Annotated in this window: 82 protein-coding genes and 1 other annotated feature (1 of these 83 running past the window's edge); of the genes, 71 read left to right on the plus strand and 11 right to left on the minus strand. The window is 39.2% G+C overall.

Annotated elements, in window-relative coordinates:
• Nucleotides 1-796, minus strand: the 5' portion of a protein-coding gene (locus AC5KOD_RS19920; protein WP_496916338.1) for an aminoglycoside phosphotransferase family protein. Its footprint begins 77 nt before the window's first position; the window shows 796 of its 873 coding nt (coding positions 1-796); it begins with the start codon at nucleotides 794-796; its stop codon lies beyond the left edge, outside the window.
• A 474-nt stretch (nucleotides 797-1,270) separates the two neighbouring features.
• Nucleotides 1,271-1,888, minus strand: coding sequence for a histidine phosphatase family protein (locus AC5KOD_RS19925; RefSeq protein WP_496916339.1), 618 nt, complete (start codon nucleotides 1,886-1,888; stop codon nucleotides 1,271-1,273).
• A gap of 111 nt (nucleotides 1,889-1,999) precedes the next feature.
• On the opposite strand from AC5KOD_RS19925, the gene AC5KOD_RS19930 reads away from it, so the two are divergent.
• Nucleotides 2,000-2,890 (plus strand): LysR substrate-binding domain-containing protein, encoded by an 891-nt coding sequence (locus AC5KOD_RS19930; protein ID WP_496916340.1) that lies wholly within the window; start codon nucleotides 2,000-2,002, stop codon nucleotides 2,888-2,890.
• 75 nt (nucleotides 2,891-2,965) lie between these two features.
• Here the strand turns inward: AC5KOD_RS19930 and AC5KOD_RS19935 are convergent, their stop codons facing one another.
• Nucleotides 2,966-3,358 carry a YxeA family protein gene (locus AC5KOD_RS19935; RefSeq protein ID WP_496916341.1) on the minus strand — a complete coding sequence of 131 codons (393 nt, stop codon included), beginning with the start codon at nucleotides 3,356-3,358 and terminating at the stop codon, nucleotides 2,966-2,968.
• A 261-nt stretch (nucleotides 3,359-3,619) separates the two neighbouring features.
• Between AC5KOD_RS19935 and AC5KOD_RS19940 the strand changes: the two genes are divergently transcribed.
• Complete coding sequence (locus AC5KOD_RS19940; RefSeq protein WP_496916342.1) at nucleotides 3,620-4,117, plus strand: cupin domain-containing protein; 498 nt, start codon at nucleotides 3,620-3,622, stop codon at nucleotides 4,115-4,117.
• A 298-nt stretch (nucleotides 4,118-4,415) separates the two neighbouring features.
• On the opposite strand, the gene AC5KOD_RS19945 is transcribed toward AC5KOD_RS19940, so the two are convergent.
• Nucleotides 4,416-5,450 (minus strand): M42 family metallopeptidase, encoded by a 1,035-nt coding sequence (locus AC5KOD_RS19945; RefSeq protein ID WP_496916343.1) that lies wholly within the window; start codon nucleotides 5,448-5,450, stop codon nucleotides 4,416-4,418.
• Nucleotides 5,451-5,642: 192 nt separating this feature from the next.
• Here AC5KOD_RS19945 and AC5KOD_RS19950 point away from each other — a divergent pair, with 192 nt between their 5' ends.
• From AC5KOD_RS19950 to AC5KOD_RS20035, 18 genes are all read left to right on the plus strand, one after another.
• On the plus strand, nucleotides 5,643-5,948 hold the full coding sequence (locus tag AC5KOD_RS19950; protein ID WP_496916344.1) for a rhodanese-like domain-containing protein: 306 nt from the start codon (nucleotides 5,643-5,645) through the stop codon (nucleotides 5,946-5,948).
• Between the two features lie 22 nt (nucleotides 5,949-5,970).
• Nucleotides 5,971-7,620 carry an FAD-dependent oxidoreductase gene (locus AC5KOD_RS19955; protein ID WP_496916345.1) on the plus strand — a complete coding sequence of 550 codons (1,650 nt, stop codon included), beginning with the start codon at nucleotides 5,971-5,973 and terminating at the stop codon, nucleotides 7,618-7,620.
• 12 nt (nucleotides 7,621-7,632) lie between these two features.
• Entirely contained in the window at nucleotides 7,633-7,890 is a 258-nt protein-coding gene (locus AC5KOD_RS19960; RefSeq protein ID WP_496916346.1) for a metal-sensitive transcriptional regulator, read from the plus strand.
• 170 nt (nucleotides 7,891-8,060) lie between these two features.
• Complete coding sequence (locus tag AC5KOD_RS19965; RefSeq protein WP_496916347.1) at nucleotides 8,061-8,591, plus strand: dCTP deaminase/dUTPase family protein; 531 nt, start codon at nucleotides 8,061-8,063, stop codon at nucleotides 8,589-8,591.
• A gap of 290 nt (nucleotides 8,592-8,881) precedes the next feature.
• Nucleotides 8,882-10,252: a DNA repair protein RadA gene (gene radA / locus AC5KOD_RS19970; protein WP_496916348.1), complete on the plus strand. Its 1,371-nt coding sequence runs from the start codon at nucleotides 8,882-8,884 to the stop codon at nucleotides 10,250-10,252.
• A gap of 84 nt (nucleotides 10,253-10,336) precedes the next feature.
• Nucleotides 10,337-11,497 carry a PIN/TRAM domain-containing protein gene (locus AC5KOD_RS19975; RefSeq protein WP_496916349.1) on the plus strand — a complete coding sequence of 387 codons (1,161 nt, stop codon included), beginning with the start codon at nucleotides 10,337-10,339 and terminating at the stop codon, nucleotides 11,495-11,497.
• A gap of 34 nt (nucleotides 11,498-11,531) precedes the next feature.
• Complete coding sequence (ispD, locus tag AC5KOD_RS19980; RefSeq protein WP_496916350.1) at nucleotides 11,532-12,242, plus strand: 2-C-methyl-D-erythritol 4-phosphate cytidylyltransferase; 711 nt, start codon at nucleotides 11,532-11,534, stop codon at nucleotides 12,240-12,242.
• Nucleotides 12,239-12,715 carry a 2-C-methyl-D-erythritol 2,4-cyclodiphosphate synthase gene (gene ispF, locus AC5KOD_RS19985; protein ID WP_496916351.1) on the plus strand — a complete coding sequence of 159 codons (477 nt, stop codon included), beginning with the start codon at nucleotides 12,239-12,241 and terminating at the stop codon, nucleotides 12,713-12,715. The genes ispD and ispF overlap by 4 nt, the downstream gene beginning before the upstream one ends.
• Before the next feature lie 15 nt (nucleotides 12,716-12,730).
• Nucleotides 12,731-14,191 carry a glutamate--tRNA ligase gene (gene gltX / locus AC5KOD_RS19990; protein WP_496916352.1) on the plus strand — a complete coding sequence of 487 codons (1,461 nt, stop codon included), beginning with the start codon at nucleotides 12,731-12,733 and terminating at the stop codon, nucleotides 14,189-14,191.
• Nucleotides 14,192-14,196: 5 nt separating this feature from the next.
• Nucleotides 14,197-14,409: a binding site (T-box leader), on the plus strand.
• Nucleotides 14,410-14,600: 191 nt separating this feature from the next.
• The gene (gene epsC, locus AC5KOD_RS19995; protein WP_496916353.1) at nucleotides 14,601-15,119 is read left to right on the plus strand and encodes a serine O-acetyltransferase EpsC; all 519 of its coding nucleotides are present in this window, start codon (nucleotides 14,601-14,603) and stop codon (nucleotides 15,117-15,119) included.
• Between the two features lie 23 nt (nucleotides 15,120-15,142).
• A complete protein-coding gene (cysS, locus tag AC5KOD_RS20000) occupies nucleotides 15,143-16,555 on the plus strand; it encodes a cysteine--tRNA ligase (RefSeq protein WP_496916354.1) in 1,413 nt (470 codons plus the stop codon).
• Nucleotides 16,555-16,962, plus strand: coding sequence for a Mini-ribonuclease 3 (locus AC5KOD_RS20005; protein ID WP_496916355.1), 408 nt, complete (start codon nucleotides 16,555-16,557; stop codon nucleotides 16,960-16,962). The genes cysS and AC5KOD_RS20005 overlap by 1 nt, the downstream gene beginning before the upstream one ends.
• Nucleotides 16,955-17,782 carry a 23S rRNA (guanosine(2251)-2'-O)-methyltransferase RlmB gene (gene rlmB, locus AC5KOD_RS20010; protein ID WP_496916356.1) on the plus strand — a complete coding sequence of 276 codons (828 nt, stop codon included), beginning with the start codon at nucleotides 16,955-16,957 and terminating at the stop codon, nucleotides 17,780-17,782. The genes AC5KOD_RS20005 and rlmB overlap by 8 nt, the downstream gene beginning before the upstream one ends.
• Nucleotides 17,783-17,810: 28 nt before the next feature.
• Complete coding sequence (locus AC5KOD_RS20015) at nucleotides 17,811-18,335, plus strand: NYN domain-containing protein (protein ID WP_496916357.1); 525 nt, start codon at nucleotides 17,811-17,813, stop codon at nucleotides 18,333-18,335.
• A 100-nt stretch (nucleotides 18,336-18,435) separates the two neighbouring features.
• Nucleotides 18,436-19,053 carry a sigma factor gene (locus tag AC5KOD_RS20020; protein ID WP_496916358.1) on the plus strand — a complete coding sequence of 206 codons (618 nt, stop codon included), beginning with the start codon at nucleotides 18,436-18,438 and terminating at the stop codon, nucleotides 19,051-19,053.
• A 268-nt stretch (nucleotides 19,054-19,321) separates the two neighbouring features.
• Entirely contained in the window at nucleotides 19,322-19,555 is a 234-nt protein-coding gene (locus AC5KOD_RS20025) for a Veg family protein (protein ID WP_209531228.1), read from the plus strand.
• Nucleotides 19,556-19,641: 86 nt separating this feature from the next.
• Nucleotides 19,642-20,094 carry a YaiI/YqxD family protein gene (locus AC5KOD_RS20030; RefSeq protein WP_496916359.1) on the plus strand — a complete coding sequence of 151 codons (453 nt, stop codon included), beginning with the start codon at nucleotides 19,642-19,644 and terminating at the stop codon, nucleotides 20,092-20,094.
• Nucleotides 20,095-20,113: 19 nt separating this feature from the next.
• Nucleotides 20,114-20,581 carry a low molecular weight protein-tyrosine-phosphatase gene (locus AC5KOD_RS20035; RefSeq protein WP_496916360.1) on the plus strand — a complete coding sequence of 156 codons (468 nt, stop codon included), beginning with the start codon at nucleotides 20,114-20,116 and terminating at the stop codon, nucleotides 20,579-20,581.
• 24 nt (nucleotides 20,582-20,605) lie between these two features.
• On the opposite strand, the gene AC5KOD_RS20040 is transcribed toward AC5KOD_RS20035, so the two are convergent.
• On the minus strand, nucleotides 20,606-21,214 hold the full coding sequence (locus AC5KOD_RS20040; RefSeq protein ID WP_496916415.1) for a class A sortase: 609 nt from the start codon (nucleotides 21,212-21,214) through the stop codon (nucleotides 20,606-20,608).
• Between the two features lie 438 nt (nucleotides 21,215-21,652).
• Between AC5KOD_RS20040 and AC5KOD_RS20045 the strand changes: the two genes are divergently transcribed.
• The 6 genes from AC5KOD_RS20045 (at nucleotide 21,653) to acpS (ending at nucleotide 27,965) form a co-directional block, all read left to right on the plus strand.
• Entirely contained in the window at nucleotides 21,653-22,432 is a 780-nt protein-coding gene (locus AC5KOD_RS20045; RefSeq protein ID WP_496916361.1) for a hypothetical protein, read from the plus strand.
• Between the two features lie 273 nt (nucleotides 22,433-22,705).
• Nucleotides 22,706-23,758, plus strand: a complete 1,053-nt coding sequence (locus tag AC5KOD_RS20050) for a D-alanine--D-alanine ligase (RefSeq protein ID WP_496916362.1) — start codon at nucleotides 22,706-22,708, stop codon at nucleotides 23,756-23,758.
• A 130-nt stretch (nucleotides 23,759-23,888) separates the two neighbouring features.
• A complete protein-coding gene (locus AC5KOD_RS20055; RefSeq protein ID WP_496916363.1) occupies nucleotides 23,889-25,268 on the plus strand; it encodes a UDP-N-acetylmuramoyl-tripeptide--D-alanyl-D-alanine ligase in 1,380 nt (459 codons plus the stop codon).
• Between the two features lie 139 nt (nucleotides 25,269-25,407).
• Complete coding sequence (gene cshA / locus AC5KOD_RS20060; RefSeq protein WP_496916364.1) at nucleotides 25,408-26,985, plus strand: degradosome RNA helicase CshA; 1,578 nt, start codon at nucleotides 25,408-25,410, stop codon at nucleotides 26,983-26,985.
• Between the two features lie 93 nt (nucleotides 26,986-27,078).
• Nucleotides 27,079-27,615: a GNAT family N-acetyltransferase gene (locus AC5KOD_RS20065; RefSeq protein ID WP_496916365.1), complete on the plus strand. Its 537-nt coding sequence runs from the start codon at nucleotides 27,079-27,081 to the stop codon at nucleotides 27,613-27,615.
• Nucleotides 27,612-27,965: a holo-ACP synthase gene (acpS, locus tag AC5KOD_RS20070; RefSeq protein WP_496916366.1), complete on the plus strand. Its 354-nt coding sequence runs from the start codon at nucleotides 27,612-27,614 to the stop codon at nucleotides 27,963-27,965. The genes AC5KOD_RS20065 and acpS overlap by 4 nt, the downstream gene beginning before the upstream one ends.
• Nucleotides 27,966-28,032: 67 nt before the next feature.
• Here acpS and AC5KOD_RS20075 read toward each other — a convergent pair whose 3' ends face one another.
• Nucleotides 28,033-28,407, minus strand: a complete 375-nt coding sequence (locus AC5KOD_RS20075; RefSeq protein ID WP_496916367.1) for a hypothetical protein — start codon at nucleotides 28,405-28,407, stop codon at nucleotides 28,033-28,035.
• 195 nt (nucleotides 28,408-28,602) lie between these two features.
• On the opposite strand from AC5KOD_RS20075, the gene AC5KOD_RS20080 reads away from it, so the two are divergent.
• The 11 genes from AC5KOD_RS20080 (at nucleotide 28,603) to pknB (ending at nucleotide 40,564) form a co-directional block, all read left to right on the plus strand.
• Entirely contained in the window at nucleotides 28,603-30,336 is a 1,734-nt protein-coding gene (locus AC5KOD_RS20080) for a patatin-like phospholipase family protein (protein WP_496916368.1), read from the plus strand.
• A 23-nt stretch (nucleotides 30,337-30,359) separates the two neighbouring features.
• Complete coding sequence (locus AC5KOD_RS20085; protein WP_496916369.1) at nucleotides 30,360-30,581, plus strand: YdbC family protein; 222 nt, start codon at nucleotides 30,360-30,362, stop codon at nucleotides 30,579-30,581.
• A 23-nt stretch (nucleotides 30,582-30,604) separates the two neighbouring features.
• Entirely contained in the window at nucleotides 30,605-31,486 is an 882-nt protein-coding gene (locus tag AC5KOD_RS20090; protein WP_496916370.1) for a YicC/YloC family endoribonuclease, read from the plus strand.
• Between the two features lie 107 nt (nucleotides 31,487-31,593).
• The gene (gene gmk, locus AC5KOD_RS20095; RefSeq protein WP_496916371.1) at nucleotides 31,594-32,208 is read left to right on the plus strand and encodes a guanylate kinase; all 615 of its coding nucleotides are present in this window, start codon (nucleotides 31,594-31,596) and stop codon (nucleotides 32,206-32,208) included.
• Between the two features lie 5 nt (nucleotides 32,209-32,213).
• Nucleotides 32,214-32,516, plus strand: coding sequence for a DNA-directed RNA polymerase subunit omega (gene rpoZ / locus AC5KOD_RS20100; RefSeq protein WP_496916372.1), 303 nt, complete (start codon nucleotides 32,214-32,216; stop codon nucleotides 32,514-32,516).
• Between the two features lie 119 nt (nucleotides 32,517-32,635).
• Nucleotides 32,636-35,068 carry a primosomal protein N' gene (priA, locus tag AC5KOD_RS20105; RefSeq protein ID WP_496916373.1) on the plus strand — a complete coding sequence of 811 codons (2,433 nt, stop codon included), beginning with the start codon at nucleotides 32,636-32,638 and terminating at the stop codon, nucleotides 35,066-35,068.
• Between the two features lie 87 nt (nucleotides 35,069-35,155).
• On the plus strand, nucleotides 35,156-35,650 hold the full coding sequence (gene def / locus AC5KOD_RS20110) for a peptide deformylase (RefSeq protein ID WP_496916374.1): 495 nt from the start codon (nucleotides 35,156-35,158) through the stop codon (nucleotides 35,648-35,650).
• Nucleotides 35,643-36,584 carry a methionyl-tRNA formyltransferase gene (gene fmt / locus AC5KOD_RS20115; protein ID WP_496916375.1) on the plus strand — a complete coding sequence of 314 codons (942 nt, stop codon included), beginning with the start codon at nucleotides 35,643-35,645 and terminating at the stop codon, nucleotides 36,582-36,584. Before def ends, fmt begins: the two co-directional genes overlap by 8 nt.
• 1 nt (nucleotide 36,585) lies before the next feature.
• Nucleotides 36,586-37,944, plus strand: a complete 1,359-nt coding sequence (rsmB, locus tag AC5KOD_RS20120) for a 16S rRNA (cytosine(967)-C(5))-methyltransferase RsmB (RefSeq protein WP_496916376.1) — start codon at nucleotides 36,586-36,588, stop codon at nucleotides 37,942-37,944.
• A 24-nt stretch (nucleotides 37,945-37,968) separates the two neighbouring features.
• Nucleotides 37,969-38,721: a Stp1/IreP family PP2C-type Ser/Thr phosphatase gene (locus AC5KOD_RS20125; protein ID WP_496916377.1), complete on the plus strand. Its 753-nt coding sequence runs from the start codon at nucleotides 37,969-37,971 to the stop codon at nucleotides 38,719-38,721.
• Nucleotides 38,714-40,564: a Stk1 family PASTA domain-containing Ser/Thr kinase gene (gene pknB, locus AC5KOD_RS20130; RefSeq protein WP_496916378.1), complete on the plus strand. Its 1,851-nt coding sequence runs from the start codon at nucleotides 38,714-38,716 to the stop codon at nucleotides 40,562-40,564. Before AC5KOD_RS20125 ends, pknB begins: the two co-directional genes overlap by 8 nt.
• Nucleotides 40,565-40,608: 44 nt before the next feature.
• Here pknB and AC5KOD_RS20135 read toward each other — a convergent pair whose 3' ends face one another.
• Entirely contained in the window at nucleotides 40,609-41,121 is a 513-nt protein-coding gene (locus AC5KOD_RS20135) for a GNAT family N-acetyltransferase (RefSeq protein ID WP_496916416.1), read from the minus strand.
• Nucleotides 41,122-41,273: 152 nt separating this feature from the next.
• Between AC5KOD_RS20135 and rsgA the strand changes: the two genes are divergently transcribed.
• Genes rsgA through AC5KOD_RS20150 form a run of 3 tightly spaced genes read left to right on the plus strand, consistent with a single transcriptional unit; the run spans nucleotide 41,274 to nucleotide 43,493 of the window.
• Nucleotides 41,274-42,173 (plus strand): ribosome small subunit-dependent GTPase A, encoded by a 900-nt coding sequence (gene rsgA / locus AC5KOD_RS20140; protein ID WP_496916379.1) that lies wholly within the window; start codon nucleotides 41,274-41,276, stop codon nucleotides 42,171-42,173.
• A gap of 19 nt (nucleotides 42,174-42,192) precedes the next feature.
• Complete coding sequence (rpe, locus tag AC5KOD_RS20145; protein WP_496916380.1) at nucleotides 42,193-42,843, plus strand: ribulose-phosphate 3-epimerase; 651 nt, start codon at nucleotides 42,193-42,195, stop codon at nucleotides 42,841-42,843.
• A complete protein-coding gene (locus AC5KOD_RS20150; protein WP_496916381.1) occupies nucleotides 42,843-43,493 on the plus strand; it encodes a thiamine diphosphokinase in 651 nt (216 codons plus the stop codon). Before rpe ends, AC5KOD_RS20150 begins: the two co-directional genes overlap by 1 nt.
• Nucleotides 43,494-43,557: 64 nt before the next feature.
• On the opposite strand, the gene rpmB is transcribed toward AC5KOD_RS20150, so the two are convergent.
• Nucleotides 43,558-43,746, minus strand: a complete 189-nt coding sequence (gene rpmB / locus AC5KOD_RS20155) for a 50S ribosomal protein L28 (protein ID WP_209531254.1) — start codon at nucleotides 43,744-43,746, stop codon at nucleotides 43,558-43,560.
• Between the two features lie 299 nt (nucleotides 43,747-44,045).
• On the opposite strand from rpmB, the gene AC5KOD_RS20160 reads away from it, so the two are divergent.
• The 21 genes from AC5KOD_RS20160 to AC5KOD_RS20260 all read left to right on the plus strand — a co-directional run bounded on the left by AC5KOD_RS20160 (nucleotide 44,046) and on the right by AC5KOD_RS20260 (nucleotide 72,134).
• The gene (locus AC5KOD_RS20160; protein WP_496916382.1) at nucleotides 44,046-44,408 is read left to right on the plus strand and encodes an Asp23/Gls24 family envelope stress response protein; all 363 of its coding nucleotides are present in this window, start codon (nucleotides 44,046-44,048) and stop codon (nucleotides 44,406-44,408) included.
• 34 nt (nucleotides 44,409-44,442) lie between these two features.
• Nucleotides 44,443-46,122 (plus strand): DAK2 domain-containing protein, encoded by a 1,680-nt coding sequence (locus AC5KOD_RS20165; protein WP_496916383.1) that lies wholly within the window; start codon nucleotides 44,443-44,445, stop codon nucleotides 46,120-46,122.
• A gap of 148 nt (nucleotides 46,123-46,270) precedes the next feature.
• Nucleotides 46,271-48,310 carry an ATP-dependent DNA helicase RecG gene (gene recG / locus AC5KOD_RS20170; protein WP_496916384.1) on the plus strand — a complete coding sequence of 680 codons (2,040 nt, stop codon included), beginning with the start codon at nucleotides 46,271-46,273 and terminating at the stop codon, nucleotides 48,308-48,310.
• A gap of 383 nt (nucleotides 48,311-48,693) precedes the next feature.
• The gene (locus AC5KOD_RS20175) at nucleotides 48,694-50,202 is read left to right on the plus strand and encodes a 2-isopropylmalate synthase (protein WP_496916385.1); all 1,509 of its coding nucleotides are present in this window, start codon (nucleotides 48,694-48,696) and stop codon (nucleotides 50,200-50,202) included.
• 5 nt (nucleotides 50,203-50,207) lie between these two features.
• The gene (gene leuB, locus AC5KOD_RS20180) at nucleotides 50,208-51,254 is read left to right on the plus strand and encodes a 3-isopropylmalate dehydrogenase (RefSeq protein ID WP_496916386.1); all 1,047 of its coding nucleotides are present in this window, start codon (nucleotides 50,208-50,210) and stop codon (nucleotides 51,252-51,254) included.
• 29 nt (nucleotides 51,255-51,283) lie between these two features.
• The gene (gene leuC, locus AC5KOD_RS20185) at nucleotides 51,284-52,672 is read left to right on the plus strand and encodes a 3-isopropylmalate dehydratase large subunit (protein WP_496916387.1); all 1,389 of its coding nucleotides are present in this window, start codon (nucleotides 51,284-51,286) and stop codon (nucleotides 52,670-52,672) included.
• Nucleotides 52,659-53,246, plus strand: a complete 588-nt coding sequence (gene leuD, locus AC5KOD_RS20190) for a 3-isopropylmalate dehydratase small subunit (RefSeq protein WP_496916388.1) — start codon at nucleotides 52,659-52,661, stop codon at nucleotides 53,244-53,246. The genes leuC and leuD overlap by 14 nt, the downstream gene beginning before the upstream one ends.
• Before the next feature lie 684 nt (nucleotides 53,247-53,930).
• On the plus strand, nucleotides 53,931-55,622 hold the full coding sequence (gene ilvD / locus AC5KOD_RS20195) for a dihydroxy-acid dehydratase (RefSeq protein WP_496916389.1): 1,692 nt from the start codon (nucleotides 53,931-53,933) through the stop codon (nucleotides 55,620-55,622).
• A gap of 51 nt (nucleotides 55,623-55,673) precedes the next feature.
• Complete coding sequence (gene ilvB / locus AC5KOD_RS20200; RefSeq protein WP_496916390.1) at nucleotides 55,674-57,368, plus strand: biosynthetic-type acetolactate synthase large subunit; 1,695 nt, start codon at nucleotides 55,674-55,676, stop codon at nucleotides 57,366-57,368.
• On the plus strand, nucleotides 57,369-57,851 hold the full coding sequence (gene ilvN / locus AC5KOD_RS20205; RefSeq protein ID WP_496916391.1) for an acetolactate synthase small subunit: 483 nt from the start codon (nucleotides 57,369-57,371) through the stop codon (nucleotides 57,849-57,851).
• A 138-nt stretch (nucleotides 57,852-57,989) separates the two neighbouring features.
• The gene (gene ilvC / locus AC5KOD_RS20210) at nucleotides 57,990-58,985 is read left to right on the plus strand and encodes a ketol-acid reductoisomerase (RefSeq protein WP_496916392.1); all 996 of its coding nucleotides are present in this window, start codon (nucleotides 57,990-57,992) and stop codon (nucleotides 58,983-58,985) included.
• A gap of 164 nt (nucleotides 58,986-59,149) precedes the next feature.
• On the plus strand, nucleotides 59,150-60,406 hold the full coding sequence (gene ilvA / locus AC5KOD_RS20215; RefSeq protein WP_496916393.1) for a threonine ammonia-lyase IlvA: 1,257 nt from the start codon (nucleotides 59,150-59,152) through the stop codon (nucleotides 60,404-60,406).
• Nucleotides 60,407-60,837: 431 nt separating this feature from the next.
• Nucleotides 60,838-61,842, plus strand: a complete 1,005-nt coding sequence (gene plsX / locus AC5KOD_RS20220; protein WP_496916394.1) for a phosphate acyltransferase PlsX — start codon at nucleotides 60,838-60,840, stop codon at nucleotides 61,840-61,842.
• A 121-nt stretch (nucleotides 61,843-61,963) separates the two neighbouring features.
• Entirely contained in the window at nucleotides 61,964-62,203 is a 240-nt protein-coding gene (gene acpP / locus AC5KOD_RS20225; RefSeq protein WP_496916395.1) for an acyl carrier protein, read from the plus strand.
• Nucleotides 62,204-62,464: 261 nt separating this feature from the next.
• Nucleotides 62,465-63,472 carry an ABC transporter ATP-binding protein gene (locus AC5KOD_RS20230; RefSeq protein ID WP_496916396.1) on the plus strand — a complete coding sequence of 336 codons (1,008 nt, stop codon included), beginning with the start codon at nucleotides 62,465-62,467 and terminating at the stop codon, nucleotides 63,470-63,472.
• The gene (locus AC5KOD_RS20235) at nucleotides 63,472-64,419 is read left to right on the plus strand and encodes an ATP-binding cassette domain-containing protein (protein WP_496916397.1); all 948 of its coding nucleotides are present in this window, start codon (nucleotides 63,472-63,474) and stop codon (nucleotides 64,417-64,419) included. Before AC5KOD_RS20230 ends, AC5KOD_RS20235 begins: the two co-directional genes overlap by 1 nt.
• 2 nt (nucleotides 64,420-64,421) lie before the next feature.
• A complete protein-coding gene (gene opp4B, locus AC5KOD_RS20240) occupies nucleotides 64,422-65,384 on the plus strand; it encodes an oligopeptide ABC transporter permease (protein ID WP_496916398.1) in 963 nt (320 codons plus the stop codon).
• A gap of 36 nt (nucleotides 65,385-65,420) precedes the next feature.
• On the plus strand, nucleotides 65,421-66,317 hold the full coding sequence (locus AC5KOD_RS20245; protein ID WP_496916399.1) for an ABC transporter permease: 897 nt from the start codon (nucleotides 65,421-65,423) through the stop codon (nucleotides 66,315-66,317).
• 18 nt (nucleotides 66,318-66,335) lie between these two features.
• Complete coding sequence (locus AC5KOD_RS20250) at nucleotides 66,336-68,129, plus strand: oligopeptide ABC transporter substrate-binding protein (RefSeq protein WP_496916400.1); 1,794 nt, start codon at nucleotides 66,336-66,338, stop codon at nucleotides 68,127-68,129.
• 245 nt (nucleotides 68,130-68,374) lie between these two features.
• On the plus strand, nucleotides 68,375-70,051 hold the full coding sequence (locus tag AC5KOD_RS20255) for a peptide ABC transporter substrate-binding protein (protein ID WP_496916417.1): 1,677 nt from the start codon (nucleotides 68,375-68,377) through the stop codon (nucleotides 70,049-70,051).
• A 397-nt stretch (nucleotides 70,052-70,448) separates the two neighbouring features.
• Entirely contained in the window at nucleotides 70,449-72,134 is a 1,686-nt protein-coding gene (locus tag AC5KOD_RS20260; RefSeq protein WP_496916401.1) for a peptide ABC transporter substrate-binding protein, read from the plus strand.
• A 164-nt stretch (nucleotides 72,135-72,298) separates the two neighbouring features.
• On the opposite strand, the gene AC5KOD_RS20265 is transcribed toward AC5KOD_RS20260, so the two are convergent.
• Nucleotides 72,299-72,643 (minus strand): DUF3899 domain-containing protein, encoded by a 345-nt coding sequence (locus AC5KOD_RS20265; protein WP_496916402.1) that lies wholly within the window; start codon nucleotides 72,641-72,643, stop codon nucleotides 72,299-72,301.
• Between the two features lie 160 nt (nucleotides 72,644-72,803).
• On the opposite strand from AC5KOD_RS20265, the gene opp3b reads away from it, so the two are divergent.
• The 8 genes from opp3b to AC5KOD_RS20305 all read left to right on the plus strand — a co-directional run bounded on the left by opp3b (nucleotide 72,804) and on the right by AC5KOD_RS20305 (nucleotide 81,173).
• Nucleotides 72,804-73,748 carry an oligopeptide ABC transporter permease gene (opp3b, locus tag AC5KOD_RS20270; RefSeq protein ID WP_496916403.1) on the plus strand — a complete coding sequence of 315 codons (945 nt, stop codon included), beginning with the start codon at nucleotides 72,804-72,806 and terminating at the stop codon, nucleotides 73,746-73,748.
• Nucleotides 73,748-74,776, plus strand: a complete 1,029-nt coding sequence (gene opp3C, locus AC5KOD_RS20275) for an oligopeptide ABC transporter permease (RefSeq protein ID WP_496916404.1) — start codon at nucleotides 73,748-73,750, stop codon at nucleotides 74,774-74,776. The genes opp3b and opp3C overlap by 1 nt, the downstream gene beginning before the upstream one ends.
• A 13-nt stretch (nucleotides 74,777-74,789) precedes the next feature.
• A complete protein-coding gene (locus tag AC5KOD_RS20280; RefSeq protein ID WP_496916405.1) occupies nucleotides 74,790-75,836 on the plus strand; it encodes an ABC transporter ATP-binding protein in 1,047 nt (348 codons plus the stop codon).
• 15 nt (nucleotides 75,837-75,851) lie between these two features.
• Complete coding sequence (locus AC5KOD_RS20285) at nucleotides 75,852-76,811, plus strand: ABC transporter ATP-binding protein (RefSeq protein WP_496916406.1); 960 nt, start codon at nucleotides 75,852-75,854, stop codon at nucleotides 76,809-76,811.
• Between the two features lie 138 nt (nucleotides 76,812-76,949).
• Nucleotides 76,950-78,620 (plus strand): peptide ABC transporter substrate-binding protein, encoded by a 1,671-nt coding sequence (locus AC5KOD_RS20290; protein ID WP_496916407.1) that lies wholly within the window; start codon nucleotides 76,950-76,952, stop codon nucleotides 78,618-78,620.
• Between the two features lie 597 nt (nucleotides 78,621-79,217).
• Complete coding sequence (locus AC5KOD_RS20295) at nucleotides 79,218-79,820, plus strand: helix-turn-helix domain-containing protein (RefSeq protein ID WP_496916408.1); 603 nt, start codon at nucleotides 79,218-79,220, stop codon at nucleotides 79,818-79,820.
• Nucleotides 79,817-80,074 (plus strand): hypothetical protein, encoded by a 258-nt coding sequence (locus tag AC5KOD_RS20300; protein ID WP_496916409.1) that lies wholly within the window; start codon nucleotides 79,817-79,819, stop codon nucleotides 80,072-80,074. The genes AC5KOD_RS20295 and AC5KOD_RS20300 overlap by 4 nt, the downstream gene beginning before the upstream one ends.
• Nucleotides 80,075-80,969: 895 nt before the next feature.
• Nucleotides 80,970-81,173, plus strand: coding sequence for a hypothetical protein (locus AC5KOD_RS20305; protein ID WP_496916410.1), 204 nt, complete (start codon nucleotides 80,970-80,972; stop codon nucleotides 81,171-81,173).
• A 123-nt stretch (nucleotides 81,174-81,296) separates the two neighbouring features.
• On the opposite strand, the gene AC5KOD_RS20310 is transcribed toward AC5KOD_RS20305, so the two are convergent.
• A complete protein-coding gene (locus AC5KOD_RS20310; protein ID WP_496916411.1) occupies nucleotides 81,297-81,992 on the minus strand; it encodes a response regulator transcription factor in 696 nt (231 codons plus the stop codon).
• Nucleotides 81,982-83,337, minus strand: a complete 1,356-nt coding sequence (locus tag AC5KOD_RS20315) for a sensor histidine kinase (RefSeq protein WP_496916418.1) — start codon at nucleotides 83,335-83,337, stop codon at nucleotides 81,982-81,984. The genes AC5KOD_RS20310 and AC5KOD_RS20315 overlap by 11 nt, the downstream gene beginning before the upstream one ends.
• Before the next feature lie 311 nt (nucleotides 83,338-83,648).
• Here AC5KOD_RS20315 and AC5KOD_RS20320 point away from each other — a divergent pair, with 311 nt between their 5' ends.
• Nucleotides 83,649-84,611 (plus strand): DUF4822 domain-containing protein, encoded by a 963-nt coding sequence (locus AC5KOD_RS20320; RefSeq protein WP_496916412.1) that lies wholly within the window; start codon nucleotides 83,649-83,651, stop codon nucleotides 84,609-84,611.
• A 40-nt stretch (nucleotides 84,612-84,651) separates the two neighbouring features.
• Nucleotides 84,652-85,695 (plus strand): hypothetical protein, encoded by a 1,044-nt coding sequence (locus AC5KOD_RS20325; protein ID WP_496916413.1) that lies wholly within the window; start codon nucleotides 84,652-84,654, stop codon nucleotides 85,693-85,695.
• Nucleotides 85,696-85,993 lie beyond the last annotated feature (298 nt).

Genomic DNA, 85,993 nt, shown 5'->3' on the forward strand with positions numbered 1-85,993 from the left:
TCATCAGTAAAGCTTTCCAAAGGGCCCAACCTTTCGCACGCTGCCACGTTTCATCTGAATAAGAAAAACTGTCTTTAAATATTTGGCGGCTTGGCCCACTAAAAAAGGTCCAAGCCATAACCAAATCACAGCTAGGATCGCCTGTTCCTAAGATGCCAAAGTCAATGATGGCACTTAGTTTACCATCTTTAACGAGCATGTTTGTGGGAGCAACATCTCCATGAACCCAAACAGCAGGTGATTCCCATGTTGAGGCAAGTGCTGTTTGCCAATAATTCGCTAAAAGTTGCCGATTAGCATGTAAGTTTAATGTTTGATTTGATAAGACTCGACTAACATCGTGGGAGTAGATACTTAATGAACCTCCTCGGTAGTAGTTATGTTGTCCAGTTTGTGGTCCACCGTGACAATCGATTGTTTGTAGTTCTTTTAGAAAGGCTGCCAAATCTTGTGCAAATTGTCCAAGGTTGTTGATTTTTCCTTCATTTGCTGTTTCTCCTGGGAGCCAACGACAGATAGACCATGAATAGGGATAATCAAATTCAGGCTGTCCTTTTTGAATGGGCTCGGTAATTGCTAAACTGAGTTTTTGTTGAAGGTAAGGCAACCATAGCTGTTCTTTATCGACCTGAGAAGCATAATTTTCGCCACTAGGTAAACGAACGGAATAGTCATTACCTAAATGAAAGGTCCGATTATCATGACCGCTCATTTTAACAGGCGTGATTGGAAGCGAGGTATATTCAGGGAATTGGCTGGTAATAAGTCGACGGACTAGGGTGGCATCTATATTCATTTTAAGCTCCTTCAGGTTAGTTGTAGGAATAGTATAGCACAGAGATGAAGTGTTTTTTAGAGCAGCTGGTTGACTAATTCATAAAAAAGTCATATTATTTTGCAAAAACTTCGGGTATTCTTAAACTTGATTTAAGGTTTGTAAGTTATAGTAATAGCAGGTTAAGCAAACAGCCAAAAAAATTGTGGATGAACGTGGTGTTATACTCATTGAGGATCTCAGTTGGTTCATTCTCTATCTAGAGGTGTAGGTTCGAATCCTACCGTCCACGTTTGTGCCTTGTGCACCAAAAAATAGATGAAAGGATGTCTTATTATGAAGAAACTTATTGCCATTGGCTCGTCGCTTTCAGCTCTTGTCGTCCTTGCTTACATGACCCGTAAAGAGGTTAAACAGTTGAAGAAGCGGCAGCCTGTAAGCATTAATTAAGCTAGATTTTATATGAACCTTCCTACTGAATAAGTGGGAAGGTTTTTAGTTATAGTGGGAAATATCGCTATAGGATAGAATCGAAGCGTGAGAGTCTGCTAATTCAATAAGACTCATGCTGTTAGGCTCAATATCGGCTAGTTGAGTTAATTCTGTCAAATTTTGCTTGAGAAGTGAACAAATAATCGTTTTAATGGTCAATCGATGAGAGATTATTAATATAGCTTGATTTGGATGGGTGGCTATTAATTCATTGATACATGCCATACTGCGTGTTTGGAGAGCGTGAAAGGTTTCGCCATCATTTTGACCTTGAAATAAGTGGGGAGTGGCCCAAAATTGTTGCCAGTCACGTGAGTTAGTTTGAACTATTTCTTCGTGAGTTTGACCTTCCCAAGTTCCCATGGCAATTTCTCGTAAGCGAGAATCTGTTTGAGGGATGAGTGGTAAGTGATGGCAGACTAATTGGGCAGTTTCTATAGCACGCTGACTATCACTTGTATAGCAACTAGTAATCGGAAGTTCGGCCAATTTATCTCCTAGCAGTCGAGCTTGTTTTTTACCAAGGGATGTTAATTCTGAATTTTGGTGGCCTTGCATTCGTTTTTGGGCGTTCCAATTTGTTTCTCCGTGGCGAACAAAATATAAGTGTGTGTGTGACATTTTTGGCTCCTTCATTAATGTGATAAGTGTACTATACAAGAAAAAATAGGTGTGTTCTAATATAAAATTTAGTATGATTCATATAGATATTATATGAAAAGAGGGGGAGTCATGAATTTACATAGTTTACGTTTATTTCATGAAGTAGCGAAGTATGGTAGTGTGACTAAAGCATCTACTAGTTTGAGGATAAGTCAACCATCGGTGACCGCTCAAATTAAAAAGCTTGAAAAGGATGAGGGCGTCCAGCTGCTAAGTCCGGCCGGTCGCGGGATTCAGCTAACGTCTTTAGGAGAAGAGGTTTATGAGTTATCGCAACAGCTATTTGCAGTTGAGCAACAACTTGAAGGGCTTTTCCAGAAAGGGAGAGAGGAAAGAACTGATGGTTTGCGAATAGGAGGAAATTACCTAAGCTGTCAGTATTTGCTTCCAGAGTGGTTAACTATTTTTAAGGAAAAGTATCCGAATTATGAGGTTCAATTAGCAACGTTGAGCTCTTATGATTTAGTGCAAGCATTGTCAGAAGGGGAATTGGATCTGGTAATTTTGGGTGGGATTAGTTTGCCACAAGATGACTTATTACGGTCCAAAGTGTTCAGCGATCGACTTAGCTTTGTGGTGCACCCTGATCTGATTAGGAATGAGGGAGAGGTGTCGACCTTAGCTGAGCTAGTTAAGTTTCCTTTTATAGGTCGCGAGCGAACGAGCTTTACTCAACAAGCATTTGAAAGAATTATAAAGGAGGCTAAATTATCTTTGCCAAGTTTTAATTTTACTTACAATAATTCCCGAGAAGCACTAAAAGCAGCTCTGGCGGGTAAGGGAGTTTACTTTTGCTCTCATATAATGGTTAAGGACTATCTTAAAAAAAGAGAATTAGTTGAGTTGACAGTAGGGCTTCCTTTACAAGCTCATAATATTTATTTATACTATCGAGACAATGAATTGAGTGAGGTTGCAAAGATGTTTAGAAAAATAGTACTAGAAAATAGAGTCGAGTAAAGGTGTTTAGAGCCTATCGATTTTCTAATTTAAAAGAGAGACAAAGGCTTTTCGCTTTTGTCTCTCTTTTTGCTTTTAACTATTCAGCCGTTCTCGTGCTTTTGTTGGCACCTCTGATTGCTGTACTTCTTCATAAGACTGGATATAGCGTCCTTTTGCTGTTAGTTTTAAATAACGATTCTGTTGTAGTTTTTCTGGTGTGTAATAAGTAATATCTTGAGAATTTCCTTCTCCAGTATAAGCAATTTGAGTATATTGATACCCACTTGGTTCAGTAGATTCACCTTGCTCATTTTGGATTTTAACATAGAGTGGTTGCCATTTTACAAAACTATTGTGTCGATCGATTAAGCTAAAGAACTCCCCAGTTTCTTGCTGAGTTGCTAAAATAAACGCACCGAACAAGCTGAGTGTAATCGTAAGGGTTAGAATGGTTTTAATGAGAAAAGCGACTGTGTGTTTAAACATGATGTCCCTTCTTTCTTTGTCATCTAGTTTGAATTGATTACTAGCTAAATATTGGATTAAGCTGAGTAATCAATTTAAAAATCTTATTTAACTTATCTTAAGTATAACGAGAAATTTGTGATATTACATGAGGCATGGGGTGGAGAGGACTCTCCATCTTTAGACTGTTTTTTGTGGGGAGAATGAGAGTGTGATTAACAGGTGGAGGAAAATTTGGTAGACTGGGTGAGAAGACTTAATTTAAGAAATGGAGTGGTAGAAATGAAAGTAAAAACGGCGCAAGAGTGGATCGATGAGTTAGCGTTAATTCCTCATACGGAAGGGGGATTTTTTAAAGAGACAGAAGAAAGTCAATTGAAAATTATGACGGAAGGTAGAGAACGACCGTTATATACGAGTATCTATTTTTTACTAACCCCAGAAAATCCGTCACATTTTCACCGCTTAACAGCAGATGAAGTTTGGTATTATCATGATGGTCAACCATTAATTGTTCATTGCTTATTTCCAGATGGGAGATATGAAGCGATTCATTTAGGAAAAGAGATTACGGCGGGTCAACATTTACATTATACGGTACCTAGAGGAACTATTTTTGGTTCGAGTGTGATAGAAGACTATGCCTTAGTTAGTTGTGTTGTCGCCCCAGGATTTGATTATACTGATTTTGAATTATTTACGCGTGCTCAATTGTTAATAGATTATCCCCAGCATCAAGAAATTATTCAACAGTTAGCATATGAAACATTGCCAAAGTAAGTGAGCAAAGAGATTCTGCTCTTCCTACCTTATGGTCAAACAGATGTTGGAGTAGAGAACAGTTGGAACGCCTTAACCGCCTAATAGTTATGAATAAAAAAAGAGAGTGAAACAAAAGTCTCACTCTTACTACACGTATGTCATGTGCCAAAGCATTAAAAGTTGTCACCATTCTTTGGTCATTAGTCCTTAGAAATGAGGGGCACTATGGGTTGTTTCGTTAAGTGTTAAGGTATCGAAGCTTACGTAACGAACGCAGCAAAACGACTTTATGTTTCAGCTTCTCGTAACATCTATATTAACTTAGTGAACTGAATAGATAAGCAGTGACTAATCTTTCAGTTGCTTCAATGGAATCGTTATGAGTCCGCTCATATGCATGACTGGCCTCAATGCCTGCGCCAAGTAAACCATGGCGGACATCGGCACCTGCTCGCATTGCTGCTGAGGCATCACTCCCATAAAAAGGGTAAATATCTAATTGGTAGGGAATGCTTTGAGCGTCACAAAGACTAACTAAGTGATTACGTAATCCTAAATGGTAAGGTCCGCTTGCATCTTTGACGCAAATTGACACAGTGTATTCATCTGTTTGTTGATCATCTCCCATTGCACCCATATCAACTGCGATATACTCAACGACTTTATCAGAAATATTTGAGTTTCCACCGTAGCCAATTTCTTCATTGTTTGAGAAGAAGAAGTGAGTGGTGTATGGCAAGGATTCTTTGTCTTTAGAGAGCTGACGTAAAAACTGAATTAAGATAGCGGCACTGACTTTATCGTCTAAATGCCGGGATTTGATAAACCCACTAGGGGTAATTTCTGTTCGTGGGTCAAAGCTAATAAAATCTCCCACCTGAATGCCGAGTGCTCGTGTGTCCTCAGCACTTTGAACTTTCTCATCAATACGGACAGTCATGTTTTCTTGATTACGCTCGGCAGTTCCAGCATCTTTATAGACATGAACACTGGTTTGATGCATTAGAATGGTACCAGTGTAATTTTTTCCGTTTTGAGTGTGAATCTGGCAGTATTCTCCTTCAATGGCATTAAAGCGAAAGCCACCAATTAGATCTAGCTTTAGTCGTCCATCTGGTTTTATTGCTCGAACCATCGCCCCAAGAGTGTCGACGTGTGCTGTGATAAAGCGTTCTTGTTCTTTATTTTCACCGTCAACTGTGACGATTAAGCTGCCCTTGTTATTTTCATATGGCTTGTAACCAAAGGGGGTTAACTCGTTTGCGATTGTTTGGATGATATTAGCTGTGTTACCTGTAGGGGAGGGGATATTGGTTAATTTTGCTACTAAATCAATAGTTTTCTCAGTCATTATTAATAGATCTCCTTTACTGTAAAAAAATAGGTTTTTTTCTTCACTTTCTATCTTAGCTGATTGGCTAAAAAAAAGATACCGATAAAAGCTAAGCATATTTCTTTTTAAAATACCCCTACAGGTATATAGTGATAGTTACTGGAAGTAAATGAGACCTATTTGTTACTAAAAAAGTAAAGGAGCTGCGTGATGTTTTTATTTAAGAAAGTTAATACTATTTCGGCAGAAGAGTTGCAGGAGTTATTAAGAGAGCGACCACTGATTATTGATGTGAGAGAAAAGGATGAGTTCTTAGGTGGGCATATCCCGGGAGCAAAAAATATTCCTTTAGGGACAATTGATCGTTTTAATGACAAAATAACTGACAAGGTTTACGTCGTGTGTCATTCAGGTATGCGTAGTAAACAAGCGGCGACTGCTTTGGTTTCTAAAGGCTATGACGCAATTAATTTGAAAAATGGTATGATGGGCTGGACTGGCCCAATCAAGCGATAAATTTGAGGAGGTAATTAATTTAATGAAAGTGATTATTATTGGAGGGGTTGCTGGCGGCATGTCAGCAGCAACTCGTTTACGCCGTTTAGATGAACAGGCTGAAATTATTGTGTTAGAAAAAGGGCCACATGTCTCTTTTGCCAATTGTGGTTTGCCTTATTATGTTTCAGGAGAAATTTCTGAGCGAGAGGCACTTTTGGTTCAGACACCTGCTAGTTTACAGGCGCGTTTTAATTTGGATGTCAGACCTGAAAGTGAAGCAATTGAGATTGATAGCCAAGCAAAAAAAGTTAAGGTTCAGCATAATGGAGAAGTTTATTGGGAGAGTTATGATTCAGTTATTTTATCTCCAGGTGCAAGTCCGTTTGTTCCTCAGATTGAGGGCTTAGAAGAGGCCGAGACTGTATTTACCTTGCGTAATGTAGTGGACTTAGATAAGATAATGGCTTTCACAGATGAACGAGAGCCTAAAAAAGCATTGGTGATCGGAGCGGGTTTTATTGGCTTAGAAATGGCAGAGAATTTGGCACGCAAAGGGTTAAAGGTGACCATTGTTGAAAAAGCTCCTCATGTTTTACCACCACTAGATGAAGAGATGGCTGTTTTTGTTCAGGCTGAGCTACGGCAGCATCAGATTGAAATTTTGACAGGATTGTCCGCTGAGAAATTTTTAGAGGGTGGTCATCGAGTCGTTTTAGAGGATGGGCAGGAATTAACGACTGATATGATTATTTTATCCGTTGGGGTGCAGCCGGAAACGAGATTAGCTAAAGCAGCTGGAGTTAATTTGGGTCTCCGCGGTGGCATTTTAGTAGATGAAAGCTACCGTACTAATTTACCAGATGTCTATGCTGTTGGTGATGCAATAATTGTTAAGCAACAGATCACAGGTGAGGATGCTTTGATTTCGTTAGCATCTCCAGCTAATCGTCAAGGTCGTCAGGTAGCTGATGTGATAGCCGGCCTGCCACGGACCAATCGAGGAAGTATTGGCACTGCTATTGTTCGAGTTTTTGATATGACTGCTGCGACGACAGGCTTAAGTGAGCGCCAAGCTAAGCAGGCGGGGTTAAATTATCAGATTGTTCATGTAAGAGGAAATGATCATGCCGGGTATTATCCTGGTGCAACGAGTGTGGTCTTGAAATTAATTTTTAATCCAGAGACTGGTACTATTTACGGTGCTCAGGGGGTTGGTGAGAAGGGAATAGACAAGCGAATAGACAGTCTTGCAACCGCCATTAAAGGCAAGTTGACAGTTGCTGATTTGCCAGAATTAGAATTCACTTATGCTCCGCCCTTTGGTGTTGCTAAAGACCCTGTAAACATGCTTGGATATGTGGCGCTGAATGTCATGGAAGGGCACAGTGAGATGATTCAATGGCATGAGCTAAAGAATAAGTTGGCGAATGGCTATCGCCTACTAGATGTACGAGGAACAGAAGAATATGCCGGGGGATACCTGAAAGACAGTTTAAATATCCCATTACCAGAATTACGTCAGAGATTAGCTGAACTAAATCCAGAGCAAGCCTATATTGTTAGCTGTGCAAGTGGGCAACGAAGTTATATAGCTGAGAGGTTACTTAAACAACACGGATTTAAGGTGAAAAATCTAGATGGGTCGTTTGGACTGTATAGTCAGGTAATGCCAGAAGATATTATCAGATAATGGAGGTAAACTATGAAGTGTGATAAGAAAATCATCAATCGATTAAAGCGGGCTGAAGGTCAAATGAGAGGCATTCAAAAGATGATGGAAGAGGGTCAAGAGTGTTACGATATGATGATTCAATTATCAGCCGTTCGTTCTAGTATCGATAAAATCATGGGGATTATGGCTGCTGAAAATTTGAAGCATTGCTTAGAACATCCACTGGAAGAAGCATCAGCACAAGAGGAAAAAGTGATGCAAGCAATGCAAATGATTGAACGTAAGTAGTTAAATTTAGAAGGTGAGTCAATCGAAACCAACGATTGGCTCGCCTTTTGAATTAGTTAAAAGAAGATAGTGTAAGTTGAAGAACTATCACGGATTATTTTCTTACTTTTATTCCATCTATATTTCGAGTAAACTAAGAGAGGACATTAATTGTAGATAGGGGATTTATAATGACTAGATTAAGAGGATTTGAGAAAGTCACACGATTTGCTGATGAGGTTAATTTACCTGTTCGTGCGACGAAAAGTGCGGCAGGGTACGATTTTGAAGCGGCCGCGGATGTTGTGATACCAACTATTTGGAAGCAAGGAATTGCAACAGTTTTAAAAGCAGCGCTAAAAGGTCAAGCGGCCTTGGTTGATGAAGCGACTGCTAAGGAAGTCAAGCCTGTACTAATTCCTACAGGGATTAAGGCTTATATGGGGGAAGAAGAGTTCTTGCAATTGTGTAATCGTTCAAGTAATCCCATGAAGAATTTTTTATTACTTGGCAATGGTGTTGGTGTGATTGATAGTGATTATTATAATAATGCAGATAATGAAGGCCATATCATGTTCCAATTTATTAATTTTGGTTTGATGGATAAAACAATCAAAAAGGGGGAGCGCATAGGTCAGGGAATATTTTTACCATTTCTAAAAGCTGATCAAGATGTGACAATTGGTGAACGAACAGGTGGATTTGGTTCGTCGGGTAAGTAAAAAATGTGTTTGAAAACAAGGAAAAACAGCCTAGGATTAGGTTGTTATTTCTTGTTTTTTTAATAGGCTAGGTAAATCGCTAATTTTTGCTTAAAATCATTAAAAGAATAAGTTAATATAGGGCGTATCTGTCAGTGTTATGTTAAAATAAAGGATAGATTGAATAATAGAATGGTTTGGATGGGGATAGACTCTTTTTTTATGAAATTATGTGCTTAAATGGCACTCTTTTTCTAAAATATTTCATAGAATAATCTCATTCTACATCTATAGTAGGAAAGAGGGATAATGTGGCCAAGAAGGCAAAAACGCAATTTGAATGTCAGGCTTGTGGCTATATTTCACCTAAGTATCTAGGGCGCTGTCCCAATTGTGGAACATGGAATGAAATGCTGGAAGTGAAAATTCAAGAAGATGCGAGCCGTAATAGTCGTGTGAGTATGGCTGGTAAACGCTCGACAGCACAGAAACTTGGAGAGGTATCATCCAAAAAAGAACCTCGTGTTAAAACTAAATTAGATGAGTTGAATCGTGTATTAGGTGGCGGTGTTGTTCCTGGCTCGCTTGTTTTAATTGGTGGGGATCCCGGGATAGGAAAATCAACCTTGCTATTGCAAGTTTCTCAACAACTTCATCAAAGCGGTGGCAAAGTGTTATATGTTTCTGGTGAGGAAAGTGCTGAGCAGATTAAAATGCGGGCAGAACGATTAAGCATTGAAGGCAATGATTTTTTTGTCTATCCAGAAACAGATATGTCCGCAATTCGTCAGACAATTGAAGAATTGGCACCAGATTATGTGATTATTGATTCGATTCAGACGATGATGCAACCAGAGATATCAAGTGCTACTGGTAGTGTTAGTCAGGTTCGTGAAACAACTGCAGAGCTAATGCAAATTGCTAAAACAAATGAAATTGCGATTTTTATTGTTGGTCATGTAACCAAAGAAGGGGCTCTAGCAGGGCCACGAATGCTCGAGCATATGGTTGATACGGTTCTTTATTTTGAAGGGGATCGACATCACACGTTTAGGATTTTACGAGCAGTCAAAAATCGCTTTGGTTCGACGAATGAAATTGGTATTTTTGAGATGAAGGAACAGGGATTAGTAGAGGTTGTTAATCCTTCAGAAGTGTTTTTAGAAGAGCGGATAGATGGGGCGACTGGTTCAGCGATTGTGGTGTCTATGGAAGGGACACGACCGATTTTAGTTGAGGTTCAGTCCTTGGTAACACCAAGTATGTTTGGAAATGCTAAGCGAACTTCTACAGGATTAGATTATAACCGTGTGTCATTGATTATGGCTGTGCTAGAAAAACGAGCAGGACTGTTGTTACAAAATCAGGATGCTTATTTGAAAGCAGCAGGTGGTGTCAAATTAGATGAACCAGCCATCGATTTGGCAATTGCTGTGGCGATTGCTTCGAGTTATAAGGATCAAGGGACATTGCCGACTGAGTGCTTTGTAGGAGAAATTGGTTTGACCGGAGAAATTAGACGTGTCAGTCGTATTGAGCAGCGAGTAGGCGAAGCAAAAAAATTAGGATTTAAGAAAATCTATCTCCCTAAGAATAATCTAAGTGGTTGGGAGCCGCCAAAAGGAATTGAAGTAGTTGGGGTTGCCACTTTAGGAGAGGCTTTAAGAAAAATTTTTCCATAGGCTATCAGAATTATTTGTTCCAAAATAGCTAGGGCGAACCTGTCCCTAGCTTTTAATACAATTAAATTAAAGGAGGCGATAGGCGTGGAAAAAAGAATATTTTCATTTTTTATGATTGTACTGGGCTTAAGTTTAGGTATAACCTTTCTGCCTAAAGCATGGGATTTATTCAACATTGATAACAGTATTTTAAACAATTATTTTTCAAATGGACTTATTGGAGCAATTATTTTTCTTATTATATCGTTAGTGACTGGAAAATACGTTATCGCAGCAATTAAGCGTGTGGAAAAAAGTTTAAGTGGTCAAAGCTTGACCTATTTACTATTTGGTACGATTGGAACAGCCATTGGCCTGTTACTGGGTGTGCTAGTATCAGTGCCGTTATTTAATTCAGATTCACCAATTATTAGTAATATCATTCCAATTATTATTATGACGGTCTTAGCTTATCTAGGGTTTAAAGTTGGGACGATTCGTCAGGATGAGTTTAAGAAACTATTTGCCCCAAAAAATAAACGAAATTCGGAGGATGTCTTAGAGCGTAAGGCGTCAGATAGCTTTCGGAAGTATAAGGTGTTGGACACAAGTGTTATTATCGATGGGCGGATTTATGATGTGGCAAAGAGTGGTTTTCTTGAAGGCGTCCTGCTAATTCCGAATTTTGTTTTGTATGAGCTACAATATATTGCTGATTCTGGTGATAGCTTAAAACGTGTTAGAGGACGTCGTGGCTTGGATATTTTGAATGCTCTTCAAAAAGAAGAAAGTGTCCAAGTTGAGATGTATGAAGGGGATTTTGAGGATATTGCAGAAGTTGATAGTAAGTTAATTAAACTAGCTAAACTATTAGATGGCGTGGTTGTTACAAATGATTTCAATTTGAATAAGGTGGCTGAATTTCAAAATGTCCCTGTACTCAATATCAATGCTTTAGCAAATGCTGTTAAGCCGGTGGTTATTCCTGGTGAAACGATGCGGGTTATGGTCGTCAAGGATGGGACAGAACGTCAACAGGGAGTCGCTTACTTAGATGATGGTACGATGATTGTTGTCGAGGATGGCCAACACTACATGAATCAAGAATTAGATGTCGTGGTAACTAGTGCGCTACAAACTGCAGCTGGGCGAATGATTTTCGCCAAGCCTGTTCATGCACAACGTGGCTTGAATGAGACTCAAAATGAGAGTCGCAATGACAAAAGTCAATCTCAGCCTCAAACTCAGAAGAAAAAGAAAAAATAGATGAACGTGTTGCTAAATATGAAAGGAGAGAGCCATGCAGTATGAACTCATTCTGTTAGGTGCTGGTCAAGGTAGACGGATGCGGGCCTCTCGAAATAAGGTGTTATTGCAATTAAATAATAGACCTGTTTTGGCATACGCTTTGGCTGTTTTTCTAGCTGATGAAGCCTGTCAGAAAGCGATTGTTGTGATTCAGGAAGAAGAACGAGCTTTAGTTGAGTCGCTGATAGCTAGGTATTTTGCTGATTCTTTAACGCCTATTGAGTTGGTAGTTGGAGGGCAAGAGCGGCAGGATAGTGTGTATCAAGGGCTCTTGGCTGTTGGAAAGCCGGAAGGATATGTGTTTGTTCATGATGGGGCACGGCCGTTTATTAATTTGGAGATTCTGAAAGCTGTTAGTAAGAGCGTAATGCGAGAGCAAGCGGCAATTGTCGGAGTACCAGTTAAAGATACGATTAAAATGGCTGAGGATGGTAAAGTAATTGCGACGATACCACGGGATACGTTATGGCAGGTTCAGACACCTCAAGCTTTTATTGGAAAGGAACTGCGGTCAGCTCACGAACAGGCGCAGGAAGAAGCTTTTATTGGAACAGATGATGCGTCGTTGATAGAGAAGTACAGCGATCGTCAGATTGCTATGGTACCTGGTAATTATGAAAATATTAAGTTAACAACACCAGATGACATGATTATGGGAGAAGCCATTGCTAAGTGGCGCTTTCAAGAGTGGGGGATTAGATGAGGATAGGTCAAGGCTTTGATGTTCATCAGCTTGTTTTAGGACGACCGCTAATTGTTGGCGGAGTGACGATCCCTCATGAACGAGGGTTGCTCGGTCATTCTGATGCAGATGTCTTATTACATGCGATTACGGATGCTCTTTTGGGGGCTGCTGGATTAGCGGACATTGGCCATTTGTTTCCAGATACAGATGATGATTTTAAAGATGCTGATTCCGTGGTATTATTAAAGAAAGCTTGGCACGAAATTAGTCAGTTGGGTTTTATTATTGGAAATATTGACTGTACTATTTTAGCTGAAAAGCCAAAGATGCAGCCTTATTTACCACAGATGAAGACAGTAATCGCGAAAGCGTGTGAGTGTCAGGAAACGCAAATTAATGTGAAAGCGACGACGATGGAAACAATGGGTTTTGTCGGCCATGAAGAAGGTATCGGCGCCCTTGCAGTAGCATTATTAATGATCACAAAATAGAAAGAGGCTATGATTATGACGAAAAAAGTACGTGTGCGTTACGCACCAAGTCCTACTGGACATTTGCATATTGGAAATGCGCGAACTGCGCTATTTAATTATTTATATGCAAAACATCATGATGGAGAGTTTATTATTCGAATTGAAGATACGGATTTAAAACGAAACATTGATGGTGGCGAAAAAAGTCAGTTAGAGAATTTGGCTTGGTTAGGTATCGATTGGGCTGAAGGTCCTGAAAATCCAGGAAAGTATGGTCCTTATCGTCAGTCAGAGCGTAAAGATATTTATACACCATTAGTTGATCAATTATTGGCTAGCAATTTAGCATATAAATGTTATGCGACAGAAGCTGAATTAGAAGAAGTTCGTGAGGCTCAAAAAGCTCGTGGCGAAATGCCTCACTATAATGGTATGTGTGCTAACTTAACGACGGAAGAGCAGGCGGCTTTTGAAGCAGAAGGTCGTGAACACGTTGTTCGTTTCCGTGTTCCTAAAAATAAAGAGTTTAAATTTAATGATCTAGTTAAAGGTGATATTAGCTTTGAATCAGATAGTGTTGGTGGCGACTTTGTTATTTTGAAACGTGATGGAATGCCGACATACAATTTTGCCGTTGCAGTGGATGATCATATGATGGAGATTTCCCATGTTTTACGTGGAGACGATCATATTGCCAATACACCGAAGCAGTTGATGGTTTATGAAGCATTTGGTTGGACGCCACCAATTTTTGGTCATATGACTTTAATTATCAACAGTGAAACAGGTAAAAAATTGAGTAAACGTGATGAAACAATTTTGCAATTTATTGAACAATACCGTGATTTAGGTTATTTGCCTGATGCGATGTTTAATTTTATCGCGTTGCTTGGTTGGTCGCCAGTTGGTGAAGAGGAACTCTTCACTCCAGTCCAAATTATCGAGATGTTTGATGCAGATCGTTTAAGTAAGTCGCCAGCAGCATTTGATGGTAAAAAGTTGGAATGGATTAACAACCAATACATTAAAAACTTGGAGTTGGATCGGTTAACTGAAATGGCCTTGCCTTTTTTAGTGAAAGCTGATAAAGTAGAAGCCAATCCAGACGCTGATAAATTGGCTTGGGTTAAAAAGTTGGTGAGCTTATATCAACCACAAATGAGCTATGCGGCTGAAATAGTTGAGTTGTCCGATTTATTCTTTGGTGATCATCCAGTAGCTGATGGTGAAGCAAAGGAAGTTTTAGCTGGTGAAACGGTACCAACTGTTTTGAGTGCATTTAAAGCGCAAATTGAAGCGATAACTGAATTTGATGTTCCAGCGATTAAAGCAGCGATTAAAGCTGTACAGAAGGAAACAGGAGTTAAAGGGAAAAATTTGTTTATGCCGATTCGTGTGGCAGTCTCTGGTGAAATGCATGGTCCTGAATTAGGGGATACTATTGTTTTATTAGGGAAAGAAAAAACAATTGCCCATTTAGAAAATGCGTTATAATAATTAAAAACACGTTGAGAAGAAGAAGTACGGAACCTATTAGTTTAAGAGAGCCTGTGGCTGGTGAAAACAGGTAATAATAGCTCTGGAAATGCCTCTTTGAGTGGTTTTAGCGAAAGAAATTTAAGTAGCTGGAAATGGCTAACAACCGTTAACTTGTTCAAAGGTGAGAGGCATTCTCACGAAAAAAAGTGGAACCACGTGTAAACGTCTTTTTCTTCAAGCTATTAGTTTGAGGAAAGGGCGTTTTTCTTTTAGTTAAATATGAAGAGAAAAGTACTACATAGTTCTATGTTTATTCTTTCGGTGTTATGTAGCTGATTGATTAAAAAGACTGTTAAGATTGAGTGTTTGCATTTTCAAATTGGAATAAAGAATCAGGCGACGAAAGATAGAGCAGGGGGAAAAAATGGGACGAATGAGAGAAGAAATTCAAGCCGTTAAACAAAATGATCCAGCAGCAAGAACGACACTCGAAGTCATTCTGACTTATCCGGGAGTTCATGCTATCTGGGCTCATAGGATTTCCCACTATTTATACCGGCGTCATTTGAAATTATTAGCTCGCGTCAATTCACAATTTTGGCGATTTATTACGGGGATTGAAATTCATCCTGGCGCAAAAATTGGTCGACGTGTGTTTATTGATCATGGAATGGGTGTAGTGATTGGTGAAACGGCTGAGGTAGGGGATGATGTCGTGATTTTTCATGGCGTGACTCTCGGTGGGACAGGAAAGGATTGTGGGAAGCGTCATCCAACGATAAAGAATGGTGTATTATTATCGGCTCAGGCGCAGATTTTAGGACCAATTACAATTGGTGAAGGTGCAAAAATTGGAGCATCTGCTGTTGTTTTAAAGGATGTTCCAGCAGGAGCAACGGCTGTTGGAATTCCTGCAAAGTTAGTTAAAAAATCAGAAGTGTAGCGTTTTTTCAAGGAGGTTAATCAATGATTAAAATTTATAATACATTAACACGAAATAAAGAGATATTTGTTCCTTTAGAATCTGGTAAGGTGAAGATGTATGTTTGCGGGCCGACTGTTTATAATTTCATTCATATTGGTAATGCGCGTAGTACAATTGCATTTGATACAATTCGTAAATATCTGGAATACCGTGGTTATGAGGTTCATTATGTATCAAATTTTACGGATGTGGATGATAAAATAATTAGAGAGGCGGAGGCCCAAGGTATATCCCCGAAAGAGCTTGCTGATCGATTTGTTGCAGCCTTTAAGGAGGACACGGCAGCGCTGAATGTTAAGCCGGCGTGTGAGCATCCTCGAGTAGTGGATTATATGTCAGAGATTATTGAGTTCATAGCGGCGTTAATAGAAAAAGGGTATGCCTATGTGTCTCAAGGGGATGTCTATTACCGCACACGACATTTTGAGAATTATGGTAAGTTAAGTGATCAATCAATCAACGAGTTGGAAATTGGCGCCAGTAATCGAACGGGAGCGGAACTGGCTAAGAAGGAAGATCCATTGGATTTTGCCTTATGGAAAGCTGCAAAGGGAGCGGAAATATCTTGGGAATCGCCATGGGGGGCTGGCCGTCCAGGTTGGCATATTGAGTGTTCTGTCATGGCAACCTCACTTTTAGGCGATACAATTGACATTCATGGTGGTGGTCAGGACTTGGAATTTCCTCATCATGAAAATGAAATAGCACAGAGTGAAGCGAAAACGGGTCAAACATTTGCAAACTATTGGATGCATAATGGTTACGTAACGGTGGGGGAGTCTGGCGAAAAAATGAGTAAGTCTTTAGGCAATTTCGTGACAGCTCATGATTTTATAGCTAGTGGTAATCCAGAAAGTATTCGTTTTGCTTTGGCAACAACTCAGTATCGTCGACCTATTCCCTTTAATGAGACTGCTGTTAGTGATGCCGAAACAAACTTACAGAAGATTAAGACGGCGTATCAAAATAATCAATTCCGCCAAAAAGAGGCGCAGGCAGGGATAGCTGAAGATGAGGTGAAATTGGCTGAATTACAGCAATTAGCAGATAAATTTATTGAGGAAATGGATGATGATTTTAATGCTGCTAATGGGATCACGGTCGTTTATGAATTAGTCAAGTGGTTGAACAGTTATAATGAACAATTGGAAATTTCATTGGCTGTTAGTGAGCGCGCATTAGGCTTATTAACGGATTGGTTGGCAATTTTTGGTATAGAGCTTAATAAAGAAGATGGGCTGTTAGATGAAGCAATTGATCAGTTGATGAGTGAGCGAGAAGCAGCTCGGAAAGCGAAAGATTTTGCTCGTAGCGATGAAATTCGTGAATTATTAAAGGCTCAAGGAATCACTTTAGAGGATACCCCACAGGGAACGAGATGGAGACGTAATTAATGAAACAAAGACAGGATTTTAAATTGTTAAACGGCCTAGCTTTAGCTTATGTAGGAGATGCTATCTATGAGATTTATATTCGCGATTATCTGATTCGTCAAGGCCATACCAAGCCAAATATGCTTCACCGTCAGGCAACAATGTATGTGTCAGCGAAGGCACAGAGTCATTTGATGAAGGCTATGCTTGCAGAAAATTTGCTGACAGAGGAAGAACTGGTTATGTATAAGCGTGGGCGTAACGCGAAAAGTCATACGTCTGCTAAAAATGCTGATATTACGACATATCGAGTTTCTACTGGCTTTGAGGCTCTCTTTGGTTATTTACATTTATGTGAGCAGAAGGTGCGTTTAGAAACGTTAGTTCAGTGGTGTATTGAGAAAATAGGAGACGAACAAAATGACTAAAAAACAAACTAATTTTCAAGGGCGCCGTAAAAATAAGAAAAATGACCGAATAGTTAAGAATAATGAGACACAATCGTTGGCTAACGATGTTAATGATGATTTTGCTTTTGGTCGCCATGCAGTGGTTGAGTCTTTGAAAAATAATAAAGGGAATAAGTTATTTTTACAGGATGACTTGAGTGGGCCAAAAATTCAAGAGTTAAAAGAATTGGCGGCAGAATTTTCAGTACCCATTTCTTGGACTCCAAAAATAAAACTCGATAAATTGACTGATGGTGCTGTCCATCAAGGGATTGTTTTAGGGATCACTCCGTTTGAGTATTTGACGGTAGAAGAATTAATTAATCAGGTTAAAACGCATAAAGATGAGCCGTTCTTTTTGATTTTAGATGGAATTGAGGACCCGCATAATTTTGGTTCTATTTTACGAACAGCAGATGCTTCTGGTGTTGATGGAGTGATTATTCCGAAACACAGGGCAGTCGGGATTACTTCGATTGTAGCCAAAACATCGACTGGGGCAGTTGAACATATTCCAGTGGCTCGCGCAACAAATTTAAAGCAGGCAATTGGAACGTTAAAAGAACAGCATTTTTGGGTGTTTGGAACGGATATGTCCGGCACAGATTATCGTAAGTGGAATGTGTCTGGGGCAATTGCGTTGATAATTGGAAATGAAGGAAAAGGGATGTCTGTAGGTTTGAAAAAAGAGGTTGATGAAATGTTATCAATTCCTATGGTTGGTCATGTGCAGAGTTTAAATGCGGGTGTTGCAGCGGGATTGTTGATGTATGAAGTGTTTCGTAAACGTCAAAATTAGCAGAATAAAAAAGGAGGTGGGCACAAAGATGAAACGACAAATCTTATTAGTAGATGGTTACAATATGATTGGCGCTTGGCCAGAACTGAGTCAGCTGAAGAACCAAGAAAAGTTGGCAGATGCACGCGATTTGTTGTTATTTAAATTATCTAATTATGCGAAATATGAAGGTCTGGAAGTTATTGTCGTTTTTGATGCCCAGCTCGTACCAGGGCTTCAACAGGAATATCGTAAATATCAGCTGACAGTTATTTTTACTAAAACAGATGAAACTGCTGATAGTTATATTGAACGGGAGGCAAGTGAGCTGATGTCGCGTCTGACACAAGTAACGGTAGCTACTAGTGATTTAGCAGAGCAATGGTTAGTTTTTTCAAAAGGTGCTTTGCGGAAATCGGCAAATGAATTGAATCAGGATATTCAATTGACGAGTAAAAAAATTGAGCAAGAAACACAGACCTTTCGATTGGCGAATGCTCACCGAAATTCTGCTTGGAACTTAGATCAGTTAAACGAATTACAGCAGTTATTAAAAGACTTATCTAACTCATGAGCCATTTACGTTGAGGTTGTTTTGGCTCTTTATTTAATTGTGAAAAAAACGCAATAATTGTTTTTGAGAATGTATGTTCGCTATTAAAGTGAAAAAATGTATGATACATTTAGTGAGTCAGGGGAAAGCGTTTTCTGGATATGGGGGATTTATGAGGGATGACCTTTATAATGAAAAAAATGAAGAAATCGTTTATTCAAATGAATTTAATAAAGAGTTTGAACCATGTAAAATGATTGTTTACAGTATGAGAAAGCGCTACTATTTACATGAATTTGATCAGGATGATTGGTTTCAAGAAGGTAGAATAATTTTTTGGCAAGCTAGGGACAGCTTTGATAGTTCTTATGGGACAAGTATAGTTCACTATTTTAGTCTTCTCTTTGAACGGCATGTGATTTCTTTAATAAGGCGGCAAAGTGCTGAAAAACGTAATTTTGGTTTAGCCGATACGTCTTTAGATGAAGGAGTCGAACTTTATGGTGAAAAACTGACAACAATGAGTATTGTGCAAGCAGAGAATGCTAATCAACAGATTTTTATTAGAGAGTCATTGGAAAGTCTGGCATCAGAGTTATCACTATTGGAGTTAACTGTTTGGAGAAGGTTACTCAAGCAAGAAACTCCAGATAAAATTAGTAAGGACTTGAAAATAACTGTAGCCCAGGCTAAAAATGCGATTGATAGAATTAAACGTAAGATGAAGGGAACGTTGTAGTCATAAGTAAACCCTTTCCCCTTTCAGATAAAGAGGGTTAATCGATGGCTGTAGTGAGAAAGTTTAATGAAGAAGTAACTGGTTATCCAACAAATTAGACCTAGTAAAAATGATTCACCTGTCACTGTAATGAAATGATTCTTTGTGAAAGTTCACAAAAAGGCCTTAATGATAAAAAAAAATTAATCTTTATTGCATTTGTAATAATTTTGTGATAGACTTGAAATTTTCAGGAAAATGTGTTATCATCTTACAAGAGGTGAATTGGATGCCAACAACATTATCAACAATTAAAAAGAAAATGGAAGATCGCATCGGAAGTAAGATTATGTTAGTCGCTCAAACTGGTCGTAAGCGTCAAACAGAACATCGCGGAACGTTGACTGAAACATATCCAGCTGTTTTTGTTGTCGATTTAGATCAGGGTGAAAACTCTTTCGAAAGAGTTTCCTATAGTTACACTGACATCTTAACTCACACTGTAGAGGTTGAATTTTTATAGACTCTCTATATAAACGATACGTAAAATAACTAGCCTATAGTTTAAGGCTTTTTATTTTGTCTAAATATTAAAAGAGGTGGAAGTTTGTGGGGATTTTTATTGATGGCGATGCCTGTCCAGTAAAGGAAGACATCTACCACTTAGCAAAAGAGACTGGGGAACAAGTGACACTCGTAACGAGTTTATCGCATTATTCAGAGAGAGAATTGCCTGCTAATGTCGAGGTCATTTATGTTGATGAGGGAGCAGATTCTGCTGATTACCGTGTTGTAGCTTTGATAAAGTCAGGTGACGTTTTAGTAACGCAAGATTACGGATTGGCTTCTTTGGTCTTGCCTAAGGGAGTGCGTGTTTTGCATCATTTAGGCTATGAGTATACGCAAGAGACCATTAACCAACTTCTTGAAACGCGCTATATAAGTGCCCAATTGCGGAAGAGCGGTAAACGAACGAAGGGACCTAAGAAGTATACTGAAGAGAATCGTGAAATGTTTTGCCAAAGGCTTAGTCAGGTTTTAGAGGAATTGGAAAGTAAGTAGTAATACAAGGAGGGAATAGATGTATCGAATACTATTTGTTTGTTTAGGGAACATTTGTCGTTCGCCAATGGCTGAGGCTGTTTTTCGTAAAAAGGTTGAAGCTCATGGCTTGGCAGATAAGTTTGTAATAGAATCACGAGCAACAAGCCGTTGGGAAGAGGGGAAACCGCCTCATACAGGTACACGTAAAATACTTAAAGCACATGGTATGAGCTGCGAAGGGATTCGCTCTAAACAAATCATGGCGCATGATTTTCAGACTTTTGATTTAATAATTGGTATGGATCATCAAAATGTTACAGATTTAAAAGCAATGGCTCCAGCAGAGAAGAAAGATGCTTGCAAGTTATTGTTAGAAATTTTACCTGAAAGTAAGTATCGTGAAGTGCCAGATCCCTATTATACAGGGGATTTTGAATTAACCTTTGAGTTAGTTGACATGGCTACTTCTGCTTGGTTAGAGAGACTAAAAAAGATGTCATCATGAATGACATCTTTTTTGCTATTCTGTTTATTTAAATGTATTCGTTTCTAAGTTAAAGGCATTAGTCATTTCAGTTGTCGCGTCTTTTCCAGGAACTTTTTTAACAAACTCGCCTTGAATAATTAGACGCTCCGCTCCAGTGTAGTCACAAGTGACTAGTGTAAGCAGTTTCTTCCCTTCGACATCATCAATAACCTCTGAATGACTGGGGTCAACAAATTTCTTAACTGTAACCTTATAGACATAGATATTTTCTAAATCCGTGAGATAGATGAGTGTTTCTTGTTCCTCTGGAGCTGAAATGTTCATTAAAGGTCCGAAAAGCAAGCTATCATCATTCATATGGTGACTGGCTAATGCGTAATTACCTTCCCCCATTCGCTGATCTTCTTTCATTGTACCGGCTCCAGCTGATAATGCGTAATTGGAAAGACCTTTATAAATCGGCAAATTTAGTCCAATGGAAGGAATCGAAATCCCGCCAACGACATATAATTGATCTTGGTAGAGGCGGGATTTGACAACTGTTTCAAAATCAAGTGACTCAACAGCATCGAAATCAAAGCTGACATCTTTATTCATATTTTGCTCGACATCTTTTCGTGTAACATGTTCAATTCTATTTTTGCTTGACATCCACTTCACGATAAGATTCTTAATCTGATTATTAAAAACTAAAGCCAAACCAACTAATAACATGATAACCAATAAAAAGTTGACTAGTTTATTCTTTAATGATAATTTTTTCTTTTTCGATCTAGCTTGTGATCGTCTTTTTTTAGCGATTGGAATAGCCTCCTTTTTTGAAGTATTGAAGGTCCTTAAAAAGGGTCCCTATTAGCTATGAATTTAAAACCAATAGCAGTACTTATAGCACTATCATATAATATCATACTCAAATGTTCAATGTAAACGTACTGGAAGGAGCTTAATGAAATGTTTATTACAAATGTATGTCTGGTAAACGATTTCTATCAAATGAATGTAATGAAAACTTAAAAAATAAATAGCCCAATTTGCGCATAAAATGGGGTAGAATGGTATATAGTGATAGATAGGGAGAGGTGAAGGTTAGTGGCAGCAACATATATTTACATTCATTTGGACACAATTAGTAATTCTGTCCTTTCAAAAGGGTTGACTATCACTGATTTTGCGACCTCAGTTCCTGAAAAGCCTGAAAATATCCTTCTTCTAGATCCTAATGCAGGTGAAGGAGAATTTGAGCCTCATACAGGGCTGAAAATTATTCGAGGCCAAGGTAGAGTAAGTGATTATTTTGACGCTCAAAAAAATAAACGGGAAATTGAAATAAAATGGATTGATTTCAAAGACCTCCATTTTCTACAGCAATTAACTCCGATGGAAATCGCTGAGTTACTTTATTTTAGTCACATGGCAACTCAGTTGCACTCTCCATTTTTTTATAAATTACAAAATAATTTTGTGTATTTTGAGAAAAAAGATAATTTGATGAAAGTATTTTATCGTCGATTAGATGAGTTTTATGAGATCGTAGCGGAAAAGGTCCGCTTGCTTGTATATGAGAAAATAAATGAACGGAAATCTTTTTTTAAAGCTGCAACGTCAGTGGCAGAAATGGATACGGATTTGATAAAAGAATTTCGGGCGGTATTTCAGGAAGGAATTGTATTAGATTTTAAACAACAAGAATTAACTAATCAAGTGTATAGTGTTCCTATTTACGTGGTAGAAGATCAGTTTAAGACGATTGAAAGTAAAGTTTTTAGACAAGAGGATCGGATAGGTGTTATTACTTATGATGTAACGAGTGAGAAGTGGTCGATTCAACAAGATGAATGGGATGTGCTTCCTAATTTTCATCGAACTTAGACAATACCTGTATTTAAGTTTTTATAAATGAAAAAGATTAGAGATTTCCGATGAATAGTTGGTGGAATTCTAGTCTTTTTTTTAAGAAGAAAAATTGTTATAATAAACGTAGTTTGTCAAAGGTGAAGCTTTTGACTCTCTGAACGAAGAACTGTATCATAAAAACTTACTGATTAAGACAGGTCATTCCTTTTATAAAAGAAATTGCTAGTAAACTGTCTATACTTAATGCGGTAGTGTAAACTGAACCAAGGATTCAAAGGAGGAAATGAGTTGAAAATCATTGCAATATATGGCGGAAAAAGTGCTGAGCATGACATTTCGATTTTATCGACGTACTCAATGTTACAAGCTTTTTATTATGAATATTATGAAGTTCAATTAGTTTATATCACCAAATCAGGACAATGGTTAAAGGGGCCTCTTGTCAAAGAAGCACCCAAAAGTGAGGCGGAATTACATTTAACCTCAGAGAATGCGACAGTCATAGAACCTTCTGGAATAAAAGAAGACGATAGTATAGTTTTTCCAATTTTACATGGACCTAACGGTGAAGACGGAACGATTCAAGGGTTATTAGAAATATTGGATTTACCGTATGTTGGAGCGGGTGTTTTAGCGAGTGCTTGTGGGATGGATAAAATTATGACTAAATACATCTTGCAACAAATTGGAATTCCGCAAGTGCCTTACGTGTCAGTTGTAAAAACTAAATGGAAAGACACACCAGATGAGGTCTTTGGACAATGCGAAGGTTCTTTGGTGTATCCGATGTTTGTTAAGCCTGCGAATATGGGGTCAAGTGTTGGCATCAGCCAAGCAGGAAATCGAGAAGAGTTGCAGGAAGCAATTAAAGAGGCGTTTCGCTTTGATCAACGAGTAGTAGTTGAGCAAGGGATTGAAGCGCGTGAAATTGAAATTGCTGTTTTAGGCAATGAAGAAGTCCGAACAACTGTGGCAGGTGAGATTGTTAAAACGGTTGATTTTTATGATTATGAGTCAAAATATATTGATAATACAGTTACTTTACAAATACCGGCAGAAATACCAGAAGAGATACATAATAAAGCACGTGAGTATGCTAAACAAGCTTATCTTGCACTTGATGGTAGTGGCTTAAGCCGTTGTGACTTTTTCTTAACTAGTAATAATGAGCTATTTTTAAATGAACTGAATACAATGCCTGGTTTCACCCCTTTCAGTATGTATCCATTGTTGTGGGAAGAAATGGGAATCAAATATGGTGATTTAATTGAAGAATTAATTCAATTAGGTCTGATGCGTCATCAACAGCGTCAAAAATTATCCACCATGTATGAAGAATAGTAAGATAAAGCTGGACGATATCGTTCGGCTTTTATGATGTGGTAATGGAACCGTGATTAAATAAGACTGTTTATATTTAAGGAAAAGAAGAGAAACTAGAGGGTAGAATGTTTATTTCAGGAGGAATTTCATGAAGTTATCGGTTAAGGAAATAGCAGAAGTGGTTGGTGCTAAGGATGGATGGGAGCAATGGGCCGACATTGGTGTTAACGGAGTTGAATTTGATACTCGGAAAGTCACTGCAGGTTCTCTTTTTGTCCCTCTTCAAGGTGGTGCGCGTGATGGACATGAGTTTATTGAAACAGCAATTGAGCAAGGGGCAGTTGTTACTTTCTGGAGTGAATCAGTAACTGATTTACCTGTGGATTTTCCAGTTTTAGTGGTATCTGATACATTAGTAGCGTTTCAAAAATTATCTCAGTTCTATTTGAAGAAACAAGGGCCAAAAGTAATTGGGATAACGGGAAGTAACGGAAAAACAACAACCAAAGATATGGTTGCCAGTGTGTTAAGTCAGCAATTTGAGACATATAAAACTCAAGGAAATTATAACAATCATATTGGGTTACCTTATACTATTCTACAAATGCCAGCTGAAACTGAAATGCTTGTTTTAGAAATGGGAATGGATCATTTTGGAGAAATTGAGTTTTTAAGTCATCTAGCGACACCAGATGTAGCTGCTATTACGATGATTGGGGAGTCGCATATAGAGTTCTTAGGTAGTCGTAAAGGGATAGCCCAAGCTAAGATGGAAATTGTTGCAGGACTAAAATCTGATGGTGTATTGATTGTTCCAGAAGATGAGCCACTATTGTTACCATTTTTAGAAGCGGCATCCATGGAAGTTATTACCTTTGGACAATCAAAAACAAGTATGATTAGTGGTCAACTTTTATCTGAAACGAAGACAACGACTACTTTTAAGGTGCCTTCTTTAGGGCAAATAGATGTGACTATTCCAGTTTTAGGCCATTATAATATGACTAATGCATTAATCGCATTAGCGATCGGTAATTATTTCGGGATATCACTTGAAAAAATGGCATATGGATTAGAAACGATGAATCTGACTGCAAGTCGGACGGAGTGGCTTAAAGCATGGAATGGAGCTGAGATTTTAAGTGATGTCTATAATGCAAATCCAACAGCTATGGCTTTAGTTTTAGCCACTTTTAGTAAGCTAGAAACAAAAGGTGATCGTCTTGTTGTGTTAGCTGATATGGGGGACCTAGGTGAACACTCGGCTGCGTTACATGAAGGTATGATTCAGCATATCGAAGCTAGCAAAATAGCTAGAATCTATTTATATGGCGAACAAATGAAAGTATTGTACCGATTGTTACTCCCAATCTTTGGAGCTGAAAGAGTAAGTCATTACGCTGTGGCAGAAAAAGAAAAATTATCCACTCAGCTAAAAATGGATTTGCAACCCGCGGATATGCTCATGCTAAAAGGAAGTAATAGTATGAAATTGATTGAAATTGTTGAAAACTTACTTGAAAATTAGAAGATTGTTTTCATTGTAAAATTGTCTATACCGTGGTATACTAGGACGGATGTGGACAATTATGATAACGTAGGATGCCTACGTGTTAGATAGTTATGAGTATGTAGAAATTGTGTTAAAGAAACTAGGAGGATATCATTTGAAATTTGAAGAATTAGGTTTAGCACCAGATTTATTAAGCACTGTGAAACAAGCAGGATTTGAGGAAGCAACGCCAATACAAGCTGGCACTATTCCTTTGGCATTAGAAGGAAAAGATGTAATTGGTCAAGCTCAGACAGGTACTGGTAAAACAGCGGCTTTCGGGCTACCTATGCTACAAAAAATTGATCCGAAGAACCGCTCAGTTCAAGGATTAGTGATTGCACCAACTCGTGAGTTAGCAATCCAAACTCAAGAAGAATTATATCGTTTAGGCCGTGACAAGCGCGTACGCGTTCAAGTTGTATACGGTGGTGCAGATATTGGTCGTCAAATTCGTGCGTTGAAAGATGGCCCACATATTGTAGTCGGTACTCCAGGTCGTCTAATCGACCACATTAACAGAAAAACATTAAAGTTAGAAAATGTAGAAACGCTTGTACTTGATGAAGCGGATGAAATGTTAAACATGGGATTTTTGGAAGATATTGAAAAGATTATCTCTCAAACACCAGCAGAAAGACAAACATTGCTGTTTTCAGCAACTATGCCTGCACCGATTAAACGTATTGGTGTTAAGTTTATGAAAAATCCTGAACATGTAGCAATCAAAGCAACTGAAATGACTGCTAATTTGATTGATCAATACTATGTTCGTAGTAAAGATTTTGAGAAATTTGATTTCATGACACGTTTGTTAGATGTTCAATCACCTGAATTGACGATTGTTTTTGGTCGAACAAAACGTCGTGTAGATGAGTTAGCTCGTGGTTTGGAATTGCGTGGCTATAAAGCTGAGGGAATTCATGGTGACCTATCTCAACAAAAACGTATGAGTGTTTTAAGAGCCTTTAAAAATGGTCAGTTAGATATTTTGGTTGCGACTGATGTGGCAGCACGTGGGTTAGATATTTCAGGCGTAACACATGTTTATAACTTTGATATTCCTCAAGACCCTGAGAGCTATGTTCACCGAATCGGTAGAACCGGGCGTGCTGGGAATGACGGAATGTCTGTAACATTTGTTACACCAAATGAGATGAGTTATTTACATACAATTGAGAATTTGACGAAGAAAAAAATGACGCCATTGCGTCCACCTAGCCAAAAAGAGGCAATGGAAGGACAAATTGGGGCAGCAATTGAAACTATTCAAGGTCAATTACAAGCAAATGGCTTGGAACAATATCAAGCAGCAGCAAGTGAGTTGTTAGAGCAGTATACGGCAGAAGATATTGCGGCTCTTTTAATTAAGAGTGTAGCCAAAGAAAGTTCTGAAGAAGTTCCAGTTAAAATTACACCTGAACGCCCATTACCTGCAGGTAAGCGTGGTGGCAATGGCGGTAATCGAGGTGGTAACCGTGGAGGAGGCAATCGTGGCGGTGGAAATCGTCGTGATAATAATCGAAATGGTAGCAACTCCGGTGGTCGTGGTGGCGATCGTCGTCGCAGTAATAATGGCGGTAGTAGCTGGGATAACAAACAAGGCGGTAAAAAACGACAAGACGGTGGTAAAAAAGCCGGCGCACCTAAAAAAGGTAACCGTGACTTTGTCATCCGTACAACAAATAAATAATTTGCAAGGAGCTGTGACAATAAATAAGTCACAGCCTCTTTTTCTATCTATGTTCTGTTCAGGTAAAATTGGTTGTGAGAGGAAGTGATCCGAGTGAGTTATCAATTTGAGACGAATCGATTACAGCTGCGAAAATTAACAGTGGCTGATAAGGAGATAATTGGATCGCTTTTGCAACAAGAAAGTTTAATGACTTGGTTTGGTGGAGTAATGTCAAGTGAGCAGGTGGAAGAATGGATGGCAGAAAATTATCGTCGTTATAAAGAGGATGGTTATAGCTATTTAGTAGTGGAAGAAAAAGAATCGTATCATATAATTGGTGTAATGGGGCTCCTCAAGGAAGAAATTAAAGGGACGCTTTATTTGGGAATCGCATATATGGTTGAGCCAAAGCGACAGGGGTTAGGCTATGCTAAAGAAGGCATTGTGGCTCTGTTAGAGTATGCCTTTAAAGAGCTTGAGATAGAAGCTGTTATAGCACAAATTTCTTGGGAAAATGAGCGTTCTCAAGGATTAGTTAAGTCGTTAGGCTTTAAAAAAGGCTTTGAGTATGAACGTCAACAAGGTCTGAAAAAAACACTCTATGAAGTCTATCAATTGAAGCGGGAGCAGTGGGGGAGCGAGAGATGATTATAGGAATTGGTGTGGATTTAGTTGAGATGGAGAGAATGCAACACATTATTGCTGAAAAGCCCAAATTTGTAGAACGAGTTTTAACAATGAATGAACTTAAGCGATTCAAGGAATTGAAGGGGCGACGCCAATGCGAGTATCTAGCAGGTCGTTTTGCTTGCAAAGAGGCTTTTTCAAAGGCTTATGGAACAGGAATTGGTAAATTAACTTTGCAAGATATCGAGATTTTAGCTGAAGAAAATGGTCGGCCACTAGTAACCAAATCTCCTTTTGTAGGACGAGTTCATGTTTCAATCTCGCATACAGATACAACAGCGATTGGTCAAGTGGTTTTAGAAGAATTTTAAAGCAAGGTGAGGATTACGAGGGATGACGAAAAAGAGAAAAAACAAACTGGCTGTTAAGCTAGTTTGTTTAAGTAATCTGTCGTTGTTCCTTTTTTGCTAATTTTTGTTTTAAAAAGCTAACCTTGCGGATATGATCAATAGGAATCATGCGTATTTTTTTAGTTTGTTGATCTGATAAAATAATAATATCAGGGTTGTTTTTGTTTTTTCTGAGTTTTCCAGCAACTGTTTCAAACTCTGCATTAGGATTTTCTGAATCAGCAATTTGCAAGACAACAAATGAATTTTGTGAGCAGGCTTGATGGATTTGTTTCCGAAGTTTTTCTTTATCTTTGTTCAACTTAATATCATCATTTAAAAAAGCAGCGAGCAATTTTTGCGAAGAATCTGATAGAACCTTTGTAAAATGTTTAACGCTGTTTTTTGATCGTTCTTTAGCCAATTAACTCACCTCCCGATTAAAGTCATACTACTTGGCTCCATTATACAGAACATTCGTTCCATAAGTCAACTAAACTTGAGAAGCCTTCTTACTTCATGTGTTTGTATCAGTAAAATAAGGGGCTCTACTTTTGAAGAGATTTATCGATATGATATACTTATAGTTAAAAGAATAGACTTGAAGGGAGGTAAGACAGTGAGGATTGTGAGATTAGGTAGTGGTAATAGCCATGAGATAATCGGCGTTATTCAGCAATATGCACAGATATTACCTTTTTTTAAGACAAATAGTGACGCTCGACAATGTTATAGTGACGGGCTGAAAAGGAGTGACCGTGGATATGTTGGACTCGAAAATGGAAGAGACTTATTAGCCCTTGTAAGTTATCAACAAATTGATGGCGACCTCTTTTTTGAGACACTACTATTGAAAGATCTTCAGAGAGAAAGTCAAGCAACCAAAGGACTGGGCTTTTGGCTGAAGCAGTTAGAGAAGATTGCAAAAACGGTGCAGGCCACTAGCTGTTCATTTCAATTAAAAGTGACTGATATGCTATTAGAAAGTCGATTGCAAGCATTAGGTTTTCAGTATGAGGCTGCCTCTGATCGCTGGCAAAAGAACTTGTCTTACAAAACTGGTTTAGTTCTCGCGGGTGGTGGAGCACGGGGTGCTTATCAAATTGGTGCTTGGCGTGCCCTTATAGAACTAGGTATTGAGTTTGATATCATTTCGGGAACGTCAGTGGGGGCTTTAAATGGTGGTCTAATTTTGCAGGATGATATTGAGGCAGCTGAAATTATGTGGTCTCAGATCGATACAGGAAAGATTCTGACCTTTCCAGGCCTGAATTTAGATAAACAATTTTCTGTTAACGCGGTTTTAAGAGAGATTCAACATTTTGCTATTTCAGCAGTTGCAAGTCAAGGAGTTAGTACAGAACCTTTACAACGCTTGATAAGGACCTTACTAGATGAAGAGAAAATGGCTACTAAAAGGCAACAGTTATTTTTATGTACCACTCAATTACCGCAAATGAAAGAAGTTGTAGTTTCCTTTTCAGATGTGCCGAAGGGTGAGTTTCATCGTTGGCTATTAGCGTCATCTTCCTTTTTTCCGGCGATGAAGGCTACAAAAATTTCAGGTAAGTATTTTGTTGATGGTGGGTATCGTAATAATATTCCTGTAGATGTGGCCTTGAAAAATGGGGCGACAGAATTAATTATAGTAGATGTTAAAGGGCCGGGGCTGACTAAATCGGTAACTGTTCCAACGGATGTTTCTGTAGTGAGGATTGTTAGTCCGTGGAGTTTAGGAGCCGTTTTGTTATTTGATGGGGCTCGTTCTCAGTGGAATATTCAATTAGGCTACTTGGAAACTATGAAGGCTTTTGGTCGTTATGTCGGACATTGGTTTACTTTTGACCATGCTATGTCAGATCAAGCGGTTAGTGATTGGAAACGTGAGCTGACTCAAGGGATTTTTAAAAGAATGACCCAAGATGAACGGAGATTAATGAAGAGTCCTCAATTAATTAATGAGATGCAAAAAAAAATTCGTATTTTGTACTACGATAGATTAAGTACGTCGATTGTTTCAATGTATATATTAGAGATGTGTGCAAAAATTTTAGGGATTTCGCCAGTTCAGTGTTATACAATTGAAACGATGCTTCAATTGATTAAAGAAAAATTGACAGGAGACTGGCTGTCAGGAATTCCAGAAGAGGGGATGCTCTTGTCGTTACAAGAGTGGTTACATCTATATGCAGATGAATTACCATTGCCAACTGATAAGCAGCAAATTATCTTTTTCTATCGACAGTTGCAGGAGAAGACGACTGATCAATTAATTTTGAGTGCGGCTAGTTTAGCGCCAACAATGTATCTGGTTGCTAAAACATTAATTTGGCTTGAAGGATTAGTGATTTAAGAAGAAAAATGGAGTGATGAGAAATGGCACAAGAATTTAGTTATGAGATTGTTGAAGAAATTGCGGTGTTATCTGAGAATTCAAAGGGCTGGCGAAAAGAATTAAATTTGGTTAGCTGGAATGGACGTTCGCCTAAGTTTGATTTAAGAGAATGGTCACCAGATCATGAAAAAATGGCGAAAGGAATAACATTGAGTAATGAAGAATTCAAGATATTGAAAAAGGCAATTCAGGATATGAATTAACTTGAAGGGAGGAGCCTTATCTTATGAAAAGTATGACTGGCTTTGGTAAGTATACTATGACAACTGATGATTATCAGATAGAGGTTGAGGTAAAATCGGTCAACCATCGATTTTTAGATATGCAAATTAGAATGTCTAGAGAATACACTATGTTTGAAATGCCGCTTCGCCAATTGATCAAAGAAAAAATTGGTCGTGGGCGAGTTGAATGTGCGGTTTTTGTTAAGAATGAGCGAGCAGATACGAAAAAAGTAGCTCTTAACTGGCAGTTGTTAGATAGTTTGATGGCTCAGTTGACCGAAGCCGAGACTCGTTATAGTTCTTCAATATTTGATCCCAAGCTGCTGATGACAGGGGTGGTCAATCATGATGAATTTATTGAAATTGTTGAGGAGCAAAAACAAGATGATCAATTGGGTGTATATTTAGAAGGTGCGTTAAAAGAGGCTTTGGCGAATTTGACAACTAGTCGATCAATTGAAGGGCGACAAATTAAAGTGGTTCTTCAGCAGTATCTGCAAGAGTTTCAACATCATGTTAATCAGATCCATGAGTTATCGGCTGTTTTTGAGGCTGATTACCAAACAAAGCTAACAACTAAACTCCAGGAGCTAGTAGGAGATAGTGTGGACGAAACACGCGTACTAACAGAAGTTGCATTGTTAATTGAGCGAGGAGATATCCATGAAGAAATCGATCGTTTGGTGATTCACATCCAAAAGATGTCAGATTTAATTGCGACCAATCATAGTATTGGCAGAGAGTTAGATTTTTTGATTCAAGAAATGAATCGAGAAGTTAATACGATCGGCTCTAAATCAACCCCTATTTCGATTAAAGAAGCTGTCGTTCAAATGAAAACAATTCTGGAAAAAATTCGTGAACAAGTTCAAAATATTGAGTAAAATGAGAATATGACGAGATTTTACTTCTTTTTTTGTGAAAAAACTTGAAGTGAGGCTCGTTTTAGCATAAACTAACTAGATATACTACATTTGAAAGGGACGACATGATGCCAGAAAGAGGTTTGTTAATTGTTTTATCTGGTCCTTCGGGAGTTGGTAAGGGGACCGTCAGAAAAGCAATATTTGATAGTGAAGGTACAGATTTTGAGTACTCCGTGTCGATGACCACGCGAGGAATGCGTGCAGGAGAAGTCGAAGGCGAGGATTATTTTTTTCGGTCGCGTGATGAATTCGAAGCATTGATTGATGCCGATCAAATGTTGGAGCATGCGCAGTATGTTGGCAACTATTATGGCACACCTTTAGAGTATGTCAATCGCACACTGGATACTGGAAAAGATGTCTTTTTAGAGATTGAAGTCCAAGGAGCAATGAAGGTTAAAGAAAAGGTGCCTAATGGTGTTTTTATTTTCTTAACTCCTCCAGATTTAGCGGAGCTGAAGTCACGAATTGTTGGTCGTGGCACTGATGAACTTGGTGTGATTGAAGAGCGGATGGAAGTTGCTAAGGCAGAAATTGAAATGATGAGTCATTATGATTACGCTGTTGTTAATGACCAAGTAGATTTAGCCGTGGAGCGGATTAAACACATTATTAAAAGTGAGCATTTACGCGTTGACCGTGTAATTCATCGATATAATAAAATGATAAAGGAGTTGTAAGCCAAATGATGTTAAAACCGTCAATTGACTCATTATTAGAAAAAGTAAACTCAAAGTATTCATTGGTAATTTTAGCGAGTAAACGCGCCCATGAATTAGAATTGGGAGCAACGCAGATGCTGGACAGCTATGATTCAGTTAAGCGAGTTGGACAAGCCTTAGAAGAGATCGATGCAGGCGATGTAGTGATGGACCCGAACCCAGAATTGAAGCGTGCCTTAATCAAACGTAAAGAAGAAGAAAAAATGGCCGTTCGCAACCGCGAAAAAGCTGAGTTGGAAGCGAAGATTAAATTAGAGCAACCTTAATATAGACAAAATCAAACAGGACTGGCCCAGCGCTCGTTCTGTTTTTGTCTGATTAGGAAGACAAACCGTCAAATATCTAGTAAAATGAGGACTACAGAAGATCGAAAGGGTGAGTTAATGTGACGTATGTAGCTGAAGTAATTGTAGATGTACCGACGATGCAGACGGATGTCCCTTATACCTATCTCATTCCGGTCGAACTAGGTGAGCAAATTCAGCCGGGCATGAGAGTAGAGGTGCCTTTTGGAAATGGCAATCGACACATACAAGGATTTGTTATCAATACTTATAATCACCCAAATCCGGCTGAACTTTCAGATTTCGATATGAAAGAGATTGTATCGGTGTTAGATTTAGGGCCAGTCTTAAATCAAGAGATGTTGGCATTAGCAGATGAAATGAAGGAAACAACTTTTTCTTTTAAAATTACTTGCCTTCAAACGATGTTGCCAAGCGTAATGCGAGCTACCTATCAAAAATGGCTTGTTTTGATTGATGAGGTGCCAGAAGATATTTCGTATGAGGTCTTTAAGGGATTGGACGAAATTACTTGGGAAGAAGCACTTCAAACTGGTCGAGTGTCAGAGTTGATGAAGCTAAGACAAAATGAGCAGATAGATATTCGGTACGAAGTGAAAAAACGCAATCGAAGCAAAACAATTAGTGGGTTTAAGTCGCGCTTATCTTTTGAACAAATTGAAGAAGAGCGGATGGGGTTGCGTAAGGGTTCTACTCAAAAAGAAGGTCTATTGATGGTTTTACAGGGATTAGCTGATGAGCAAACAATGACTGTTAAAGAGGCTAATGATCATTTTGGAATTAAGCGTAGCACTATTAATGAGGGGCAACGTAAAGAGTGGTTAGAAATTGTTGAAATTGAAATTAACAGGGATCCTTATGGTGATCGAATTTTTGAGATGGATGATGCCATTCCCTTAAATGATCAACAGCGTGTTGCCTATGAAGAAATTGTTCAATCAATGGCTACTCAAGATAATCAAACATTTCTATTGGAGGGGATTACAGGGAGCGGTAAGACGGAAGTTTATTTACAGACTATTGCTGAGGCGTTAGCAGAAGGTAAAACAGCTATTATGTTAGTTCCAGAAATTTCCCTAACACCACAAACAGTTAATCGTTTTAAGAGCCGCTTTGGGGACGAGGTAGCTGTTTTACATAGTGGTTTATCTGAAGGTGAAAAGTATGATGAGTGGCGTAAAATCGAGCGCAAGGAAGCTAGAGTGGTTGTTGGAGCTCGTTCAGCTATTTTTGCTCCATTGGAAAATATTGGTTTAATTATTATTGATGAAGAGCATGAAGGTAGTTACAAGCAGGATGATACTCCGCGCTATCATGCCCGGGATTTAGCTATTTGGCGTAGTCGTTATCATCATTGTCCAGTTGTTTTAGGCAGTGCAACCCCTTCGCTAGAATCGCGTGCGCGTGCCCAAAAGAAGGTGTATCGATTGTTAGTTCTTAATAAGCGAGCTAATCAAGCAGCACAATTGCCGACGATTGAGGTGATTGATATGCGTCGCGAGATAGCTAAGGGACGGATGCAGACTTTTTCAGCGCCCCTCTTGTCCAAGATCACAGATCGTTTACAAAAGTCAGAGCAAGTGGTATTAATGCTCAATCGCCGTGGTTATTCTTCCTTTATTATGTGCCGGGATTGTGGCTATGTTTTACCATGTCCAAATTGTGATATTTCATTGACGTTGCACATGGATAGCAAGACGATGAAATGTCATTATTGTGGACATGAAGAAGGGATTCCTCATGCGTGTCCAATTTGTGCTAGTTCAAAGATGAGGTACTATGGTACAGGCACACAAAAGGTTGAAGAGGAACTACGAGAGTTGTTTCCAGCAGCGCGTATTTTACGTATGGATGTGGATACAACAAGGCGCAAAGGAGCCCATGAAAAGCTACTAAAAACCTTTGGTGATAGAGAAGCAGATATCCTATTAGGAACACAGATGATTGCGAAAGGATTAGACTTTCCAGAGGTAACATTAGTTGGTGTGTTAAATGCTGATACGGCTTTAAACTTGCCAGATTTTCGTTCCTCAGAAAAAACGTTTCAGTTATTGACCCAAGTTAGTGGTCGAGCAGGTAGAGCAGAAAAGCCAGGAGAAGTAGTGATTCAAACGTTCAATCCTAATCATTACTCAATTCAGTATGCGAAAGAGCAGGATTTTGAAGGTTTTTATCAAGCGGAGATGAGAGCTCGTCATCAAGGAAACTATCCCCCTTTTTATTATACCGTTCAAATTGTGGCCAGCCATGAGGATGAAAATATGGCAGCTAAAAAAATGTATGAGATAGTGACGCAACTGAAGCAAGCTTTATCTCCTGCAAGTATTATTTTAGGGCCAACACCAAAAGCGGTTATGAGAGTTAATAATCGTTATTTTTATCAGCTAGTTTTAAAATATAAGCAAGAAGAAAACCTGCAAAGGATACTTAAACACATTTTAGATGAAACCCAAGTTGATGTCCGCAAAGGGTTGAAAATTTCCATTGATGTGGAACCGCTGAATTTTATTTAGCCGCTATAAAGTGCGATAGAACGAGTGATGGAGTAATTAATTATTCCTATTAATAAAAGAGATGCAGGTAAAGAAAGAAGGGGAAAAATGCGTTATCCAATAGTGATTTATCCAAATAAAATTTTGGAGCAGCCTACCCAAGAAGTGACGATGATTACAGATGAGATTGTCCAACTTTTAGATGATATGAGAGAAACGATGATTGTTCATGATGGAATCGGATTAGCAGCACCACAGATTGGCAAAAATTTGCGCATAGCAGTAGTGGAAATTGATGAAGAGTCTGGGCTATTTGAATTAATAAATCCGGAAATAATTCAAGCTAGTGGAAGCGATATTGATGTGGAAGGGTGTTTAAGTTTTCCAAATGTTTATGGAACAGTTGAGCGAGCAAAAGAAATTACAGTTCGTTACTTTGATCGTGAGGGAGACGAATACGAATTGCAAGCGACAGACTATTTTGCTAGGGCGATTCAGCATGAAATTGAACACTTAGAGGGAAAATTATTTACCGATAAAATTATTGATCGAATTGCGCCAGAAGACTTGGAAGCATATACGGAGGAGCATCAAGATGACTAAATTAGTATTTATGGGAACACCCGCTTTTTCAGTTCCTATTTTGGATGGATTAGTAGCGGCAGGATATGACGTGGTGGCGGTTGTAACACAACCGGATCGTCCGGTTGGCCGAAAACGTTTGTTAACTCCCCCGCCTGTTAAGGAAGCGGCTTTAAGACATGGGATTGAGATTCTTCAACCTGAGAAAATTTCTGGTTCAGAGGAGATGGAGCGAGTCATTTCTTTAGAACCAGAGATAATTGTGACAGCAGCTTTTGGACAATTTTTGCCAGAAGCCTTGTTGCAGGCGCCCGTTCATGGGGCAATTAATGTTCATGCTTCTTTATTGCCTAAGTATCGGGGTGGAGCACCTGTTCATTATGCGATTATCAATGGTGAGCAGGAGACAGGTGTTACGATAATGGAAATGGTGAAAAGAATGGATGCGGGTGATATTATTCGGCAAGGTTCATTACCGATTACGTCTAATGATGATGTCGGTACTATGTTTGATAAGCTTAGCTTGTTAGGAAAAGAGCTTTTGTTGGAGACGCTGCCTGATTACTTAGCGGGAAAGGTAACTCCTGTGCCACAAGATGAGACTAAAGTAACGTATTCGCCAAACATTAGGCGCGAGCAAGAAGCGATTGATTGGCAAAAAAATGCAACAGAGATAAATAATCAAATTCGCGGTATGCGCCCTTGGCCAGTTGCTTATACGATGTTTGGTGAAACTCGTTGGAAATTATTTGAAGCGACGGTTAGTGATACGACAACAACCTCACAACCTGGAACAATCATTACGATCGGCAAGAAGAATTTTGCGATTGCTTGTGGCGAAGGAACCGTTCTTTTGATTAACAAATTACAACCAGCTGGCAAGGGAAAACTAACCGCAGCTGAATTTTTAAATGGCGTTGGTCAAAATATAGAGATAGGTCAAGTGGTGAACTGAGATGGGAAAAAAGGTTCCAACAAGAATTAAACGGTCAACTCGTTATGTAGCAATGACGTTGTTAACTAAAGTTGAAACACAGCAAGCGTATTCCAACTTATTGGTGAATCAAGCGATGATGGAGGCTGGGTTGAGTGAGAAAGATGGCCGTTTGTTAACAGAAATTGTTTATGGAACAATCAGTCGTAAGTTAACTTTAGAATTTTATTTAGCGCCCTTTATTGCTACTGCTAAAAAAGTGGAGCCCTGGGTTCGTCAGTTGCTTTTGCTTTCTTTATATCAATTGGAATATTTGGACAGGGTGCCACCTCATGCTATTTTAGATGAGGCTGTCGAGATTGCTAAAGCGCGTGGCAATGTCGGAACAGGTAAGTTTGTTAATGGCGTTTTGCGTTCATTTCAACGGCAAGGAGCGCCGTCCTTTGATTCTATCAAAGATCCGGTTGAACGTTTAGGTATTGAAGTGAGTATGCCTAGGTGGCTGACTGAAAAATTAATTGATTTATTAGGGATAGATGAAGCGCGAAGTTTAGGGGAATCTTTGTTTGAATCAAGCAAAGTTAGTGCTCGTGTTAATACAGCGTTGATTGACCAAGAGACTGCTATTGCTGAACTAGCTAGTGAAGGAATTGAAGTAGTTCCCAGTGAATTATCGCCGTTCGGATTAGTAGGAGAAAAAGGCTTTTTGGCGGGAAGTACCTTGTTTAAAGAGGGGCAATTAACCATTCAAGATGAATCTTCGATGCTAGTTGCACCAGCTATGCAAATTGAACCAACACACCAAGTTTTAGATGCGTGTGCAGCGCCTGGTGGTAAAACGACCCATATGGCGACTTATATTGACGAGACTCAAGGAGGTCGAATTACTGCTCTTGATATTCATGCTCACAAAGTAAAGTTGATTGAAGAGAATGCGACGCGTTTGCATGTTGCTGAACGGATTATTCCACAAGTTTTGGATGCTCGAAAGGTCGATGAAGAATTTCCAGATGAATTCTTTGATCGTATTTTAGCGGATGTTCCTTGTTCAGGTTTAGGCCTGTTAAGAAGGAAACCAGACATCAAATATAGTAAAAAACCAGAAGATTTTGTTAATTTACCACGAATTCAATTAGAAATTCTTGAAAGTCTTGCGACAAAGGTTAAACAATACGGTATAATAACTTATAGTACTTGTACCATCTCCCGTGAAGAGAACCAAGATGTCATTGCAGCGTTTTTGGCTAAGCATGATAATTTTGAACTCATCGAGGTTGCTGGTAGCGAAAAACTTCAAGTTGCGACGGAGAAAATGGTGACGATCTATCCTCATCATTATCAGACAGATGGCTTCTTCATCTGTTGTTTGAGACGCACTTGATTGGAAAAGTAAAGAGGTGTAATCATGGAAATTGGATTTCGGACCGATGTCGGTCGAAAGCGGAAGAGTAATCAAGACGCTGTAGGGGTTTTTCAAAATCAAGAAAAAGTAAAGTTAGCAATTGTAGCAGACGGGATGGGCGGCCATCAAGCGGGTGATGTTGCAAGTCATTTAACTGTTTCAGATCTTGGAAAGGCCTGGGAGAATTCCAACTTAACCGAGCAAGAAGATGTTATTCAATGGCTGTTGAAACGTATTCAACAAGAAAATGAAGAAATCTTTGATAAAGGTCAAGAAGATCCAAGTAAAGCTGGAATGGGCACAACAATAGTTGCAGTAGTTATTATTGATCAAACCGTGTTATTGGCCCACGTTGGTGATAGTCGTTTCTATCTTATTCGTAATGGGAAGATTAAGCAAGTGACAGAAGATCATTCACTCGTTAATGAATTGGTTAAAAGTGGTGAAATTACGCCAGAGATGGCTATCCATCATCCACGTAAGAATGTTTTAGTGCGCTCAATTGGTATTCCTGGAACTGTGGAGGTTGATTTAACTGCATTAGAAGTAACAATTGGCGATAAATTGCTTCTTTGTTCGGATGGCTTAACTAACATGGTTTCTGATGAGGAGATTAGAACGATTATTGATGAGTCTAGGACCTTGGATGAGGCTTTGGATACGCTAATTAAAACTGCTAACGAGGCGGGCGGAACAGATAATATTACTGTTTTACTAATTGATTACAATGAGAAAGGTGAGGCTGCCAATGATTGATATCGGGAGTAAGATTAATGGTCGGTATAAAGTAATTGGCAATATTGGCAGTGGTGGTATGGCCAATGTATTCCTTGCTCATGATCTGATTCTTGACCGAGATGTAGCAGTTAAGGTGCTGCGTTTTGATTTCCAAGATGATAAATCGGCGATTCGTCGTTTTCAACGAGAAGCTCTGGCTGCATCTGAATTAGTTCATCCAAATATTGTTGGAGTTTATGATGTTGGTGAAGAAGATGGCATGCAGTATTTGGTTATGGAGTATGTTAAGGGAACTGATTTAAAGAAGTACATAAAAAATAATTTTCCTTTGCCCTTTGAAAATGTCGTGATTATTATGCGTCAGATTCTCTCGGGAATTTCCTTAGCTCATCAGCATCGAATTATTCATAGAGATTTAAAGCCACAAAATATTCTGATGGACGAAGATGGTAATGTTAAAATTGCTGATTTTGGTATTGCTATTGCATTATCAGAAACGTCTTTGACGCAAACGAATACCTTATTGGGATCAGTCCATTATTTGTCTCCCGAGCAAGCTCGTGGTAGCATGGCCACTCGCCAATCAGATATTTACGCGCTAGGGATTATTTTATATGAATTGTTAGTTGGAACAGTTCCTTTTGAGGGTGAATCAGCAGTATCGATTGCGTTAAAACATTTTCAAACAGATGTGCCATCTGTTCGTGAAGTTAACCCTGCTATTCCACAAGCTTTGGAGAATGTTGTGTTACATGCAACAGCTAAAGATGCAATGGATCGCTATATTTCTGCAGATGAAATGGCTCAGGATATTGGGACATCCTTGTCGCCAGAACGATATGGTGAACCGCGCTATGAACCAAAAGCGATGATGGAGGAAACAAAGGTGTTGACGCCTTTGACCGATAGCGACATGCCAGAAGCTTTCAAGAATATGGAAGGGCCGGTAGAAGAGCTTGAGGTAGCAGATACATATCAGCCTGATCATGAAGAGCCTAAGAAGAAGAAAAAAAGTCGAAAAAAACTATGGCTAATAATTGCTGGTTTGTTGTTATTAGTTGTTGGGGGCGCTATATTTTTTGCTATGGCAGGATCAAAAGAAATCCTAGTTCCTGATGTTAGTGGACTGACAGAGGCGGAGGCCATTGATAGGTTGAGAGACAAAGAATTAGAAGTTGATACTGACATTCAAAAAATCCCAGATGATAAAATTGAAGAGGGAAAAGTGGTTAAAACAGATCCCGCAGCCCGAACGGCAGTTAAGAAAAATGGCTCTAAAATTAAATTGTATATCAGCTCAGGTTCTACAAAGGTTAAAATACCTGACTTGGAGGGAGTCACATACTCCGATGCAGTCAGAATGTTAGTGAACTTAGGTTTTAGTTCCGATCAAATCAGTAAGAAAGAAGTCGAAGATGAGAGTGTTGAGAGTGGCAAGGTTATCTCCCAAACTCCAGGTCCTAATGAAGAAGCGGATCCGACTAAAGACAAAGTCGTATTGACAGTTAGCAGTGGGATTGAGCTAAAAGATTTGACAGGTTTAGATCAAACCAGTGCTCAGGATTATCTTTCTAAGCTAGGGTTAGTTTATTCTATTACTAGAACGCACTCAGAGGCCGCTGAAGGTATGGTAATTTATCAAACACCAGAAGGCGGTTCGACAGTAAAAGAAGGCGATATGGTTACTTTAACGGTCTCTATAGGACCAGAACCAGTTCAACCAGAACCGTCATCATCAAGTAGTAGTTCTTCAACTAGTTCAGTGGACAGTTCGTCAAGCTCATCAAGTTCATCGAGTTCGTCAAGCTCATCAAGTACACCGCCACCAACAACTGACTCATCAGCAGGTGAATCTAAATAATAAAAAAGCAAATCCCTGAAAATGGGATTTGTTTTTTTAGTTTGTTAGCTAAGTGTTAGAACCATCAGGATTCCATCGATATAGTCATCATTAATTTTTACAAAATTAGGATAACGGCCAATCTCTTTGAATCCAGCTTTCTTATAGAGATGGATTGCCGCTGGGTTATCAGCTTTAACTTCTAAGTCAAGTGATTTAAGGCCCTTTTCCTTCGCCATGTCGATTAGAGCGCTTAGTACCTTAAAGCCGATACCTTCATTCCAGTTTGATTTTCTGACTGAGATGGTAAGTGTTGCTCGGTGAGCGATTCGTGGCCTTGAGCTTCCATTTAAGCTAGAAACACTTACTATCTTGTGATTATGAGTAGCGACTATCATTGCCGAATGAAGACTTTCGTTCATACTAGTGATAATCGTTGCTTCTTGCTCTGGTGTAGTGTCTTGGAATTCGTTTTTCGAAAAAAGTAACTGCTCACTTTCGCCACCGATTTGATTGAGATAGTTTAGAATTGCTGCAGCATCAGTAATTTCTGCTGGTCTAATGATAAGTTGTGATATTGAATCGACTTCCTCTCATACTATTTTCATTAGTATAGCTAAGAGAAAAGATGAAAACAAGTAAAACTTTCTAAAATACTTAGGGGAAATCGCTTGAAATCTGGTGAAACATTCAGTACAGTAAAAGCATAGAGTAAAAATGGAGGTGCCATGTGACTCAAGGCCAAATTAGAAAAGCACTAAGTGGGTTTTATTATGTTTATTCAGATGGTCAAACGTACCAAACGCGTGCTCGAGGAAATTTTCGTAATCGAAATATCACTCCTTTGGTTGGCGATCATGTTATTTTTGAAAGTAGCAACCTAACAGATGGGTATTTATTAGAAGTTCTGCCAAGAGAAAATCAATTGGTTCGTCCAGCGGTAGCTAATGTCGAACAAGGCGTGATTGTTATGAGTAGTATCTCTCCAAATTATTCTGCTAATCTATTGGATCGTTTCCTTGTGACCTTGGAGTATGAGCGAATTCACCCGATTATTTATTTGACAAAAATAGATTTGCTGGATGAGGCTGGTTATGACGAGATGAAGCAAGTAAAACAGGATTACAAGAAAATTGGCTATCCAGTAATTTTGCCAACTCGTGAAAGTAATCGTGATAGTCTACGTGAAATTGAACGCTATTTCCCAGAACAATTAACCGTTTTTATGGGGCAGACAGGAGCGGGGAAATCAACTTTGCTCAATCAAATTTCACCAGAACTGGCATTGAAGACTGGGGAAATTTCTGAATCATTAGGTCGTGGACGTCATACAACGCGTCATGTAGAATTGATTCCTTTAGTTGATGGGTTAGTAGGAGATACACCTGGTTTTAGTGCTATTGACTTTTTAGAGATGTCTGCTGAAGAATTAACGAGTCAGTTTCCAGAACTGGCACGAGCTGCTGTCGGCTGTAAGTTTAGAGAATGTAAGCATCGTCATGAGCCTCAATGTGCAGTCAAGGCTGAAGTTGAAAGCGGCGAAATTTTAGCCAGTCGTTATAAACACTATTTACAATTTTTAGAAGAGATTGATAATCGGAAACCAATGTATGGTAAAAATAAAAAATAATGAAGAGGTAGGGAAACTAATGAAGATTGCACCATCGATTTTAAGCGCAGATTTTGCTAATTTAGAAAGAGATATTGTGTTAGTTGAAAAAGCAGGAGCCGATTACATTCATGTGGATGTAATGGATGGCCAGTTTGTGCCGAATATCACGTTAGGGCCAAATGTCGTTTCAGCGATTCGTCCAGTTACTAAATTACCGTTAGATGTTCACTTGATGATTATGAATCCAGAGCGTTATGTGGATGATTTTGCCAAAGCAGGAGCCGATTACATTGTGGTTCATCAAGAAAGTACTTTGCACCTACACCGCGTGATGCAAATGATTAAAAGTGCTGGTGTTAAAGCAGGGGTTGTAATTAATCCTGCAACACCAGTCTCAGCGATTAAACAGGTCTTACCAATGGCCGATTTAGTTTTAGTCATGACAGTAAATCCTGGTTTTGGTGGCCAAGCCTTTATTCCAGAGTGCTTGGATAAAATTAAAGAATTGGCACAATTACGTCAAGAGTTAGGGTTATCTTATGAAATCGAAGTTGATGGTGGTGTTGTTCCTGAGACTGCTGCATTATGTGCTAAGGCCGGTGCTGATGTTTTCGTTGCTGGTTCTTACGTATATAATTCAGACTCGCCAAAAGACCGAATACAGGCTCTCAGAGATGCGATTGAGTAATGATTAAAACAGTTATCATTGTTGCGGGAGGGAATCCTGCACTTTGGCCGCAGCTATCCAATTATTTAGATGAAACAACTGCTTGGATAGGGGTTGACCGGGGCACGTATTATTTAATAGAAAGAGGCATCTTGCCAACAGTTGCGATAGGTGACTTTGATTCGCTCTCAGCAGTTGAATTGGAGGCAGTTGAGGCGCTAGTTGCAGATATTCATTATTCAGTTCCTGAAAAGGATGATACGGATACTCAGTTGGCTCTTTTGTGGGCGCTTGAGGCGTATCCCAAAATTCCTATTAAACTTATTGGAGCAACTGGTGGGCGCTTAGATCATTTTTTATCAAATTTATGGTTGCCTTTGGAACCGCGATTTCAGGCAGATATCGACCGTGTTCAGCTAGTAGATTTACAAAATACAATCAGTTACTATCTCCCAGGAGACTATCAGCTTGAAAAAGAAGTGGATAAAGCCTATCTAGCATACGTCTGTTTGACAGCAGTTAAAAATTTAACACTCTATGATGCTAAATACCAGCTAAGCGATTATCAAACAACACTCCCCATGAGTTTTGCTAGTAATGAATTTATTGGGGAGACCAGCCGCTTCTCTTTTACTGACGGTATTATTGCGGTTATTCAAAGCAAGGATTAAATGGAAAAGGTAAATAAAAAACGGTCGTCAGATTGCTCTGGCGACCGTTTGGTTATATGTGATATTAAACGCGTTCAACTTTACCTGATTTCAAAGCACGAGTTGAAACCCAAACTTTCTTTGGTTTACCGTCTACTAAAATGCGAACTTTTTGTAGATTAGCTTTCCAAGTACGTTTTGATGCGTTCATCGCGTGAGAGCGTGTATTACCACTTCTAGATTTGCGTCCAGTAATATAACATTCTTTTGCCATGTTTCTTCCTCCTTTGCTTTGATATTGGAGCGGATAAGTTCTTTGCTCATACTAGAATAATTTACCATAAATAAGAAGTGAATGCAAGTGGAAAATGAAGGGCGTTGCAGAAAACGACTGAAAATAGTGATGAAAACATGAAGAGAAAACGAGGGTTTGCTAAGAAAAAAGTACTTTTACTTTTAAATAGGTAGTTCCTGTGATAAAATAATGAGAGAAAATGGGCAATTGTGCTCAATGTAGAACTACAATAATTAAGTAGAATACTAAAGTACAGGACCTAAAGGAGGCTTAATCTAATGGCGGTAAAAATTAAAACACAGTCTGGTACAATCGAAATCAGCAACGATGTGATTGCAACCGTGGTAGGCGGAGCTGCAACCGATATTTACGGCATCGTTGGTATGGCGAGTAAAAACCAAATCAAAGATAACTTAAATGAAATACTTCGTAAAGAAAATTATTCTCGTGGTGTGGTTGTACGTCAGGAAGAAAACGGCGTAGCAATTGATGTGTATACCATTGTTAGCTATGGTACAAAGATTTCAGAAGTAAGTCGTAACGTTCAAGAAAAAGTGAAATACAATCTCGAAACGATGCTTGGTGTTGCGGCTAATTCGGTTAATGTATTTGTTCAAGACGTTCGCGTGCTGCCAGACTAGAGGTCTGCAGTCTAATCTTAAGGAGGATAATTAAGTGAAAGTAACAGCAATTAACAGCGGACAGTTCCAAGCGATGGTTCAAGCTGGAGCAGAACGTTTGGATAAAAATGCCGAATACGTCAATTCATTGAACGTATTCCCGGTTCCTGATGGGGATACCGGAACGAATATGAATTTATCAATGACGAGTGGGGCAAAAGCTGTCACAACAAATGTCTCGGAAAAAGTCGGAGAATTGGCTCAAGCTCTTTCAAAGGGGCTTTTGATGGGGGCTCGCGGAAACTCAGGTGTTATTTTATCTCAGTTATTCCGTGGTTTCTCTAAAAAAATTCCTGATGTCGTTGAACTCAATGCTCAAGATTTGGCGGCTGCCTTTACACATGGTGTTGAAACAGCTTATAAGGCTGTTATGAAGCCAGTCGAGGGAACAATTTTGACTGTTTCTCGTGAAGCTGCTAGAGCCGGTGAAAAGAAAGCCAAAGAAACAGATGATTGTGTTGAGGTCATGGAAGCAGTTGTCAAGGGTGCTAAGCGCTCGTTAGATCGGACACCAGATTTATTACCTGTTTTAAAAGAAGTGGGTGTTGTAGATAGTGGTGGGCAAGGTCTGTTATTTATTTATGAAGGCTTCTTAGAAGTACTTTCTGGTAAAATTGTTGACAATCCAGTCTATCAGCCAAATGCAGCGCAAATGACTGAGATGGTTAATGCAGAACATCATCGTAGTGTAGCGGGGCATGTGGCAACAGAAGACATTAAATTTGGTTATTGTACAGAAATTATGGTTCACATCGGAGATGGCGAAACAGTCGATAGTGAGTTTGATTATGAGACATTCCGCAATTATTTAAATGAATTAGGTGACTCTCTATTGGTGGTTGCCGATGATGAAATTATTAAAGTTCACGTTCATACGGAACACCCTGGTGAAGTGATGAATTATGGCCAAAAATTTGGTTCACTAGTAAAAATTAAAGTTGATAACATGCGTTTGCAGCATGATAGTTTATTAGAGAATGAAAAACCAGAAGCAGGACCAAAAGAAAAACAACCACCAGCCCCATTTGGCATAATTGCCATTGCAGCGGGTGAAGGGGTTCAAGAGCTGTTTCGTAGTTTAGGGGCTAACTACATTATCAGTGGTGGTCAAACTATGAATCCAAGTACAGAAGATATTTTGAAGGCTATTGATGAAGTTAACGCAGAAAATGTAATCATTTTGCCAAATAATAAGAATATTTTCATGGCAGCTGATCAAGCGGCTGAAGTGAGTGAATTGCCAGTAGTGGTCGTACCTGCTAAAACTATTTCTCAGGGGATGACAGCGATGCTAGGTTTTAATGATCAACAATCATTAGTTGACAACCAAGCAGCTATGACGGCGATGCTTGATGAAGTTAAGAGTGGCCAAGTGACGACGGCTGTTCGCGATACGACTATTGATGGAGTTGAAATAACCAAAGACGACTACATCGGAATGGTTGAAGGTAAGATTGTTGTGTCTGAAAAAGGACGTTATGATGCGTCACTTGTGACTGTAGCGAAAATGCTCGATGAAGACAGCGAAATTGTGACTATTATTGTCGGAGAAGACGGCAAATTAGCTGAAGCGAAAAAATTAGAAGCTGGTATTTTGGCAATTGATGATGCACTTGAAGTGGAAATTCATGAAGGTGGACAACCTGTCTATCCTTACCTATTCTCAGTTGAGTAGCCGAGGAAGCTAGCTGATTTTTAGTTATATAGTTTGTACAAATTAGAGAGGTCGGAAGTAGTATCCGGCCTCTTTTTGCCTATCAGATGGGGAACGTACATTCCGTTTTTTTGAGAGATCATTAGAAAATAAGAGAGGAGGACAATGGTTGAAAAAAATAACAGATCCCATCCAATATTTACCAGGAGTTGGGCCGAAACGGGCGGAGAATTTACAAGAATTAGGCTTAGAAACAGTGGAAGAGCTTTTATCTTATTATCCTTTTCGATACGATGATATTCAAGAAAAGAAGTTAGCAGAAATTGGTGATCAAGAGAAGGTTGTTTTAAAGGGGCTAGTTGTTGCCGAGGGGGTTGTGTCGCATTATGGTTACCGAAAAAATCGCTTGAGCTTTCGAATTATGCATGATCATGCTGTAATTAACGTGACTTTTTTTAATCAAGCCTACTTAAAAGATAAGATCGTTTTATCAGAAGAAATTGCAGTATTTGGTAAATGGGATGCAAAACGTAAGGCGTTGACAGGGATGAAAATTCTCGGTAGTCGTGAAGAAAACGATGCTGATTTTGCACCAATTTATCATGTGAATAAAAAAATTCGTCAAAATACCTTGGTCAATTTAATTAAGAGTGGCTTCGATGAGTACGGTGAGTTGATTGAAGAATGGCTACCCGAAGAACTGATAGAAAAGTATCGTTTGATGCCAAGAAAACCAGCAATGCGTGCGATGCATTTTCCAGAAAAAGCTGAGGATAGCCTGTCAGCTAGGCGACGAATTATTTTTGAAGAGTTTTTTGAATTTCAAATGCAGATGCAACAACTTCGCTACCAAGAAAAAGAAATTAGTCAAGGTCTACAAATTCTTTATGATGTGGATCGCTTGAAAGAGTTTACTCAGGCATTACCATTTGAGCTGACAGAGGCCCAAAAGCGAGTAACGAACGAAATTTGTCGCGATTTGAGGAGCACGACTCATATGCATCGCTTATTACAGGGGGATGTCGGAAGTGGTAAAACAGTGGTGGCGGCAATTGTCTTATATGCAACTGTGACAGCAGGATATCAAGGAGCACTGATGGTTCCAACTGAAATTTTAGCTGAGCAACATTTAGAAAGTTTGGTTGACTTACTTACACCTTTTAATATTAACGTCTCATTGTTGACAGGGTCAACAAAAACGAAAGAACGGCGTGAGATACTTGAACAAATGGCTGATGGACGCTTAGATGTGGTAATAGGTACACATGCATTGATCCAGAAGGATGTTGAGTTTAATAAATTAGGGCTAGTAATTACAGATGAGCAACACCGATTTGGAGTAAATCAACGGAAAGTTTTGCGCGAAAAAGGAGCCAATCCTGATGTCTTATTTATGACAGCTACACCAATTCCACGGACATTAGCAATTACAGCTTACGGGGAAATGGATGTCTCGATTATTGATGAACTTCCCAAAGGGCGAATTCCAATAGAAACTCGTTGGGTAAGACCTCCTCAATTAGAAACAGTTTTGACATGGATGGAGAAGGAATTAAAAGCTGGTCGACAGGCCTATGTTATTTGTCCATTGATTGAAGAGTCAGAGTCTTTAGACGTGAAGAATGCGACTGAAATCTATGAAAATTTACAAGCATTTTACCCTAAGTACCAGGTTGGTCTACTTCACGGTAAAATGAAAGCTCAAGAAAAAGATGAAATTATGTCTACCTTTAAAGAAAATAAGATGCAAATTTTAGTGTCGACGACGGTTATTGAAGTTGGCGTAAATGTACCTAATGCAACCACAATGTTGATTATGGATGCTGATCGTTTTGGTTTGGCTCAGCTTCATCAGCTTCGTGGTCGGGTAGGTCGGGGAAGTCAGGCCTCTTATTGTGTGCTAGTAGCTAATCCGAAAAACGAGATGGGCAGTGAACGGATGAAGATCATGACTGAAACAACGGATGGGTTTGTTTTAAGCCAAAAAGATTTGGAAATGCGTGGCCCCGGTGAATTTTTTGGCTCCCGTCAGTCTGGCGTTCCACAATTCTTGGTTGGCGATATTGTAGCTGATTTTGCTACGCTAGAAGCTGCCAGGCAAGAAGCGGTTGCTATTTGGGGAATCGAAAATTGGTGGCATGAATCAAGGTATCAAGCATTGAAAGATCGATTATTTGATGAGAACACAGCGAAAAACTTTTTTGATTAGCGAGGGGAGAAAAGCTAGTTAATCAGAAAAATAAAAGAAGTTATTAGTCCGAGACAACTGTCTCGGAATTTTTTTTAAAATAATGTTTGACAAATACTTTTATATTCTGTATATTAAATATTAAGAATTATTTGAATTGTCAGAATATTTCGCAAATAAGAAAAATAGTTGGAGGTAACTTATCATGTGTACAATTAAATCAGCTTACTTTACAACTTTATTATTACTGTAGGGGCTCAGAACACTGAAAAAAATTCAGTTGTTAGGGGTCCTATTCTGCATTGCATGACTTGGGGCTGAGCTAAGCATCCCAAGAAGTGGGGTGCTTTTTTATTACTAAAAACCAAGACAATTAAATGAGAATGAAAAGGAGCGTATTAGTTATGACTATTCAATTTTTTGACACAACGTTAAGAGATGGCGAACAAACACCAGGGGTTAATTTTAATACCAAAGAGAAAGTGAGAATTGCTCAACAGTTAGAAAAATGGGGGATTGATGCGATAGAAGCCGGTTTTCCTAATTCATCGGTAGGGGATTTCGAGGCAGTTCAAGCGATTGCTAAAGCACTTAAAAAGACGACAGTTGTCGGCTTGGCACGCTGCTATAAACCTGATATTGATCGAGCGCATGAAGCACTTTCCGTTGCCAAGTATCCTCAGATACATTTGTTTTTGGCAACGAGTGACATCCACATGGAGTATAAATTGAAAAAAACGCCAAACGAAGTTCTCGCAGCGATAAAGGAGCATGTAAGTTACGCTAAAACTAAATTTGATGTGGTTCAATTTTCGCCAGAGGATGCGACACGTACTCGACGAGAATTTTTATTAGAGGCAGTTCAGACGGCGATTGATGCTGGTGCGACAATTATTAATGTCCCTGATACGGTGGGGTATTCTAATCCAACTGAATATGGTGAGATTTTTAGTTACTTAATTAAGAATTGCCAGACTGGCGAGGACGTCATATTTTCGCCTCATTGTCACGATGATTTGGGAATGGCAACGGCCAATTCTCTAGCTGCAATTGAAAATGGTGCTCGTCGTGTTGAAGGAACTATTAATGGAATTGGTGAGCGAGCAGGAAATACAGCTCTTGAAGAAGTGGCATTGGCCCTGCATGTTCGCAAAGATTTTTACCAACAGGATAGTAATATTGTATTGAATGAAACGAAACGGACCAGTGACTTGGTGAGTCAATTATCAGGTGTCTCTGTTCCACGAAATAAAGCAATTATTGGGGCTAATGCATATGCGCATGAATCCGGAATTCATCAAGATGGTGTGCTTAAAAATCCTGATACTTATGAAATTATCACGCCATCACTTGTTGGAGTGGCGACTAACTCATTGCCTCTAGGAAAACTATCTGGTCGACACGCTTTTACTTCCCGCATGGAAGAGATGGGGTATCAGCTATCAGATGATGAGTTGAACCAATCCTTTAAGAAGTTTAAAGCATTGGCTGATAAAAAGAAACAAGTTACGGAAAGTGATTTGCATGCCTTGATTGCGGGGCAGTCGAGCGAATGTGAGGAGGCTTATCGTTTACATGGTTTACAGCTGCAATACGTGTCGGATGGTAAGCAAGGTGCTATCGTGAGTATCGAAACAGATGAAGGCATTTTTAGTGATTCAGCTGTTGGCTCTGGCAGTATTCAAGCCATTTATAATACAATTGACCGTCTGATGGAACAAGCGCCAAAATTAAATCATTTTAGCATTAAATCTGTTACTGAAGGTGAAGATGCCCAGGCTGAGGTTCACGTGACTGTAAAAGATGAACGAAATGGTCGTAATTATAATGGCGTGGGGATTGACTTTGATGTTTTACAGGCATCAGCAAAAGCGTATATTCAAGCAAGTAATTATATTAAGGAAAAAGGGTAGTGATTATGAAAAAAATTGTGTGTTTACCTGGCGATGGTATTGGCAAGGAAATTATGACAAGTGCCTTACAGGTGATGGAAGTGATTGCTCAAAAATACCAATTGAAGTTAGAGGCAAAAAAGTATGAGTTTGGTGGTGTAGCGATTGATAGTCAAGGGCATCCTTTACCAGAAACAACGTTAGCGGCTTGTAAAGAAGCAGATGCGATTCTTTTGGGCGCTATTGGTGGACCAAAGTGGGATTCGGCAGCAGTTAGACCAGAGCAAGGACTATTAGCTTTAAGAAAAGCGTTAAATTTGTATGCTAATATTCGTCCGGTAACGGTGCCGACAGCAACGGCACATTTATCACCATTGAAGCCAGAGGTAGTGACTGGAGCTGATTTTGTAGTTGTTCGAGAGTTAACTGGTGGCATTTATTTTGGTGAACCGCAAGAGTTAAATGCGGAAAATGCCTTGGATACCTGTACTTATACAGCAGATGAGATTAGACGAATACTTCGCAAAGGATTTGAAATAGCTAGAGGGCGCCGCAAGTTGGTTACATCAGTAGATAAAGCGAATGTCTTAGCAACTAGCAAGCTTTGGCGCAAAATTGCTGATGAAGTAGCTATTGAATTTCCTGATGTGACGTTGGAACATCATTTAGTTGATTCAGTGGCGATGAAGTTGATTCAAGAACCGACTCATTTTGATGTGATAGTGACCGAAAATTTATTTGGAGACATTCTAAGTGATGAGGCATCAGTAATTCCTGGAACTCTAGGGATTTTACCTAGTGCAAGCCATGGTATGGATGGTTTATCTTTATATGAACCAATTCATGGTTCAGCACCAGACATAGCGGGGAAAAATTGTGCTAATCCTGTTTCGATGATTTTATCTATGGCGATGATGTTGAGAGAGTCATTTGGTTGGGACGAAGCAGCAACTGATGTTGAAAGTACTTGTTATGCTGTAATGGCAGAAGGCGTATTAACAAGTGATTTAGGTGGTAAGACCTCAACGACAGAATTTGTAGAGGCAGTGATTAGAAAAATTCAAGCTGCTTAGCAGCATAAAACGTGAAAAGAGGCACAGGAATGGGAAAAACACTATTTGATAAAGTTTGGGAACGGCATGTGGTCAGTGGCGAACTAGGTGAGCCGCAATTGATTTACGTTGATTTGCATTTGATTCATGAGGTAACTTCACCTCAGGCTTTTGAGGGATTGCGACTTGAGGGAAGACAGCTAAGACGACCAGATAAAACATTTGCGACGATGGACCACAATACACCGACTAAAGATATTTTTAATATTACGGATTTGGTTTCTAAAAATCAAATTGATGCACTGCGTCGTAATTGCGATGAATTTGGGGTTGAACTGTGTGATAACGGAAGTGATCGTCAAGGGATTGTTCATATGGTTGGACCAGAAACTGGGCTAACGCAACCAGGTAAAGTAATTGTTTGTGGGGATTCACATACTGCTACCCATGGCGCTTTTGGAGCCATTGCTTTTGGAATTGGCACAAGTGAAGTAGAGCATGTGTTTGCGACTCAAAGTATTTGGCAACAAAAACCGAAAAATCTCGGTATAAAAATTACTGGAAAACTAGCTAAAGGCGTCTACGCAAAAGACATTATTCTGAATTTAATTGCGACCTATGGTGTGGATTTTGGGGTTGGGTACGGTGTTGAATTTTTTGGTGACACTATTGAAGGACTGACGATGGAGGAGCGAATGAGTATTTGTAACATGTCGATTGAGGGCGGTGCTAAGATGGGGATGATGGCGCCTGATGAGACTACCTATGCTTATGTCCGTGATCGTCAATATGCGCCAAAAGATATAGAGGCTGCGATTGCAGATTGGCGGACGCTCTATACAGATGAGGATGCTAAGTTTGATCGTTTGATTGAACTTGATGCGAGTCAGCTTGTTCCACAAATTACGTGGGGAACAAATCCAGAGATGGGTGTGCCGATTACGTCTACTTTCCCAGAAATTGGTGACATTAATGATGAGCGTGCTTATGCCTACATGGATTTAAAACCAGGGCAAAAGGGCTCAGATATTCCACTAGGGTATGTTTTTATTGGCTCATGTACAAATGGTCGCCTCTCTGATTTGGAAGAAGCGGCAAGCATTGTAAAAGGGAAAAAAATTAAAGAAGGCATTACTGGCTTAGTGGTCCCAGGGTCGCGACCTGTCCGTAAAGCGGCAGAAAAAATGGGGCTAGATAAGGTCTTTACAGAGGCAGGATTTGAGTGGCGTGAGCCAGGCTGTTCGATGTGTTTGGGGATGAATCCAGACCAAGTTCCAGAGGGAGTTCACTGTGCGTCAACTTCGAATCGAAATTTTGAAGGACGTCAAGGTAAAGGCGCACGAACGCATTTATGTAGTCCAGCAATGGCTGCGGCTGCGGCAATAGTTGGGACCTTTACAGATATTAGAGAGGGTGAGTGGTTGAATGGAGGCAATTAAGATACATCAAGGGCTGACAGTTCCGTTGATGAACGATAATATTGATACAGATCAGATTATTCCAAAGTCCTTTCTAAAGCGAATTGAGAAGACAGGATTTGGTAAGCACTTATTTGACGAATGGCGCTTTTTAGCAAACGGCTCGGAAAATCCAGAATTTATATTGAATTATCCTGAGCGTCAGTCGGCAACTATTTTAATAACGGGAGATAATTTTGGTTGTGGTTCTTCCAGGGAGCATGCTGCTTGGGCAATAATGGATTATCGGTTTAGAGTAGTTATTGCGGGAAGCTATAGTGATATTTTTTATATGAATGCTATAAAAAATGGTCTTTTGCCAATTGTTTTAGCTAGTGAGGCTCGTGAAAAATTAGCATCAATTGAGGCTGATGAGTCGATTATCATTGATTTACCAGCACAGGAAGTACGAGCGAGTGTTGGAACCTATTCATTTGACATTGATCCTATGTGGAAAAACAAATTGATTAATGGATTAGATGACATAGCCGTTACTTTGGCAGATGAGCCAAAGCTAACAGCCTATGAAGCGACAATCCCTAGCTATTGGGCTTAATGTAAATAATGATATCTAATTCAAACAAAGGCAGAGATTTTCCAGTGATTAATAAAATAAATGAACTTTGGGATTGTAAGTCAATCAAGTAGGTATCTTTGAATGGTTTACAATTGATAACAACCTTGCTATTTATTAAATTGTCAGATAATTTCAACTTTTCATTGACTTTTACTTTCATGAAGTATATATTAGAACATAACACTAAAAGTTAATCAAATTCTAATGATGTTCACACGAACAAACATCGAATAAAGAGGAGAACTATCTCATGAATAAATCAGGCAAGCAACTAGTCATTATTTTATTAATCAACTGGGCTTAGAGCAACCGCAGAAATTTTTGCAGTCGTTTTAGTCCTGTTTGCATTAGTGAAATGGGACGCTTGCCAAACACCCCATTTTGTTAATCAAACAAGATGGGGTGTTTTTTGTTGTGATAGATGAGTCATTAGAAAAAATTACTGAAAGCAGACACCTAGACGAACTCTATGGTTGGAAAACCAAAATTAGGATTAAGTACCTAGACAAACAAAGGAGAGAAAATCAATTATGCGAAGAGCCTCAACTCTAGTTGCGTGAGCAACGTAGAAGTTAAGGACAACGAAGCATGAGACAAACTCTGTGGTTTGAAAACCAAAATTAGGATTAAGTACCTAGACAAACAAAGGGGAGAAAATCAATTATGCGTAGTGATAAAATCAAAAAAGGGATTGAAGCGGCACCGGCTAGAAGCCTGCTGTATGCAACAGGGCAAGTTAAAAATGCGAAAGACATGAACAAACCATTTATCGCTATTTGTAACTCCTATATTGACATTGTACCAGGACATGTCCATTTGCGTGAGCTAGCAGATGTGGCGAAAGAAGCCATTCGTGAAGCAGGCGGTATCCCCTTTGAATTCAATACAATTGGTGTTGACGATGGGATTGCCATGGGACATATTGGCATGCGTTACTCGTTACCAAGTCGAGAAGTTATTGCAGATGCGGCTGAAACAGTCATTAATGCCCATTGGTTTGACGGTGTTTTCTATATTCCAAACTGTGATAAAATCACACCAGGAATGCTGTTGGCAGCTATGCGGACGAATGTTCCGGGGATTTTCTGTTCAGGTGGTCCGATGAAAGCGGGGATTGATCCTCATGGTCGTGCCTCTACTCTTTCGGACATGTTTGAAGCAGTTGGGACTTATAAAGCTGGGAATATGACTAAAGAGGACTTTCTTTTTATGGAACAAAATGCTTGTCCAACTTGTGGTTCATGTGCAGGAATGTTTACTGCTAATTCGATGAACTGTTTGATGGAAGTACTGGGACTAGCTTTACCAGGAAATGGGACTATTTTAGCAGTATCCGACGAACGTCGCGAGCTAGTTAGGCAATCGGCATTTCATTTGATGGATTTAGTAAAGAATAACATTAAACCAAGAGACATCGTGACGAAAGAAGCCATTGATGATGCTTTTGCCTTAGATATGGCAATGGGTGGTTCAACTAATACGGTCTTACATACTTTAGCGATTGCTCATGAAGCAGAAATTGACTATAACCTAGCAGATGTAAATGAAATTGCCAAGCGGGTTCCATATTTATCTAAAATCGCACCATCATCATCGTATTCAATGCATGATGTTCATGAGGCCGGTGGGGTTCCAGCGATTATGAAAGAGTTGGTTGATTTAGGAGATGCGATTCATCCTGATCGAATTACTGTGACAGGAAAAACTATTCGTGAAAATGTTCAGGATGCTGTAATCAAAAATCCTGAAGTTATTCATCCAAAAGAAAATCCTTACAGTCCAGTGGGGGGGTTATCCATTCTTTATGGAAACATTGCGCCAGATGGAGCAGTTATTAAAGTTGGTGGAGTTGACCCATCCATAACGGTTTTCCGTGGTAAAGCGATCTGTTTTAGCTCTCATGATGAGGCTGTAGCGGCGATTGATGATCATACTGTAACTAAAGGTCATGTTGTTGTTATTCGCTATGAAGGACCTAAGGGAGGTCCAGGGATGCCAGAAATGCTTGCACCAACCTCAAGTATTGTGGGTCGAGGCTTAGGAAAAGAAGTGGCATTAATTACTGATGGTCGTTTTTCAGGAGCAACCCGTGGGATTGCGGTTGGTCATATTTCACCAGAGGCCGCAGCTGGCGGACCAATTGGTCTGATTAATGATGGAGATATAATTGAAATAGATTTAACCAATCGAACTTTAAATGTAGAAGTTCCAGACGAGGTATTAGAAGAACGGAAAAAATCAGTTCCTAAATTTAAAGCAAAAGTAACCAAAGGCTATCTAGCAAGATACACAGCGTTAGTAACATCGGCTAATACGGGCGGAGTCTTGAAGATTCCAGACGATTTATTAGATTAGTAACGAGTGAAACAAAAGGAACCATTAAACTAACTTAAAAGAGGTGAAATCATGGGAGAAAAAGACTATCAACTTAAAAGTGGCTCGGAGCTTTTAATCGAGTCGTTACAGAAGCAGGAAGTTGAGATGATTTTTGGTTACCCAGGTGGCGCAGTTCTCCCCTTGTATGACACATTGTATAAAGGTGAGATTAGGCACATTCTAGTTCGTCACGAACAGGGAGCGGTACATGCCGCAGAAGGATACGCCAAAGCGACTGGGAAGCCAGGGGTTGTTGTCGTGACAAGTGGTCCCGGAGCAACTAATGCTATTACTGGCATTGCAGATGCTATGAGCGATTCGATTCCATTAGTTGTTTTTACAGGGCAAGTTGGAATGCCAGGAATTGGAAAAGACGCATTTCAAGAGGCGGACGTTTTAGGAATTACCATGCCAATTACAAAATATAATTATCAGGTACGAGATGTCAAAGATATTCCAAGAGTGATTAATGAAGCATTCCATATTGCAAATACAGGAAGAAAAGGGCCAGTCGTGATTGATTTGCCAAAAGATATATCGGCAATGGGAACCGAAACAACTTATGATGAGACCGTCTGTCTCCCTAGCTATCAACCGACTGTTTACCCAAATACTTTGCAAGTTACTAAGATGTTAAATGCCTTGGAAAAAGCTAAAAAACCAATTGTGTTGATTGGAGCAGGGGTAATTCACAGTGAGGCTCAAGCAGAAGTTCTCGAGTTTATTGAGAAGTATCAGCTTCCTACTTTAAGCACTCTTTTGGGACTTGGGGCAGTACCTACAACCCATCCGCTATTTTTAGGAATGGGCGGTATGCATGGTTCGTTTGCAGCTAATATGGCGATTACTGATTGTGATTTATTAATTAATATGGGATCACGCTTCGATGATCGTTTGGCTAGCTTGCCAAGTGAATTTGCACCAAATGCAATGATTGTTCATATTGATGTTGATCCAGCAGAAATTGGTAAAGTCATCGATACTCAAGTTCCAATTGTGGGTGATATTAAAGAAGTTTTAAAAGATGCTTTAGCACAGTCCATTAATCAATCTGATAATGAGGAATGGCTAAAGCAAAATATGTCTCATAAAGAACGACATCCATTCCGTTATGACCGAGAGAATCGTGAAGAGATCAAACCACAGCGAGTGATTGAGATAATTGGCGAGTTGACTAATGGTGAGGCGATTGTTGTAACAGACGTCGGGCAGCATCAAATGTGGGCAGCGCAATATTACCCTTATAAGAATGTCCATCAGCTAGTGACAAGTGGTGGCTTAGGAACGATGGGATATGGGATTCCTGCGGCGATTGGCGCGAAGCTTGGCTGTCCTGATAAAGAGGTTGTTTTGTTTGTAGGAGATGGTGGCTTCCAGATGAGTAATCAGGAATTGGCTATTTTAAATGATTATGGGATTGATATCAAGGTAGTTATTTTAAATAATCACTCCCTTGGAATGGTTCGTCAATGGCAGGAAAGCTTTTATGAAGGCCGTCGATCAGAGTCAGTCTTTATGAGTCAACCTGATTTTGTGAAAATGGCTGAAGCATACAGTATTAAAGGCGTTAAGCTATCCAATCCAGACACACTGGATGCAGAGTTGCAAGCTCTCTTTGAAACAGCTGGTTCGGTTTTAATTGATGTGGATGTATCAGCTACCGAACATGTTTTACCGATGGTACCCACAGGTAAAGCTAATTATCAGATGTTGGGGGTGGAGTAGATGAAACGATTAATTATCGCACTGGTTAACAATCAATCGGGAATTTTAAATCGAATCAGTGGTGTCTTAACTCGTCGTCAATTTAATATTGACAGTATCTCCGTCGGTCCCACAGAAGATAAACATATTTCACGGATTTCGATTGTCGTTCAAGTTGAATCAAAAGATGAGATTGAGCAAATTATTAAGCAGTTAAACAAGCAGATTGATGTAGTTAAAGTATCAGATATAACAGATGAACCACATATTGAGCGAGAACTAGCTTTAGTGAAAGTGAATGCGACCGCTGCGACACGTTCAGAGATTTTTACGTTGATTGAACCATTCCGTGGCAATGTCATTGATGTTGGGACTAAATCATTAATTATCCAAGTAACTGGAACTAGTGAAAAAATTGATGCTTTTGTGGATGTAATTAGATCATATGGCATCCAACAGTTAGCGCGGACAGGCGTCACTGGTTTCACGAGAGGCGCGAAATAGACTATACAATAGTAGGAACACGATTTTATTATTTGATAATAAAATCACATAAATAAAAAAGATAACTCGTAAAAAGGCTGTATGGCTATTAAAGTAGTGACACATAGACCTAAAACGAGACCTGGAGGGAAATGCACAATGGCAAAAGTATATTATGAAGATTCAGTGACAAAAAACGAACTAGAAGGAAAAACAGTTGCGATTATCGGATATGGTTCACAAGGACATGCTCATGCGCAAAACTTGCGTGATAATGGAAACCAAGTGATTATTGGGATTCGTGAAGGGAAATCAGCAGAAGCTGCTCGTAATGATGGCTTTGATGTTTATCCAGTAGCAGAAGCGGCTAAAAAAGCCGATGTTGTAATGATCTTAGCGCCTGACGAAATTCAAGGTGACTTATATGAAAATGAAATTGCGCCTAATTTAGAAGCTGGCAATGCACTTGCTTTCGCTCATGGTTTCAATATTCATTTTGACGTGATTCAGCCACCAGCAGATGTGGATGTTTTCTTAGTAGCTCCAAAGGGTCCTGGTCATTTAGTACGTCGGACATTTGTTGAAGGTTTCGCAGTTCCAGCGCTGTTTGCAGTCTATCAAGATGCAACAGGTAAAGCAACAGACGTGGCAATGTCGTATGCGAAAGGCATTGGCGCAACTCGAGTAGGCGTACTAGAAACGACATTTAAAGAGGAAACAGAAACAGATTTATTTGGTGAACAGGCTGTCCTTTGTGGTGGAACCACTCATTTAGTTCAAGCAGGATTTGAAACATTAGTTGAAGCAGGCTATCAACCAGAGATTGCTTACTTTGAGGTACTGCATGAATTGAAATTAATCGTTGATTTAATGTATGAGGGTGGCATGGCTAAAATGCGTAACTCAATCTCTAATACAGCTGAGTACGGTGATTATGTTTCTGGGCCACGAGTAGTTACTTCTGAAACAAAAGCACGTATGAAAGATGTGTTAACTGATATTCAAACAGGAAAATTTGCTAAAGGCTTTATCGATGATAATAAAAACGACTTTGCAAACTTCAAAGCGTTACGTAAAGAACAGGAAGGTCACCAAATTGAAAAAGTTGGGGCTGAATTACGTAAAATGATGCCGTTTGTTAAAGAGAATGCCTAACAAAGCTAATAAGTGAGATAGCTATTAGTCCAATCTAACAGATAGGCAAACAGTACTGGTTATGTTACAATGTACCCATTAAAATAAGGTGTATAAATTAAGAGGTGGCTGGGGCAGACGTATGTCACAGCCCCTCTCTCATTAAGAAAAGAAGGTTTGATAGGATGGAAGCAGACTTAGTAACGAAAGAAGAAGTTGAGGCGGCTTATGAGGTCTTAAAAGACGTAGTAAGGCGAACCCCTTTGCAATATGATGATTATTTATCTCAAAAATACGAGTGCCACGTTTATTTGAAGCGAGAGGATCTACAGCGGGTTCGTTCATTTAAACTACGTGGTGCCTATTATGCCATTAGTCAATTGTCAGAAAAGCAATTAGCAAAAGGCGTGGTCTGTGCAAGCGCTGGTAATCATGCTCAAGGTGTGGCTTATACTTGTCAGGCGATGAAAGTTAAGGCGACAATCTTTATGCCAACAACCACTCCTAATCAAAAGATATCTCAAGTGAAATTTTTTGGTGGATACTATGTGAACATTCAATTGGTAGGAGATACATTTGATGCCTCTGCCAAAGCGTCTCGACAATATGGCGCTGAACACAATCAAACCTTTATTGATCCATTCAATGATAAAGATGTGATTGCTGGTCAAGGGAGCTTAGCGGTTGAGATGATGGCTGATTTAAAAGGCAAGCAAGCCGATATGATTTTTGCAGCGATAGGTGGCGGTGGTCTAATCAGCGGTGTTTCGACCTATGTCAAAGCTGTTAGCCCCAAAACCAAGGTAATCGGTGTGGAGCCAAAGGGTGCTCGTTCAATGGCTGAGGCATTACGTCAAGGTCATTCAGTCGAGTTGAAGAAGGTTGACTCATTTGTAGACGGTGCAGCTGTGAAAAAAGCTGGGGATAAAAACCTAGCCCATGTCCAAGCCTATGTTGATGAAGTGATTGATGTAGAAGAAGGGCTGGTTTGCTCAACGATTTTAGAATTATATACACGCCAGGCAATAGTGGCTGAACCTGCTGGCGCCTTAAGCATTGCTGCTCTGGCAGATAATCAAGCAGAAATTAAAGGCAAGACGGTTATTTGTATTGTTAGCGGCGGGAATAATGACATCAACCGAATGCAAGAAATCGATGAGCGATCGTTGATTTATGAAGGTCTGAAGCATTATTTTATCATTAACTTCCCTCAACGACCAGGGGCTTTAAGAGAGTTTGTAACAGACATTCTTGGGCCAAATGATGATATTACTAAGTTTGAATACACCAAAAAAGTTAACCGTGGCAGTGGCCCAGTTATAATCGGAATACTGTTAGCGGATAAAAATGACAGTCAAGCCTTGAAGGAACGAATGGCTGAATTTGATCCAAGCTATATTGATTTAAATCAAGACCAAATGCTCTTTACCTTATTGGTTTAGTTGCTACATTTACAACTGTTTATTGATGACTCGTTCATTGATAAGCAGTTATTTGGGTAGAGCGTTGTGTTGAGTGAGAAGGGGATGTCTGTTGTCTCTTTTTGTAGAGGGGTCACTAAAATAGTGGGCAGTTTAATGAGCCATATATATCCTGTTATATAATCGAAAGTCCCACAAGCACTCTCCAATATTCTGATCTTTAGAGAGGATATATATTTCCGACTTATTTTACGGGATGTATATATCTACAATGATTTTGTGCTATACTGTTCTTTATAAAATGGAATAGAGAAGAAGACGATGTTCCTTTTAAGTGTGACATTCAGGAAAAATGGAGGATGTTTCCTTTTTTTCTGTCCAACACGCCGTTTATCTTATTCAGCCTTTTTGAAAGGATAAGCGAATTTAACCAGTTCATGAGGAGGATTATTATGAGAATTGCTGTAGATGCCATGGGTGGCGACAACGCCCCTCAAGCAATAGTTGAAGGGATTATGCTGGCTCAAAAGGACTATCCAACTATTGAATTTCAACTATACGGCAAAGAACCTGAAATTAGAAAATACGTAACAAACGACACTAATATTAAAATTATTCATACAGATGAAAAAATTGAGAGTGATGATGAACCAGTTAAGGCGATTCGTCGTAAAAAAGAGGCATCAATGGTTTTAGCAGCAAAAGCCGTTAAGGATGGCGAGGCCGATGCGATTTTTTCAGCAGGAAATACGGGGGCATTATTGGCCGCGGGGCTCTTTATCATTGGCAGAATAAAAAATATTGAGCGTCCTGGATTGATGACGACAATGCCGGTGATGGGAAATCCTGATGGCGGTTTTGATTTCATCGACATGGGTGCTAACGCTGATAATAAGCCAGAGCATATTTTGCAATACGCTATCTTAGCTAGTTACTATGCAAAAAATGTTCGTAATATTGCTAATCCGACAGTTGGCTTGTTGAATAATGGTTCTGAAGCAACTAAAGGCAGTGAATTGACGAAAGCGTCTTATGAGTTATTAGCAGCGGAAACGAGTATTAATTTTATTGGAAATGTTGAAGCCCGTGATTTATTAACAGGAGTGGCCGATGTTATTGTAACAGATGGTTTTACTGGTAATGCCGTTTTGAAATCGACAGAAGGAACAGCAATGGCCTTGATGGATGTCTTGAAGGCGTCAATTTTAGGGGCAGGAATTAAAGGAAAGCTAGGGGCTGTTCTCTTAAAAGATGCACTACGTGGTATGAAGAAAGAACTGGATTATTCATCCCATGGCGGCGCGGTCTTATTTGGTTTAAAAGCACCGGTAATTAAAACGCATGGATCAACTGGTCCAGAAGCAGTTAATTATACGATTCGTCAAATTCATAATATGCTAGAGAGTCATGTGATTGATGATTTAGTTACTTATTTCGAAGAAAATAAAGCTGAGTAAGCCTGTTAAACCGCATTTTGTCAACTAACATAAAAAAAGAGATAGACAAACGTCAGATAAATCAGTAGAATGATAGTGAGATATTTGTAAAGAGTTTGTAATAGTCGGGAGGTGAACAGACGTGACGAAAGAAGAAGTACTACAAAAAGTTCGCTCAATTATCACCAAGCACTTTGACGTTGAAGAAGACAAAGTGGTTGAGACCTTAAACATTAAAGATGACCTAGGCGCAGATTCAATCAGTATCATGGAATTTGTTCTAGAATTAGAAGATGAATTTGGCACTGAGATTTCCGATGAAGACGCAGAGAAGATTGAAACAGTCGGAGCTGCAGTTGAATACATATCAAGTCACCAATAATAAATCACAGAGAGTTGTTAGAATATTCTAACGATTTTCTGTGATTTTTATCATTTTAAATGTGTGATAAATAAACTTATAATGAGATTAGAGCCTAATAGGGCATGAAATAATTGATAAAACGAGGTTCTTTGAGTATAATTATTAAATATCACAAAGAATTATGAGAAAGTAAAAAGAAGACTCCTTTAGTAGGGAATTCGGGATAAAAAGGACAAACGTGTTTCTAGTGGAACACAGGAAAGAAAGAGGGGTTTCCGATTGAATGTTGAGGATCAGCTGTTAGATATACAAGATTTGCACACAGGATTTCGAATAAAAGATGCGTTCTATGACGCAGTAGACGGGGTTTCAATAACGCTTCAAAAAAATGAAATATTTGCCATAGTAGGTGAATCTGGTTGTGGTAAAAGTACCTTAGCAACGACTATTATGGGGCTGCACAACCCAAATAATACGCGGATTAGTGGCCAAATAGTCTATAAGGATTTGGATTTATTAACCTTTAACGAAACGCTTTACAATCAAATTAGAGGAAATGATATTGGGATGATTTTTCAAGATCCCTTATCAGCACTTAATCCACTGATGCGGATAGGTGATCAAATTTCTGAAGCCCTGTCAGCACATACGACGTTTACAAAAGAGCAAAAAGAGGCTCGAGTGATCGAATTGTTAGAGCAAGTTGGGATTGTTAACGGTCCTCGAGTCGCTAGACAATTTCCTCACGAACTATCTGGCGGAATGCGACAACGGGTAATTATTGCGATTGCGATCTCCTGTAAACCACCGATTATCATAGCAGATGAACCAACGACTGCGTTGGATGTGACGATTCAAGCACAAATTTTAGATTTATTAAAAGAGTTACAAGCGGAAACGCAAGCAGGAATTATTTTAATTACCCATGATTTAGGAGTCGTTGCAGAGATGGCTGATCGGGTTGCCGTCATGTATGCGGGTCAAATTGTTGAACAAGCGACTGCCGAGGATTTATTTAATAACCCGCAACATCCTTATACGAAGTCACTACTTAACTCAATTCCTCAAGAAGATTCAATGGATGAAGAGTTGCATGTGATAGAGGGGATTGTACCATCATTGAAAAACTTGCCAAGAACAGGGTGTCGTTTTGCCCCACGGATTCCTTGGATTGCAGAGACCGAGCATGAGGAAAGTCCAAAGCTCCACGAAATTACTCCAGGTCATTTTGTTAGATGTACGTGTTATAAACACTTTCATTTTAAAGATGAGGAAGGAGCGCACTAATGGCATTGATTGAAATTAAAGATTTAAAGGTTCATTACCCGATTCGCAGTGGCTTTTTAAATCGAGTGACTGACCATGTGTTGGCAGTTGATGGCGTTGATTTTACCATTGAAAAAGGGAAAACTTACGGCCTTGTCGGCGAGTCTGGTTCAGGGAAATCGACTATTGGGAAAACGATCGTTGGCTTAGAAAAAGCAACATCAGGGCAAATTATTTATGAAGGACAAGATGTGACTCGGCGCGGCGCTCAAAAATCCCTTGATTATAATAAAGATGTGCAAATGATTTTTCAGGATGCTATGTCTAGTTTAAATCCTAAGAAACGTGTGATGGATATTATTGCCGAACCGATTCGTAATTTTGATCGCTTGTCAGATCAAGAGGAAAAGAAAAAAATCAAAGGCTTGTTAGATATTGTGGGAATGCCAGAGGATGCCCTCTATAAATACCCACATGAGTTTTCTGGTGGTCAAAGACAGCGACTAGGAGTGGCTCGAGCAGTTGCGACAAGTCCAAAATTGATTATTGCAGATGAGCCTGTTTCAGCTTTAGATTTATCGGTTCAGGCCCAAGTGTTAAACTTCATGAAACGAATTCAAGAAGAATATGGCTTAAGTTATTTGTTTATTTCCCATGATTTAGGGGTTGTTAAGCATATGTGTGATAACATCGCGATTATGACCAAAGGACGTTTTGTTGAAATTGGTACTCGTGAAGATATCTACACAGCTCCTCAGCATATTTACACGAAACGATTACTGTCTGCAATTCCTAAAATTGACGTGGCAAATCGTGAGCAGCATATGGCTAATCGCCGAGCGGTTGAAAAAGAATACCAAGAGGTTTATCAACAATACTTCGATCAAAATGGTCGTGTGTATGATTTACGCACCCTAACGGATTCTCACCAAGTGGCACTAGCAACGGTTGAAAGTGGGGGGAACTAGTTATGTGGAAAACAATTTTGAGACGTGTGATTTTAATGATTCCACAAATCATTATCTTAAGTATTTTTATTTTTGCTCTAGCCAAGGCTATGCCGGGAGATCCTTTTACGGGACTGATTACACCAGATACAGATCCTAAGCGAATAGAAGAGCTACGTGAAGAGGCTGGGCTAAATGATCCGTGGCCAACTCAGTACGTTAATTGGGTTAAAAAAGCAGCGACTGGGGATTTTGGGATTAGTTATGTTAAGAAAATGCCAGTTTCCCGTGTGATTGCTGATAAAGCTGTTAATACGATTTGGCTATCCAGCTTGGCGTTGATTTTGACTTATGCGATAGCTTTACCATTAGGAATGTTAGCAGGGAGGTATCAAAACTCCATATTAGATCGATTTGTTGTGGTTTACAACTATGTGAGCTTTGCTGTACCACCATTTGTACTATCTTTATTGATGATGTACGCTTTTGGGTATAAGTTAGGCTGGTTCCCGACGAATGGTTCAGGAACAGTGGGGATTCCTCATGGCACTTTTGAGTTTTATTGGGATAAGTTTATGCATATTATTTTACCTGCGATTACTCAAGCGTTACTGGCAACTGCGGTAACAATTCAGTACTTAAGAACTGAAGTAATCGATTCGAAAAGCTTGGACTATGTTCGGACTGCCCGTTCTAAAGGCGTGCCGGAGGGGAAAGTTTACACTCGCCACATCTTTAGAAATGCATCGTTACCAGTAGCATCTACCTTTGGTTATGAAATCACTGGTTTAATTGGTGGCTCAATCTTCATCGAAACCATCTTTGGTTACCCAGGTATTGGGAAATTGTTTATTGATTCGTTAAATGGACGAGATTACAGTGTGATTACGGCATTAGTATTGATTCTCGGAATCGCTACATTAGTCGGTACCCTGTTATCAGATATTATTCTGAGTATCGTTGATCCACGAATTAGAATTCAATAAAACCAGAGAAAGGAAAAGGTGACGAGGATGGCTAATATGACCAAAGTTGAAAAACAACAATTACATGAAAGTACACCACCAATGGGCTTTAATGTTATTGTACGTGAATTTAAAAAAGATAAAGTAGCAATTGTTTCATTGATTATCATTATTACCTTACTATTAGCGGCATTTGTTGGCTCAATTATTATTGACGCAGATAAATTAATGGAAGTTGATATTTTAAATCAATACGCTAATCCAAGTGCAGAGCACTGGCTAGGAACGGATATCTCCGGTCGAGATGTGTTTGGTGAATTGATCGTTGGTGCAAAAAATACCATATTAATAGGCTTTAGTATCACAATTATTACCTCAATTGTTGGGGTTTCCTTGGGGATAATCTCTGGCTATTATGGAGGACTTGTTGATAATATTTTAATGAGAATTGTTGATTTTGTTATGGTACTGCCAATGCAAATGATAATTATCGTTTTTGTGACAATTATCCCTAAATATAATATCTACTCTTTTGTTTTAATTATGAGTGCTTTTTATTGGGTTGGAAAAGCCCGTTTGTTTAGAAGTAAAACTTTGTCAGAAGGTCGCAAAGACTATGTCAGCGCGTCAAAAACTTTAGGCACAAGTGATTTGAAAATCATGTTTCGAGAGGTCATGCCCAATTTGAGTTCGTTAATTATTACCAACTTGACGATCAATTTTGCGGCTAATATTGGGATTGAAACGGGACTAAGTTTCTTAGGCTTTGGTTTACCGTCAGATGTTCCGAGTCTAGGAACATTAATCGGTTTTGCTAGGGAGTCGGACATTCTAGTCAATAAAACATGGGTTTGGTTACCTGCATCGTTATTTATCTTAATAATGATGTTAAGTATAAATTACGTCGGTCAAGCGTTAGGTCGCTCAGCAGACGCTAAACAACGATTAGGATAAAACAAAGGGGGAAACGAAATGAAGAAAAGAGCTTTAGGATTAGTGACGCTTGTAACAGTTTTGACACTTGGTTTGGCAGCATGTGGAAGCAAGGACAAAGATGACAAGGGATCAAAGGACAATGGAGCAACAACAGAGGAGACAGCTAAATTCCCATCAAAAATTGAGAACAAGGCTGATTCAATTGAAGGTGGTACTTTAAAAGTAGCATTACCTTATGATACTCAATTCCAAGGCGTTTGGTCGCAAGCTTTGATGGAAGATGCTTATGATCAATTTTTGATGGAACCGGCAGAGCAATATTTGTTTAATACAGGAGACGACTTCCGCTATACAGATACTGGGTTAGCAACACCTGATTTTGATGTTGATAACAAAAAAGTAACTGTGACTCTTAAAGATGATTTGAAATGGTCAGATGGCGAAAAATTAACAACAGATGATGTAATCTTTGCTTATGAAGTAGTAGGAAATAAAGATTACACTGGTGTGCGTTATGATGATCGTTTGGCTAATATTGTTGGGATGGAAGACTATCACGCAGGTAAAGCTGATACTATTTCAGGTATAAAAAAAGTCGATGATAAAGTGGTAGAAATTAATTATAAAGAAATGAGCCCAAGTATTGAATTTGGTAGTGGCTTATTGCAGTATGTAATGCCTAAACACCAATTAAAAGATATTGCAATTGCAAAATTAGTTGAATCTGATGAGATTCGCAAAACGCCTGTCACAACAGGACCATACTATATTAGTAATGTTAAAACAGGTGAAAGTGTTGAGTATACAGCTAATGAAAACTATTTTAAAGGAAAACCAAAATTAGATAAAATCGTGATAACAGTTGTGCCAAACTCAACAGTTGTTGATGAACTGAAAGCGAAGAAATTTGATATTGCTTTAGATATGCCGTCAGATGCTTTTGATAGCTATAAGAAGATTGATGGTTACCAAAATGTAGGGCGTGAAGAGTTGTACTATTCTTACATCGGCTTTAAATTTGGTAAATTTGATAAAGAAAAAGGCGAAAATGTTTCTGATCCAAAAGCTAAAATGGCCGACAAAGCATTGCGTGAAGCGATTGCCTACTCAATTGACACGAAACAATTAGGAGATAAAATCTATAGTGGACTGCGGACACCAGCAAATTCAGTTATTGTTCCTGGCTTTAAAGGGGCACATGATGAAAGCCTAGAAGCCTTCACTATTGATGTTGATAAAGCGAAGAAGATTTTAGCTGATGCAGGTTATAAAGACAAAAACGATGATGGGTTTGTTGAAGATAAAGACGGAAAAGAGCTAAAAATTAACTTGGCTGTAATGTCTGGAAGTTCAAGTGCTGAAACCGTTGCAGACTACTTTAAACAAAGCATGAAGAAAATTGGCTTGAATGTTGAATTTACAACAGGCCGTTTGATGGAATTAAATTCATTCTACGATAAATTATTAGGTGATTCTGATGATGTAGATATGTATGCTGCTGCATGGAGTACAGGAACAGATCCTAACCCTGCTGAGTCATTTGGCAGAACAGCTCAATACAATATGATGCGCTTTACTTCTGATGAGATGGATGCGGCTTTGAAAGATATTGCATCAGTAGAGTCATTTGATCAAGATCATAGTAATGAAGCATATAAAAAATTCCAAAAACTTGTTAAAGATGAGATCCCAGTTATCCCATTAAACTATAACTACCGTATTAGTGTGGTAAATGATCGCGTTAAGGATTATAACTACAGCTACTACACAACTGAAGAAGTACCAAACAACTGGTTTGGCATTTCGTTAACAGCTGACAAAACTAAATAATAAATTATCATTATTACCAGCCAAAGTGTTACGTACTTTGGCTGGTAATTTTTTTTGCTTTTATCGAACGTTTTTCACATAAAATTAAGATTTGATGTAAGTTAAATTGCAATTGGATGAGAAATAGTATAGTATACTAATTAGTTGTTTAATAGTTTTAATCAAATTTTAATAGTGGCGGAAGTGGCAGACTCAAGTTAAGTTGAGTTTGAAGGCTTTCAAACAAGGGGGAAAATGTGATGAAATTGAAGAAAATGATCTATACAGGGCTTGTAACTGTTGCAGCACTGACGTTGGTAGCGTGTGGTGGTGGAAAAAAGGATGCCACTGATGGCTCCAAGGACGCTGGGAGCGGTAGCTCAAAACTAGCGAAAGAGCAAGTATTTCATACAATTGTCGATCAAGAGATGAGTTCTGCTGATTTGGCATTAAATACGGATGTTGTAGGTGCATTGGTACTTAACAATGTTTATGAAGGGATTTATCGGTTGGACAAAGACAGTGAGCCACAACCAGCTGGCGCAACTGAGATGGCCGAGGTTAGTGAGGATGGCTTAACGTATAAGGTTAAATTACGCGAAGATGCTAAATGGTCAAATGGTGATCCTGTTACAGCTAAAGACTATGTGTTTGGGTGGCAACGCGTCGTTGATCCAGCAACTCAGTCTGAGTACGCTTATTTACACGGAGCAGTCAAAAATGCTGAGGCAATCACAGCTGGCGATAAGGATAAATCTGAGTTAGGTATTAAGGCTGTAGGTGATTATGAATTAGAAATTACCTTGGAAGAACCAACGCCTTACTTTGATCGTTTGCTGACATTTACGACTTATTTCCCGCAGCATCAGGAAACAGTTGAGAAATATGGCAAAGAATACGCAACAACTAGTGAAAAAGCCGTTTATAATGGGCCATTTATCCTAACAGAATTTGATGGACCGGGAACTGACCAAGATTGGACCTACGTTAAAAATGACACTTATTGGGACAAAGACACCGTTAAGTTAGATACTATTACTGCTAAGGTAGTAAAAGAAAGCTCAACGGCGCTTAACTTGTATGAAGATGGCCAAGCGGATGATGTTCGATTGACGGGTGAATTGGCTCAGCAGATGGCAGATGATCCAGCGCTTGTTATTGAAAAACAAGCGGGCCTTTACTATTTTGAATTGAATCAGCGAGACAAGGACTCAATCTTTAATAATGAAGATTTGCGTAAAGCTATTTCTTATGCACTTGATCGTGAGTCACTTGTAACAAAAATTTTAGGAGACGGTTCAATAGCAGCGACAGGATTAGTTCCTGCTGATATGACCAAAGATCCTGATGGTGGTAAAGACTTCGCAGAAGAGTCAGGTAAACATTTAGAATATAACAAAGAAAAAGCCTTAGAACATTGGGAAAAGGCTAAAAAAGCTTTAGGTAAAGATAAAATCGAAGTTGAAATCTTATCATCGGATTCAGATTTCTCTAAGAAAAACGTTGAGTTCGCTCAAGGAAGCTTAGAAGAAACTCTGCCAGGAATGAAAGTATCAGTGGCACCAGTTCCATTATCTGTCAGAATTGAACGTAGTAACAAAGGTGACTTTGACATCGTATTGGGCGGATGGTCTGCTGACTATGCTGATCCAAGTAGTTTCTTAGATCTATTTGTTACAGGAAATTCTTATAACCGTGGCCGTTTCTCTAGTAAAGATTACGATGCTAAACTACAAGAGGCAGCGACAACCAATGCAGCTAAGCCAGCTGAACGTTTCCAAAACATGGTTGAAGCTGAAAAGATCATCATGGGAGACATGGGCGTTGTGCCAATCTACCAAAATGCTGAAGCGCATATGCGTAGAAGTACGATTAAAGATGTTGCCATTCATGGTGCGGGTGCACATTATGATTACAAGTGGGCTTATGTAGCAGCTGAATAATTACGTAATGGAACGCGTTTATCGCACAATATACGTGAAATAAAACTGGGGCGTGACTTATGTCACAGCCCCTCTTTGTGTTAGAAAATATTAAAATAATGATATGATAGACACCTTTTATATAAAATGCTCAATAAAAAAATAGGTTATTTAATTTTTTTATTAATAACCTGGCTTAAATGGACATTTTACTTAGTTTTTTATAGCCGAAATAATTAAAGTTGATGTTAAAAGTTAGAATTTTCAAGGGATAAAAAGCAAAAATATGACTTTTTTTAGATTTCATTCTGTTTTTTCAATGAACAATAGATTGCAATATGGTGAGAAATGTTATATCATATGAATTAATTGTTTTAATTTTTTAATGAATTTTTAACATTCAAAAGGGGGAAATGTTATGAAGTTGAAAAAAATGATGTATGCAGGATTAATTACTGTTGCAACTCTTTCACTAGCGGCCTGTGGTGGCGGTAGCAAGGATAGCGCAACAGATGGTTCTAAAGGCTCTGGAGATACAGGAAAAGTCGAGTTAGCCGATGAGCAGACATTCAGTGTGATTGAACAACAAGAAATGCCGACAGCAGATCCATCGTTAGCGACGGATGTTATTGGTGCGCGCGCATTAACAAACACATATGAAGGGTTGTATCGTTTAGGCTTAGATAGTGAACCAGAAGCAGCAGGTGCAGCTGAGCTTGCTGAAGTGAGTGAAGATGGCTTAACGTGGAAATTGAAACTACGTGAAGAATCAAAATGGTCAAATGATGATCCTGTAACAGCTAAAGATTACGTGTTTGCATGGCAACGAACAGTTGACCCAGCAACAGGCTCAGAATATGCGTCAATTTTTTCACCAGTTAAAAACGCAACTAAGATTTCTGCAGGTGAAATGGATAAAAAAGAATTAGGGGTTAAGGCAGTTAGTGATTATGAATTAGAAATCACATTAGAGCAGCCAACACCGTACTTCAAGTATTTACTTGCATTTAAACAATACTTCCCACAAAATCAAGCAATTGTTGAAAAATATGGGAAAGACTTTGCAACATCAAGCGAAAAAGCTGTTTATAATGGGCCTTTTGTCTTAGCAGACTTTGATGGACCAGGAACAGACCAAGAATGGGCATATGTTAAAAACGACAAATATTGGGATGCTGACAACGTTAAGTTAGACAAGATTGATGTTAAAGTAATCAAAGAAGCATCAACAGGCTTAAATCTATACGAAGATGGCCAAATTGAGGATGCAACCTTAACGGGTGAATTAGCGCAACAAATGGCAAATGACGAAGAATTAATTATTGAAAAATTGGCAAGCACACAATACATGGAGCTTAACCAAGCAGATGAAAAATCTCCGTTCAGAAATGCTAACTTACGTAAGGCTATTTCTTACTCAATTGATCGTGAGTCATTAGCAACTCAAATTCTAGGTGATGGTTCTGTGGCAGCGAGAGGACTTGTCCCAGCTGAAATGTCATTTAACCCTAAAACGAAAAAAGACTTTGCTGAAGAAGCAGGGGAATTTATCGAATATGACAAAGAAAAAGCCAAAGAATATTGGGAAAAAGCTAAAAAAGAATTAAAGATTAAAGATCTAAAAATGGATATCCTATCATCTGATGCAGATTCATCTAAGAAAACAGTTGAGTATATTCAAGGTGCGATAGAAGAGAACTTAGAAGGCGTTAAAGTAACGGTTAGTCCAGTGCCATTCTCTGTTCGTCTAGAACGCAGTAACAAAGGCGATTTTGACATGGTTATCGGTGGTTGGAGTGGTGATTACACTGATCCAATTACGTTTATCGAATTATTTACAACAGAGAATTCTTATAACCGTGGAAAATATTCAAATGCTGATTATGACAAACAAGCAAAAGAATCAGGAACGACTAACGTGAGTGATGAAAAGGCTCGTTGGGAAAACTTAATCGAAGCTGAAAAGATTTTAATGGACGACATGGGTGTCATTCCTCTTTACCAAAGAGCAGAAGCGCACTTACGTACCTCAAAAATCAAAGATATTGCGATTCACCCAGCTGGCGCGCATTATGATTATAAATGGGCTTATAAAGTGAAGTAGTTATTTTCTTGAACCTGTCTGTGGATAATTCATCGGACACGAAAAGAGACTGCGGACAATGTCCCAGTCTCTTTTGGTTAGAGAAATAGTTTCTAACAAAGGAGCTTTTTTATGAGTGGATACATCTGTTTAAGAAAAAATTCCCTGAGACAGGTCTCAGAGAACTAAATGAAAAGCAATAAAATTAACGAAATAACTAACAGGCTAGTAGCCACTGACAACCAGTAAAAAGGTTGTTTTGAGAAAATTTCTGAGGTTTTAAGGTACTCTTTTGGTTCGGTGTTTTTTCTTAAGCGGAGTGTGTTCTTCATATTTCTTTGAAAATTATCAAAAAAACCAGAAATAAAAATGCCAATAAAGGCAGCGATCATAAAGAACAATAAGGCTAGCATAAAAAAACTGTTAGAGAGAGCTGTCAAAGTAATCTCCCGTTTTATGAGTAATAAAAAGGTTGGCGTTAATAGGCAAAGACCTAAAATAGTCAATGCACATTGCTTTAATACGGTCATGTAAATCGCTCGCTTTATCTAAGTTTATGGTGGCAGTGAGGACTCTGCTAATATTGAAATTAACTGCCTATCATGCTATTATCTAATAGGTTTACTTACTAACTGTAATCTAATTTCCAACTATTGTCAAAATAATAAATGAAAGTTGAGGTCATGTGACTTGAAGAATTTCGCCAAGTATTTTTTGAAGCGTGTTATGTTCATGCTGATTACGTTATGGTTGATTTCGACTGTGACATTTTTCTTAATGAAGATGATCCCTGGATCACCTTATGTTAACCAAGAAAAACTCAGTCCAGAACAGATTGAAATTTTAAACAAGCAGGCTGGTTTAGATAAGCCAGTTATTACCCAGTACGGGATTTATATGAAGAATATTGTTCAAGGTGATTTTGGAACCTCGTTCCAATTTAAAAATCAACCTGTCTCGAAATTATTGTCTAACCGAATTGGGCCATCTGTCCAATTAGGGGCTCAAGCTATTATTTTCGGAACTCTTGTAGGGATTATTTTAGGACTCGTCGCAGCGATGAGACAAAATACATGGGTCGATACCGGGGCAACCTTGATTGCAATACTGGGACGTTCCATTCCCAACTTCGTTTTCGCGGTGTTATTACAGTATGTGTTCGCCGTTAAATTGAAGATTTTACCAATCGCAATGTGGAACCAAGGCTTTGCCTCAACAATCTTACCAACGTTGGCTTTATCGATGTCACCTCTTGCTGATTCAGCTCGTTTTATTCGAACTGAAATGGTGGAAGTATTAAGTACAGACTATATCGAATTAGCGCGTGCAAAAGGCTTAAGCCGTTGGCAAGTTGCTTTCCGCCACGGTTTACGTAACAGTTTGATTCCATTGATCACACTTTTAGGACCGCTGGCTGTCGGCTTGATGACTGGGTCATTGGTTGTTGAAAATATTTTTGCCATTCCGGGAATTGGGGAGCAATTTGTTAAGTCAATTATGACCAATGACTACCCGACCATTATGGCTGTCACCATTATGTTCTCAACGATGCTAGTAGTTGTTATCTTATTAGTTGACTTATTATATGGTTTAATTGATCCACGAATTCGTGTCTCAGGAGGTGAACGGGGCTAATGGAACAGACTGACTTGAAAAAATTACCATCAGATAGCTTTGAACCCCTTGACGTTTCCACTAATCAAGAGCGTGAAAAAATTGCCGCACCGTCACTGAACTTTTTACAAGACTCATGGCGTCGTTTAAAGAAAAATAAGGGAGCTGTTATCTCTTTATTTCTCTTAATCATTATTACATTAGTGGCCTTTGCCTCAATTTGGGTATCGCCACATGATCCAACTAAACAAAATCCGTCCTATGTAAACTTACCGCCACGGATTCCGGGCTTGAAGATTGATGGGTTTAATGGAACAGCAGTTGTCGGTGGCAATCGTGTCGATAAATACAAAGCGGCAAAAGTACCAGACGATGTTAATTACTATTTAGGAACAGATGGCTTAGGCCGTGATTTACTTTCTCGTTTATTAATGGGAACACGAGCATCGTTAATCATTGCCTTTATTGCCGCGATTCTTGATTTAACCTTTGGTGTCACCTATGGGCTGATTTCAGGGATGCGTGGTGGTCGAACAGATAACGTCATGCAGCGAATACTAGAAATCCTTTCAGGAATACCTAACCTTGTTGTGATGATCTTGATGCTGACAATCTTAAAACCAGGGATGAGCTCTATCATCGCCGCTATGGTTATTACTGGTTGGATTACAATGGCACGGATTGTTCGAGCCCAAACATTGAAGATTAAAGACCAAGAATATGTGTTAGCTGCCACAACTTTGGGCGAATCTCAAGCTAAAATTGCTATGAAGCATGTCTTGCCAAACATCTCAGGTGTCATCATCGTACAGATGATGTTTAGTATCCCCTCAGCGATCTTTTTTGAAGCTTTCTTAAGTTTCATCGGATTGGGACTAACACCGCCACAAGCGTCTCTAGGGATGCTTTTAAGCGAAGGGTATAAGACGTTCCGTTTCTTGCCCCACTTGATGTGGGCGCCAGCGATCGTTTTATCTGTTATCATGATTTGCTTTAACTTACTAGCTGATGGCATGCGCGATGCCTTTGATCCAAAAATGAATGATTAGAGTGGGTGGAGAAATGGAAAAAGTATTAGAAATCAAAAATTTACATATATCATTTGATACTTTTGCTGGTAAAGTTCACGCCATTCGTGGAGTAAATTTCGATTTACACAAAGGTGAAACACTAGCGATTGTGGGAGAGTCTGGTTCAGGTAAATCCGTCACCACAAGAAGTATCATGCGCTTATTATCAAACAATGCTAATATTGATAGTGGTCAAATCCTTTTTAAAGGGGATGACTTGGTTAAACGCAGTGAAAAGGACATGCAAAAGATTCGTGGAAAAGACATTGCGATGATTTTTCAAGATCCAATGACCTCACTTGATCCAACGATGAATATCGGAAATCAAGTAGCTGAGTCCTTACGTAAGCATAAAAAAATATCCAAAAAAGATGCACTAGAAAGTGCCTTAGAGTTATTACGCTTAGTGGGTATTCCTAACGCAGAAAAACGCTTGAAGAATTATCCCCATCAATTTTCTGGTGGCCAACGTCAACGGATCGTGATTGCGATTGCGTTGATTTGTTACCCAGAGGTATTGATTGCAGATGAGCCGACGACCGCTTTGGATGTGACGATCCAAGCTCAAATCATTGATTTAATGAAAGAAATTCAACAAAAAATTGCGACGTCAATAATTTTTATTACTCATGATCTTGGGGTCGTGGCTAACGTCGCTGACCGTGTAGCTGTTATGTATGGCGGACGGATTGTTGAAATCGGTACGGCTGATGAAATTTTCTATAATCCACAGCATCCATATACATGGGGCTTATTGAGTTCAATGCCGACCCTTGATACTAAAGGGGAAGAGCTGTACGCGATTCCTGGCTCACCACCGGATTTATTGGCACCTCCATCAGGGGATGCTTTCTATCCGCGGAACGAGTTTGCGATGAAGATTGATGCTCAAGAAGCACCTCCTTATTTTAAATTATCAGAGACTCATCAAGCAGCGACTTGGTTGTTAGCACCTGAGGCACCAAAAGTAACACCGCCGCCGGAAATTGTCCGTCGTCACAAGATTTACGAAGAAAAACAACGAGGCAGTCACGTCTAGAAAGGAGCTGACAAGATGAGTGGAGTTACGAAAGATAGCAAAGTTATTTTAGATGTTCAAAACTTGAAGCAATATTTTAATGTCGACCGTCCGGATCAAGTCAAGGCCGTTGATGGTGTCAGCTTTACGATTTACGAAGGGGAAACCTTTGGTCTAGTTGGCGAATCTGGTTGTGGTAAATCAACGACAGGTCGTAGTATTATCCGGTTGTACAATCCAACAGATGGTACGATTAAATTTGATGGTGAAGATATTAGCGGAATTAAAGGGCGTCAAAACTTGCACAAGTTCCGTCAAGAAGTTCAAATGATTTATCAAGATCCTTATGCGTCACTTAATCCGCGGATGAAGGTTAAAGACATCATTGCAGAAGGAATTGACATTCATAAGTTAGCTAAAAATGATACAGATCGTGATCAACAGGTTAATGATTTGTTGGAAACCGTTGGGCTAGACAGAAGTCATGGCACGCGTTATCCACATGAGTTTTCTGGTGGTCAACGTCAACGGATTGGGATTGCTAGAGCCTTAGCTGTTCAGCCTAAATTTATTATTTGTGATGAGCCAATCTCTGCCTTGGATGTGTCAATCCAAGCACAGGTCGTTAACTTGTTACAAGAATTGCAAGAAAAGAAAAAATTAACTTACTTATTTATCGCCCATGATTTATCAATGGTAAAATATATTAGTGACCGAATCGGCGTGATGTACTATGGCAAATTAGTTGAAGTTGGGTCAGCAGAAGAGGTTTATAATCACGGCTTACATCCTTATACGGAAAGCCTGTTATCTGCGATTCCGCTACCAGATCCAGACTATGAAAAGAATCGTCGTCGAATCACTTATGAACCAGCAGCAGATGATAATAAGGTGCGTGAACTACGGGAAGTGGCACCAGATCACTTTATCTACTGTAGTGAAGACGAAGTAGCTGGCTATCAAGCTAAGCTAGCTGAGAAAAAAGCTAAAAAATAAGTTAGGCTAAGAGGTCGGTAAGTCCTGCTACCATGATAGGACTTGCCTCTCTTTTTATCATCTATTATCAGAATATTTCGTATATTCTGACAGATGGTTTGAATAACGAACTATAAAAAACGAATGGGGGCAGGGAATATGAAACAAAACAACTGGTTAAAGATGGGGATGGTGCTTGTTGCACCGATGCTACTGATGGCGTGTGGCAGTAACAAGGAGGATGCCAAAGATCTAGGAGATGGAACAAAAGGAAATGACGTGGAACAGGTCTTCAAAACAGTAGTCCCTCAAGAAATGCCGACGATGGATGTGTCACTGAATTCAGACGTCATTAGTTCAACCGCCACTAATAGTGTCTATGAAGGGCTTTACCGTTTTAATGGTGAAGGAAAGGCCGAACCAGCAGGCGCAAGTGAAACGGCTGATATTAGCGAAGACGGCTTAGTTTACACCTTCAAATTGCGTGAGGAAGCAAAATGGTCGGACGGTAAGCCACTGACCGCAAAGGATTATGTCTATTCTTGGCAACGTGGGGTGAATCCTGATACAGGTTCTGAGTATGCCTTTTTGTTTAATGCGGTTAAAAATGGTGAAGCAATTTTGGCTGGTGACAAAAAAATTGAAGAACTGGGAGTTAAAGCTGTAAGTGACTACGAATTAGAGGTGACACTTGAGCAGCCAACGCCTTATTTTGATTATTTAGTTGCCTTTTCTACGTTCTTCCCGCAACGTCAAGACATTGTTGAGAAATATGGTAAAGAGTATGCCTCAACTAGTGAGCATGCTGTTTACAATGGGCCATATGTTTTAGCAGATTTCGATGGACCGGGAACAGACATCGATTGGAGCTACGAAAAAAATCCTGAATATTGGGATAAAGAGACGGTAAAGCTGGACCGGATTGAAGTCGTAGTAGCGAAAGAATCTTCAACTGCTCTAAATCTTTATAAAGATGGGCAAGCTGAAGACATTATTTTGAGCGGTGAATTGGCTCAACAGATGGCGACTGACCCAGATTTTGTTTCGGATAAAAAAGCGAGCACAATGTATTTAGAAATGAATCAAAAAGATAAGGACTCACCATTTAATAATCAAAATTTCCGTAAGGCGATTTCTTATTCAATTGATCGTGAATCACTTGTTAATCAAATTTTAGGGGATGGCTCGATTGTTCCGACTGGACTAGTGCCTGCTGGAATTAAGCTGAATATTGATGGGAAAGAGCATGAATTTGCTAAAGATTCTGGAAATCATGTTGGTTTTGACCAAGATAAAGCTAAAGAGTATTGGGGAAAAGCACAAAAGGAATTAGGGAAAAAAGAAGTGGAAATCAATTTGTTAACGTCTGACACTGACTCTGCTAAGAAAGTCTCTGAGTACCTTCAAGGGGCAATTACGGAAAGCATGCCAGGGGTCAAGGTGAGTGTGAGTCCGGTTACTTTTGCGATTCGGATTGACCGTGGCTTAAAGACCGATTTTGAAATGTTAAACTCAGGATGGAATGCAGATTACGCTGATCCAAGTACATTTATTGATCTCTTTGAGACGGGTGTTTCTTATAATTTAGGTAAGTACTCAGATCCAGAATACGATAAGTTAGTTAAGCAAGCATCAATTGAGCATGCAAACGATCCAGAGGCTCGGTGGAAAGATATGCTAGCAGCGGAAAAACTGATCTTAGATCAAGCGGCAGTTATTCCTCTTTATCAAAAAGCGGAGGCTCATCTGCGGACTCCGAAAATCAAGGATGTTGTTGTGAATGCAGCAGGCGCCCCTTATGATTATAAATGGGCTTATAAAGTTAAATAATTGATTGAAGGGGGGAGACGAAAGTTTGACAGCTGTCTCTCCCTTAAGTGTGATAATTAGTGATCTAAGTCTAGTAGTTTTGAAGTTGATATTAGTGGATAGCAGTATAAATAAGAGTGTTTCAGATGTTTTTTTACGTCTAAATGTCTTATTTGGCTGTCTATGGACTATTTTATATACAAAGAGGTGCTATTTTTTTATTGAGAGTTTCAAAGTATGTTATTTAAAAAAATTGACTTTTTTTTATTTGAATAATGACTTGACAAGTCGCGTTTGTTTATGCCTTAATAAAGTAAGAAGTCAGATAAATCAACGTTTTTAAGTTAGTTGTCTACTTTTAAAATGATACTGAAAAGCGGATAATCGAACTTTAAACGCTGTTTTAAGGAGAGTTTAAAAAATAAGCGGCTAAAAATAGCGAGAAAGAATAGGCAGATCTCATTTTTCTTTTGATCTTTTTTTATTAATAAATGCTCATCTTTTAGCAAAGTGACTGTTTTTATTCTGATTTTGAAATGGTTGTTTAAAAGACACCAATAGTAAAGTTGTTATCAGAAATGTAAGCGCTACTATTTAGAGAGGAGAGAATTGGAGGAGATGGATCGAGAAATTCATGAAAGTGTGATAGAGGTGGCGAGATTAGTGCAAGACTTGCGTCGGAAAAAAAGATGGTCCCAAGAAGTTTTGGCTAAAGAGATGGGTGCTAGTCGTCAATTGGTTAATCGGCTTGAGACAGGAGCCAATGCTAAGGTAGATTTAGTGACGGCTGCACGGGCAGTAGAAGCCTGTGGCGAGAGATTAAGAGTGGTAAGTACTTCGACGATAGCTAGTGCTGGACGACTGTCAACAGAACCTCGGTTAGAAGAAGAGGTTGTTATTAATTTTTCCCAGGGGGAGCTAAGAAAGGCGACCGAAAACTTGGAGTTAATCGCTCGTTGGATTTACCCATCTCATCAGATAGTTGCTAAGAGCACTCGGGAGATTGGTAAGGCGATAAATTTTTATATGAAAGGGCAATGCAGTTTCGCAATTGCTCACATCAATCAAGTTATTATGGGAATTGGCATGTGTGGATTTCCAGATCTAGCAAAGGATGTTTCAGATAAATTTATACGAAATCTAAAGAAGTGTGAGTTAGCTATTCAAGAGGAGAGCGACCGGGTGGAAGGCGTTATGTATGAACAGGAGGAATTAATGTGAAAAGGCGAGAAAAAGTCCAATTCATTTTAACGAATGGAGATGGGAAAAGAACTCGCATCAAAGTTCCTGTTTACATTGATTATTTCGATAAGGATATTTTGCGAAAACAGATTGAAGAGGTGATTGCTCTGGGGGTGTTAATTGATCCGAAGAATGTAGATCAATTAATTGTTGGCTGTGAAACAGCTCAAAGGATAGAAGTTAGGTCTTCTTTGCTATTTGATGTTAACCCTTTAGCGATGTTTCAAGAATAATAAAAAGCGAGTGGTGTCACGAGCCGTGTGACATATTTGTTGAGAGTTAATACTTTGGGCGAGGGTGCCGTTAATGAGAAAAAGCGGTGTAAATAAAAAAGTGAGTAGTGTCACAAGTGGTGTGACATGTTTGGTAGAGAAAAGTGTGTCTGAGTGTGTGTGAAAGCTTTAATAGTAAGGGAAGGATGCAGAAGCTGAGTGAAAAACGTATGGGTGAAATATCGAGTAGTGTCACAATTAGTGTGACATGTTTGGTAGAGAAAAGTGGTTCAGAGTGTGTGGAAATGTCTAATTAGTGAGGCAAGGAAGCGTAATCTGAATAAAAAACGTTTGAGTAAAATATCGAGTAGTGTCACAAGCCGCGTGACATATTTGGTAGAGAAAAGTGTGTCTGAGTGTGTGAAAGCTTTAATAGTAAGGTAAGGATGCAGAAGCTGAGTCAAAAACGTATGGGTGAAATATTGAGTAGTGTCACAAGTGGTGTGACATGTTTAACAGAGAGAAACATGTCCGAGCGTGTGAAACTGTCTAAGTAGTAAAGTAAGGGTGCAGAAGCTGAGTGAAAAACGTATGGGTGAAATATCGAGTAGTGTCACAAGTGGTGTGACATGTTTGGCAGAGAAAAGTAGTCCAGAGAGTGTGGAAATGTCTAATTAGTGAGACAAGGAAGCATAATCTGAGTCAAAAACGTGTGAGTAAAATATCGAGTAGTGTCACAAGTGGCGTGACATGTTTAACAGAGAGAAACATGTCCGAGCGTGTGAAACTGTCTAAGTAGTGAAGTAAGGGTGCAGAATCTGAATAAAAAACGTATGGGTGAAATATCGAGTAGTGTCACAAGTAGTGTGACGTGTTTAGTAGAAGTACTGATGGCATAAAACGAGGAGGTGAAACGATGAAAAAAACGAATATGTTAAAATACACGTTTACGAATCCTGAAGGAGAGACGTTTAAGTTTAAGGCTGAGAATTTTCTTGATATTACAGATCTAGAAATGATTGAAAAGTCGATGGAGGATCAATTCAGTTGTGGGTTATTTATTGGCGAAAAGAACCCACAACCGGGAGATAGGTATCGAGTCGAGGTTTGTCATGTTTAAAACTATCTGAGGCGATTATAGTCGTTAGTAAGTAATCAGAACATATAAAAAATATCATTCCACCTAAAATTAGCGCAAGCTTAATGATAGGTGAGATGATATTTTTTTGTGTGGTGATCATGCTCATTTATTAAAACGGTAGCCGCTTCCCCAGATTGTTTCAATAGGTAGATTGGCGGAGTGCTTATCTCTCAGTTTTTCTCTGATTCGTTTGATATGAACCACAACAGTCGAGACGTCTGTGTCTAAGACATCCATTCCCCACACTTGCTCAAAAAGCTGTTCCTTACTCCAGACACGATTAGGGTGCTCGGCCAGAAATAATAAGAGGCCAAATTCTTTTGAGGTCAGGATAATGTCTCGTTCTAAGTAAAACACTTTATGTGCGGCTTTATCAATGGTTAAATTTTCGGCTTCAATGAGATGGGGTGTTTCTTGCTTATCTAGTGTTAAAGCTTGGTAACGTTTAATGTGGGCTTGAACACGGGCGACTAATTCGCTAGGACTGAATGGTTTAATCATATAATCATCTGCACCTAATCCTAGCCCTCTGATTTTATCGATGTCTTCTTTTTTTGCTGAGACGATCATAATAGGTGTTTGTTTTTGCCGTCTGATTTGTTTGCAGATTTCAAAGCCGTCCATACTGGGAACCATGATATCAATGATAATCAAATCAAAAGGGTGCTCTAGGGCGGTTTTTAGACCTTCTTTACCATCATGCTCGATGACGGCTTGCATCTGATTGATCTCTAAGTAATCTTTTTGTAAGTTGGCAATGCTGGGATCGTCTTCAATAATTAATATTTTATTTGTCATGATGGGTCTCCTTGGTTAAGGGAAGTGTGATTAAAACTTGGGTACTTTCCCCGAGTAGGCTTCTGATATCGATGGTTCCGCTCTGATGCTCAATGATTTGCTTGACGATGCTTAGTCCGAGGCCACTGCCTTTAACGGTTGGTGTTCGTGACTTATCAACACGGTAAAAGCGTCTAAAAATATGAGCTAGCTCGTCTTCTTCGATGCCCATACCATTATCTGTCAATGAAAGAAACAGATGCGTTTCATTATGAGTGATAGTGACATCAAGTGTCAGCTGATTTTTAGCGGTGTCGCGAAATTTTATACTGTTTTGGATGAGATTTGTCATCACTTTATTCATTTGAATGGGATCTATTGAGACCGAAAGCTTTTCTGTTGGAAAGTGTGTTCGAACTTGGATGTTCTCTTCCCAGTGATAATCCTCTAGAACATGTTGTAGATAAGGAATAAAGTCAGTCTGTTCTTGGTTAAATCTAACGGCGTCTAAGTCTAATTTTGAATAGAGAAACAGCTCTTCGATCATGTCATTAAGCGTTGTTCCTTGTTTATGAATGATTTCTAGATAATGTTGCTGTTTTTCTTTGGTAGTGGCAACTCCGTCCTGTAAGCCTTCAACATGACCGATAATCGATGTAATCGGGGTTTTTAGATCATGAGAAATATTGGCGATCAGTTCTTTCCGATTTTCCTCATAGTGGGAGCGTTCGGCTTCTGCTTTTTGCCAATCACGCCACATTTGTTCAAAGCTTAGCTGCAATTGTTTGACTTCTTTTGAGATGTTAACGGTTGTTTCTGGTTGTTTATGGTCGATAAAGGTCGTAAAGTTAGTGATAGATTTGGTGGCCGATTCAAGCTCTTCGAGTGGTTTAATCGTCGTGTTAGCTAACTGGCGATTGATTAACCAAGCGAAAAAAATGGCGATAGCAATGATAATCAGACTAATCCACACGCCCCATTTAGTGAAAAATTCAAAGAGATTGCTTTCTCTTTTTAAGATAATGAAGCTGCCATTAGTGCCATCTAGATACTGAAAATCAAGTTTGATATAGTGGTACAGACGCCCCGCGTTATCAATTGTACCGGCAGGATTGAAATTGTTTATTTCATAATCAGGAGAATGGGCTTTTAACGATTTTTCGACCAAGTCTTCTGAAAAATAAGGGAATTGACTGCCTTTTCTAAGGACTACCTCTAGACCTTTCCCTTCTATTGAATGGATAGTTTCAACTAGCTCATCGTTGAATGGAATATTGAGTAGGTCTGGCGATTTTTTTACGAGTCGATCTAGTGCGACAAAGCTGTCTTCTTCTTCTGATGTTAAGGCTCGTTGTTTGGTAATCATTTTATAGACGTCTGTGACACTCGGGATTTTATTGAGCGTCAGATAAAAAACTAAGGATAAAATCAATAATAGCGAACTGATTGAAATAATAAATGCGCTAAGATAAGAGAGTAAGAATCGTTTTTTGATGGTCATATCTGTCTCCTTTTTATTTGTTAATTATAACACGGTCACTGAATGAGGTTTATTAGTTTGTTTTATTATTCATTTTTGTTTAGATTAGTTTATAGTTTGTTCATTTTTTGGCCAGTATGAGGCTATAAAGTTTCGCTAAACTAAGGGTACTAAAGTAACTAAAGGAGAGCTTAATGATGAAAAAACAACTTATTTTAATTGGAATAACATTGATTGCAGCGATAACTCTGGCAGCATGTTCGGGGAGTGGGGCTAAGGAAACGGGGGCATCTAGCTCAACACAGGTCAGCACAGAATTAGCTGAAAAGGCGAAAGTGGAAACGAAAGGCGATAAGCTGACACAGCAATTGACTGCGACAAATTGGCAAGGAACACGGGTTTACGATAAGGATAATAATGATTTAACGGCAGAAAATCAAGGATTTATTGGTTTAGCAAAATACGATCAAGAGACTGGCTATTATGAGTTTTTTGATAAGGAAACAGGAGAGAGTCGTGGCGATGAGGGGACTTTTTTTATTACGGCGGATGGTAATAAACGGGTGCTTATTTCTAAGACGATGAACTATCAGGCTGTGGTTGATTTAACGGAGCTAACGGCAGATGTATTTACTTACAAGCGTTTAGGAAAGGATAAAAATGGTCAGGATGTTGAGGTATTTGTCGAGCATATCCCTTATACTGAAAAGGAATTAACTTTTACAACTGGTCGTGAACCGTTAACGGCTGATTCAGGAGAGATTGAGACGGCGACGCCAGGTACGACGATTTTAGGTCAAACACTCTGGATGGGAACAAAGGTACTTGATGAAGAGGGGAACGACGTGACAGAGGCGAATCAAGGATTTATCAGCTTGGCTAAATTTGATGAGCCGAGTAGTAAGTATGAATTTTTTGATTTAAAAACTGGGGAAAGTCGTGGTGATTTTGGGTATTTTGCGGTGCTTGATCATAACAAATTACGAGCTCATGTCTCGATTGGGGAAAATAAGTATGGCGCTGTTTTAGAGCTAACAGAATTATCGGCTGAAAAATTCACTTATAAACGTCAAGGTAAGAGTCCAGAAGGTGAAGAGATCACGATAGTCGTTGAACATGAGCCATATAAAGGGGAATTTAAGCCTGCTCTTACTTTTTAGTGGCACGGATTGACGTTTAGTTAGGCAAGGAGGGATATTAATGAAGCAAGTAAAAAGTCTCCTTTTATTGGTGGGACTTCTAGGATTAGCGGGGTGTACGCCTGATAAAAGGGTGGCGAAGGAAGAGGAACAGCCTGTTCAGCCAGAAGTGACGCAGGTCAGCGTGACAAATAGTGCGCCAGAAGAAAAGGACGAAGAAATGGGAGCGGCCAACCAAGTGGTTTTTGATCAGCATGAGTATCAATATGATGTTGTGACGGGAGCGACTCAAACGACGTTTGGAACAACGCCACCGGCTCTTTATAGTAAGCAAGAAAAAATGGCTAAGATGTTTTGGTCCAATCAACCGCCCCTTGGGTTACTTCAAGGCGATTATTATAAAAATGAAGGAACGTTTACTGGTGGGAATTACGGGATTGTTGAAGTGGTAACTGCTGAAGGCGAAGGCAAAATTTTGGATGTAGAATTTACCGAATTTGCTAGTACTCCTTATTACGATCAGCGATATTCAGGGGTGAATAAACGACTATCAGACTATGCCTTTTTTCAAGCAGACAATACACGGACAGACGAAACGTTGGTGACGGTCGTGAATGGCATTACCTATCTCGAGAAGCAGATGCGTGATGAGAACCGCGTAACTGGGGATTTTTATACGGTAAAAGGGTCTTCAACCTCAGCAAGAGAGGGCTTTATGCCACTTGCGGCAGCGTTGGATGACTCGATTCGTAAACCGACAGATGCGAAGTATCAAGGGTATGCGGAGAAACTTGAAAGTGGATTAATTGGCCGATTGGAAGTGGTCACAACGGCTGGCAAACTATCTGAGGTTCGGTATGATGAGTATTTTGCGGATACTGAGGAGCAGATGAGTGATCCGGAATTAAAGCCGTATTATCGACAGTCAAAGTATTATTCACTGGCGTACAATGAAAAGACCGACAATGATTTTGTGAGTTTTTCTGATCGATTAGTAGCTGAGATCAAGGAGTCACAGTCGTTGGTTATTACGGATGATAGCTTGGTGAAGCACCCGTCTTATGCGGTGTATCAAAGGTTGGCGGAGCATATCAAGGTGGAGTAGTAAATGGGACGGAGCTGTGACAAAAGTCGTTTTGCTCCGAGCACTACGTAAACTTCGATACCTTAACTCTCTTCGATGTCCCTCATTTCTAAGGGCTAAAGCCCAAAGAATTATGGCTTGCAAGTTCACTTGCTTAGTGTTTAGGATAACGAAACAACGTGTAGTGTCCCTTATTTCTAAGTGCTAAAGCACTAAGAATAATGGCAACTCTTAATGCTTTAGCATTTAGAAGTTGTTGAGATTGAAGAGCCTTAACTCTTGCAACTTTAGTTGCTTAGAAGTTTAGGACAACGAAGCG

The organism is Vagococcus sp. WN80Y (assembly GCF_059621045.1).

Coding starts and splice junctions, on each gene's coding strand:
- AC5KOD_RS19925 (WP_496916339.1), bottom strand. CDS start 1,888: ATGTCACACACACACTTATATTTTGTTCGCCACGGAGAAACAAATTGG.
- AC5KOD_RS19930 (WP_496916340.1), top strand. CDS start 2,000: ATGAATTTACATAGTTTACGTTTATTTCATGAAGTAGCGAAGTATGGT.
- AC5KOD_RS19935 (WP_496916341.1), bottom strand. CDS start 3,358: ATGTTTAAACACACAGTCGCTTTTCTCATTAAAACCATTCTAACCCTT.
- AC5KOD_RS19940 (WP_496916342.1), top strand. CDS start 3,620: ATGAAAGTAAAAACGGCGCAAGAGTGGATCGATGAGTTAGCGTTAATT.
- AC5KOD_RS19945 (WP_496916343.1), bottom strand. CDS start 5,450: ATGACTGAGAAAACTATTGATTTAGTAGCAAAATTAACCAATATCCCC.
- AC5KOD_RS19950 (WP_496916344.1), top strand. CDS start 5,643: ATGTTTTTATTTAAGAAAGTTAATACTATTTCGGCAGAAGAGTTGCAG.
- AC5KOD_RS19955 (WP_496916345.1), top strand. CDS start 5,971: ATGAAAGTGATTATTATTGGAGGGGTTGCTGGCGGCATGTCAGCAGCA.
- AC5KOD_RS19960 (WP_496916346.1), top strand. CDS start 7,633: ATGAAGTGTGATAAGAAAATCATCAATCGATTAAAGCGGGCTGAAGGT.
- AC5KOD_RS19965 (WP_496916347.1), top strand. CDS start 8,061: ATGACTAGATTAAGAGGATTTGAGAAAGTCACACGATTTGCTGATGAG.
- ispD (WP_496916350.1), top strand. CDS start 11,532: ATGCAGTATGAACTCATTCTGTTAGGTGCTGGTCAAGGTAGACGGATG.
- ispF (WP_496916351.1), top strand. CDS start 12,239: ATGAGGATAGGTCAAGGCTTTGATGTTCATCAGCTTGTTTTAGGACGA.
- gltX (WP_496916352.1), top strand. CDS start 12,731: ATGACGAAAAAAGTACGTGTGCGTTACGCACCAAGTCCTACTGGACAT.
- epsC (WP_496916353.1), top strand. CDS start 14,601: ATGGGACGAATGAGAGAAGAAATTCAAGCCGTTAAACAAAATGATCCA.
- cysS (WP_496916354.1), top strand. CDS start 15,143: ATGATTAAAATTTATAATACATTAACACGAAATAAAGAGATATTTGTT.
- AC5KOD_RS20005 (WP_496916355.1), top strand. CDS start 16,555: ATGAAACAAAGACAGGATTTTAAATTGTTAAACGGCCTAGCTTTAGCT.
- rlmB (WP_496916356.1), top strand. CDS start 16,955: ATGACTAAAAAACAAACTAATTTTCAAGGGCGCCGTAAAAATAAGAAA.
- AC5KOD_RS20015 (WP_496916357.1), top strand. CDS start 17,811: ATGAAACGACAAATCTTATTAGTAGATGGTTACAATATGATTGGCGCT.
- AC5KOD_RS20020 (WP_496916358.1), top strand. CDS start 18,436: ATGATACATTTAGTGAGTCAGGGGAAAGCGTTTTCTGGATATGGGGGA.
- AC5KOD_RS20025 (WP_209531228.1), top strand. CDS start 19,322: ATGCCAACAACATTATCAACAATTAAAAAGAAAATGGAAGATCGCATC.
- AC5KOD_RS20035 (WP_496916360.1), top strand. CDS start 20,114: ATGTATCGAATACTATTTGTTTGTTTAGGGAACATTTGTCGTTCGCCA.
- AC5KOD_RS20040 (WP_496916415.1), bottom strand. CDS start 21,214: ATGTCAAGCAAAAATAGAATTGAACATGTTACACGAAAAGATGTCGAG.
- AC5KOD_RS20055 (WP_496916363.1), top strand. CDS start 23,889: ATGAAGTTATCGGTTAAGGAAATAGCAGAAGTGGTTGGTGCTAAGGAT.
- acpS (WP_496916366.1), top strand. CDS start 27,612: ATGATTATAGGAATTGGTGTGGATTTAGTTGAGATGGAGAGAATGCAA.
- AC5KOD_RS20085 (WP_496916369.1), top strand. CDS start 30,360: ATGGCACAAGAATTTAGTTATGAGATTGTTGAAGAAATTGCGGTGTTA.
- AC5KOD_RS20090 (WP_496916370.1), top strand. CDS start 30,605: ATGAAAAGTATGACTGGCTTTGGTAAGTATACTATGACAACTGATGAT.
- gmk (WP_496916371.1), top strand. CDS start 31,594: ATGCCAGAAAGAGGTTTGTTAATTGTTTTATCTGGTCCTTCGGGAGTT.
- rpoZ (WP_496916372.1), top strand. CDS start 32,214: ATGATGTTAAAACCGTCAATTGACTCATTATTAGAAAAAGTAAACTCA.
- def (WP_496916374.1), top strand. CDS start 35,156: ATGCGTTATCCAATAGTGATTTATCCAAATAAAATTTTGGAGCAGCCT.
- fmt (WP_496916375.1), top strand. CDS start 35,643: ATGACTAAATTAGTATTTATGGGAACACCCGCTTTTTCAGTTCCTATT.
- rsmB (WP_496916376.1), top strand. CDS start 36,586: ATGGGAAAAAAGGTTCCAACAAGAATTAAACGGTCAACTCGTTATGTA.
- AC5KOD_RS20125 (WP_496916377.1), top strand. CDS start 37,969: ATGGAAATTGGATTTCGGACCGATGTCGGTCGAAAGCGGAAGAGTAAT.
- pknB (WP_496916378.1), top strand. CDS start 38,714: ATGATTGATATCGGGAGTAAGATTAATGGTCGGTATAAAGTAATTGGC.
- rpe (WP_496916380.1), top strand. CDS start 42,193: ATGAAGATTGCACCATCGATTTTAAGCGCAGATTTTGCTAATTTAGAA.
- AC5KOD_RS20150 (WP_496916381.1), top strand. CDS start 42,843: ATGATTAAAACAGTTATCATTGTTGCGGGAGGGAATCCTGCACTTTGG.
- rpmB (WP_209531254.1), bottom strand. CDS start 43,746: ATGGCAAAAGAATGTTATATTACTGGACGCAAATCTAGAAGTGGTAAT.
- AC5KOD_RS20160 (WP_496916382.1), top strand. CDS start 44,046: ATGGCGGTAAAAATTAAAACACAGTCTGGTACAATCGAAATCAGCAAC.
- AC5KOD_RS20175 (WP_496916385.1), top strand. CDS start 48,694: ATGACTATTCAATTTTTTGACACAACGTTAAGAGATGGCGAACAAACA.
- leuB (WP_496916386.1), top strand. CDS start 50,208: ATGAAAAAAATTGTGTGTTTACCTGGCGATGGTATTGGCAAGGAAATT.
- leuC (WP_496916387.1), top strand. CDS start 51,284: ATGGGAAAAACACTATTTGATAAAGTTTGGGAACGGCATGTGGTCAGT.
- leuD (WP_496916388.1), top strand. CDS start 52,659: ATGGAGGCAATTAAGATACATCAAGGGCTGACAGTTCCGTTGATGAAC.
- ilvD (WP_496916389.1), top strand. CDS start 53,931: ATGCGTAGTGATAAAATCAAAAAAGGGATTGAAGCGGCACCGGCTAGA.
- ilvB (WP_496916390.1), top strand. CDS start 55,674: ATGGGAGAAAAAGACTATCAACTTAAAAGTGGCTCGGAGCTTTTAATC.
- ilvN (WP_496916391.1), top strand. CDS start 57,369: ATGAAACGATTAATTATCGCACTGGTTAACAATCAATCGGGAATTTTA.
- ilvC (WP_496916392.1), top strand. CDS start 57,990: ATGGCAAAAGTATATTATGAAGATTCAGTGACAAAAAACGAACTAGAA.
- ilvA (WP_496916393.1), top strand. CDS start 59,150: ATGGAAGCAGACTTAGTAACGAAAGAAGAAGTTGAGGCGGCTTATGAG.
- plsX (WP_496916394.1), top strand. CDS start 60,838: ATGAGAATTGCTGTAGATGCCATGGGTGGCGACAACGCCCCTCAAGCA.
- AC5KOD_RS20235 (WP_496916397.1), top strand. CDS start 63,472: ATGGCATTGATTGAAATTAAAGATTTAAAGGTTCATTACCCGATTCGC.
- opp4B (WP_496916398.1), top strand. CDS start 64,422: ATGTGGAAAACAATTTTGAGACGTGTGATTTTAATGATTCCACAAATC.
- AC5KOD_RS20245 (WP_496916399.1), top strand. CDS start 65,421: ATGACCAAAGTTGAAAAACAACAATTACATGAAAGTACACCACCAATG.
- AC5KOD_RS20250 (WP_496916400.1), top strand. CDS start 66,336: ATGAAGAAAAGAGCTTTAGGATTAGTGACGCTTGTAACAGTTTTGACA.
- AC5KOD_RS20260 (WP_496916401.1), top strand. CDS start 70,449: ATGAAGTTGAAAAAAATGATGTATGCAGGATTAATTACTGTTGCAACT.
- AC5KOD_RS20265 (WP_496916402.1), bottom strand. CDS start 72,643: ATGACCGTATTAAAGCAATGTGCATTGACTATTTTAGGTCTTTGCCTA.
- opp3C (WP_496916404.1), top strand. CDS start 73,748: ATGGAACAGACTGACTTGAAAAAATTACCATCAGATAGCTTTGAACCC.
- AC5KOD_RS20280 (WP_496916405.1), top strand. CDS start 74,790: ATGGAAAAAGTATTAGAAATCAAAAATTTACATATATCATTTGATACT.
- AC5KOD_RS20285 (WP_496916406.1), top strand. CDS start 75,852: ATGAGTGGAGTTACGAAAGATAGCAAAGTTATTTTAGATGTTCAAAAC.
- AC5KOD_RS20290 (WP_496916407.1), top strand. CDS start 76,950: ATGAAACAAAACAACTGGTTAAAGATGGGGATGGTGCTTGTTGCACCG.
- AC5KOD_RS20295 (WP_496916408.1), top strand. CDS start 79,218: ATGGATCGAGAAATTCATGAAAGTGTGATAGAGGTGGCGAGATTAGTG.
- AC5KOD_RS20305 (WP_496916410.1), top strand. CDS start 80,970: ATGAAAAAAACGAATATGTTAAAATACACGTTTACGAATCCTGAAGGA.
- AC5KOD_RS20310 (WP_496916411.1), bottom strand. CDS start 81,992: ATGACAAATAAAATATTAATTATTGAAGACGATCCCAGCATTGCCAAC.
- AC5KOD_RS20315 (WP_496916418.1), bottom strand. CDS start 83,337: ATGATTACCAAACAACGAGCCTTAACATCAGAAGAAGAAGACAGCTTT.
- AC5KOD_RS20320 (WP_496916412.1), top strand. CDS start 83,649: ATGAAAAAACAACTTATTTTAATTGGAATAACATTGATTGCAGCGATA.
- AC5KOD_RS20325 (WP_496916413.1), top strand. CDS start 84,652: ATGAAGCAAGTAAAAAGTCTCCTTTTATTGGTGGGACTTCTAGGATTA.